This is a genomic window from Mesorhizobium sp. ISC15 (assembly GCF_037162615.1).
GTDB classification, from domain to species: Bacteria; Pseudomonadota; Alphaproteobacteria; order Rhizobiales; family Rhizobiaceae; genus Mesorhizobium; species Mesorhizobium mediterraneum.
Genome location: NZ_JAVSPX010000001.1, coordinates 1,430,177 through 1,542,457 on the forward strand (window position 1 = coordinate 1,430,177; position 112,281 = coordinate 1,542,457).

The window sequence follows — 112,281 nt, forward strand, 5'->3', positions numbered from 1 at the left end:
TTGCGCCTTCCGCTGGACGGCGCGGCTCAACATGCACGAGGCGGTGGCAAATCATTTCTCGCTGGCCGTCAACGATGGCGGCTCGCAATTCCTGATGAATCCCAACCAGGTGCATTTCTCGCGCATCAAGGCGAGCGACCTGCTGCTGATCGACGCCAACGACCCCGACACCCTCTCCGGCCCGAATGCGCCCGACCCGACGGCATGGGGCCTGCACGGCGCCATCCATCGCAATGTGCGTCATGCGCGTTGTGTCATGCATGTGCACTCGATCCACGCCACCGTGCTCGCCTCGCTCGCCGACTCGACGCTGCCGCCGATCGACCAGAACTCGGCGATCTTCTTCAACCGCCACGTCGTCGACGGCCACTATGGCGGGCTCGCCTTCGAGGAGGAGGGCGAACGCTGCTCGCAGCTGCTTACCGATCCGAAGGTCAAGGTGATGGTCATGGGCAACCATGGCGTGCTGGTCATCGGCGATACCGTTGCCGACACCTTCAACCGCATGTTCTATTTCGAGCGCGCCGCCGAGACCTATATCAAGGCGCTGTGGACCGGCCGTCCGCTGCGGGTCCTGCCGGATGAAATCGCGGAAAAAGCAGCGCTGGAGCAAGAGGACTATCCCGGCCAGGCCGAACGGCACCTGTCTGAATTGAAGGCGATCCTCGACGAGCAGGAGCCTGTTTACCGGAACTGATACTTAAAGCCCCAGCTCCGCCCGCAATTCGTCGGCGCTGTTGATGACGATCGCGCCGGGCGGCCCGTCCATAGGCGCCTCCGGCCAGAAGATCGTCCTCATCCCCGCCGCCAGCCCCGCCGTGGCGCCGGTCACGCTGTCGTCGACGGCCACGGCATCGGCCGGATCGACACCGGCCAGCCAAGCGGCGCGCAGGAAGGGTTCGGCGTGCGGCTTGCCCTCGTGCACGTCATTGCGGCTGATTGTCTTCATGCCGGGATAGAAGAGGCCAACCGCGCGCAGATTGGCATCGACGATCAGCCGGTCGGAATTGGACACCACCGCCTGCGCCACGCCAAGCGCGCGCAGCTCGTTAAAAATCTCGATCGCGCCGATGCGCGGCTTCAGCGTCTCGGCCATCGGCAGATAGTGATCGTATTTGCGCACGATCCAGTCGTCGAAGGGCAGGTCGAGGCCGAACTCGTCGCGCAGCATCTCGTAGACCGGCCATGCCGCAATGCCCAGCACCCGCTCATGCAGGTTGGCCGGCGCCGCGATGCCGACGCTGTGCAGCGCCGCCACCAGCGCCGCCTCGTGCAACGGCTCGCTATCGACCAGCGTGCCGTCCATGTCCCAGAAAACCGCTTTCGGCGTCATGCGAGGCTCCTTTGTCTGAATCCCTTAAAGGGTTTGCGTCGGGAGATAAACCGCCGCGCCTGACTGCACGGACATTGCGGGACTTCAAAAATTGCTTGGCTACGATCATCCACTCTAAGCACCACAGGCGCCTCGGGCAGTTCACCTAAGCAATTGCTCTGGTGATAGGCAATTGCGCACAAGCGCATTCCCCCTTAAAAGTAAAGCGCCCCCCGCCTTGATGCTCGGGGCAGGGAGGCAGCAAGTTGAATTCCCGGCAGGACAGCGGCAGCAACAGGCTGGACGACGCGGCACGCGCCGGCTGGCTCTATTATGTCGCCGGCAACACGCAGGACCAGATCGCCTCGACGCTCGGCATCTCACGGCAGACGGCGCAGCGGCTTGTGTCGCTGGCGGTGTCGGAAGGGCTGATCAAGGTGCGCGTCGACCACCCGATCGCCAATTGCCTCGATCTCGCGGCGCGACTGAAATCGCGCTTCGCGCTCGATCTGGTCGAGGTGGTGCCGAGCGATCCTGCTTCCTCCTCGACCATCATCGGCGTCGCCGAGGCGGCGGCGGCCGAGATTGAACGGCGGCTGCGGTCGCCGACGCCGATCGTCATGGCGATCGGCACCGGCCGGACGCTGAAGGCGGCAATCGAGCAGCTGCCGCCGATGGAATGCCCTCAGCACAAGGTCGTGTCGCTGACCGGCAACATCTCGCCCGACGGCTCGGCCGCCTTCTACAACGTCATCTTCACCATGGCCGACAGGGTCAAGGCGCGCTCCTTCCCGATGCCGTTGCCGGTCATCGCCTCCTCGCCGGAGGAGCGCGAGATGCTGCTCAGCCAACCGATGATTCAACCGACGCTGGCGCTTGCAGCGGAAGCCGACGTCACGTTCATCGGCATCGGCGATCTCGGCCCGAAGGCGCCGCTCTATGAAGACGGCTTCATTTCGGAAAGTGAATTGAAGGCGCTGCAGAAAGCCGGCGGCGTCGCCGAGATCGTCGGCTGGGTCTTCGATCGCGAAGGCCGGATGATCGAGGGCATCACCAATGACAGGGTGTCTTCGGCGTCGCTGCCGTCGCGCGAAAAGTCTCTGGTGATCGCGCTCGCCATGGGCGAGCGGAAGCTGCCCGGCATCCTTGCGGCTGTAAACCGGCGGCTGGTCAACGGCCTCATCACCGACGAACGGACTGCCGCCGCTTTGCTGGCGGCCAGTTGATTAGGGATAAGTCCAGCAAGGCTATTTGTGCCGACCGTAAGGATCGTTGCCATCGAGAAAACCCATGTCGCGCTGCAGATGCGACGGCAGTTCCCTGATGTCGAGATAGGCCCGTTTTCTCGCCGCGTGCCGTGCAAGCCCGCGCGCCAGCCGCGAAAACCAGCTTTGGCCTGGCGTTAGAAACAGCTTTTCCTGGATCGTGGTCATGATCGTCAGCCTTCGCTATGCTTGAACTGATTGATGCGTCGACCACAAATATTGGCTTGACGGCGCCTTGCTGCCAATCAAACGTCGATCACGGCCCATAAGGAGGGCTTATGCCTGAACTCAAGTCACGGCAGGTCTCCCAACTCCCTCCGCTTCAGGCGATCCGCGTGTTCGAGGCGGTGGCGCGGCATCTTTCCTTCACCAAGGCCGCCGGCGAGCTTGGCATGACGCAGGCGGCGGCGAGCTATCAGATCAAGCTTCTGGAGGAGCGCGTCGGCGCGCCTCTGTTCTTGCGCCGGCCAAGGCAGATCGTGCTGACCGAGGCGGGGCAACGCATGGCGCCTGCGGTCAGCGAGGCGTTCGCCCTGTTGGGCGGAGCCTATGCCGCCGCGCGCAGCGGCGCCGATGGGGTGCTCTGTGTCTCGACGCTGCTGACCTTTGCCTCGAATTGGCTGGCGCGGCATCTCGGCTCGTTTCAGGTCGCGCACCCGTCGCTGGCGGTTCGCCTCGACACATCGAACCGCGTGGTCGACTTCACCCGCGAGGATATCGACATCGCCATCCGTTCAGGCGGGGGAAACTGGCCGGGCGTGGAAGTGCACAAGCTTTTCAATGCGGATTTCACGCCGATGCTGAGCCCGAAACTCGCGGCGTCCATTGGCGGGGTGAAGGAGCCTGCCGATCTGTTGCGCCTGCCGATCCTCGACCCAGGCGACATCTGGTGGCGGGACTGGTTTATCGCCGCCGGCCTGCCGGTCGAGGAATTGGCCAAGCGCCCCGGCTCCAGCATGGGTGCGCAGGCCTACGAGGCCAACGCCGCGATCGCCGGGCAGGGCGTGGCGATCGTGACGGCCGCGCTTTTCAAGGCCGAGCTTGCCGATGGCCGCCTGATCCAGCCGTTCGATCTGGTCGGCGACGACGGCCATGCCTATTGGCTGGTCTATCCCCAGGCGCGGCGCAACGTGCCGAAGATCCGCGCTTTTCGCGAATGGATCCTGGCTGAGATCGCCGGCCAATAGGTCAACAATCCATCCGATCAAGAGGGCACCGAAATCCGACATTTCGGGCGTGCCGAGACAGATACCAACCGCCTTCAAATATTCCCGAAAGCGTCTGGAATCGGATGCCGCACGAGCCCGCGTGCTGCGCTGCAGCAACGAATCCGGCTTGACATAATTCACGGAGAGTGAGTAATTGCCCATAGCCAAGGCAAATGCTCAGCTTGGTTTATGGGAGGAATTTGATGAAACTTCGCACGCTCACCCTGGGTCTGTTGTCGGCCAGCGCCTTTGCGTTCGCCGCGCATGCCGAATCCATCACCATCGCCACTGTCAACAATGGCGATATGGTCCGCATGCAGAAGCTGACCGCCGACTTCACCGCCAAGAACCCCGACATCCAGCTCCAGTGGGTCACGCTCGAGGAGAACGTGCTGCGCGAGCGCGTCACCACCGACATCGCCACCAAGGGTGGCCAGTACGACGTGATGACCATCGGCACCTACGAGGTTCCGATCTGGGCCAAGCAGAGCTGGCTGCTGCCGCTCGACAAGCTCGGCGACGACTATGACGTCAAGGACATCATCCCGGCGATCGCCGGCGGCCTGTCGGTCGACGGCACCCTTTACGCAGCGCCGTTTTACGGCGAAAGCTCCTTCGTCATGTACCGCAAGGACCTGATGGAGAAGGCCGGGCTGACCATGCCCGACGCGCCGACCTGGGACTTCATCAAGCAAGCCGCCGACAAGATGACGGATCGCGCTAGCGGCGTGAACGGTGTCTGCCTGCGCGGCAAGGCCGGCTGGGGCGAGAACATGGCCTTCCTGACCGCCATGTCGAACTCCTTCGGCGCACGCTGGTTCGATGAGAACTGGAAGCCGCAGTTCGACCAGCCCGAGTGGAAGAACACGCTGCAGTTCTATGTCGACCTGATGAAGGCCAATGGCCCCGAGGGCGCGTCTTCGAACGGCTTCAACGAAAACCTGGCGCTGTTCCAGCAGGGCAAGTGCGGCATGTGGATCGACGCCACCGTCGCCGCGTCCTTCGTCTCCGACCCGAAGAACTCAACAGTCGCAGACAAGGTCGGTTACGCGCTTGCTCCCGACAACGGGCTTGGCAAGCGCGGCAACTGGCTGTGGGCCTGGTCGCTGGCCATTCCAGCCGGCACGCAGAAGGCTGACGCCGCTCAGAAATTCGTCTCCTGGGCAACCAGCAAAGCCTATGCCGAGCTCGTCGCATCGAAGGAAGGCTGGGCCAATGTTCCGCCCGGAACGCGCACTTCACTCTACAACAACCCCGAATACCAGAAGGCGGCGCCCTTCGCCAAGATGACGCTGGACTCGATCAACGCCGCCGATCCGACGCATCCGACCGTCAAGCCGGTGCCCTATGTCGGCGTCCAGTTCGTCGCCATCCCCGAGTTCCAGGGCCTTGGCACGACTGTCGGCCAGCTGTTCTCGGCGGCACTCGCCGGCCAGACGAGCGTCGACGACGCCTTGAAGCAGGCGCAGGACGCTGCCACCGCGACGATGACCGAGGGCGGTTATATCCAGTAAGGCTCCTCCCGGTGCCGAACGCCGGTTGCCTATCATGGCCGGCAAAGGGGCCGCCCGAATCCCAGTTCGGGCGGCCACCTTCACACTTTCGAAAATTTGGCTGACCTTTGAAGGGTGACCGTCATGGCTACTCAGCAGACCCGTTCGCTTGCCCGCTTCATGATGGCGCCATCCGTGGTGCTGCTGTTCGTCTGGATGATCGTGCCGCTGGCGTTCACCCTGTGGTTCTCCTTCCAGCAGTACAACCCGCTCAACCCGATCCGCGACGGGTTCGTCGGCTTCTCGAACTACGCGCTTTTCTATTCAAACCCGGCATTCCTGCAGTCGATCCTCAACACGCTTATCCTCGTGGTCAGCGTGCTTTTGATCACGGTGATCGGCGGCATCCTGCTGGCCCTCCTGCTCGATCAGCCGATATGGGGACAGGGCATCGTCCGCATCCTCGTCATCTCGCCGTTCTTCGTCATGCCGCCGGTGGCAGCGCTGGTCTGGAAGAACATGATCATGCATCCGCAATACGGCGTCTTTGCCGATATTGCGCGCTTCTTCGGCGGGCAGCCGATCGACTGGTTCGGGCAATATCCCATGCTGGCGATCATCATCATCGTCGCCTGGCAGTGGCTGCCATTTGCGACATTGATTCTTTTGACCTCGCTGCAGTCGTTAGACGGCGAGCAGAAAGAGGCCGCCGAGATGGACGGGGCCGGCTTCATCAGCCGCTTCATCTATCTGACGCTGCCGCACATGTCGCGCGCCATCACCGTCGTCATCCTGATCCAGACGATCTTCCTGCTGTCGGTCTATGCCGAGATCCTCGTCACCACCAATGGCGGCCCCGGTTACGCCTCCACCAACCTGCCCTTCCTCGTCTACCAGAAGGCGCTGCTGGAGTTCAAAATCGGCCAGGCATCCGCCGGCGGTATCCTCGCCGTCATTCTCGCCAACATCGTCGCCTTCTTCGCCATGCGCGCGGTCGGCAAGAACCTGGACAAATAAGGGAGGGAATCGATGCTACGTGCGCTGAACCACCCCCACTCCGTCCCGCTGCGCGGGACACCTCTCCCCCTGCCCGGGGGAGAGGAAACGCCTGCATCGAAGCCGCGCCCTTCCTCTACCCCGTCGATCGGGGGAGAGGTGGTTTGCGCAGCAAACCGGAGTGGGGGTCGACCCTGCCGCCAGCATCGCCGATACGTGAGGACCTGACCATGGCACGTGCAGTCAGCACCCAGCACAAGACGATTGCGACCGCGGCCGCCTGGATCGTCGCTCTGCTGATCTTCTTCCCGATCCTCTATACGATCATCACCTCGTTCAAGTCGGAGCAGGAGGCCATCCAGGGCTTCAACCTGTTTCCGTCGGGAACCACGGAGAGCTATACCGCGGTCGAGGCGCAGAGCGGCTACTTCAAGTTCTTCCTCAACTCGGTATTCCTGTCGGTCGGCTCGACCATTCTGGCCTTGCTTGTCGCCATACCGGCGGCATGGTCGATGGCGTTCTCGCCGGGCAAGTGGACCAAGGACATCCTGATGTGGATGCTTTCCACCAAGATGATGCCGGCGGTTGCCGTGCTGTTCCCGATCTACCTGATCTTCCGCGATACCGGATTGCTCGACAGCCGCATCGGCCTGATGATCATGCTGATGCTGATCAACCTGCCGATCGTGGTGTGGATGCTCTACACCTATTTCCGCGAAATCCCCGGCGAGATATTGGAAGCGGCGCGCATGGACGGCGCCTCGCTCTGGAACGAGATCGTCTATGTGCTGACGCCGATGGCGGTGCCGGGCATCGCCTCGACGATGCTGCTCAACATCATCCTGGCGTGGAACGAGGCGTTCTGGACGATCCGGCTGACCACCACCGAGGCAGCACCCCTCACCGCCTTCATCAGCTCCTTCTCAAGCCCTCAAGGGTTGTTCTGGGCCAAGCTCTCGGCGGCCTCGACGCTGGCGATCGCGCCGATCCTGATCATGGGCTGGTTCAGCCAGAAGCAGCTGGTGCGCGGCCTGACCTTTGGCGCCGTGAAGTGACGGACATTGCCTGAAGCATCAGACGAAAAATAACCCCTCGGGGAGGAAACCATGGGAAACATCACGCTCAAGAACGTCTCCAAGTCCTTCGGGTCGACGATCATCATTCCGGGCATCGATCTGGTCATCGAGAACGGCGAGTTCGTCGTCTTCGTCGGCCCGTCGGGCTGCGGCAAGTCCACGCTGCTGCGGCTGATCGCCGGGTTGGAGGACACCACCGCCGGCACCATCAACATCGACGGCCGCGACGTGACCGGCGAGGCACCGGCCAAGCGCAAGCTGGCCATGGTGTTCCAGTCCTATGCGCTCTACCCGCATATGACGGTGGCCAAGAACATCGCCTTTCCGCTGAAGATGGCAGGAGAGGACCAGGCGACCATCGACAGGAAGGTGAAGGACGCGGCGCGCATCTTGAATCTCACCAACTATCTCGAACGCCGCCCCGGGCAGCTCTCCGGCGGTCAGCGCCAGCGCGTCGCCATCGGCCGCGCCATCGTGCGCCAGCCTTCGGCCTTCCTGTTCGACGAACCTTTGTCCAACCTCGACGCGGCCCTGCGCGGCACCATGCGGCTGGAAATCAGTGAGCTGCATCATCAGCTCAAGACGACGATGGTCTACGTCACCCACGACCAGGTCGAGGCGATGACCATGGCCGACAAGATCGTCGTGCTCAATGCCGGCAATGTCGAGCAGGTCGGCTCGCCGATGGAGCTCTACAAGACGCCGAAGAACCTGTTCGTCGCCGGCTTCATCGGCTCGCCAAAGATGAACCTGATCGAAGGCGCGCCGGCGGCCAAGTACGGCGCCAGGACCGTCGGTATCCGTCCGGAGCATATGAACATTTCAACGACAACAGGCGACTGGAAGGCCACGGTCGGTGTCGCCGAGCACCTTGGCTCCGATACATTTTTGCACGTGCAAGCGGACGGCGTCGGTCCGCTGACTGTGCGCGCCGACGGCGAACTGTCCGTCGATCACGGCGACACGATCTATCTGACTCCGGACAAGGCCAAGCTGCACCGCTTCGGCGCCGACGGAAAGGCCATGATGCAATGAGGCTCGAGGGTAAATCGGCGCTGATCACCGGTTCGGCGCGCGGCATCGGCAGGGCGTTCGCCGAAGCCTATGCGCGCGAGGGCGCCACGGTTGCGATCGGCGACATCAATCTCGAAGCTGCGGAAAAGACGGCTTCCGAGATCGGTGCGAAAGCCTATGCGGTCAAGCTCGACGTCACCGACCTCGCTTCGATCGAGGCGGCGGTGAAAGCGGTCGAGACAAGGACCGGCGGGCTGGACATCCTGATCAACAACGCCGCTTTGTTCGACCTGGCGCCGATCGTCGAGATCACCAAAGCGAGTTACGATCGTCTGTTTTCCGTCAATGTCGCCGGCACGCTGTTCATGCTGCAGGCAGCCGCCCGCTCGATGATCGCCCGGGGCAAGGGCGGCAAGATCATCAACATGGCGAGCCAGGCCGGGCGCCGCGGCGAGGCGCTGGTTGGCGTCTATTGCGCCACCAAGGCCGCCGTCATCTCGCTCACCCAGTCGGCTGGGCTCGATCTGATCAAGCACCGCATCAACGTCAATGCCATCGCGCCGGGCGTCGTCGACGGCGAGCACTGGGATCATGTCGATTCCCTGTTCGCCAAGTACGAGAACCGGCCGAAAGGCGAGAAGAAGCGGCTGGTCGGCGAGGCGGTGCCTTATGGCCGTATGGGCACGGCGCAAGACCTCACCGGCATGGCGGTGTTCCTGGCCAGCGAGGACGCCGAGTACATCGTCGCCCAGACCTACAATGTCGACGGTGGCCAGTGGATGAGTTGAGGGGGGCGAAGGCGCTCTTCTCCCCGTTTCCTCCACGGGGAGAAGAGCCGTCCCGCCCAAGGATAAAAAGCAAATGGCCGTGAAACTCTCGTCTTCCATCCTCGCCAAGCTTCCGCCCAAGGTTGCCGGCCCGAAATATGATCGCGCTGCGCTCAAAGCCGGCATCGTGCATTTCGGCGTCGGCAATTTCCACCGCTCGCACCAGGCAGTCTATCTCGACGATCTGTTCAATTCGGGCGTTGGCCACGACTGGGCACTGGTCGGCGCCGGCGTCTTCGAGGGCGAGAAGGTCGGCCGCGGCAAGCTGCAGGAACAGGACTGGCTGACCACCGTGGTCGAGCAGGACAGTGGTCATATGAGCGCCCGCGTCACCGGCGTCATGGTCGATTTCCTGATGCCGGGCGATGCGGCCGCGATCATCGAACGGCTCGCCGATCCGGCGATAAGGATCGTTTCTCTGACCATCACCGAAGGCGGCTACTTCATCGATCCGGCGTCCGGCGTGTTCAATCCAACCCATCCCGACATTGTCGCCGATGCTGAGCCGGGCGCTACGCCGAAGACCGTCTTCGGCATCATCCTTGCCGGGCTGATCCGCCGCCGCGACAACGGCATCGTGCCCTTCACGGTCATGTCTTGCGACAACATCCCCCACAACGGCCATGTCACCTCTGACGGCGTCGTTGGTCTCGCGCGGCTGATCGACGAGGATCTGGCGAAGTGGGTGGGCGAGGAAGTCGCCTTTCCCAATGGCATGGTCGACCGCATCACGCCGGCCACCACCGACCGTGAGCGCGGCATTCTGTCGAGCGAGTTCGGCCTTGAAGACAACTGGCCGGTGTTCTGCGAGCCGTTCAAGCAATGGGTGCTGGAGGACCATTTCACCGACGGCCGCCCGCCGTTGGAGAAGGTCGGCGTGCAGTTCGTCAGCGATGTCGCGCCCTACGAGCTGATGAAGATCCGCATCCTCAATGGCGGCCATGCGACCATCGCCTATCCGGCCGGACTGATGGACATCCATTTCGTCCACGAGGCGATGCAGGAGCCGCTGGTGCGCGGCTTTCTCGACAGACTGGAGCACGACGAGATCATCCCGACCGTGCCACCGGTGCCGGACACCGTGCTGGAGGACTATTATCAACTCATCGAGCACCGCTTCTCCAATCCGAAGATCGGCGACACGATCCGCAGGCTTTGTCTCGATGGCTCCAACCGGCAGCCGAAATTTATCATCCCGACCATCGCCGACCGGCTGAAAGCCGGCAAGGGCGTCGCTGGCCTGGCGCTGGAATCGGCGCTCTGGTGCCGCTACTGCTTCGGCACGACGGATAGCGGAGCCGTCATCGAACCCAACGATCCGAGCTGGGACCGGCTGCAGACGACCGCCAGGGCGGCAAAGGATGCGCCTGCCGCCTGGCTTGCCATGGAGGACATCTATGGCGATGTCGGCCGCGCGGCGCCGTTTGTCGAAGCCTTTGCCAATGCGCTCAAGGCGCTCTGGGCCGACGGCGCGCGTGCGACACTGACGCGCTACCTCGCCGGCCAGCTCTAAAATCGGCTCAATATCCATGAAGTCTCGCCCATGAAGGCCCTGCAATGACGCCTGATCTGGTCATCTTCGACTGCGACGGCGTGCTGGTCGATAGCGAGACACTGTCCGTCGCGGCGCTGCTTGGCATGATCACGCTTGCCGGCGGCACGATCAGCGAGGAGATCGCCTATGAGCATTTTCTCGGCAAGAGCATGAAAAGCGTTCGCGAAATTCTTCTTAGCGACTTCGCGATTGTTATCACCGACCAGCATCTGACCGGGATGCGTGTCGAGCTGATGCGCAAGTTTCGCGAGGAGCTGAAGCCGATCCCCGGCATCGGGCAGGTTCTGCCGAGGCTCGGGCTGCCATGCTGCGTCGCTTCCTCCGGCACGCTGGACCGCATCCGTTATGCGCTCGACGTCACCGGGCTGCTCGAGCTCTTGGAGCCGCATCTGTTCAGCGCCGCCATGGTCGCGCGGGGCAAGCCGGCGCCGGACCTTTTTCTCCACGCAGCCGCCAAAATGGGAGCAATCCCGCAAAATTGTCTGGTCATCGAGGACAGCCCCGCCGGCATCGAAGCGGCGCGGGCTGCAGGCATGCGCGTCCTTGCCTTCACCGGCGGCTCACATACTGGCAACCCGGCACTGAAAGCGCGGCTTGCGTCGAGTGAGCCGGACTTTATATTCGCTGACATGCTGCAATTGCCTGATCTGATTGCAGGCCTGGGAGCGAGAGCAGGAACACCTTGACGAAAAGTTTCGTTTGCGCGGTCGATGTCGGCACCGGGAGCGCCCGCGCAGGCATTCTCGACACCGGAGGCACCTTGCTCGGTCGCGCCGAGCACCCGATCGTCATGAACCGGCCGAAGGCCGATCACGCCGAACACGATTCGCAAGATATCTGGTCGGCAGTCTGCATTGCGGTGCGCGCCGCCCGCGAAAAGGCCGGCGTGGCGCCGGAGAATATCGTCGGCGTCTCCTTCGATGCCACCTGCTCGCTCGTGGTGCGGGGCAGGGATGGTGGCCAGCTCAGCGTGTCGGTGTCAGGCGAAAGGCGCTGGGACACCGTCGTCTGGCTCGATCACCGCGCCATTGCCGAGGCGGATGAATGCACCGAAAGCGGCCATGCCGTGCTCGACTATATCGGCGGCGTCATGTCGCCGGAAATGGCAACGCCGAAGCTGATGTGGCTGAAGCGCAACCTGCCCGGAACATGGAATGAAGCCGGCTATTTATTCGACCTCACCGACTTTCTCACCTGGAAGGCGACCGGCTCGCTCGCCCGTTCGCAGTGCACGCTGACCGCCAAGTGGACCTATCTGGCGCATGAGGAAACCGGCTGGCGGCGCAGCTTCTTCGAAGCCGTCGGCCTTGGCGACCTTTTCGAGCATGGCAATCTGCCTGACAAGGCCAGCCCGGTCGGCACCGATATCGGCCGGCTGAGCGCGGAAGCTGCAGCTGAGCTTGGCCTGACCGAAAAATGCCGGGTCGGCGCCGGCGTCATTGATGCCTATGCCGGCGCTCTCGGGGTCCTCGGTGGCTTTGCCGGCGATGAAACCAACATCGGCCGCCATCTGGCGCTGATCGCCGGCACGTCGAGCTGCGTCATGGCGATGTCACCCGATCCGCAACCCTTTGCCGGAGTCTGGGGCCCTTACTATGGGGCGGGCCTTCCCAAGCTTTGGCTGTCGGAAGGCGGTCAATCGGCGACCGGCGCGCTGCTCGACCACATCATCCGCTGGCATGGCGCCGGCGGTGAGCCGGACGCCGCCATGCACGCCAGGATCGCCCGGCGTGTCGCCGAACTGCGTGCCATAGAGGGCGAGAATCTTGCCGGAAGGCTGCATGTGCTGCCGGATTTCCACGGCAACCGCTCGCCGCTCGCCGATCCGCATGCGGTCGGCGTCATCAGCGGACTGACGCTGGATTCCTCCTTCGACAGCCTGTGCAAGCTCTATTGGCGCACCGCCGTCGGCATCGCGCTGGGCGTGCGCCATGTGCTGGAGGCACTGAACGAGAACGGCTATCTGATCGACACGCTGCATGTCACCGGCGGGCACACCAAGAACCCGCTGCTGATGGAGCTTTACGCCGACGCCACCGGCTGCACGGTGGTCGAGCCGCTGGCCGACGAGGCGGTGCTGCTCGGCACCGGCATGGTTGCGGCCACCGCCGCCGGGCTTTTCCCTGATCTGAACGCCGCTTGCGTCGCCATGCAGCAGGGCGGCAGGAAGCGGGCGTCGAATCCGGCTGCCGCCGGCCGGTTCGATCGCGACTACCGCGTGTTTTTGGAGATGCATCGGCAGAGGCAGGCGCTGGACGCGATCAGATAGGCTCGAACAGCCTGCAATGCGTCTGCTATCTCTGGTTCCAGCGCCGGATAATTGGTTCGCCGAGGTCGTGCTCGTAGCCGAGCACGCTTATGCTGGCGGTATCCAGGACGAGGAGGGCGCCGTCTTGCGGCGGCAGGCCGAGCCAGCGCGCGGCCAGCACCCGCAGGAAATGAGCGCTTGAGAAAACCAGGACATTGCCGCCGACCTCGCGCAGTTGGTTGACGATCCGGTCCGCCCTCGCGCCGACATCCTGCGCCGCTTCGCCGCTTGGGCAGCCGTCGCGAAAGAGACGCCAGCCTGGACGCTCGATGAGGATCTGCTTGGTGGTCAGGCCCTCGTAAGCGCCGTAATCCCATTCCGCCAGATCGGCCAGCTTCACGCAGGCCGAGCCGAAGCCGGCCAGCGTGCAAGTCTTGAAGGCGCGCTGAGACGGGCTCGACCAGACAGCCTGGAACGAAAGGCCCTGCAACCGCTCAGCGATCCGCCCGGCCGCCTCCTCGCCGGCAGGCGTCAACGGTATGTCGGTCAGGCCGGTGTGCTTTCCGGAGGCGCTCCATTCCGTCTCGCCATGCCGAACCAGATAGATTTCGAGAAACGCGCTCATCCGCATGCCTTTCGATGAAATCTGTACGCCGCCTGCCGGTGTCGGATTGGCCACAACGCAAACTATAGTGGCTTCCATGCTTTCTCCAATAGGCGCGCCAATAGGCATGATTGAGACCTCTGCGACTTTGCTGGCTTAACCCTTCCCCGCGTCAGCCTCTTGCCATAGCTGCCCATTTCGTAGACAAGCCGTGCGGTTAATGCGGAATCCGGGCCGATCACGGCCATTTTCCGCGCTGAGACGTGGCTTCCGGCTTTAGCCGACGCGCCGCAATCGGATAGGCGAAAAAATGTCTGCGATCGAAGCCGGCGCTCGCGCGCCGGAAAACCTTTGGCGTCAGGAAATCAGGGCGACGCTGGCGCTCGCCTGGCCGATGGTGCTCACCAATCTCGGCCAGACCGCGATGACCGCCACCGACGTCATGATGATGGGACGGCTGGGTCCGGACACGCTGGCCAGCGGCGCCCTCGGCGCCAACCTCTATTTCATGCCGCTGATCTTCGGGCTCGGCCTGATGCTGGCGACCTCGCCAATGATCGCCACCGAGCTCGGCCGCCGTCGTCATTCGGTGCGCGACCTACGCCGCACCGTGCGCCAGGGCCTGTGGCTGGCGATCCTCATCTGCATTCCGATCTGGATCTTTCTCTGGCACGGCGAGGCCGTGTTGCTGGCCATGGGCCAGGAGCCGGCGCTCGCGCATCAGGCCGGCATCTACCTGCGCTGGCTCGAATGGGCGGTGCTGCCCTTCTACGGGTACATCGTCCTGCGCTCGTTCATCTCGGCGCTGGAGCGGCCGGGCTGGGCGCTGGTCATCGTCTTCGTTGCCGTCGCCTGCAACGCCCTCTTCAACTGGGTGTTCATGTTCGGCAATCTCGGCATTCCTTCGATGGGTATTGCCGGCTCCGGCCTCGCCACCACGCTGTCGAGCATGCTGATGTTCGTCGGCATGGCGGCGGTGGTGATGCTTGAGCCGAAGTTTCGCCGCTACCGTCTGTTCGGGCGCTTCTGGCGGGCCGACTGGCCGCGCTTCAAGGGCCTGCTGCGGCTCGGCCTGCCGATCGCCGGCCTCCTGGCGTTCGAGGTGACGATCTTCAATGCTGCGGCGCTTCTCATGGGCCTGATCGATGCGGACTCGCTCGCGGCGCATGCCATTGCCATCCAGATCGCATCGATCTCCTTCATGGTGCCGCTTGGCCTGAACCAGGCGGCGACGGTGCGCGTCGGGCTGGCCCATGGCGCCAGCGATGCGGAAGGTGTCTCCCGCGCCGGCTGGACCGCCTTTGTCATCGGCGTCTCCTTCATGGCGCTGATGGGATTGGCGATGATCCTGTGGCCGCAATTGCTGATCAGCGCTTTCATCGACCTCGGTAACCCGGCCAATGCCAGGGTGATCGGGCTTGCCGTGTCGTTCCTGGCCTTTGCCGCGCTGTTCCAGATTTTCGACGGAGCGCAGGCCGTGGCCGCCGGCATGCTGCGCGGCCTGCACGACACCACGGTGCCGATGATCTATGCCGCGATCGGCTATTGGGGCATCGGCCTGCCGCTCGGCGTGCTGCTGGCCTTCCATTCCGGGCTCAACGGCGTCGGCATCTGGATCGGCCTGTCGTTGGGATTGGCGGTGGTGGCGGCGCTGCTTTTGGCGCGCTGGCTGCGGCGGGACAGGATCGCGCCGCCGATCTCCTTTGGGCATTGATGAAAGCGGCACCGTCACGAAGGAGTGCGGGTCGTGACGTCTATGGGTATTTCGTCTGATTTGCACTCGCGGCCTGGGGGCTTAAATCGCGTTGCAACTCCGTTGGCAGTGGAAGACTTGAGCACCGCAGGTGCACCTCGCGGGCGAACAATTTTCGTTGCTTCTGCTGGTGCTCCTTGATGGCTGCTGCGAGCCCTAATCCGTACGGGCCAAGAAAGACGCCGGTCCCCCAACCCGGCTGCTTTTTTTCGCGAGCGTCGTAGTCCGAGGCCTCCATGCGGGCTTGCTGGCATCCCGGCGACGCCCATTTCTGGTCTTGCTTCGAAAGCGACGCTCCATAGTCGACCGGAGAGATCGCGCATCCGGCCACCGTCGCTGCCAACGCGACGAACATTGCAATTCTCATCCCCAAGCCCTTCCTAAAGTATGTGGAGAGTACACAGAACTCTTCTTCCAACAAGGAGATAGCTCCGAAGAGGTGACCGGAAACACGGTTAAGGAGGCATCCGAGCGCTAGTCGCAGAACCGGCGTCCTAGTTTTTAGTTGCCCGTCGTTCAAGCGAACGTGCGTATTGCGTCAGCGGGAAGCACATGATGAAGAAGATCAAAGCGACCAGCCCATACACGGTGAACGGCTCGAAGGTCGCATTGTTGATGGCGTTGGATGTCCTGACCAGTTCCTCGAAACCGATGATTGAGGTCAGCGCGGTCGACTTGATCAACTGCACCAGGAAACCGACGGTCGGCGCGCGGGTGATAGAAAACGCCTGCGGCAGGATGATCAGCCTGAGTTCCTGCAGATAATGAAGGCCGAGGCTGGCGCCCGCATCCCACTGGCCGCGCGGCAGCGCATCGACGCCGCCGCGCCAGATTTCGGCGAGATAGGCGCTGGCGAAGAAGGTGAGACCAAATGCGGCGGCGGTCCACGGTTCGATACGCAAGCCCAGCATCGGCAGGCCAAAGAACATCAGGAAGAGCTGCATGAGCAGCGGCGTTCCCTGGAAAAGCGCGATGTAGCCCGAAGCAATTCGCCGGCTCCACTTGTTCTTGGCGATGCGGAAGAACAGCACGACCATGCCGACCACGCCGCCGCCGACGAAGGCCGCCAATGACAGAAGCACCGTCCAGCGGGCGGCGAGCAGAAGGTTGCGGACGATATCCCAGAAGGTGAATTCGATCATGACACGCCGGCTCCCAGAGCGCGGCGGCCGCCGCTGACCAGCAGCCGGCGCAGCCCCATCGACAGGACGAGATAGACCATTGTCACCACGAAATAGGTCTCGAAAGCGCGGAAGGTGCGCGCCTGCAGCATGTCGGCCTCGTAGGTCAGCTCACGCACCGCGATCTGCGACACGACGGCGGACTCCAGCATCATGATGACGATCTGGCTGGTCAACGCCGGAAAGATCACCTTGAGCGCCTGCGGCAGCACGATCTTGACGAAGACCTGGCGCGGCCGGAGGCCAAGCGCCAGGGCCGCTTCCGTCTGCCCACGCGGCACGGCGTCGAGCCCGGCGCCGACGATCTCGATCGTGTAGGCCGCCATATTAAGCGTCATCGCCAGCATGGCGGCCAGCACCGGATCGAGCCTTATGCCGATGCTGGGCAGCCCAAAGAAGATGAAGAACAGCTGCACCAGGAACGGCGTGTTCCTGATAATTTCGACATAGACGCCGATCGCCCGCTTGAGCAGCAGGGGGCCGTTTCGCCGCCCCGCCGCGCCGAGGATGCTGAGGAACGTTCCCGCGAGCGTGGTCACGGCGATCAAGAGGATCGTCGTGGCCGCCCCTCGCGCGATCGCGCCTGTCGCATCGGCAAGCCAGCCGAAGTCGAGGCTATAGCCCACCCGATGTCAATCCTTGAGGTTGTCGGGATTGAGCGGCGTCTTGAGCCAGGCCTTCGAGCTTTCGTCCAGCTTGCCGTCGGCCAGCATCTTGGCGATCGCGTCGTTGACGGCCTGCTTCAGGCGGTCCTCGTTCTTGTTGAGGCCGATATGCGAGGGTGAGGTGAGGAGCTGGAACTTCTGCTCCGGCTTCAGCGCCTCTTGGCGGGCGAGCACCTGAGCGCCGACGTCGTTGCCGACGACCATCAGCTGGGTCTGGCCCGAGATGAAGGCCTGGATGACGGAATTATAGTTGTCGAAACGGCGGATATCGGCCGAGGCGGGTGCTGCCTCGGTAAGCGACGTATCTTCCAGCGTGCCGCGGTTGACGGCGATCGACTTGTCGGCGAGGTCGTCCTTGCCTTCGACCTTGAGCGCGGCCGGGCCAATCACGGCGATATAATAGGGTGCATAGGCGGCGGCGAAATCGATCACCTGCTCACGCTCCTTGGAGTAGCCGACGCTCATCAGGATATCGACGCGCTTGTCGGTAAGATACGGGATGCGGTTCTGGCCGGTCACGCTGACCAAATTGAGCTTGACCTTGAGCTGGTCGGCGATGAACTGCGCCACGTCGATGTCATAGCCCTTGATGCTCATATCGGCACTGGCCGAGGAGAAGGGCGGAAAGTCGGAGAAAATGCCGACATTGATGGCGCCGGCCTTGGTGATGTCGTCGACCGCGTCGGCATTGGCGGCCTGGGTGGCGAGACCAAAACCGGCGAGCAGCAGCGCGGCGGCGATGGATGATTTGAGCTTCATGTGAAATGTCATTGTCGTTCCCCTGCTGGAAGCTTGTTTGTTTGACTGCGGCCGCCGGCTCCAGCGCGGCGGTCGCCTTGGATTCGGTGTCGGGCTCCCTCAGGCTCCCTTGCCTGTTATCGCCGGGCTGAAGACCATCAGGCTGAGGATCTCGAACAGCACCTGCGCGCCGGCATGTGCGGTGTTGGTGGTTGCGTCATATTGCGGCGCCACCTCGACGACGTCGCCGCCGACGATGTTGAGGCCCTTCAGGCCGCGCAGCAGTTCAAGCACTTCCCGCGTCGTCAGCCCGCCGACTTCCGGCGTGCCGGTGCCCGGCGCGAAGGCCGGATCGACGCTGTCGATGTCGAAGGACACATAGGTCGGCCCGTCGCCGACGATCTTTCGCGCCTTCTCGATGATGGCGGGGACGCCGAGGCCGGTCACCTCTTCGGCATGCACGACGGTCATGCCGGATTCGTAGGTGAACTCCCACAGATATTCGGCCGAGCCGCGGATGCCGATCTGGATGGTGCGGGTCGGGTCGAGCACGCCGTCCAGCACCGCGTTGCGGAACGGCCCGCCATGATGGAACTTGGTCATGTCGAACAGGCCGCTGGTGTCGCAATGGGCGTCGATGTGGATCATGCCGACGGGCGCCTTTTTGCCGACGGCCTTCAGGATCGGATGGCTGATCGAATGATCGCCGCCGACCGAAAGCGGAATGACGCCGGCGTCGACGATCTGGTTGGTGCGGCGCTCGATGTCGTCATGGCTGGTTTCCAGCCGGTAGCGGCTCTGGAACGGCACGTCGCCGATGTCGGCCACCTTCAGCTCATGCGTCGGGGCGCATTCCAGCACATGATTGTAGGGCCCGATGCGCTCGATGGCGCGCAGCGCCCTTGGCCCGAAGCGGGCCCCGGGCCGGTTGGTGACGCCGAGATCCATCGGCACGCCGATCATCGCCACCTGCAGATCGCCGAAATCCGGATTGTCGGCGGCAATTTGCCGATAGGGCGCGGCGAGGAAGGTCGGGATGCCGGAATAGGGCGCCAGCCGCGTGCCGCTCTTGGAAAAGATCTTGTCGGCGACCTTCCGGAATTTCGGGTCGAACATCTCGCCGCCATGGCTTTCGCCATATTTGCGGCGCAACGCTTCGAGCTTGCCGCTGTTATAACCCATGTCGGTCCTCCATGGCTGGCGCAGTGCGGCCATCAATGACGGTCGCCATCCCGCCGGCTGCCTGCGCATTTCAGGTCTTGATACTGTTCCCGGGCAAAGTGTCTTGTAGCCGCATTGAAAAATCAATTGATATTGTTAGGGTCTTCGCTGTGAGGAAATCTCACATCAATGTTGAGCACGACCTGTCCGAAAACCGGGTCCCACTTCTCGGGATCGTGCTCCAGCGGGAATCTGATGGCCAAGCGTCTGCCACCTTTGAATCCATTGCGGGCCTTCGAGGCGACGGCGCGTCACGCCTCGCTGACCAAGGCGGCAGCTGAGTTGAACGTCACCCATGGCGCCATCAGCCATCAGATCAAGGCGCTCGAACAATCGCTTGGCGTCAAGCTGTTCGAGCGCGCCGGTCAGCGGGTGAAGCTGACGCCACACGGCGCCGAATTGCTGCCGGCAGTGTCGACCGCCTTCGACGGCATCGCTGCCGCCACGCAGCGCATGACCAGGCCGGCGAGCACCGGCGCCTTGTCGGTGTCTTGTGTGCCGGCGCTGCTCCTGCTGTGGATGATCCCGCGGCTCGGCAGCTTCACCTCGCAATACCCTGATATCAGGCTGACGCTGATCCCATCCAATGACGCCAAGGACATCCGCGCGCCGCATATCGACATCTGCGTGCACTATGGCGACGGCAGCTGGACCGATTGCTGGATGCGCAAATGGTCGGGCCTCGAGCTGTTCCCGGTGGTCAGTCCGACGCTGATCAACAACCGTCCGATCCGCACCGTGCGCGATCTCGCCGATCATGTCTTCCTGCATGGCGACGACGGCCGTGAATGGCACACCTGGCTGGCCGCCGCCGACGCGCTGGACCTGGAGCGCGGCCGCCGCCATCATCTCGGCGACGCGCGCATGGCGAGCGAGGCTGCGGTTCATGGTCATGGCGTGGCGCTTGGCGATACAGTGACGGCAAGCGGGCTGCTCGCCAGGGGGCTGCTTGTCGCGCCGTTCAGCCTGTCGGTGCCGGCGGTCGACGATTTCTACGTCGTCTGTCGCAACGAGATGAGGTCGGCGCCGATCGTGCAGCTGTTCATCGACTGGCTGTTTGCCGAAAAGGAGCAGGCTGACGGCCGCGCCGATGCGCCGGTGGCGGGCCGCATCGGCATCCGCAGGAAGCGCCCGGCGCTGCGAGTGGTCGGCGCCAAGACCGCGTCCTGAGGCTGCAATTGCCGAAGCCGCATACATGCCGCCGGCTCTCTTTTTGTCGGGCCAGCCCGCAAAGCGGGGAGCGCATTCAAAAATTCAATGCTAAGAGGCTTCCGCAGGAAGCGAGCAGTGAAGGCGGCATCGAGACATGACTAAGACCGATATAGCGCGGCGCGTCTACAACCACACCTGGAAGCTCGACCCGATCGTCCGCAGCCTGCTCGACACCGATTTCTACAAGCTGCTGATGCTGCAGATGATCTGGGGCATGTATCCCAAGGTCGATGCCACCTTCTCACTGATCAATCGCACCACCTCGGTCCGCCTTGCCGACGAGATCGACGAGGCGGAACTGCGTGATCAACTCGACCATGCCCGCACCTTGCGTTTCTCGAAGAAGGAGATGATCTGGCTTGGCGGCAACACCTTCTATGGCCGCAAGCAGATATTCGAGCCGGAGTTCCTCGCCTGGCTCGAAGATTTCCAGCTGCCGGAATACGAGCTTTCCAAGCGCGATGGCCAGTACGAATTGAGCTTCAGCGGCCCGTGGATGTACACGACGCTGTGGGAGATCCCGGCGCTCGCCATCATCAACGAACTTCGTTCACGCGCGGCCATGCGGGCGTTCGGGCCCTTCGTGCTCGACGTGCTCTATGCCCGCGCCAAGGCCAAGATGTGGGCCAAGACCGAGCGGCTGAAAGCGCTGCCCGATATCCGCATTTCGGATTTCGGCACACGCCGCCGCCATTCCTTCCTGTGGCAGCGCTGGTGCGTCGAAGCGCTCAAGGAAGGCATCGGCGAGGCTTTCACCGGCACCTCCAACGTGCTGCTCGCCATGGACAACGACCTCGAAGCGCTCGGCACCAACGCGCATGAGCTGCCGATGGTGTTCGCCGCGCTCGCCAATTCGGAAAAGGAATTGAAACAGTCGCCCTACAAGGTGCTGCAGGACTGGCAGCGCTATTATGGCGGCAATTTGCTGATCGTGCTGCCGGACACCTTCGGCACCGCGGCGTTCCTGCGTGATGCGCCGGAGTGGATCGCCGACTGGACCGGTTTTCGCCCCGACAGCGCGCCGCCGATCGAAGGCGGCGAAAAGATCCTTTCCTGGTGGCGCGAAAAGGGCAAGGACCCCAGGCAGAAGCTGCTGATCTTCTCCGACGGGCTCGAGGTCGAGACCATCGAGGAAACCTACCGCCATTTCCACGGCAAGGTGCGCATGTCGTTCGGCTGGGGCACCAACCTGACCAATGATTTCGAGGGTTGCGCGCCGACCGAGACCAACCGGCTCGACGCCATCTCGCTGGTCTGCAAGGTCACCGAGGCCAATGGCCGCCCGGCGGTCAAGCTCTCCGACAACCCGGCCAAGGCGACCGGCGACGAGAAGGAGATCGAGCGTTACATCAGGATCTTTGGCGAGAAAGACCGCGTGGAGCAGCTGGTCAAGGTGTGAGGGTGAGGGGGCTGACAAGACGGAATTCTCCGAAAGCATGAGTTCCTTCGCGCCCCCCTCTGTCCTGCCGGACATCTCCCCCACGAGGGGGGAGATTGGCTGTCATCTGCACCTTCGCCAATCTCCAACATCGCATGGAAGGCGCCGATCGAGCGAACTGCCGATCTCCCCCCAAGTGGGGGAGATGTCCGGCAGGACAGAGGGGGGCGCCGTAAAGCGCCGTCGTCTTTCGCTGGCGGTATTGCTTGCAACCCTGTGTTTACTCCTGCCCACCCCCGCCTTCGCTCATGCCTCCGACCGCGGCCACGTCCTGCTCCTCCCCACCGGCTACTACGTCGTCGGCGGGGCGCTCGCTGTCGCCGCCAGCTTCCTCGTTCTGGCGCTGCTGCCGCCGGACTCCATCAACCGCCTCTGGCGGCGGCGCCTGCCGCTTTTCGCATTCGGCGACGGCGCACGGACTATCGTCAGTCTGATATTCTTTGCCGGCTTTGCAATTCTTGTCGCGGCCGGCCTGTTCGGCAGCCGCGATCCGCTCTCCAACCCGTTGCCCCTCACCATCTGGACGCTGCTCTGGGTTGGGCTGGCCTCGCTGCAGGGCCTGTTCGGCAATCTCTGGTCCTGGCTGAACCCCTGGTACGGGCCTTGGCGCGTCATCTCGCGCCTGTTCGGCAAGCGGCGGACATGGCGCCCGCCCCCTTGGCTCGGCTGCTGGCCGGCCGTCGCGCTGTTCTTCGCCTTCGCCTGGTTCGAGCTGATCGACCCGGCGCCCGACGATCCGGCACGGTTGGCCTGGGCCGCCGGCTTCTATTGGCTGCTGAGCTTTGCCGCCATGCTGGTGTTCGGCTACCGCGACTGGAGCCGGCGAGGCGAGTTCCTGGCCGTCTTCTTCGCCATGATTGCGCGCTTCGCCGTCGTCGAGCGCAATGAAGTCGAGCGCAATGAAGACGGCCGGCTCAGTCTGTGCTGGCCGGGCGCCAAGCTCAGCAATGCCGCGCCGCTGTCGCCCAGTGGCCTCGCTTTCCTGTTGCTGGCGCTGTCGTCGGTCTCCTTCGACGGCCTGTCGAAAACCTTCTTCTGGCTCGGCCTGTTCGGCATCAATCCGCTGGAGTTTCCCGGCCGCACGGCGGTGATCGGCATCGGCACCTTCGGTCTCGTGCTGACGTTCGTCTTGCTTGCAGCCGCATTCATTCTTGCAATTGTCCTCGGCCAGCGCCTGGCCGGAAGCGAGCATTCCCTCAGTCAGGCCGCCGGGCTGCTGGTCTGGTCGATCGTGCCGATCGCGCTCGCCTATCATGTCGCGCATTATCTGACGGCGCTGCTGGTCGATGGCCAATACGCCATCGCCGCCCTTTCCGACCCCTTCGCGCTGGGCTGGAACCTGTTCGGCACCGCCGATATGCAGATCGAAGCCGGCGTGGTCGCCGGCGCCGGCTCGGCGTGGTGGCTGTGGAATCTCCAGGCCGGCGTCATCATCGCCGGTCACATGCTCGCCGTGCTCGTCGCGCATGGCCTCGCCTGGCGATTGCACCCGGTTCCCGCCCGCGCCACGCTCAGCCAGTTTCCGCTCACCGTGCTGATGATCGCCTATACTGTCTTCGGCCTGTGGTTGCTTGCCACGCCGGCGGCCGGATGAGACAAAAGCCCGGCTCGATGGCGTCGATTAATCCCCAGGGAAAGCCCGCTTGCCACATCAGGGCTTTGGTGATTTAGTTTGTACACATGCAATTTCGGCCCTCTTATTAAGAGTGGCCCACCTCGCTACAGCCATTGGTCAAAACTCAAAAAACAAGGGGAACTGCCGTGACTGACAAGAATGGGTTTTTCGATCTCTCCAAAACCGGCCTCACCCGCCGCACCGCGCTGAAGGGGTTGGCCGCGGGCGCCTGCCTTGCCGTCGCGCCTGGGTTCGTGCGGTACAGCCAGGCGCAGAGCTCGGCGCCGATAAAGATCGGCTTCCAGTCCCACCGCACCGGCATTGGCGCCGCCTATGGCCGCTGGTATGAAAAGACCACCGCCGCTGCGGTCAAGGCGATCAACGAAGCCGGCGGCATCAACGGCCGGCCGGTCGAGGTCATCATCGAGGATGACGGCACCGATCCCGGCCGAGGCGCCGAAGTGGTCGGCAAGTTCGCCACCCAGCACAAGACCGACATCGTCTACGGCACGCTGTTTTCGCATGTCGTCATCGGCTCGGCGCCCGCCGCCGGCGAAGCCAAGATGCCCTATTTTGTCGTCAGCGAAGGCCACCACGTCGCCTCGACCAAGCTCAACCGCTACGTCTTCCAGCCCGGCATCACCGACGTGAAGAGCCAGATCCAGTCGATGGCGCCATGGATTGCGGCGAACGCCGGCAAGAAGGTGACACAGATCTTCCCCGATTTCGCCTTCGGCTATGATCATCGCGACTACCTGCCGTCGGCGCTGAAGGCGCAAGGCGCCGAGGTCATCGCCCAGATCGCCATCCCGCCGACGGAATCGTCCTTCACCAAATATTTTCCGCAGATCCCGGCCGAGACCGAGGTGATCTACCACGTCATGGTCGGCCCGGCGGTGCTCACCTTCGTCAAGGAGCTCGGCGAATTCTACGGCTCCAACCGGCCGCAACTGTTCGGCTTCATCGATTCGCTCGAGGCCACCGACATCAACAGCCCCGGCCTCGAATTCCTCGACGGCAGCCATTTCTGGGAAGGCTCGCCGCGCTACGCGCAGCCTGACGACTCCGCCGCGCAGAAGGCCTATCGCGCCGCCGTCGGCATCGACGACAATGGTGCTGCCGTCGGCGATCCCAAGGACGTGTCTACCGCCGCGCACATGTTCGGCTGCTGGGAAACGCTCTATGTCGTCAAGAAGGCCATGGAGGATGCCGGCTACAAGGGTCCAGAAGACCGCGCCAAGCTGGTCGAGGCGACCGAAGCCTTGACCGAGTTCGCCGAAGGCCCCGAGCATCCGCAGGGGCCGAAGACCTTCAACGGCAAGATCCATCAGTGCTTTGGCATCCAGAACATTTCGAAGGTCGAAGGCGGCCGGCTGAATGTCGTCCACAAGACCAAGATCGAGGACGGCCTCTACGAGCCGGAAGGGGATTACACGACCCAGCCGCTCTAGACACGGCTTTGTCAGTGAGCGTGGGAGCCAAGTCACCCCCCTCTGTCCTGCCGGACATCTCCCCCTCAAGGGGGGAGATTGGCAGTTCGTACGAAGGCGGCTGCCTACCGACTTTGGCGATTGGCGAAACCGATGATGCCAGCCGATCTCCCCCCTTGAGGGGGAGATGGCCGGCAGGCCAGAGGGGGGTGCGCCTCGCACCGGCCATGGGCATATAACCGATGCACTTCGGACCCCACCTCCTCCTCGCCGCCCTTGAAGGCCTCGTCACCTCCGCCGTGCTGGCGCTGACGGCGCTTGGCCTGTCGCTGGTGTTCGGCGTCATGCGCGTCGTCAATGTCGCCCATGGCGAGTTCTTCATGCTGGGCGCGGTGCTTGCCTGGGCGATCTCCACGGCGATATCAGGTCATCCGGCGCTCGGCTTCGTGGCGGCCCTGGTGCTGGCGCCGCTGATCGTCGGCCTGATCGCGCTGGTCGCCGAACGGCTGGTGCTGCGCCGGCTGAATTACAATCCGGAAGCCACCATCGTCGCCACCATCGGCATGCTCTACATCATCCAGCAACTGGCGCTGACCTTCTATGGTCCGGAGGCACGGCCGGTGGAGCCGCCCTTCAGCTACCGCATCCTTCTGCCGTGGTTCGGCTATTCCGGCTACAAGCTGTCGATCATCGCCGCGTCCGCGCTTCTGCTTGTCGCGACATGGTTCGTGCTGACGCGTACGAAAATCGGTCTCGTCATGCGCGCCACGCAATATGACAGCGAGACGGCGCAGGCCTTCGGCATTCCGGTCGACCGCGTCTATGCCGGCGTCTTCGCGCTCGGCGCCATGCTGGCGGCGGTGGCCGCGGTGCTGATCGTGCCGATCAGCCAGGCGCATTATCTGATGGGGCAAGACCCGCTGCTGCTGTCCTTCATCGTCGTCATCATCGGCGGGCTGGGCTCGCTGCGCGGCACCGTCGTCGCCGCCGTGCTCATCGGCCTGTCGGACGGCGTTATCTCGGTGTTCTTCTCGCCGACGCTGGCCAAGATCATCGCCACGCTGCTGGTTGCCATGGTGCTGGTGTTCCGGCCGCAAGGGCTGTTCGGGACGGCATCGCGATGAAGGAGGCTTCACCGGCAAAAGTCTATGCGTTGCATCTGGGCGTCATCGCCCTGCTTTTTGCCCTAAGCTTCGTCCTGCCGGAATATCACCACGGGCTGCTCGCCCGCATCATGGTGCTGGCGGTCTTCGCCATGGGCTACAACATGCTGTTCGGCTATGTCGGGCTGCTCAGCCTCGGCCACGCCATGTTCTTTTCGGCCGGGCTTTATGGCGCAGGCCTTGCCGTCATCCATCTCGGCTGGAGCGTGCCGGCCGCCTTCGCCGCCGGCCTTGCCTGCGGCGCGCTTCTCGCGCTGGTGATCGGGGTGCTTGCACTGCGCACGTCTGGCGTCGCCTTCATGATCGTCACCATGATGTTCGCGCAGGTGTTCTACCTCATAATCCTCTATTTCGCCGCCTGGACCGGCGGCGACCAGGGCCTGGTGGTGCCGCAGTCGGCGCGTGTGCTTGTCTTGGGCAACACGTCGCTCGGCCTCACCAATCCGACCGTGCGCTACATGAGCGCGCTCGTCCTGTTCTCGATCGTGCTCCTGGTGACGCTCGCCGTCGTCCGCTCCAGGTATGGCCGTGTGCTGGTCGCTATCCGCGAGAACGAGGAGCGGACCAAAATGCTCGGCTACGACACGTTTTCCAACAAGCTCGCCGCGGTCGTCGTCTCCGGCACCATCTGTGCGGCCTCGGGCGCCGCCTACGCGCTGCTGTTCGGTTATGTCGGCTCGACTTTCGCCTCGGTGCAATATTCCATCCTGCCGCTGCTCTGGGTGCTGCTCGGCGGTGCTGCCACCACGCTCGGTCCGCTGATCGGCACGCTGTTCATGTACTATGTCGTCGACATCACCAGCGGCTACACCTCGGCCTACCTGCTGATCGTCGGCATCGCCCTCATCCTGCTGATGCTGTTCTTCCCCAAGGGCATCCTCGGCACCATCCGCCAACGTTGGCTAGGATGGCTGCCATGATGCCGCTGCTGACGACCAAAGGCCTGTCCCGCAATTTCGGCGGCCTGCGCGCCGTCGACGGTGTCGATTTCGCCCTCATGCCGGGCGAGATTCGCGCCGTCATTGGCCCCAACGGCGCCGGCAAGACCACCTTCGTCAGCCTGGTCAGCGGCCGCATCCAGCCGTCTTCGGGCATGATCGTCTTCGACGGCGCCGACATCACCAACCTGCCGGCCTACGCCAGGGTCCGCCTTGGCATCGCCTACACGTTTCAGATCACCAGCGTCTTTGCCAATCTCACCGCCTATGACAATGTCGCGCTGCCGGTGCAGCGCACGCTGACCGATGGCCGCTCGAAAGGCGCCGTGCATGCCGGCGTCATGGCGGCGCTGGAACGCACCGGCCTTGCCGACCGCGCCCACATGCCGGCCGGGCAATTGTCCTATGGCCATCAGCGCCTGCTCGAAGTGGCCATGGGGCTGGCGCTGAAGCCGCGTCTGCTGATCCTCGACGAGCCGACGCAGGGGCTGGCCGACAGCGAGATCGACAATTTCATCGGGCTGGTGCGCGAGATCGCCAAAAGCGCCACCGTGCTTCTGATCGAGCACAACATGCCGGTGGTCATGCAGCTTGCCGACCGTATCACCGTCTTCAACGCCGGCAAGATCCTGGCCGAAGGCACGCCCGAGCAGGTCCGTGCCAACGCCGAGGTGCAGGACGCCTATCTCGGGACGACCCCATGACTGAAACACGGTCTGAAGCACTGACCATCTCCGGGCTCGACTGCTTCTACGGCGAGGTCCAGGTGCTCTATGGCCTCGACCTCGTGCTCAACAAGGGCGAGGTGCTTTGCCTGTTCGGCCGCAACGGCGCCGGCAAGACGACGACGCTGAAGGCGATCATGGGCCTCGTTCCCTCACGTGCCGGCTCGATCAGGCTCGACGGCAAGGAATTGACCGGCCTGCCGGCGCACGACGTGCCGAAGGCCGGCGTCGCCTATGTGCCGCAGGGCCGGCGGCTGTTCGCCGAGATGACGGTGGCGGAAAACATCGAGATCGGCCTGAGGGCCCGCAGCAAGGGCAAGACGACGCGCGAAAACGTGCTCGACCTTTTTCCGCTGCTGCGCCAGCGGCTGAGACAACGCTCCGGCACACTGTCCGGCGGCGAGCAGCAGATGCTGGCCATGGCGCGGGCACTGTGCCTCGAACCGGAGGTGCTTCTGCTCGACGAGCCGACCGAAGGGCTGATGCCGTCGATGATCGCAAAAATCCGTGAGACGGTGTCGAAGCTGCGCGACCTTGGCGTCTCGACGATCCTGGTCGAGCAGCGGGTCGATGCAGTGCTGTCCGTCGCCGACCGGGTCTCGTTCATCGAGAACGGCCGCAACCGCGAGACCGTCGATGTCGAGGAGCTCCGCGCCGATCCGTCGGCGGTCCGTCGCTATGTCGGTGTCGGGTAGTCACCCGAAGAACAAAAAGCCTGCAAGCAAAAATATCGGGATCAGCACCGCGCCCGACCATGCCATGTAGCCGAAGAAGCCCGGCATCTTCACGCCGCGATGCCTGGCAATGGCATAGACCATGAAGTTCGGTGCATTGCCGATATAGGTGTTGGCGCCCATGAACACTGCGCCGGCCGAGATCGCCGCCAGCGTCGATGCGAAGGTGGTCATCAGATGCTGCGGGTCGCCGCCGGCGAGCTCGAAGAACACCAGATATGTCGGCGCATTGTCGAGGAAGGATGACAGCGCTCCGGTCATCCAGAAATAGGCAAGGTCGTTGGGCTCGCCCGTGGGCGAGCTGACAAGCGAGACCAGAGGCGCCAGCGCGCCGTCGGGGCCGGCCCTGAGAATGGCGATGACCGGCACGATGCAGATGAAGATGCCGGCGAACAGTTTCGCCACCTCGGCGATCGGCTCCCAGTGGAAGTTGTTCGCCTCCCTGTGGCTCTTGCGCGAGACCGCCAGCGAAAGGAAGGCAAGAGCCAGGATGATGGTGTCGCGCACGAGGTTCTGCAATTCGAGGCTCACGCCCTGGACGGCGAAAGCCACGCCTGGCTTCCAGGTCGCGGAAAGCAGGATCGCGCCGATCACCCCGGCCAGCAGCGGGACGTTGGCCAGGCCTCGGATGCGCACCTTCGTATCCGGTGTCGGATCCTTGATCTTTGGCGCGCCGTCCTCGCGGCGATGCAGGACCATGTCCATGGCCAGGAAGACGGCCAGCACCAGGCCGCCGACGAACAGTGTCTCCTGATAGAGATTGGTGGTGGTCCAGAAGAAATCGACGCCGCGCAGGAAGCCGACGAACAGCGGCGGGTCGCCGAGCGGCGTCAGCGAGCCGCCGATGTTGGACACCAGGAAAATGAAGAAGATGACGACATGGGCGTTGAACGGCCGATTGTCGTTGGCGCGCAGGATCGGCCGGATCAGGATCATCGAGGCGCCGGTCGTCCCGATGACCGAGGCGAGCATCGCCCCGATCAGCAGCAGTCCGGCATTCACCAGCGGCGTGCCATGGATGTTGCCGGCGACGAGGATGCCGCCCGAAATGGTGAACAGCGCAAACAGAAGAATGATGAACGACATATATTCGGTGAGCAGCGCATGCAGTACCGCTTCCGTGGCCGAAGGCATGCCGAACGCAACCGCCAGCGGCACGACCACAAGCGCCGCCCAGAAGAGGGTGATCTTGCCGTAGTGGTGCTCCCAGACATGGTGGAAGAGCAATGGCCCGGTGGCGATCGACAGAAGCAGGCCGGCAAAGGGAAGCGCCCACCACAGCGACATTGTTTCGCCTGGCAACTCGTGGGCCTCGGCTGCGAGCGCTATGTCCGGAAGCAGGGTTGCGACTGCCACCACAGCGCCCGCCGTCAAAGCCGCCGCAAACCGCATAAGGCCCCCTCTGGAATTGTGTCGGATGCGATTGGTGATGTTCAAGCCAGCGTCACGCCGGCATCACGCATCCGGTTCAGCATCGTCTCGACGGACCCGTTGAGATTGATGCCGCGGCAGGCGTCGAGCCGCACTGTTGTGTGGAAGCCCTGCTTGACCGCATCGAGCGCCGAAAAGGCGACGCAGAAATCGGTCGCAAGACCAACCAGGGTCAGCGTGTCGATGCCGCGCTCCCTGAGATGGCCGGCAAGGCCGGTCGGCGTCGTATGGTCGTTCTCGAAGAAAGCCGAATAGCTGTCGATCGCCGGCCGGAAGCCCTTGCGGATGACCAGTTCGGCCTTGGTCCAGGCGAGGCCGGAGTGAAAGTCCGAGCCTAGGCTGCCCTGGATGCAGTGGTCCGGCCACAGCGTCTGCTGGCCGTAAGGCATCTCGATGGTCTCGAACGGCTGCTTGCCGGGATGGCTGGAGGCAAAGCTCGAATGGCCGGCGGGATGCCAGTCCTGCGTCAGCACGACATGTTCGGTCCGCCGGATCAGGTCGTTGACCAGTGGCACGATCTCGTCGCCGCCGGCCACCGCCAGCGCGCCGCCCGGGCAGAAATCGTTCTGCAGGTCGATGATGACAAGCGCTTCGTCGGCCATGGGCCTCCCTCTTGTTTGTCCGGAGGCATGACCCGAACCGGAAGTCTGCCGAAACGTGGAATCCGGTGTTCGAAGCCAGGTTCCACCGAAAAATGCCGCTGGACGCGACCGGATGCAGAAACTCGACCAGATGGCCGGCTGCGTCAACCTCCAACGGTATAACAAATGCGTGCCGCCGCGCCGATGCGGAGAGCGGCCCGAAACTCTGGCTTTGACAATTCCTCCCGGCTTGATATCATTTGCATACGAATGAATTTGACCGGCCCGAATGCCGGAAGGATCCCTATTTCTGGGAAGGCAAAGCGTGATCCGTTACGCGAAACCCACCACCGTCGACGAGGCTCTCGCTTTGCTTGGCGAGGCTTCGTGGCGCATCCTTGCCGGCGGCACCGATTTCTACCCGGCACAAGGGGCCAAGCCTTTCCGCGAGAATGTCCTTGACATCAACGGTCTCGCAACGCTGCGCGATATCGCCGAAACCGAGGACCATTGGGTCATCGGCGCGCGCACGACCTGGACCGATCTTGTCCGTCATCCGCTGCCGGCGGCGTTCGATGCGCTGAAGCAGGCGGCGCGGGAAGTCGGCTCCGTGCAGATCCAGAACGTCGCCTCCATCGCCGGCAATCTCTGCAATGCCTCTCCGGCCGCCGACGGCGTGCCGGCGTTGCTCATTCTCGACGCCGAGGTCGAGCTGCGCTCGGCAGCGATGGCCCGCCATCTGCCGCTGAAAAAATTCATCCTGGGAAACCGCCGCACGGAACTGCAGCCGGGCGAAATGGTCACCGCCATCCGCGTGCCGAAAAACGCCTCCGCCGGCACGTCGGCTTTCGTGAAACTCGGCGCCCGTCGCTATCTCGTCATTTCCATAGCCATGGCGGCCGCCCGTCTGACCGTTGAGGACGGCATCGTCGGCAACGCTGCCGTCGCCGTCGGCTCCTGTTCAGCGGTCGCCAAACGTCTTGCAAGTGTCGAAGCAGCCTTGCGCGGCCTCCCGGTTGACCACGCCCTCGTCACTGCGATCCAGTCCGCGCCGATGGACGAGCTGTCGCCGATCGGCGACGTCCGCGGCAGCGCCGAATACCGGCTGGACGCCGTGCGCGAGATCGTCGCCCGCGCCGTGCTTGATGCCGCGGGTCACGCATCGAATGACAAGGCGGTGGCGGCATGAGCAAAGCTCAGCCTGGCATGAGCATGGAGCGGGCCGACATCGCCTTCGAGGTCAACGGCGCCGCCGTTTCTGTCTGCGTGCCGCCGGTTCGTCGTCTCTCTTCGGTGCTGCGCGACGAATTGCGCCTGACCGGCACCAAGATCGGCTGCGACGCCGGCGACTGCGGCGCCTGCACGGTGCTTGTCGACGGCGAACCCGTCTGCGCCTGCCTCATGTCAGTGGCTTCTGCCGCTGGCACCGTGGTGACCACGGTCGAAGGGCTCGCCAATGGCAGATTGTCGGCGCTGCAAGCTTCGTTCCTCGACCATGGCGCCGCGCAATGCGGCATCTGCACGCCCGGCCTGTTAATCGCGGCAACCGCGCTGCTGGACAGGGAGCCGAACCCGAGCGAAACCGAAGTCCAGGATGCGCTGGGCGGCGTCCTGTGCCGCTGCACCGGGTACCGGAAGATCGTTGCGGCGGTGATGGATGCTGGACGGTTCGCGAGCGAACTATCGACGGACGGCATTGCCCCTCATCCGCCTGCCGGCACCTTCTCCCCGTACAGTGACGGGGAGAAGGACGAAGCTCCAGCGCTGGCGTCCCCCTCTCCCCGTCTTTCACGGGGAGAGGGTAAGGGTGAGGGGCAGCACCAACTTCAGCGGCTCGATCTCGACCTTGACCGCAGAATGCCAATCTCAGGCCATGCTGTAGGCTCCTCTCCGATCAGGCTCGACGGCCTGCCGAAAGTCACCGGCGGCGAAAAATTCGGCGGGGATTCCTTCCCGGCCGATGCGCTGGCGGTGCTGGTGGTGCGCTCGCCGCATCATCACGCCCGCTTCGCCTTCGGCGATCTCGACGCCTGGGTGAAAACCCGTCCCGGCATCGTCGGCGTCTTCACCGCTGCCGACATTCCGGGAAAGAACAGCTTCGGCGTCATTGCGCCTTTTGCCGACCAGCCGGCGCTGGCCGAAGGCTTTTCGCGCTTTCGCGGCGAGGCAGTGGCGCTGGTTGCCGGCGAGCGCGAGGCCATCCTCGATCTCGATCTTTCGGATTTTCCTGTTCGTTGGACCGAGTTGCCATACCTTCTGCAGCCTTGCGAGGCGCAAGCCGGCGGCGCGCAACTGATCCACGAGAACCGGCCGGCAAACCTGCTCACCACTGGCTTCGTCGAGCGCGGTGACCCCGAAGCCGCGCTTTCCGGCGCGGCTTTCGTGGTTTCCGGCGCCATCGATACCTCCTATGTCGAGCACGCCTATATCGAGCCGGAAGCCGGCCATGCCTATATGGATGGCGGCACGCTCGTCGTCGTCGCCTGCACGCAGGCGCCCTACATGGATCGCGACGACGTGGCAAAAGTGCTTGGCCTTGCCGCTGACAAGGTGCGTATCGTGCCGACAGCCACCGGCGGCGGCTTCGGTTCCAAGCTCGACGTCTCGTTGCAGCCGCTGATCGGCTTGGTCGCGATGAAGACCGGGTGGCCGGCTGCACTCGCCTATACCCGCAACGAATCGATGATCTCGACCACCAAGCGTCATCCCGCCGAGATGAAGGCAACGATCGGCGCCGATGCCGATGGCCGCGTCACCGGCATGGTCTTCGCAGGCGATTTCAACACCGGCGCCTATGCGAGTTGGGGCCCGACCGTCGCCAACCGCGTGCCGGTGCACGCCTCCGGTCCCTATGCGACGCCGAATTACCGTGCCGAAGGCCGCGCCATCCACACAAATGGCCCGATCTCCGGCGCCTTCCGCGGTTTCGGCGTGCCGCAGGCGACGATCATGCAGGAAACACTCTATGACGAGCTGTCCGAAAAGCTTGGGCTGGACCGGCTCGATTTTCGCCTGAAAAACTGTCTTCGTAACGGCTCCGAAACGGTTACCGGACAGAGGCTGGAAGCAGGCGTTGGCATTGCCGAGTGCCTCGAAGCGTTGCGGCCGCATTGGACGCGCGCGCTTGCCGATGCCGAAAAATTCAACAGTGCCAATGACAGCAGGAAACGTGGCGTCGGCGTCGCCTCCTGCTGGTATGGCTGTGGCAACACCTCGCTGCCAAATCCATCGACCATCAGAGTCGGCATCTCCGCCACCGGCGACGTCGTCCTGCATCAGGGTGCCGTCGATATCGGGCAAGGCTCGAACACGGTCATTGCCCAGATCTGCGCCGACGCGCTTGGCTTGCCGCTCGAAAAATTCCGGCTGAAAAGCGCCGACACGGCGATCACGCCCGATGCCGGCAAGACGTCTGCTTCGCGCCAGACCTTCGTCACTGGCAAGGCCGCCGAAAAGGCCGGCGGCGCCTTGCGCGAGATCATGCTGCGCTTCGCCAATGTGTCGGAGAAGGCAGCGATCGCTCTGGATGGCACAAGCCTGGTCATCCGCGAGGGCGAAGCGACGCGGCATATCGATCTGTCCACGCTGAAGGCCGATGCTGACGGCTTCGTCTTCCGTGCCGAGGAAAGCTACGACCCGCCGACGCTGCCGCTCGACGCCAAGGGCCAGGGCAAGCCCTATGCCGTCTACGGCTATGGCGCACAGATCGCCGAACTCGAGGTCGACCTCAAGCTCGGCACGGTGAAGCTGATCAAGATCACCGCCGCGCATGATGTCGGCAAGGCGATCAATCCGCTGCTCGCCGAAGGCCAGATCGAGGGCGGCATCGCGCAAGGCATCGGCATGGCGCTGATGGAGGAGTACATTCCCGGTCGCACCGAGAATCTGCACGACTATCTCATCCCGACCATCGGCGACGTGCCGCCGATCGAGACCATCCTGATCGAAGTTCCGGATCCGGAAGGACCCTTTGGCGCCAAGGGCTTGGGCGAGCATGTGCTGATCCCGACGGCGCCCGCGATCCTCAATGCCATCCGCCATGCCACCGGCGTCCTGGTCACCAAAATTCCGGCGACGCCGAGTCGCATCCGCGCTGCGATCCGCGACAAGGAGGCGGGCCGATGAGCGAGCTAGCCGAACGCTTCGAAACCCACGATCCCGGCGAGAAGCAAGTGGCGGAAAAGATCCGCTGCGATGCCTGCCCGGTCATGTGCTATATATCAGACGGCCGCACCGGCGCTTGTGATCGCTACGGCAATGTCGGCGGCAGGATCGTGCGGATGGATCCGCTGACCATCCTCGACCATGCGGCCGAGACCGGCGCTGTGGTTGTGCCTTTTGTCGCCGAGGGCGAAGAATGGGACGGCGAACTGGTCAACACCGGCCGCCGTTTCGTCACCGCGATCGGCGCCGGCACCACCTATCCCGACTACAAGCCTGCGCCTTTCATCGTCAGCCAGGAGGTCGAAGGCGTCGATCTCGTCACCGTCGTCACCGAGGGCATCTTCTCCTACTGCGGCGTCAAGGTGAAGATCGACACCGACCGCCACCTTGGTCCCGAGACTGCCACGGTCCGCGCGGCGGGTGAGGCAATCGGCCATGTCACGACAGGCGAATATGGCTCGCAGATGCTGTCGCTGGGCGGCGTGCATCATCTGACCGGCGGCTCCAAGGCCGAGGGTCGCGCCACCTGCGATGCGCTGCTTAATCTATGCAACCGCAAGCCGGTCGAGCTCACCATCGACGGCGGTGCCACGGTCATCGTCGAAGCCGGCAAGCCCCCGGTCATCGACGGCCAGCTCGAACATCGCATGCGGGTCGGCTGCGGCTCGGCCACCATCGGCATGTTCGCCACCCAGTGGCGCGACCTGGTCGACGAGGTGGTGGTGGTCGACGACCACATCACCGGCGTCGTGTCCGAGCATCAGGCAGGCAAGGTGCTCGGCTGGCAGGACACCGGAATCAAGATCATCGGCCGCCGTTCGACGCCGGGCCGCTATTTCAAGGTGTCCGAGCCCGGCCTCGGCTGGGGCGGCACCAGCATTTCCGACCCGCTGTCGATCCTCGGCGAATGGAACGCTAAGAAGGGCGCCCGCCCCGGCCTGTCGCTGCTGATGGTCTCGACCACCGGCGAGCAGTTCGCCTATTACGAGCTCGATGATGAATTGAAGCCGGTGCAAAAGCCCTTCCCGGAGCGGCTGCAGAAATCCGTCGGCCTGATCGAGGACAATTGCGAGCCGGCGCTGTGCACCGTGCTGTTCGTCGGCGGTGCCGGCGGCTCGCTGCGCGCCGGTGTCACCGAGAACCCGGTCAATCTGACCCGCTCGGTGCAGGGCCTGACGACTTATGTCACCGTTGGCGGCGCGCCGGTCTATGTTTGGCCGGGCGGCGGCATCACGCTGATGGTCGATGTCACCCGGGTGCCGGAAGGTGCCTTCGGCTATGTGCCGACGCCGGCGCTGGTGGCGCCGATCGAGTTCACCCTGCGCCGCGACGACTATGTCAGGCTCGGTGGCTACGAAGCTGAGATCCGCAGCGTCGAGGATATTCTTGCCAAGGGCGGTGAGTACCTCAATCCGCGCCGCGGCACGGGCGCGCCGGCCAGCAATCCGTGGCCGCCGCTGGCGCAGTTGCGGCGTGCCGCGAGCAACGGGTCCGGGTGATGAACGGCCCGCAGGCACATTGGCTTGAGGACGGCAGGCGGCTGCATCTCAATCATGGCCCGATCGACCTGATCATCGAGGCTTTTGGCGATGCGGACGAATGCCGCGCCGCCTACAGCCAGGCGGTGGCGCGGTTCCAGACAATCCTGCAGGAGATCGTCGACGACCTCCCAGAACTGCGCCGTCCGGCTTCGTCGCGGCCACGTGCTTTCGCTGGGCCGACGGCGCGGCGCATGGAAGCGGCGGTTGTTCCGCTAGCGAAACAATTCATCACGCCGATGGCTGCCGTCGCCGGTTCGGTAGCCGACGAAATGCTTGGCGCGTTGCTGGCCGGGCGCCGGCTCGATCGCGCCTATGTCAACAATGGCGGTGACAGCGCGATCCATCTCGGCAACGGCCGGTCCATGACCCTCGCCATTGCCGGGACAGGTCATGGACTGGCGGACCGTATCACGATCCGCGCCGAAGACGGGATCCGCGGCGTCGCGACGAGCGGCTGGCGCGGCCGTTCCTTTTCGCTGGGCATCGCCAACGCAGTCACCGTGCTGGCGCGGACGGGTGCTGAAGCCGATGCCGCCGCGACCTTGATCGCCAATGCCGTCGATCTCCCCGGTCATCCCGCCATCGAGCGCGTGCCGGCGCGCGATCTGGCGCCCGACAGCGACCTTGGCGATCGTCTGGTCACCCAGGGCGTCGGCGTGCTTTCATCAGGCGAAATAGCCGCTGCGCTGGACAGCGGGCTTGCTGTCGCCGAAGATTTTCGGCGACATCGCCTGATTGCCGCCTCAGCGCTTTTCCTTGCCGGTCAGGCACGGATCGCCGGTCCCATGGCGCTCGCTGCGCCCAATGAGAAATCAAGGAAGGAAATTGCCCATGCCTGAGTTTGCGATCCGCAAGGTTGCGGTGCTGACCGAAGAAGTATTTCACGAGGGCGGACCGGTGGCGAAGGTGCCGCGCCGCCGCGCCGCGGCCATGGCGGTGGTGAAGAACCCGTTCGCCGGCCGTTACGTGGAAGAGCTGCAGGGTGCCATGGACGATCTGAAGCCGCTCGGCCTGCTGCTCTCCGACAAGCTCATCGCTGCATTGGGCGGCGACGTAAAGCAGATCGACGGCTACGGCAAGGGCGCCATCGTCGGTATCGCCGGCGAGCTGGAGCATGGCGCGCTATGGCATGTGCCGGGTGGCTACGCCATGCGCGAGCGGCTCGGCGACGCCAAGGCGATCGTGCCATCGGCAAAGAAGGTTGGCGCCTTCGGCGCGCGGCTCGACGTGCCGCTCGGCCATATCAACGCCGCCTATGTGCGCAGCCATTTCGATGCCATGGAGGTCGGCATCAGCGACGGGCCTCGTCCCGACGAGATCCTGTTCTGCCTCGCCATGACCTGCGGCCCGCGCGTGCATGATCGCATGGGCGGCCTCGCGGCCAAGGACATCAAGGCATGGGACGGACTGCGGTGAGCGCCGAAGACATCAAGCTCAAGCTGGTCGAGGCGGAGGAGCCTGACGAAAACGATTACCGCCTGCAGGAGCAGGTTGGCTTCATCCTGCGCAAGGCGCACCAGCGCCATGTCTCGATCTTCGCAGCACACATCGCCGACCTGACGCCGCCGCAATTCGCCGCCCTGGCCAAATTGCACGACGTCGGCGAGACCTCTCAGAACCAGCTTGGCAGCCTGATCGCCATGGACGCGGCGACGGTGAAAGGTGTCATCGACCGGCTCAAGGCGCGCGGCCTGGTCGAGCTTTCCAAGCATGAGGTCGACAAAAGGCGCCTGCTGGTCAATCTGACCGCTGAGGGCCGGGATGCCATCGAGCGGCTGATCCCGATCGCCCGCGATATCACGCAGGAAACGCTGGCGCCGCTTTCCGCCAAGGAGGCCGCCATTTTCATGAAGCTTTTGGCCAAGCTGGCCTGAGCGGTGCCCTCGCTGGCTCCCAGAGGCTGAGCGAACTTGGTCGGTCTACGCCGCCTCTCATTGTCCTGCCGGACATTTCTCCCCGTATAGTGACGGGGAGAAAGATGCCGTCATCGACGGTTTCGCCAATCAACAGCGTTGCAAAAAGGGTGCCGGGCGCCGCGGCCAGTTCCTTCTCCCCGTCGCTATACGGGGAGAAGGTGCCGGCAGGCGGTTGAGGGGCAGCGCTATGCTATGTCCCTCATGTCACTGTCTCCGGTGCCTCAGAGGCCGTTGTCCTTCAGGACCTGGGCGGCATTTTCCTTGGTGATCTTCTCCGTCGGCAAGGTGATGGTCTTTTCGACCTTTTCGCCGTTCAGGAACTTGATCGCCTGCCGCAGTCCCTCGGCGCCGGGCGTCACATAGGTGAAGGTCGCCGTCAGCTCGCCATTGTTGACCAGCGTCACGCCTTCATTGGGCAGGCCATCGATGCCGATGAACTTGATGTCCTTCTCGCGTCCGGCATCCTTGGCGGCAAGATAGGCGCCGTACGCCATCGGGTCGTTGTGACCATAGACGAGGTCGATCTTCTCGTTGTTGCGCAGTGCCGTGGCCATGATGTTGTAGGCCTGGTCCTGTTTCCAGTCGCCCGACTGCTGGTCGAGCAGGTATTTGATGCCCGGCTCCTTGTCGGTGAATTCATGGAAGCCGTCATGGCGGTCATGTGCTGGCTGGGTGCCCATGCCGCCCCAGATCTCGACGACATTGCCCGCGGCCTTGCCCTTGCCGCCGAGCAGCTCGACGGCGTATTCACCGGCAGCCCGGCCGATCAGCTTGTTGTCGCCGCCGACGAACTGCGTGTAGTCCTTGGTTTCGACATTGCGGTCGAGCACGAAGACCGGGATCTTGGCATCGATCGCCTGCTGCACGACGCCGGTCAAGCCGGCGGATTCCTTCGGTGACACCAGCAGCGCGTCGACCTCCTGACGGATCAGGTTCTCGACATCGGCGACCTGCTTTTCGGTCTTGTCCTCGCCGTCGGTGACGATCAGCTCGACTTCCGGATGCTTGGCAGCCTCAGCCAAAATGTCCTTGTTGAATTGGGCGCGCCACGGCTCGATGGTCGTCACCTGCGAGAAGCCGATCTTCCACTTCTTGTCCTGAGCGTATGCGTTGCCGCTGGTCAAAAGCGCGGTCGTGGTCAGCAGTGCCGCGGTGACGGCGGCAAGCTTCAACATGTCACGTCGTTTCATTTCTTGTTTCCTCCAAGATTTAGAGACGGGGTCTCTTTTGACGGCCGCTTTGCTGCGGTCGTTTCCTTGTGCGCCGCTTTTCCACCAGACAGGCGCAGATAGAAGAGAAGATCAAAGGCATTGCGCTCCTGCACGAGCACGGTGCCGATGATGATCATCCCCTTCAGCACGAGCTGAAGGTTCGAATTGATGTTGTGCAATTGCAGGATGTTCGAGAGCAGTCCGAAGATCAGCACGCCGCAAAATGTGCCGATGAGGCTGCCGCGTCCGCCCATCAGGCTGGTGCCGCCGATGACCACTGCGGCGATGGCATCGAGCTCAAGTCCGGCACCGGCATCCGGCTTGCCTTGCCTGTATTGCGCAACGTAAAGCACTGCCGCCACGCCGGCCAGCAGCCCTGATACCGCGTAGGTGGCGATCTTGACGCGGCCGGCGGCGATGCCGGACAGCCGCGCCGCCTCTTCATTGCCGCCGATGGCATAGACATAGCGGCCGAACGGCGTGAAGCGCAGCACGGCGCCGTAGATCAGGATCGCTCCGAGGAAGAACAGGCCCGGCATCGGGATCACGCCGAAGACCAACGAGCGCAGGATTTCGAAATCCGCGGTGGCGTTCGACCCGGTGTAGACCGGCAGCACCGCATTGTTCTGCCCGGCGGTCAGCCGGGCGATGCCGAGCGCCGTCACCATCATCGCCAGCGTGACGATGAAAGGCTGCAGCCGCCCGGCAACGATGATGAAGCCGTTGAGCGCGCCGAACAGCAAGCCGACGCAAGGCGCCACCAGCAACACGCCGAGCACGCCGAATTTTGAGCCTACCTGCGGCAGCAGGAACCACAGCACAAGACTGCAGAGGATCACCCCGACAATGCCGGGTGTGACCAACCCACGAACGCTATCCAGCCTGATGTCGTGCGTGGCTTGCGAGCCGACGCGGGATTTTTCGATGTTCAGGAAGATGAAGCGGGTAACCAGGATGCCGAGGCAAAGGGCGACCACGGCAACTGTCGGCACCCCCAGCACCACCGCCGGCGTAACACCCGGAACCGTCAGCAGCATGGCGCAGACCACCGTGCAGATCGCCATCAGCGAGCCGACGGAAAGATCGATGCCGCCGGTGATGATCACCGCCGTCATGCCGGTGGCGATCAGGCCGGTGGTCGACACCTGGCGCAGGACGTCGAGCAGATTGCCGTAGGACAGAAAAATGTTGTTGCCCTTGGAGCTGATCGGCGAGCCCAGAACGCCGATCAGGAAGATGGCGATCAGGCCCCAATAGAGCTTGGTTCGGGACAGGATGTTCAAGATGCTCATGCTGCGGGTCTCGTCATGGTCCGTCGCGGCGCCGCAAGCCGCATGATGGCCTCCTCGCTGGCTTGCGCGCGCGAGAGGATCCCCGTCTGGCGACCATCGGCCATGACCAGGATGCGGTCGGAAAGATGCAGCAGCTCCGGCAATTCCGAGCTGATGACGGCGATGGCGAGTCCGTCTCGCGCCAGCCTGAAGATGAGATCGTAGATCTCGCGCTTGGCGCCGACATCGATGCCGCGTGTCGGCTCGTCCAGCAACAGGACCCGCGGCCGCGTCGCCAGCCACTTGCCGATGACGACCTTCTGCTGGTTGCCGCCGGACAGCGTGCCGGCCGGCTGCTCGATGGTCCCGCAGCGAATGCCGAGCGTCTTGACGGCGTGCCGCGCCAGGTCTTGTTCGCCGGCCAGCGAGCGAAGGCCGAACCGCGCCAGTGCGCCGACCAGCGGCAGCGCGACATTGTCGGTGATCGAGGCCTGAAGATGCAGGCCTTGCGTCTTGCGGTCCTCTGTCACCAGGGCGATGCCGAGCCGGCGGGCGTCGCGCGGTGAACGGATTTCCACCGGCTCGCCGTCGAGCCGGATTTCGCCGCCGGCGCGTCCGCCGCTGGAGCCGAAGATGGTCTCCAGGATTTCGGTGCGTCCCGAGCCCAGCAGCCCGCCTATCCCCAGAATTTCGCCTTCGGCAAGATCGAAGCCGACGCCGTCGAGCGCTGTGCGCCAGCCGTGGCGGTCGGGTTTGGATAGCGACAAGCCGCTTACGGAGAGGACGACCTTGCCGCTGGGGCCGCGCTCCTCCTGGGAAGAGGCAAGCAGGCTTCGCCCGACCATCGCCGAAATGATGGTGTTTTCGTCGAGCTTTGCCATCGCCTCGGTCAGCACGTGGCGTCCATCGCGAAACACGGTGACCCGACTGGCCAGATGCATGACCTCGTCGATGCGGTGCGAGATGTAGACAATCGCCACGCCGCTGTCGGCGAGCTGGCGGATGATCCGGAACAGCCTTTGGCATTCGGCCGGCGAAAGCGCTGATGTCGGCTCGTCCATGATCAGGATGCGCGCCGACATCGACAGCGCCTTGGCGATTTCGACCAGCTGCTGCTCGCCGACGCGCAAGCTGCCGACCCGCGCCTCCGGGTTGAGCTCGATGCCGAGCCTCTGCAGCAGCGCACCGGCGGCATGGCTGCTTGCCTTGCGGTCGACGATAAGTCCGGCGATCAGCTTTTCGCGCCCCAGGAAGATGTTATCGGCAACGCTGAGCTCGGGGACGAGGTTGAGTTCCTGGTGGATGATGGCGATGCCGGCGTGCTCGGCATCGCGGACGCCGGCGAAACGGATCGGATGGGCATCGACGTTCACCGTTCCGTCGTAATCCGTGTAGACGCCGGAAAGTATTTTCATCAACGTCGACTTGCCGGCGCCATTTTCCCCCATCAGCGCATGGATCTCGCCGCGCCGCAGGTCGAAGCCAACATCGACAAGTGCGGCGATGCCACCGAACGTCTTGGAAATGTGCTCGGCGCTTAGCACCACAGCCGAGCGGCCGGCCGCAGCCGCATCATCTCCGGACGTGATGGAATTGCCATGCTCCATGACAGATCGGCCTCCCTTCCGCCGTCGTCGAACGTCTCAAACGCTAATCTAAACGTTTCGATCGTGTCAAGCTGATATCTGGTGAGGCCGGTGAACGAATTTCAATTCTTGCGCGGAACCGCAAGATTCCGTAGATATTGCAGCCAGAAGGCGGTGAAACGTTTCGAAAATGATGGCGTCAGGGCGAAAAAAGCAGCGGAAGTCCACGGCCCCGACCATGCTGCACGTGGCTCAAGTGGCGCGTGTTTCGGTCGCCACCGTCTCAGCGCTGATCAATGGCACCGCTACTGTCAGTCCCGAACTCAGCCAGCGCATCGAACAGGCGATCCGCGACATCGGCTATAAGCGCAACGCGATCGCCCGCAGCCTGAAAATGGGGACGACCCGCACCATCGGGCTTACCGTTCCCCATATTACCAATCCGTTCTTCACCGATGTCGTGTCGGTCATCCAGCAGGCATTCGATCGCGCCGGCTACGCGGTCATGCTGTGCTGCACGGACGAGGACCTGAACACGCAGGACGACCAGATCAGGCTGCTGCTCGACCGGATGGTCGACGGGCTGATCGTCGCGCGCGTCGGCGACGGCGCGATCCTCAAGGGAATTGTCGATGACGCGAACGTGCCAGTGGTGCTGCTCGACCGTGTCTGCGAAGGCGTCGACACCGATACTGTCGTCCTCGACAACCAGCGCGCGGTGTTCGACGCCATCACCTATCTGATCGATCTCGGCCACCGACGGATCGGCTACATCTCCGGATCGTTCGACATCTCGCCGATGCATGACCGCATGGAAGGGTATCGCGAGGCGCTCAAGGCCGCCGGCCTGCCGGTCGAGAACGAGCTCGTTCGCTACGGCAACTTCCACGAAGTCGACGGCTACAACGCGACGATGCAGCTGCTTTCGCTGCACGACCGCCCGAGCGCCATCTTCTCGGCCAACAACCCGATGGTGATCGGCACAATGAAGGCGATCCGCGACATCGGGCTGTCCTGCCCCGAGGATATTTCGATTGCCTGCTTCGATGATTTTCCGTGGTCGGACGTGTTCCAGCCGCAACTGACCACGGTCGCCCAGCCGGTGCAGGCGATCGGCGAGCAGGCCGCCAATCTCCTGCTCGACCGGCTCGCCGGAAACAGGGACGCGCCGCCACGCAAGCTGGCGCTCAAGGGACGCTTGATGATCCGCAATTCATGCCGGCCGCTGGGGGCGCCCTTGGGGGCGATCGCACAAAGCGTCAGTGCGTAACGCGCCTTAAGACCTCAGGCTGCTTCCGACAGGGATTTATGGACGTCGGCCAGGATCTCGAAGGATCGCACCCGCGCTGCGTGATCGAAAATCTGCGCCGTGACCATCAGCTCGTCGGCGCCGGTGCGGCGGACGAACGCTTCTATGCCTTGCCTGACCGTTTCCGGGGCGCCGACGACGGCGCAGGACAGCGCCTGGCCAAGCATTGTTTTGGCCATTGCGTCGAGGTCGCGCTCATATCCCTCGACCGGCGGCGGCAATCGGCCGGGCCGGCCGGTGCGCAGATTGACGAAGGCCTGCTGCAGCGAGGTGAACAACAGCCGCGCCTCGGTGTCGGAGGGTGCAGCGAACACATTGAGACCGAGCATGACATAGGGCTTGTCGAGCTGTTCCGACGGCTGGAAGCGCGAGCGGTAGACTTCCAGCGCGTGGTCGAGCTCGGCCGGCGCGAAATGCGACGCGAAGGCGTAGGGCAGGCCGAGCATGGCGGCGAGCTGCGCGCCATAGAGGCTTGAGCCCAGGATCCAGATCGGCACCTGCTCGCCCTCGCCGGGCACGGCGCGGATGCGCTGGCCGTCTTCGGCCGGCTGGAAATAGCCCATCAGCTCGACGACATCCTGCGGGAAACTGTCGGCGCCGGCCTCGAGGTTGCGGCGTAGCGCGCGCGCCGTGCCCATGTCGGTGCCCGGCGCCCGGCCGAGGCCGAGGTCGATGCGCCCTGGATGCAATGCGTTAAGCGTGCCGAACTGCTCGGCGATGACCAGCGGCGAATGGTTGGGCAGCATGATGCCGCCGGCGCCGACGCGTATCGTCCTGGTGCCGCCGGCGACATGGGCAATGACGACGGAGGTGGCGGCGCTGGCGATGCCCGGCATGTTGTGATGCTCGGCCAGCCAGTAGCGCTTGTATCCCAGCCGCTCGGCATGGCGGGCGAGATCGAGCGAATTGGCGAGCGATTGCGAAGCGTTGCTGCCTTCGACGATCGGCGACAGGTCGAGAACGGAAAGAGCGGTCATGGCGGGGATCCTGTGGACGGGAGGGATGTAGGAAGCGACCGCCACGGCCGCAAATTCAAAAAATTGAACAGACGCCGCGCGTCCAAGCAGCCGCAAAGGACGCTCTAGGCATTTTTAATTCGAGGTCCCTTCCGGAACTTATCCCGGTTCCCGGACATGCGCCCGCCGCCGACGCGTATCGTCCTGGTGCCGCCGGCGACATGGGCAATGACGATGGAGGTGGCGGCGCTGGCGATGCCCGGCATGTTGGCGGGCGAGATCGAGCGAATTGGCGAGCGATTGCGAAGCGTTGCTGCCTTCGACGATCGGCGACAGGTCGAGAGCGGAAAGAGGGGTCATGGCGTCTCAGGCCTCCAGGATTTTCTTCTGTCGCGCCATAGCTTCGAAGGCTGCACGGTCGGGAATGGCGATCTCGAGCGGGCCTTCCAGCACGTCGGCGAGTTCGGCGGCTGTCGCTATCTCCATCTGCTCGGTATGGCCGCCGAGATGATGCGTCGACAGCCGGTTGTTGCGGAGCGCATAACGGCGGCCCGGCAAGGCTCGTGCGGCGATTACGGAGGAAAGGAAGTGCGAGGTTGGGTGGGTCGACAGGAAATGGTTGCTGACCGAATAGTCGACCTCATAGTTCTGCTGCATGTCGAAGCGGTAAACTGTCCGCCAGTCGCCGCCGACATTGGCCTGCAGCCGAAAATGATCGCCTGTCTCAACCATGCGGAATGTCTCATGTGGGGTCTTTTGCTCGAGACCCGGTCGAAGCAGGAGCGGCGCTGTCAGTGTCAGTCCGCCGAAGCCGACATCGGCAATGTAGGTTCGGCCGTCGAGTTCGACGCGCAGCAACATATGGCTCCGGGCGGTTATGGCATCATCGGGCTGGCCCCAAAGAACGCGTGCGGCAAGGCCGCTGACGGCGAAGCCAAGCGCCTTCAGCACATGCATGAAAATGAGATTGTGTTCGAAGCAATAGCCGCCGCGACCCCGAGCGACGATCTTTTCCTGCAGCGAGGCGAGATCGAGACGAACCGGGTGGCCTAGAAACGGATCGAGATTTTCGAACGGGATTGCCTGCGGGTGTAAGAGATGGAGCGACTTCAGCGTTTCTAGCGAAGCGTCTCTCAAGCCGGTGTATCCGATGCGGGCGAAATAGGCGTCGATGTCGAAGGAGATATCGGTCATGGAAGGGAGCCAAGCTTTGACCAGCTCGATATAGGCATTCAATCCGGGCGCCGCAAACGCCGCGCGCCGGTTTGCGCTGCAGCGCTGTTCGTCTCCTCGATGAGTTCTTCCTCAACCACCGCAGTATGCTGCGCCGCCAGGAAATTGCCGACATGGCTGAGGCTGTCGAAATGATCGCAGAACACCTTGATGACGACCAGCAGCGGCACCGCCATCAGCGCGCCGACGAAACCCCACAGCCAGGACCAGAAGGCAATAGCGATGAGGATCGCCACCGCATTGATCTCGAGGCGGCGGCCAACCACCGTCGGCGTCACGAACTGGCCCTCGACGGTATCGCACAACAGCACGAAGGCCGGCGCCAGCAGTGCGTAGGAGATGCTGTCGAAGCTGATCAGCGAGATGATCGTGACAAGCGTGATTGTAATCAGCGCCCCGATATAGGGCAGGAAATTGAGCAGAGCCGCTGCCGCGCCCCAGACCTGCGGGTTGGGCACGCCGAGTGCCCAGAGGCCGAGTCCGATGAACAACCCCAGGCATGTATTGATGACGGCGACGGTGAGCAGGTAGTGCGAGATTTCACGTTCGACGTCATAGACGACGCGCAGTGCCCGCTTCTTTTCGCTGAGACTAGGGAAGGATTCGACGATCTTCTCATAGAACATCGTGCCGGAGGCGAGCAGGAACAGCGACAGGACGAAGACGATGATGAGGCTGGTGCCTGCCGACAGCAAATTGCTGGCGGCTTGCGGGAGAAGGCCGGATTGCGCCATGGCTACCCTCTGAACGCCCGGCTCCTGGGATGTCTGCGTCAGCCCCTCTATCTGCCGCGAAATCTCCATGATCCTTTCGAAAGGGCGCCGCAGTTGCGCGAGCCGTTCGGTCAGCTGCTGGCCAATCACCGAGGTGTTGTTGATGAGATCAATGACTGGCCCGCTGAGTAGATATCCTGCGACGGCGACGACGCAGAACGACAGCAGCACCAGCAATGTCGCCGACATCACGTCGGGCAAGCCGTGTTTGCGCAGGAAGCGGACGATCGGCGTCAGCGTCAGCGCCAGCAGGAAAGCCAGAATGACCGGCATGAAGAAGGCACGAGCGAAGTAGAGCGCATAGATCGCCATAAAGATGAAGATGCCGACGAGCAGCGAACGCATCAGATGCATATCCGCACGCGCCTCGACGCGCGGATCCGGGCCTTCGGCAGCGCCTGTGCCCAAAGCGGCGGGTTCGGCTTTCATTCTGGCCCTCGGCGGCACGCCACGATTGGTGTACGCTGTTGGCGGAAACGCCTTTGCGGCTTCAAAGTTCCGTTAGAGCGACGTGCGTCCACTTGGACGCACAAAGCACGCTCTAACACTTTGAATCTACGCATCGTGCTTTCCGAAAATCGATTCCGATTTTCGGGCCGATGCGTTAGCCGGCGTTGATGGCAAGGCCGTACTGCGCCCTTGCCAGTGAATCAGGGCCGATGAATCAGGCGGCCGGCGCGGCCACGGCAGGGATGGTCTTCGCCGTTTCCTTGCGCACGATCGGCGCGACCTTGGTGCCGTAGAGCTCGATCGCCTTCATGATCTTGGCGTGCGGCATGGTGCCGATCGCCATTTGCAGCAGGAAGCGGTCGTTGCCGAAGATCCTGTGCTGGGCAACGATCTTTTCGGCCACCTGTTCGGGATTGCCGACGAACAGTGCGCCGTTCGGGCCACGCGACTGGTCGAAATGCGCCCTTGACGTTGGACCCCAGCCACGCTCGCGGCCGATGCGGTTCATCACCTCGGCCTGTGGCCCATAAAAATCGTCGGCCGCTTGATCGGTGGTCTCAGCGATGAAGCCGTGGACGTTGAGGCTGGTGGCGAGATCAGCCGGATCGTTGCCGGCCCGTTTGGCCGCCTCCCTGTAAATGTCGAACAACGGCGCGAACCGTGCCGGCTCACCGCCGATGATGGCCAGCGCCAGCGGCAGGCCGAGCGCACCGGCCCGCGCGGCCGATTGCGGCGTGCCGCCAATCGCGATCCAGATCGGCAATCTGTCCTGGAAGGGGCGGGGATAGACGCCACGATCGTTGATCGGAGCGCGCAGCCTGCCCGACCAGGTCACCTTGACATGATCGCGGATGGCAAGCAGCAGGTCGAGCTTTTCGGCAAAGAGCTCGTCATAGTCTTCGAGATTGTAGCCGAACAGCGGGAAGGATTCGATGAACGAGCCGCGCCCGGCCATGATCTCAGCCCGGCCGCTGGAGAGAAGGTCGAGCGTCGCAAACTGCTGGAAGACGCGGACAGGATCATCGGAGGAAAGCACGGTGACCGCGCTGGTCAGCTTTATGCGCCTGGTGCGTTCGGCGGCCGCGGCCAGGGCCACGACTGGCGCTGAAGCCGCATAGTCGGGACGGTGATGCTCGCCCAGCCCAAACACGTCGAGGCCGACCTGGTCGGCCAGCTCGATCTCCTCGACTAGGTTGCGCAGCCGCTCATGCGCGCCGATGGCGCCGGGGCCCGGTTCCGGGCTGACGTCGGCGAAGGTATAGAGACCGAGTTCCATCATGTGTCATCCTGGCGTTTATTTTTCGCGCTACAGGTAGCGACCAGTCCGCCGCGCCGCCAGAGGGGCGGATGGTGAACAGTGCATGTCCGTTTCAGCCGAATTCAGCCGAAAAGGCGTCTCCCGACTGCAACAGCTCAGAATTTCATGGCTGGCATACCGTTTTGGCGCTTGAACTCTGGGTTTTCACGCGTATGTAAGCCTCGCAAATTGACTCCAGGGAAGTGGACTTGGCTATCTATAGGGAAAAAGACGTTTTCGAGCGGCGCAATGCCGCAAACGAGGCAAAGAAGGCGCTTCTCGAGCGCTTCAAGGCAAAGCCGGCAGCAGACGATCCAGCAGTGCTGGCACGACAGGCCGAACGCAAGGCAATCCTCGAAGCTCGTGCGATACGCGAGGCCGAAAAGGCCAGGCTGAAGCAGGAAAAGCTGGCGCGCGAAGCGGCCGAGAAGGCCGAGCGCGAAGCGGCTGCCGAAGCAGCGCGTATCGCTGCCGAAGAAGCGGCGCAGGCGGAAGCGAAGATCCGGGAAGCCGAAGAGAACGAGCGCATCGCTCGTTTGCTCGCCGACGAGGCCGAGCGCAAGGCTAAGCGCGACGCGCGCTATGCGGCGCGCAAGCAGCGCACCGGCAGGACGCCCCCGGGCTTTTCGGCTCGCTAGCGCTCCTACAGCGCGATTTCACCAAGCAAATTCAGGGCCGCCTTGCAGCGGCCCTGAAGGCGTTTGTGTTGCAATCTTGCAGCCAAACTAGGCCGCGAGCTTCAGCCCCATGATGCCGCAGACGATGAGCGCGATGCAGGCCAGCCTGATCGCCGTCGCAGGCTCGCCGAGCAGCCAGATGCCAAGCAGCGCCGTGCCGACTGTGCCGATGCCGGTCCACACCGCATAGGCCGTGCCGACCGGCAGCGTCTTCAGCGCCAGTCCGAGCAAGGCGAGACTGACGACCATCGAGACAACCGTCAGGACCGTCGGCAGCGGTTTCGAAAACCCATCGGTGTATTTGAGGCCGATCGCCCAGCCGATCTCGAACAGGCCAGCGAAGAAGAGAAGAATCCACGACATCGGAACGCTCCATTGAATTGCGGGTCGTCCCGGTCTTTTCGGAAAGCGCGAAGTCGTCTTCGCTGCATTGATATAGAAATTTCGGGTGCCCAATCAACAGCAGCGCCGGCGGCATTTCAGGACCAATCGCTGACTGTCGATTGGTCCTGAAATGCCGCCGGTCATGGCCTTGCGCCGAAACGCCGAGACTTACCTGTCCTTGAGTTTGGTCGCCTTGACGGGCGGCGCCTTCAGGGTCGGGGCAGCGGCGGGTTTCTTCGCGTCCTTCTTCGGCTTGCGGGCTTCTTTGCCCGCCTTCATCGCACCTTTAGCCATGATTCGTCCTCCGATTGTGGCAAGCGAAATGAACCAAGAGAAACGCCCGACCGCAAGAGGCATAATCTGGCGCCTGTGCCGGCCGGCGGCCGTCAAGCGGTTTCTAATTCGCTCGTAAACCGCGTTGGTCCGTGCGATGATCTTTTTGCACTGCAGCAACAGCCCGTGCCTTCGCCGGGTGTTGATCCGGCAGGCCGGTCAGGACGACAATGCGAATCCACATCGGCTGCGAGATGAGCTTCGACTTTCCGCAGGAAGCGCCGCTGATCGCGATGCTCAACGTCCACTATTCCCGGGCGTCCGATCTCGAGCGACCGGATTTCCTGACCTCGAACCCACCGGTGCCGATCGAGAGCTACCGCGACAGTTTCGGCAATTGGTGCAACCGTCTTGTCGCCCCGCCCGGTCGCTTCACCTTCGGCACGGACGCCGTGATCCGCGACCCGGGAACCTTCGAGTTGGGCGAGCTGGTGGCGTGGCAGCACGAGGTGCGCGACCTGCCGTCGGAAACATTGCTGTTCCTGCTGCCCAGCCGCTATTGCGAGAGCGACGTGCTGGCGAGCGAGGCATGGCGGCTGTTCGGCCACACACCGCTTGGCATTCCACGGGTTCAGGCGGTCTGCGACTTCGTCCACAACCACATCATCTTCAATTACGGCAATGCGCGGCCGACGCGCACGGCAGCCGAGGCCTATCGTGAGCAAAGCGGCGTCTGCCGCGATTTTGCCCATCTCGCCGTCGCCTTCTGCCGCGCCCTGAACATCCCGACGCGCTACTGCACCGGCTACATCAGCGACATCGGCCTGCCGAAACCGTGGTCGGATATGGATTTCGCTGCCTGGATGGAGGTCTATCTCGGCGGTCGCTGGCATGCCTTCGATCCGCGCAACAATGCGCCGCGCATAGGTCGCATCCTGATCGCCTCCGGCCGCGACGCAGCCGATGTGCCGCTGACCCATATTTTCGGGCCGGGCACGCTGGCCGGTTTCAAGGTCTGGACGGAAGAGATCGTCGACTAGGCCGTGTGGACAGTTACCGCAACCACAAGACAATAGCCGCGAGAGTGACAACGGCGGTAATTGCGGGCGGTTTTCTCGAGCGGGTTGCGACCCAGCGGAACAGCTTGAGTTTGGAGGAGCAGCACTCGGCGAGATGATGCTGGGCATAGAGGTGCCCTGACAGTGGGACAGCTTCTAGAGAACCTAAAAAGCGGCGGGCTTGCTTCGGATGGTTAAGGCCAGGAGCGCCTCCGAAAGTCGTTTCTTCGCCCGCTCGACCCCGTTCTCGTCGATTGCCTCAACATCGAGGAACAAGTCGAGGCCAGTCGCGTGCTCGCTGATGACCTGAGGGCGCTGGGCCAGTTCACCCAGGAGGCCCTCGACTTCATAGGGGACAACCTCCCGGCTGATCCCCTTCATGGCAATCGGTGCTAACGGACGCGCCCGGACAAGGTCGCGGACGAGCGCGTAAGTTTCATAGCTGAGGCAGATGCCGCCGGGCTCGGCAATCGACTGCAGACGGGCCGCCAAGTTCGCTTCGGCTCCGATGATCGTGTAGTCCATCCGATCATCGGAACCGAAGTTCCCAACATTGCAATAGCCCGTGTTGATGCCCATGCGAGCTCGGAAGGGCCGTTCAACTCCGCGGTCACGCCACACCCTGTTCAACTGCTCCAGCCGACGCTGCATGTCGACAGCCATGCGCAAGCAGGCTCTCGCGTCTTCCTCGATGCCTTGCGTCTCGGGGTCTCCGAAGAACACAAGAAGCGCGTCGCCGATGAACTTGTCGACGGTGGCGCCGTGTTTGAGCGCGATCGTCGACATCTCGGTGAAGTACTCGTTGAGGAGAACCGTCAGGTCCTCGGGCTGGAGCCGTTCCACGATCGCGGTGAAATCCTTGACGTCGGAGAAAAAGATCGTGAGCTTCTTGCGCTCGGTCGCGATGGTGACGTCCTTCTGGCCGCTGAAGATGCTTTTGTAAATTTGAGGCGAGAGGTATTTGGCGATCTTCAATGAGATCGCGGCCAGGAAGTCGTTTGCCTCGGAAAGCTCTTTATTGATGCCCTGAACCAAGGCGGACTGCCGACGCTGCAGGAGAATGAACGCCAGGCCCGCCGCCGCCGCGAAGCCGAAATATAGGAGCAGATACTTGAAAGCGAGGACGTTCGCAGCGATGGGCTGATTGACTGATATCTCCTGGATCCCTCGGACATCCCCTACTTTCCAGTCCGTCTTGGGGCTGTCCGGGTGGGAGTTATGGCAGGTCACGCAGACTTGTCCCATTACAACCGGGGCCGCGGCGCGGACGTGTCGGTCAAACAGCGAACCCGAGACTTCGATGATCGGCTCCCTCGGGTTGGCGCGCAAAGCAAAGATTGCATTCCGCTCGAATACATCGAGCTGGTGGGGGTCGCGACCTTTGAAAGGTAGATCCGAGACGAACCGATATTTCACGGAACCGTCGTGAGCGCTGATGCGCTTGCCGAGTTCGATCGAGAGGGTTGCTGGAATAGGGATCGCGCCTGGCACATCCCGGTAGTTGTGCGTCGCGGTCACGGCGTCGTCTGCTTGCAGCACGCGTCCCACGACTTCGCTGCCGTAGAATCCGCGCATTTCGTCGATGATCCGGCTGATTTCGCTGGCTTGCGTGCGCAGCATCCGTTCCGATAGGTCTCGGAGATCGAGCCAGGCGGCGACGGGCAGACCGATAAGGCCGATGACCACTGCCGCCACCAGGAGCGGTCCCATGGTGCGCTGCTGACGCGCAATCTGTTCACCCAGTCCAGCCATTGTGCCAGCGCCCGGCAGTCACTAGTATCTGAACTATATCTCATTCCCGGCACGGTACCTAGCGTCAGTCTTGGCTCGATGAAAACACGCCAGCCCTGCAACGACGGACCGACCTTGAGCGGTTGTGGCTAAGCCCCCACCTTCACAGCGGATTTCGCATACTGGCGCGCCCGGCCAACTGCGGACTGTTCTCACGCTTGGAGAAGGAATGCTCAAAGTCCGACCGATGGCGCCCGAGCCGGTTGCCAACGAGGACCATTTGTCGGCGCCCGAGATCGAGACCTGCGTCGAACGCATCGAGGCAGGCTGAAGACCGAGATGCCCGAGGTCACGCGACTGTTCGTCCGCGGAACCTGAGCCCGCCGGCTCAAGGCCATAGAGGCCGCGTCGGGACAAGCGCCGGACTAGAGGCCTGCCGTTGCAAGGTTCGCCTGCCGCGCTGCCGCATCAACTCGAATGTCGGAGTCGATTTCGGAAAGCATGATGTGTAGGTTCAAAGCATTACACCATACTATGTGTCCAAACGGGCGCACGTCGCTCAAGCATTGCCGAACGGATTTTGGGAGGAATGAAGATGAAAATCGACGGCGGGTGCCATTGCGGGGCCATCACCTACGAGGCCGAAGTCGATCCGGAAAAGACCAATATCTGCCACTGCATCGATTGCCAGCAACTGACTGGAACGGCGTTTCGGGTGACCGTGCCGGCGTCGGAGGATCATTACCGGATCACCAGGGGCACGCCGAAGATCTACATCAAGACCGGGTCGAGCGGCGCCAGGCGCGCCCAGGCTTTTTGCGGCGAGTGCGGTTCGCATCTCTATGCCACGTCGGTCGGTGACGGACCGAAAGTCTACGGCATCAGGGTAGGCACGGCGCGTCAGCGCGATGAACTGGTGCCGAGACGGCAGTTGTGGCATCGCTCGGCGCTACACTGGCTGCCGGACTTCGAAGGCACGACGATCGTCGAGGAGCAGTAGCCTCTCAGTCGTCGCCTTCGACGACCCTAAGTCTCAGCTGACCGGTCTTGGAGTCGGCGACGCGCGCACCCGCTTCGACCTTCGCGCCGTGTGTGGTCTCGGCCGATCCGGCGTCGCCCTCCGTCGGCTGCGCGCCGAACTCCAGCGCCTCGATCTTCTGGCCGCGCTTGGTCACCTTCGACGTCGAGACGAGGATATCGTCGATATCCTTGGCCGACTGGCCGAAATGGCTCTGCAATTTGCGCACCCGCTCGTCGAGGCGCGAGACATCCTCCATCAGCCGGATCACCTCGCCCTGAATCAGATGCGCCTGCTCGCGCATGCGGGCGTCCTTGAGGATCGCCTGGATGACCTGGATCGACAACATCAGCAGCGACGGCGAGACGATGACGATGCGGGCGCGGTGCGCCTTGTGGACAATCCCCTCGAAATTCTCGTGGATCTCGGCAAACACCGATTCCGACGGCACGAACATGAAAGCGGTGTCCTGCGTCTCGCCCTGGATCAGGTATTTTTCTGATATATCGCGGACATGCACCTCGATGTCGCGTCGAAACGCTTGTGCGGCGACCTTCTGCAAATCGACGCCTTCGGCGGCACGGATGGCGTTCCAGGCTTCCAGCGGAAACTTGGCGTCTATGGCAAGCGCCGGCGCGCCGTTCGGCATCTTCACCAGGCAGTCGGGCCGGCTGCCGTTCGACAAGGTCGCCTGGAATTCGTAGGCCCCGTGCGGCAGGCCGTCGGCGACGATCGCCTCCATGCGCGACTGGCCGAAGGCGCCGCGCGTCTGCTTGTTGGAGAGGATCGCCTGGAGCTGAACGACCTGGCCGGCGAGCGACTGGATGTTGCCCTGCGCGATATCGATGACCGCCAGCCGTTCCTGCAGCTTGGCAAGGCTCTCATGCGTCGATTTCGTCTGCTCGGTCATGGTCTGGCCGAGGCGGCCGGTCATCGCGTCGAGGCGTTGGCCGATCGACTGTGTGAGTTCGGCCTGCCGCGCCCCGAACACTTCGGCGATGGCGCCCATGCGGCCCTGCATCTCGGCCTGGCTTTGCAGGATGCCGGCCATCCGCGCCTCGGCGTCGCGGGCGTGGTCGGCGGCTTCCGCAGCCGCCACTGCACGCGCCTTGGCCGACCGCCACAGCGCGACGACCAGCGCCACGAACAGGCCCAGAAACAGGATCGCGCCGAATGCCAATGCGTGGCCGAGCGTGATCGTGGTGGCGCCGAGCCGGGCGATTGGTTCGGACAGGATTGATGTCAGGTCGTTCATATGGACAGCATAGATGATTCTCCCTGACGGCACAGATCAAAACGTGAACGGCGCTTCAATTGCCCCGGTTGACGCTTTCCGTGCGACGTCTTAGGTGAGACGCCATGTCGATCAAGCCTCTCATCATTCTTCCCGATCCCGTCCTGCGCCAGGTTTCGAAACCGATCGAGCGCGTCGACGGCGCCTTGCGCAAGCTCGCCGACGACATGCTGGAGACCATGTACGATGCGCCGGGCATCGGCCTGGCGGCGATCCAGGTCGGCGAACCGTTGCGCATGCTGGTGATCGACCTCGCCAAGGAAGACGAGACGCCGGCGCCGCATGTCTTCATCAACCCCGAGGTTCTCGACAGCGCCGATCAGCGCTCGGTCTACGAGGAGGGTTGCCTGTCGATCCCGGATTACTATGCCGAGGTCGAGCGCCCCGCCGCCGTGCGTGTGAAATATCTCGATCGCGACGGCAAGCTGCAGGAGATCGAGGCCGAAGGGCTGATGGCGACCTGCCTGCAGCATGAGATAGATCATCTCAACGGCGTTCTGTTCATCGACCACATCTCGAAGCTGAAGCGCGACATGGTGGTCAAGAAGTTCAAGAAGCTCGCCAGGGACAAACCATCAGGCAGCAAGGCGCCGGGCAAGTTGGTGGGATAGGGCTCAAAAATGCCCCTGCGCGTCGTTTTCATGGGTACGCCCGAATTCTCGGTGCCGACGCTGCGGGCGATCGCGGAGGCCGGGCATGAGATAGAAGCCGTCTACACCCAGCCGCCGCGCGCCGCAGGTCGCCGCGGGCTGGAACTGACGCCATCGCCGGTGCAGCGCGAGGCGGAGCGGCTGGGCGTCGAGGTGCGGACGCCGGTGTCGCTGAAGAGCGAGGCCGAGCAGCAGGCGTTCCGCGCCTTGCGGGCCGACGTCGCCGTGGTCGTCGCCTATGGATTGCTGTTGCCCAAACCCATCCTCGAGGCGCCGCGGCTCGGTTGCCTCAATGGCCACGCGTCGCTGTTGCCGCGCTGGCGCGGCGCCGCACCCATCCAGCGCGCCGTCATGGCCGGCGATGCCGAGACAGGCATGATGGTGATGCGGATGGAGGAAGGTCTGGACACCGGTCCGGTGGCGATGATTGAAAAATGCACCATCGGCCCCGATATGACGGCCGGCGACCTGCACGATCGGTTGATGCTCATTGGTGCCGCGCTGATGGCGGAAGCGCTGGCACGGCTGGAACGGGATGCCCTGACATTTACCACGCAGGCGACGGTGGGGGTGACCTACGCCAAAAAGATCGATAAAGCGGAGACGCGCGTGGACTGGACGCGGCCTGCTGGCGAAGTCCACGATCATATTCGCGGCCTGTCGCCCTTTCCCGGCGCATGGTGCGAGACCGAAATCGGCGGCCGCCTGGAACGGCTGAAACTGCTTCGCTCGACGCTTTCGCAAGGCGCCGGCGAGTCGGGAGGAATTCTCGATGACCGCCTGACGGTCGCCTGCGGGTCAGGCGCCATCAGGCTGGTCGAAGTTCAACGTGCGGGCGGAAGGCCCATTGCCGCGCAAGAGTTTCTGCGCGGGGCCAAGCTCGAAAAAGGAACGAAATTCTCATGAGCATGATGTCGATACGCGCGGCGACGCCGCGGGACCGCGAGGCGATCCGCCTCGTCGAGGAACACGCATTCGGCCAGCAGGCGGAGGCCGGACTGGTCGACGCGCTGGTCACCGGCGGCGATGCCGTCGTCGAGCTGGTGGCGGACGAAGATGGGCAGGTGGTCGGCCACATCCTGTTTTCCAGGCTTTTCGTGCAGAATGGTGGCAAGAGCTTTCCAGCGGTGGCGCTGGCGCCTTTGGCCGTCGAGCCGTCATTCCATGGCACCGGCATCGGCGGCGCGCTGGTCCGCGAGGCGCATATCCGTCTCAAGGACGCCGGCGAGGTGCTGGCGGTGGTGCTTGGCGATCCCGCCTATTATGGCCGCTTCGGCTACAGCCACGCACGCGCCGAAAAATTCGAGAGCGAATATCAGGGCGACGCGCTGCAGGCGCTGGCCTGGGGCGAGGCGCCTGAGACCGGCAAGCTGGTCTACGCTTCGGCCTTCGGCTCCGCGCTCGCCGCCTAACCTCATCCTGCTTTAGGAATGCCGCGTTTTCGCCTCGACATCGAATATGACGGCAGCCTCTATGCCGGCTGGCAGCGCCAGGCAGACCAGCCTTCGGTGCAGCAGGCGATCGAGCAGGCGATCGAGAAATTCTGCGGTGAGCAGGTCTCGCTGCGCGGCGCCGGCCGCACCGATGCCGGCGTCCATGCGACCGGCCAGGTAGCGCATGTCGATCTCGTCAAGGCGTGGCCCGATGACAAGGTGCGCGATGCGGTCAACGCCCATCTGCAAGCGGCCAAGACGCGCATCGCCGTCCTCAAGGCGGCTGTCGTGCCTGATAGCTTCGATGCGCGTTTCTCGGCGACCGGCCGCCACTATCTCTATCGCATCGTCAACCGGCGCGCGCCGGCAGCGCTCGACAAGGGCAAGATCTGGTGGGTGCCGAAGCGGCTCGACGCCGAGGCCATGCACGAGGCGGCAAAAGTGCTGCTGGGGCGGCATGATTTCACTACGTTCCGCTCGACCCAATGCCAGGCCGACAGCCCGATCCGGACGCTTGATCGGCTGGATGTCAGTCGGCTGGGTGACGTGATCGAAGTGCGAGCCTCGGCGCGCTCGTTCCTGCACAATCAGGTGCGCTCGATGGTCGGCTCGCTGAAGCGCGTCGGCGAAGGCGGCTGGACAATTGCCGACCTGAAGGCGGCGCTCGATGCGCGCGACCGTGCAGCCTGCGGCCAGGTTGCGCCGCCCGACGGACTTTTTCTCGTCGGTGTGGATTATCCGAAAGTCGATTAAGCGGGCGCACCGATGCCGAGCAGCGCCTGCAGGCCGAACAGAACGACCAGCGACGCCACGAACATGCCGGCGAAGACGGCGGTGCCGACAGCTGCGCCCCTGCCGATGGCGATGTTTGTCATCCGCCAGGTCAGGACCATCGACAGCGCAAACAAAAGCAGCGACGCCAGTACGGCGAACTCGTTGGTGGAAGGCAGGAAAAGCCTGATCAACGCCGACGGCAGCATCATCCAGGCGATGATCGCCGACGCCCAGTTGCTGGCGACGACATAGTGGACGAAGCGCCCGCCAATGCCGGCACGCGGCGCGATAAAGGCAAGGCCGACAAGCGGCAGTACCCAGGCGCCAATGTCGACCGTCGCCAGACGGATCAGCATGCTGAAGCGCCCCGCGAATGCATCCGGATCGCCGATCTCGTTGGCAAGGCCGACCCAACCGACGATCAGCGCCGGTGCCGCGACGATGATGGCGAAGAAGGAATTCCAGAAACCGTCGGCCGAAAGGTCGAGCAGGCGCAGCCCGTCGGCCTTGCCGAGCATCAGTCGCCAGGCGCCTGTCAGGGAAGCATAGGTTTCGTCCGACGAAAGCATGGTTACGATATGCCTCGCTCGAACCAGTCTTCGATGAAGCGCTGATAAATTTGCGTCAGCGTCTCGAGGTCGGCAAGCGCGACGCGTTCATCGACCATGTGCATGGTCTTGCCGACCAGCCCGAACTCGACCACCGGACAATAGTCCTTGATGAAGCGGGCGTCTGAGGTGCCGCCGGAGGTGGAAAGCGCCGGCTTCCTGCCGATCACTGCCTTGACCGAGCCGCTGAGCGTCTCGATCAGCCGGTCGTCGCGAGTGAGGAAGACGTGGCTCGGCCGATCGCGCCAGAGGAGCTCGTAATCGACCGGCGTCGTCTTGCCGGTCCGGTATTTCTTGCGCTTCGCCGCCTTGTCGAGACGGTTGTGGATTTCCGCCTGGATGGTCTCGGCGGTCCATGTGTCGTTGAAGCGGATGTTGAAGGTGGCGGTCGCCTTCGCCGGAATGACATTGGTGACCGGATTGCCGACGTCGATCGAGGTCACCTCCAGATTGGTCGGCTGGAAATCCTTTGTGCCCTCGTCGAAGACGGGGTGCAGCAAGGCGTCGACCAGCGTCATCAGGCCGCGCACCGGGTTGTCGGCAAGCTGCGGATAAGCGGCGTGGCCCTGCCGGCCGTTGACGATGATGCTGCCGGACAGCGAACCGCGCCGGCCGATCTTGATCATATCGCCCAGCGCGTCTGGATTGGTCGGTTCGCCGACGATAGACGCATCCCACTTCTCGCCCTTGGCGGCTGCCCATTCGAGCAGCTTTGTCGTGCCGTTGATGGCCGGCCCTTCTTCATCGCCGGTGATCAGCAGCGAGACCGAGCCTTTCAAGCCGCCCTTCGACTCGATATGGCGCGCCACCGCGGCGATGAAACAGGCGATGCCGCCCTTCATGTCGACGGCGCCGCGGCCGAACATCTCGCCCTTGGCAATCTCGGCGGCGAAAGGCGGATGAGTCCATGAAGCTTCGTCGCCGACCGGCACCACGTCGGTATGCCCAGCGAACATCAGATGCCGACCGTTGCCGGAGCGCCGCGCATAGAGATTTTCGATATCGGGCGTGCCGCCTTCCGAAAACACCGGGCGCTCGACGGAAAAGCCGAGCGGCTTCAGCATTGTTTCGAGCGTGCTCAGTGCTCCGCCTTCAGCGGGCGTCACCGAGGCACAACGGATAAGGGCGGCTAGATTTCTGGCGGGATCGGAAGGCAACGTCATGGGCAAAAGCGATAGTCGAAAGCGCAAGGCCTGTCACGGCCAGACATAAGGGCCAGCCATCCCGCCGACATTATGGTTTTCATGTCGTATAGTCGCAGGCCAAGGCAGCATCATCGGATGGCCAACGAGGACAAAAGGATCGTCATCGCCGGCGCCGGCAGCATCGGCTGCTATGCCGGCGGCTGCCTGGCGCTCGCCGGGCTACGGGTGATTCTGCTGGCGCGGCCGCGCATCGAAGAGGCCTTGCGGAAGGACGGGTTGCGGGCCACCGAGCTTGACGGCCGCGATCGCTCCATCAAGCCGGATGGGCTGTCGGCCACCGCCGATCCGGCGGCCGCCTTGCGCGGTGCTGAAATTATTCTTGTGACGGTCAAGAGCGGCGCTACTGAATACATGGCGGCGCTCATTGCCGGCCACGCCCGCCCGGACGCGGTGGTGGTCAGCCTGCAGAACGGCGTCGACAATGCCGACAGGCTGCGGGCAAGGCTTACTGGGCGACCTGTGCTCGCAGGCATGGTGCCGTTCAACGTGGTCCAGTCACCGGATGGCGAATTGCCGCTTCGCGTGCATCGCGCCAGCGAGGGCAAGGTGATGATCGAAGAAGGGATCGCCGGCCTCGATGAACTGCTCGACGTCGATGGGTTCGCAGTCGCCGCGCATGGCGACATGACCGCGGTGCTGTGGGGCAAGCTGCTGCTCAACTTGAACAACGCGCTGGTGGCGCTTTGCGGCCTGCCGCTGGCAACGCAATTGGCCGACCGCCGCTGGCGGCTGATCCTGGCCGGCCAGATCGACGAGGCGTTGGCGGCAATGCGGGCGTCGAGCATCGAGCCGGCGCGGATCGCCGGCCTGCGCCCGGCGCTGCTGCCAAAACTGCTCCGTCTGCCCGACGGGCTGTTCAAGGTCCTGGCGCGGCGCATGCTTGCGATCGATCCCGAGGCACGCTCGTCGATGTGGGACGATCTGCAGCGCGGCCGGCCGACCGAGATCGACGAGCTGCAAGGTGCGATCCTGCGCCTGGCTGACAGAGAGGGCACGCCGGCGCCGCTGATAAAGCGTGTCACGGCACTGGTTCGCAAGGCAGAGCAGGAAAATCATGGATCGCCCGGCCTGACACCGGAAGCGATCAGTGCCGGCCTTCGATCAGCGTGATCTTTTGCCAGATCTTCCGCGACAGGTTGGAGGCGAGAGTCTCGATGTCGTTGACGCCATCGACGACGACATTGTCGTTGACCGACTGGGCGAACAGCGCGGCGATTTTGCCGGTGATCGACAGCATTTCGGAGCAATAGTCGAGATAGCGGGCGAGATCGGCACGGTCGGTTATGCGTGCCGGTGAATGCGATGCCGGCTTGAAATCGGCTGAAAGCACTGCCGGATCCTTGGTCAGCTGATGCATGTCGATGACGTGGATCAGCGATCGCAAGCCGTGAAGCTTGCGAAACACCTGCTTGCGCTTGATACGCTCCTCGGTTCGGATCAAGGCCAGGAAGCCCAGCGCCGTCAGGATGATCACGTTGATCGAGGATTCTATGCCCTGCACCGACTGGATGGCATCGTGGTTTGCCGAGACACGGCCGAGCGGCAGGATGGTGCCGACGAACAGGAACATCAGCGCGCCAGCGGCAATGGCGGCGATGATGACGCCGCGCAGCCACCAGATCGGCGCTTCCAGCGCCTTCGCCGCCTTGGCCAGATCACGCGACAGCGACACAAGTTCAATGGCGACGCCACGCAAGCCTGCATCGGGAAAACGGTCGGCGACGCGTTTTTCCAGTTGCTCGGCGGTTTCGATGATCAGTTTCGAATCAAGCGTGCGGTAGCGCATGGCGAGAGACCCGATCGACGTTCAGGATTCGGCCGGTGCATTGGTATGTTTGCCGTAGCGGTTGGGTCCGGGATCACTTTTGAAAAAGGCCAGAATGATAAGGAGAATGGCGCCGATGACGAGAGAGATCAATGCGTAGTAGGTAGGCTTGCCGAAATCATGGAACCGCTTCGCCGTTAGCGCAAAGGTCGACCATGTCGAGACGACCACAGCGATCCACCAGGCGAGCGCCCAGTACTGGCTTGCGGCAGTGCCGAGCGGCGTTCGCGAGAACTGGTAGAGCAGAAAAAGCTGAACGAGGAGCGGCAAAAGACCGGCCAGAACGTAGGCGCTGGGGTTCACTCGCCCGGAAAGGCTGAAGAAAAGCCAGAAAAATCGAGGTCTGTCGAGCAATCGGGTGCGTCCGTTTTTTTGCGAAGGATCAATCGCGAAGCAGTTCATTGATCGAGGTTTTGGACCGGGTCCTGGCATCGACCCGCTTGACGATGACGGCGCAGTAGAGGCTCGGACCGGGCTCACCGCTGGGCAACGGCTTGCCGGGCAGCGAGCCGGCGACGACGACGGAATTGGCCGGCACTTCGCCGTAGAAGACCTCACCGGTGGCGCGGTCGACGATCTTGGTCGACTGGCCGATGAAGACGCCCATGCCGAGCACCGAGCCCTCGCGCACGATGCAGCCTTCGACCACTTCGGAGCGTGCGCCGATAAAGCAATTGTCCTCGATGATGGTGGGACCGGCCTGCATCGGCTCCAGCACGCCGCCGATGCCGACGCCGCCCGACAGATGCACGTTCTTGCCGATCTGGGCGCAGGAGCCGACCGAGGCCCAGGTGTCGACCATGGTGCCGCTGTCGACATAGGCGCCGACATTGACGAAGGACGGCATCAGCACGGCACCTGGCGCGACATAGGCGGAGCGCCGCACGATCGATGACGGCACGGCGCGAAAACCTGCCTTCTCGAAATCGATGGCGCTCCAGCCGTCGAATTTCGACGGCACCTTGTCCCACCACACGGCCTGGCCGGGGCCGCCCTTGATGATCTCCATCGGGTTGAGCCGGAAGGACAGCAGCACCGCTTTCTTCAGCCACTGGTTGACATGCCATTTGCCGTCGGCCTGGCGCTCGGCAACGCGGGCGACACCCCGGTCGAGCAGGTCGAGCGCCGACTGGATGGCGTCGCGCGTCGCGCCACGGGTTGCCGTCGAAATCGTGTCGCGTTCCTCGAAGGCTTCTTCGATGATCTTTTCGAGACTCGCCAGATCGGGCTTCGACATGAATTCGCTCCATTACCAAGCTGTTAAGGGGCCGCGCCTTAACCTGTTTTGAAAGTCGCCGGACCCTATGTGAAGGCTTGGTGAGGGTCAATCGCGGCTGCGCCACGGGACGGCGCAAGTGAATAATTGGACGGTAGGTAACATGACTCCTATGGAAAAGGCGGGGTGGACGCCGCTGCCGCATTCGGACGAGGATCTGGAGCGTTCGAAAAGCGTGCCGGATACGCCGCAGACGCGCGCCGAAACCTACCGGTTGGCCTGGAACGATCCCGACTTCATGACACGGCGCGAACTGCGCGCGGTCAGGCTACAGCTCGAACTGTTGAAGCCGGAGATGATCCTGGCCGAGCGCGGCATCCGCTCGACCGTCATCCTATTCGGTGGCGCGCGCATCCCCGAGCCGGGCGGAGAAGCCTGGGCGGCCAAGAACGAGACGCAGAAGAAGAACCTTGAGAAAAACAGCAAATATTATGAGGAAGCGCGAAAATTCGCCCGCCTCTGCTCGCAGCAGTCGGCCACCTCGTATTATCGCGAATTCGTCGTGGTGACCGGCGGCGGACCCGGCGTCATGGAAGCCGGCAACCGCGGCGCCGACGATGTCGGCGCACCGTCGATCGGCCTCAACATCGTGTTGCCGCACGAGCAGGCGCCGAATGCCTATGTGACGCCGGAGCTCTGTTTCAACTTCCACTATTTCGCGGTCCGCAAGATGCATTTCGTCATGCGCGCCAAGGCTGTCGCGGTGTTTCCGGGCGGCTTCGGCACGATGGACGAATTCTTCGAGACGCTGACCCTGATCCAGACCGGCCGCATGGAGCGCGTGCCGGTGATCCTGTTCGGCAAGGCTTTCTGGAAAAGGGCGATCGACCTCGATTTCCTCGCCGAGCAAGGCACGATCACCCCCGGCGACCAGGACATCATCGATTTCGTCGACACCGCCGACGAGGCCTGGGGGATTATCAGCCGTTTCTACAAGCTCTGAGACCTCGCTGCGGACCCACGGGTCAAGCCCGAGGGCATGCTTTTGGCGACATGCACTAGAGCAATTCTAGGAAAAGTGCGGAGCGGTTTTCCGTCCGGAATTGCGTAAAAACAAATACTTAGAGCGGTTCGGCGTTTCCGTGAAACGATGAAGTGCTCTAGGCTGCGACTTCGACGATCGCAGTAAGGAATTCGGCAAGATCGTCGGTGACGAAATCCACATCGTCCTCGTTGGCCGGGTCACGTTCCCAGATTTCCGAGAAGGTCGGCTCGAAGTTGCGCGGCACGACCAGCACCGTGGTCATGCCCAGCGATTTCGGCACGGACAGGTTGCGGGCCAGGTCCTCGAACATCACCGCATTGTGGCCGGTGACGGCGTGGAGTTCCGCAAACTTCTCGTAGGTCCGGCGCGCCGGCTTGGGGTTCAGCCCGGCGGCGACGATATCGAAGATGTCGTCGAAATGGTCGAGGATGCCGAGTTGGCGCGCGGTGCGTTCGGCATGCCTGCGGTCGCCATTGGTGAAGATGAACTTGCGGCCGGGAAGTTGGCGGATGGCGGTGCCGAGAACGGGATCGGGAACCAGCCAGGAATAGTCGATGTCGTGGACCTTCTCGAGAAAGTCGTCGGGATCGATGCCGTGGCGCGCCATCAGGCCATTCAGCGTCGTGCCGTATTCCCTATAGAGTTCCTTCTGCAGCTTGCGGGCATCGTCGCGCGGCAGCGTCAGCAGCTCTCCGACATAGGCGGTCATCTTCACGTCGATCTGCGAGAACAGGTTCGAATGGTGCGGATAGAGCGTGTTGTCGAGGTCGAACACCCAGTCGGTGACATGGGCAAAGCGGGCGGGATCCGGGAGTGTGGTCATGCAATCCTTATGGCACGAAACATTGCTTTTGGCAGAGGCTTTATCCACAACTTATGCGGGTTTCGGGTGGCGAAAATGACGCCATGATTCAAATTTTAGGCATCGCAGAAAGGTGGCATTCAGGGCTTGCTGGCACACAGACGGTCGAGGGGGAGCCAGCGATGAGCCGCATATTTCTGAAGTCTGCCGCCGTCGCTTTCGCCTCCCTCGCGGTCTCGCTTTTGCTGACGCTGATCGTCGTCCCGGCAATGGGCTTTCCGTTCAACCGCACGATGTGGCTGACGTGCACGGTCTGCCCGCTCGCGCTTGCCTGGATTGCTAGCGCTTATACATTCTGGCAGGGCGAGAGGCTGAAAGGCGCCCATCGCGATCTCGCCCGCGCTCATGCCCAACTCGCCGCCGCGCATCGGCGCCTGTCGGAAAAGGCGAGCCGCGACGACATGACCGGCATGCTCAACCGCGAGAGCTTCTTTGCGGCGCTCGACGCCTCCCGGCGGAAATCCGATCGCGGTGCGTTGCTGATCATCGATGCCGACCACTTCAAGATCATCAACGACAGCTACGGCCATCTGACCGGCGACGACGCGCTGCTCCTCATTGCAAGCGCGATCGAGCGCGGCGTGCGCAGCGGAGACGTGATCGGCCGCATCGGCGGCGAGGAATTCGGCGCGTTCCTGATCGGCGCCACCGAGCAGGAAGCCAAACGCGTCGCCGAGCGCATTCGCCGTGAAGTCGAGCTGATCCGCTTCCGTCCCGTTGATGAGCGGATCATACCCCTCACCGTCAGCATCGGTGGCGTCACCTGCGGCGAGGGCGCCGCCGTATCGGATCTGATGCGTGCCGCCGACCGGCGCCTTTACCAGGCCAAGCACCGCGGCCGCAATCTGACCATCCTGGACACGGACATTTCCGAGGCGGCTTGAGCGGTTTTCAATCAGCCTGGCCGTTTACACGGCTTAAGCAAGTGTGCGGCTAGGTTTGGCACGGAATTGGCTTCTCTTGGCGAGCATGTGCCGTTCTGGGAACGCCATGCGTGGATAAAGGCCCCATCGAGACGTGTCATGAGTTTCTTCACAAAGAAAATGTCGCGCCGCACGATCATGCAGGCGCTGATCGCATTGCCGGCCCTGTCGCTGTTCCGCAAGCTGCCCGATGCCGATCCGGACGCAATCGTCGAGGTCAATGGTTGGATCCTAAAAAGGAGCGACCTGGCGTGATCTTCGACAGCTACGAGGCATTTCGCGCGGTGAATTTCACCGCCAAGGTCTGCATTCTCGGCTCGGGGCCAGCCGGCACCACGATCGCCAGGAAGCTTGGCGTGGCCGGCATTCCGGTTGTGGTGCTGGAGGCCGGCTCCCGTGAGTTCAGCGATGATTCGCAGGATTTCTACCGCGGCGCCACGGTCGGCGATCCCTATTTCGATCTCGACATCACCCGGCTGCGCTTCGTGGGCGGCAGCTCCAATCACTGGGCCGGCTGGTGCCGCGTGCTCGACAGCCAAGATTTCGAGCCCAAGGCCTGGGCGCCGGATACCGGCTGGCCTATCAGCCGTGCCGACATCGAGCCCTACCTGCCTGAAGTCCACGATATCCTCGAACTTCCCGATTTCCGGCCGGATGTGCCGATCTCGGACGACATTCGCTGGGTGCAACTGATCAAAAGCCCGGCCGTGCGCTTCGGCGAGAAATTCGCCGACGAGCTCGACAAGAGCAGGAACGTCGCCGTGGTGCTCAACACCTATGCCACCGAGCTTGCCGGCGATGGCAAACGAGTGACCGGCGCCAAATTGTGGTCGAACGGCCAGGACGCCGGTTCCTTCACCGCCGACTATTTCATCGTTTGTACCGGCGGCTTGGAAAACTCGCGGCTGCTTCTGTGGTCGAACCAGCGCTCGAATGGCGGCGTGGTGCCGAAGGCGACGGCACTCGGCAGCTACTGGATGGAGCATCCGACCTTCGAGGGCGGCAATGCCATCCTCGCCGACTATAGCGCGTTCGAGGTCGACGCCACCAACGAGGCCTTCTTCTCGCCGACGCTTGCCGCCATGGAGCGCCTTGAGATCATGAATTTCGGGATCAGGCTGATCGCGACGCCGTACCCCGGGGTCAAACGCGTCATCGCCGACCTCGCCTGCACGGCGCCCGAGATGGCCGAATGGGTGTCCTATCAGCTCAGCCAGGACCTGCGCTGCGCCGCCCAGCTCTATGTCACCTGGGAACAGGCGCCGCTGGCCTCGAACCGGATTCAGTTGTCGAAAGCCGATGTCGACCATGCTGGCGTGCCGCGCATCGAGCTGCACTGGAAAAAGTCGGAGCTGGAGCGCCGCACGCTTCTCGAGGGCTTGAGGCTGTTCGGGACGACGCTCGTCCAGAAGGATCTCGGCCGGGTGCGCATCGCCGACTGGCTCACCAATGGCGGGGACTATCCGACGAATGAGGAGCTGGCCGGCCACCACCATATGGGCGGCACCCGTATGGGCACGGATGTGATCAAGAGCGTGGTCGACGCCAACTCAAAGGTGCATGGCATGGACAATCTCTATGTCGGCGGCTCTTCGGTGTTCTGCACGTCCGGCGAATGCAACCCGACGACGACGATCGTCGCATTGGCCTGCCGGCTGGGCGATCACCTCAGCAAGGTTATCGGCGTATAGAAGGCCGGCTCAGCCGGCCGGCCGAGGGATCGCCATCGCAGTCCACCGCCAACAACGCCCGCGCCGGTCGGCTGCGAGCGTCCGAGCCTGCCCAGCGTTTAAAGTTTCGCCGGGTCGAGCGCCGGTTTGCCCTTGTGGCGTCCGACAATCGCTGCCATCTCGGCGACATTCTGGAATCCATCGCGCAAAACGTCGAAGGATGGCAGCACGAAATAGGCGCGTTGGAACTTGTCGATCTCGTAGCTGGTGCGCATCACCGTTTCCAGATCGAAGGGGACATGGTGCGCGTCCTTGCTTTCAATCGCGAATTGAAGTTCCGCAAAGGACGACATCAGCCCGGCGCCGAAAGCCTTCAGCGGTTGGCCGGCTTCCTGTATCAGCCCGTATTCGACGGTGTACCAGTAAAGGCGGCTGATCATCTCGTCGCCGCCAAGCGCGATCAGGTCCTCCGCCTTCTCCCCATACATCTGCATGAAATCGGCAAAGACCGGCTGCGTCAGTGCCGGCACGTGGCCGAAGAAGTCGTGGAACATGTCCGGCTCGACGATGTAGTCGAGCTCTTGTTTCGTCCGCAGCCAGTTGGTCACCGGGAAGCGCCGGTGGGCGAGGTGGACGAAGAAGGCGGGGGCGGGAATGAGGCCCGGCACGGCGACGATTTCCCAACCGGTAAGCTTGCGCAGTTTTTCGCTGACCACACCGAAATCCGGAATCTTGTCTAGCAGGCCCAGCGTGGCGACGCCGTCGAGATAAGACCGGTGTGCCAGCTTTTTGGTCAACTTCGTCTGGCGGTCGCACAGTGTGCGCCACACCGCCTGCTCGTCGGCGGTGTAGTTGTAGCTCTGCTCGACGGTGAAATCGGAACGGCAGACCGAATAGTCGCCGCGAAGGCCTTGCGCCGCGCATTCGCGGGCGTAGTCGGCAACGTTGATCGTCATGGCTGTTCTCCCTGGAAATCACGACTAACATCATGAAAATCTAGCCGGATCCGGTGAGGCAAATCCGCTTTGATGATGGCTCGAATACGCGATTTGAGGTAAAAGCCACCACAGCAACGCTGTAGGAGAGTGAAAGTGCCTCAGTTTGACGATTTTGAGATCAAGATGCTCGATATCTTGCAACGTGACGGACGCAAGCCTGTGTCCGAACTGGCCCAGGAGATCGGCCTGTCGACGACGCCATGCGCGCGCCGATTCGAGGCTCTTCAGAGCGCCGGTATCATCAAGGGTTTTGCTGCTGTGCTCAGCCGCCGCGCCGTCGGCCTGCTGGTCGAGGTGTTCATTCAGGTACGCCTCGTAACCCACAGCGACGGTTCGCCCGAAACCTTTATCGCTGCCGTGCAGCGCATGGACGAGGTGTCGTCGTGCTGGACGATGACCGGCGACTACGATTTCCTGCTGCATGTGATGGTGCCGTCGGTCGACGAGCTCAATGCCTTCGTCATGCATCGGCTGATGCGGCTCGACGGCGTGCGCGACGTCCACACGCAGCTTGTGCTGCAGAACATCAAGGGGCCGGGCCACGTGCCGCTCGGGCACCTCAGGCGATGAAATTGTATCTCGGCATTTGCATTTCTGCGGAAAAGCTGCACGGAAACTGCTGAACCGGGCCAGCTGCAGGCCCAGATCGACGACCAGGATGACCGGACCGCCATTGCAAAAGGTCCTTCATGAAAATCGTCCTGATCAATCCGCCGCATACCGCCATCGGCAGCCGCGTGCCCGACGACCATTTGCCGCCGCTCGGCCTGCTCGCATTGGGCGGCCCGCTGATCGACGCTGGCCATGAGGTGCGGCTCGTCGATGCCGAGTTCGGGCCGATGCCGCTTGCCGCAGCCGTGCAAGACGCCTTGAGCGATCATCCCGATTGCATTCTGATCGGCCATTCCGGTTCGACATCGGCGCATCCGACAGCACTGGAGATCGCACGAATGGTCAAGCACATCGACCCAGCAACGATGGTGATCTATGGCGGCGTGTTCCCCACCTATCACTGGCGCGACATACTTGCCGAAACGGACGTCTTCGACTTGATCGTGCGCGGCGAAGGCGAGGCGACCATCGTCGCGTTGGTTGAGGCGCTGGAAAAGCGCCGGCCGCTGTCTGACGTGGCGGGCATCGCCTTTCGCGACGATTTGCGCCGTCCCTTTGCCACCAAGCCGGCAAGCACGATCGCCGACCTCGATGAATACCGCATCGGCTGGGACCTGATCGATATCAGTCGTTACAGTTATTGGGGCGGCAAGCGCGCGGTGGTCATGCAGTTTTCCCGAGGCTGCCCGCATCTGTGCAATTATTGCGGCCAGCGCGGTTTCTGGACGCGATGGCGGCATCGCGACCCGGTGAAGTTCGCGCAAGAGATCGCCTGGCTGCACCGCGAGCATGGCGTCGAGCTGATCAACCTTGCCGACGAGAATCCGACCTCGTCCAAAAAAGCCTGGCGCGCCTTTCTCGATGCGATGATCGCCGAGGACGTGCCGGTGCTGATCGTCGGCTCAACCCGCGCAGATGACATTGTTCGTGATGCCGACAGCCTGCATCTCTACCGCAAGGCAGGCGTCATCCGTTGGCTGCTGGGCATGGAAAACACCGATGAGAAGACGCTTGCGTTGATCCGCAAGGGAGGCAGCACCTCGTCCGACCGCGAGGCGATCCGGCTGCTGCGCCTCAATGGCATACTGTCGATGGCGACCTGGGTCGCCGGTTTCGAGGATGAGCGCTTTCGCGATCTCTGGCGCGGCTTCCGCCAGCTCATCGCCTATGATCCGGACCAGATCCAGGCGCTCTATGTCACCCCGCACCGCTGGACGCCGTTCTTCAGGATGGCCAGGGACCGCAAGGTGATCCAGCTGGACGCCCGCCTGTGGGACTACAAGCATCAAGTGCTGCAGATGACCCGACTGAAGCCTTGGATGCTGTTCTTCAGCGTCAAGCTGATCGAACTGGCGGTGCAGTCGCGGCCGAAGGCACTGGCGCGCATCCTGTTCCACAAGGACCCGGAACAGCGCCATTCGATGCGCTGGTACACGCAGATGGGCCGCCGCGTCTGGTTCCGCGAGGTCTGGGGCTTTCTCGCCCGCGACCGCCGCCTGAAGGACGGTCCGACACTGGCCGAATTCTGGGGCGCGCCGCAGGACGAGGAAGAGGAATCGATGGTGTTCGGGCACCCGGCGCGCAAGCTGACACCGCCCGGGATCGCGATGTCGCCGAGCGCCTGATCAGCTCTGGGCAATCTCCTAAAAACATACGCAACGTATGCGTATTGACATACGGAGCGTATGTGCCCACTTCGGGGAGACGGGGGTATGTCACAACCGCCCGGAAACCGGAGCGCAGCGATCCAAAACCCTGAAGCCTTGCGAGCGGCTCTCGCCCTTCTCGGCGAAGCCACATCGCGATCGTCGGGAGGTCTGGCCTGCCTTGTCTAGATGGAGTGAAACAATGACCAAACGCGATGCGATCTTCCCTGCCGATCGGCAGGCCCTCTACGAGATCAACCGCTATTCGGCGGCGATCCGCTCGGGCGACTTTCTGTTCGTCTCAGGCCAAGTCGGCAGCCGCGAGGACGGGTCGCCCGAGCCGGTCTTTGCAAAGCAGGTCCAGCTTGCCTTCGACAATCTCGCGGCGGTGCTGAAGGCTGCCGGCTGCACCTTCGACGATATCGTTGACGTCACCACATTCCACACCGATCCGGCCACACAGTGGGAGGCGATCAACGCCGTCCGGCTGAAGGCGATCGGTGAACCGCCCTACCCGAACTGGACCGCGGTGGGCGTGAACTGGCTGGCTGGCTTCGATTTTGAAATAAAAGTCATCGCGCGCCTTCCTCAGCCCAGCTAATCGACTGGCGGCGCGACCAAAGGCCGCCGCTTATGGCACGATCAGCGTGCCGGCGCCGTGCTCGGTGAACAGCTCGAGCAGCACCGAATGCGGGGTCTTGCCGTTGAGGATGACGACGCCTTCGACGCCGCGCTCGATCGCCTCGATGCAGGTCTCGACCTTGGGGATCATGCCGCCCGACACCGTGCCGTCCTTGATCAAGGCCTTTGCCTCGGTCACGGTCAGCTCGTCGATCAGCTTCTTGTTCTTGTCGAGCACGCCGGGCACGTCGGTGAGGAACAACAGGCGTGTCGCCTGGCAGGCGCCGGCAATCGCGCCGGCAAAGGTGTCGGCATTGATGTTGTAGGTGTGGCCGTCGCGGCCCGGTGCCACCGGCGCCAGCACCGGGATCATTTCGGACCGCGCCAGAAGGTCGAGCAGCGTGCGGTCGACCTCGACCGGCTCGCCGACGAAGCCGAGATCGAGCACGCGCTCGATGTTGGAGTCCGGGTCGATCATGGTCTTGCGCGCCTTTTCGGCGAAAACCATGTTGCCGTCCTTGCCGCATAGGCCGATCGCCCATTCGCCCTCGGCATTGATCAGCGCGACGATCTCCTTGTTGATCGAGCCGGCCAGCACCATCTCGACGATCTCGACCGTCTTCTGGTCGGTGACGCGCAATCCGCCCTCGAATTTCGATTCGATGCCCATCTTGCTCAGCATGGCGCCGATCTGCGGCCCGCCGCCATGGACGACGATCGGATTGACTCCGGATTGCTTGAGCAGCGCGATGTCGCGGGCGAAGGCCTTGCCGAGCGCAATATCGCCCATGGCATGGCCGCCATATTTCACCACAACCGTCTTGTTCTCGTATCGCTGCATGTAAGGCAGCGCCCTCGAAAGCAGCGCGGCCTGCATTTCGGCGGTGGCGGCGACGTCCGTCATCGGCATTGTTCCCAGCTTGAAATGATCGGCGGCGTCTTAGCGGGAATTGCGGCGGGCCGCAAACGGCTTTGCTGTCACATCAGGTGAAATCGGCCCGCTTCTATGCTGGCATTCGCAGCGGCGCCCGCCGCGCCTGCCATCCCGAAATCTTTTCCATTTGCGCGGCGAGGGACAGAAGCGTCTCTTCGTCGCCGGGCCGGCCGGCGGCCTGGATGCCGAGCGGCAGGCCGGCATCGGTGACATGGACAGGCAGCGCGATCGACGGCTGGCCGCTGACGTTCTGGATCGCCGGCCAGTGGGTGAACCACAGGCTCTTGTCCATCAACTGCCCAAACAGCGGCTTGAATATCAGCAGCCGGGCGAGGCGCAGCCTGTCGAGCACGTCCTCTATGAACGCATCTGCGCCTTTCGGGTCCATGGCGCCGCAGGCGAGTGGCGGATGGGCAATAACAGGCATCAGCACGGCATCGTATTGCGCGGTCTCGGTGATCAGGCGGCGCGATACGGCATGCAGCCGCTGCAGGCCGGCATAGATCTCGCCGGCCGAGACGATCTCGCCGAAGCGGCTCATCAGACGCGTGGCGCGCTCGACGTCGCCCGAGACGGAGCGTCCGACACGCAACGCTTCAGCGCGCATCGTACCGGCCACCGCCGCGGCGACAATCTTGCAGAAATCGGCCATGAAATCACGATCGATATAGGGCAGGTCGATCTCCTCGATCGTATGGCCGCCTTCGCGCGCCAACGCCACGGCCGTGTCCAGCGCGGTCAGCGTCTCGGCCGATATCGGCAGGCCGAGCGGCGATTTCCGATAGACGGCCAGCTTGAGCTTGCCGGGATCGCGCGCCACCGCGGCGGCGAAAGCGCCTTTCGGCGGCGGCGCCGCATAGGGCGACAGCGGATCAGGGCCATGGGTCAGGTCGAGCAGCAAGGCCGAATCCCGGACCGAGCGGGCAAGCGCGTGATCGACGACCAGGCCGTACCAGCTTTCGGTGACGAGCGGCGACAGCGGCACCCGCCCGCGCGAGGTTTTCAGCCCAACCAGCCCGGTGCAGGCGGCGGGAACGCGGATCGAGCCGCCGCCATCCGAAGCATGCGCCACCGGCACGACGCCGGCCGCGACCAGCGCCGCCGCACCTCCAGACGAGCCGCCGCTGGTATGCGCGGTGTTCCACGGATTGCGGGTGATGCCGAAAGCGGTGGATTCGGTCATCAGCCTCAGCCCATGTTCGGGCGAGGTGCTGGTGGCGATCGGGACAAGGCCAGCGGCCAGATGGCGTTCGGTCATCACCGAGTCGAAATCGGCAACGAAAGCCGGAATGCGGCTGCCGCCATGCGTCGGCACGCCTTTCATGGCGATGCCGAGATCCTTCAGCGCAAAAGGCACGCCGGCCAGCGGCAGCTTGCGGTCGATGGTTTTCGCCCGCGTCCGCGCCGCCTCGTAAAGCGGCTCGGCGATGGCGTTGATGTCCGGGCGGGTGGCCTCGGCCCGCGCAATCGCCGCATCGACGAGCTCCTGCGGTGCGATCTCGCCCTTGCGCACCAGGCTGGCAAGCCCGGTTGCGTCGTGCTCCCACAAGACCCGTTCAACCGACATTGCCGCTCCCCCCGCTATGAGAAGGCTAGCGGTTGCGGATTTTCTTGGCAATCGAAGTCCACGACGCTCCCGGTGCACAAGAACGCTTCCGCCGTTGCAAATACATTGCAATTGCCTAATTTGGCAGCCGATGACGCCGCAGGACATCAGCAACCTGATCGTTCGGACTTCGATGAAGGACCGGGCTGCGTTCGATCTGCTCTACCGGCAGACCAGCGCGAAACTTTTCGGCGTCTGCCTTCGTGTATTGAAGGACCGGGGAGAGGCAGAAGAGGCGCTGCAGGAGGTCTTCGTCAAGATATGGACGAAGGCGGATCGTTTCGCCGTCTCGGATCTAAGCCCGATTTCCTGGCTGGTGGCCATTGCGCGCAATCATGCGATCGATCGCATCAGGGCGCGGCGAGAGCCTGCCGCCTATATCGATGCTGCGCTCGAGGTGGCCGATCCGGCGCCGGGACCAGAGGCTGCGGCTGTTGCGGGCGGTGAATCCGAGCGCATCTATCGTTGTCTCGACGAATTGGAAAAGGACCGGGCGGCGGCCGTCCGGGGCGCCTATCTGGACGGCGAAAGCTATGCCGAACTGGCGGCACGCCATGACGTGCCGCTGAACACGATGCGGACCTGGCTGCGGCGCAGCCTGTTGAAGCTCAGAGAGTGTCTGGAAAGATGACGCTGGAAGAGGATAACGGACCGGAACCTGAGGGCGACGACCTGTTCGCCGCCGAATATGTTCTTGGCGTGCTGGCCGCGGACGAGCGCGAGATTGCATCACGCCGCATCGACGCGGACGCCGCTTTCGCGCGCCTCGTCGATGCCTGGGAGGCGCATCTTTCGCCGATGGCAGGCGCCTATCCGGAGACAGAGCCTCCGATCAGGGTCAAGGAGGCGATAGATCGCCAGCTGTTCGTAGCAGAGCCTCGCGCCGGTCTCTGGTCGAGCCTTGCCTTCTGGCGCGGTCTTGCCGCAGCTTCCGTCGCGGCGCTGGCGATCACCATCGCCGTGCCTTACCTCAACCCGCCGGTCGAACAGCCGCGGCTTGTCGCCTCGCTGGCCGCTGACGGCAGCGACGTCAGATATCTTGCCGTCTATGACGCCGCCCATCGCGAGGTCGGCCTGTCGCATGTCTCGGGCGAGCGTGCCGCCGGCAAGGATTTCGAGCTGTGGATGATCGAGGGCAAGAATGCGCCGGTCTCGATGGGCGTCATCCCGGCCGGTCAGACCGCGCATATGACCATCTCGCCGGCCGTTCAGGAAAAGCTTGCGCAGGGCGCCGTGCTTGCGGTCAGCCTCGAGCCGGCCGGCGGTTCGCCGACCGGTCAGCCGACCGGCCCCGTGGTCGCCGCGGGCGATTTGAAGAGCATCTGATCGCACCTGTCTTCTCGCTCATACGAGAAGATTTTAATCTATCTCCTATGGTTGAATGAGCTTATGAACATACAACCGAGCATGGCCCTGCTCTGAATCGCCGTTGTGAAAGATAAGATTTTCTCCTGAGCGACGAAACTCACACACTTATCTCCCGTATCTCCTTGCGCCCCCAAAGAGGGGAAAGATAAACTGAGGAGATTGACATAATGCGTAAATTCGCCACCCTTTTGCTTGCCGGAACGGTCATCGCCTCCGCGCTCGCCACCGCCGCCTATGCCCAGAATCCGATGGTCGGCGGCGCCGCCATGTATGCAACCAAGAACATCGTCGAGAACGCCGTCAATTCGAAAGATCACACGACACTGGTCGCGGCCGTCAAGGCCGGTGGTCTCGTCGAGACGCTGCAGAGTGCCGGTCCCTTCACCGTGTTCGCGCCAACCAACGAGGCCTTTGCAGCACTTCCGGCCGGCACGGTGGACACACTGCTCAAGCCCGAAAACAAGGACAAGCTGGTCAAGATCCTGACCTGCCACGTCATCGCTGCCAAGGCGCTGGCCGCCGACGTCACCAAGATGGTCATGGACGATGGCGGTGCGCACAAGGCCAAGACGGCCGGTGGCTGCGAGCTGACGCTCAAGGCCGATGGCGGCAAGGTCACGGTGACCGACGAGAACGGCAATGTCGCCAATGTGACGATCGCCGATGTCGAGCAGTCGAACGGCGTCATCCACGTCATCGACAAGGTTCTTCTGCCGAAGATGTAACGAAGGGCCTGCTGCCAGCGAAGATATGGGCGAGGCTCCATGCCGATAGCGCGGGTTCCGCTTGCGTGACCCGCGCGATCGACAAGCGTACACTCCGCACCGTCCGCTGCAAGCGGGGGCCCGGTGCGGAGTATCCGTTTTCAGGAGCTAGCCGTCACCGGCTTTTGATTTCCGTATGACGGTCGAATTTGGCAGACGGATAACAGGAGAAATGATCATGAACCGTCGCGATCTTCTTTTGAGCGGTGCGGCTGCAATTGGGGTGGCTGCAGGTGCCGCGGCGCTGTTGCGCATGGGCGGACCGCAGGATGCGGGGGCGGCCGAAACCTTCGAGGTCACCAAGACCGAGGCCGAGTGGCGCGCCGTGCTGTCTGACGCGGCTTTCAATGTGCTGCGCAAGGAAGGTACCGAATATCCGGGCACCAGCCCGCTGCTCAACGAGCACCGCAAGGGCATCTTCGCCTGTGCCGGCTGCGACCTGCCGCTCTATTCCTCCGAGACGAAGTTCGATTCCGGCACCGGCTGGCCGAGCTTCTGGCAGGAGATTCCCAATGCCGTCGGCAAGACCGTGGACAGGTCTCTCGGCATGACCCGCACCGAGGTCCATTGCCGCCGCTGCGGCGGCCATCTTGGCCATGTCTTCGACGACGGGCCGCCGCCGACCGGCTTGCGTCATTGCATCAACGGCGTCGCCCTGACTTTCAAGCCGGCCACGGCCTGACGGCTTGAATTCGAGCGCGACCGCCATCAGCGTTCATCCAGCCATCAGCGTTCATCCAGAATGGCGAGGGCCGCGAGCGTCAGCAGAATCGACGGCACCACCTTGACGAGGGGACCGAGCGGATCGAGCCAAAGCACAGGTTCGGTGAACGTTGCGGCAACCAGATAGACAAGCGTCAGGAAAAGCATGCCGATCAGCGCGCGTCTTGCCCAGGGTCGGAAAAGAACCGCAAGCCCCAGCATGATGTCGGCGAGACATGTCGCGACCACCATGATGCCTGCGAGACGATCGGGTAGAAAGGCGAGATGGCTTTGCGCCGCCTCGAATGTGAGGAACGGCGCGAGGCCGGAAATCAGCCAGAAAAGCGCCAGGATGATAATGATTGGCGACTTCAGCAGATAGAGGCGGGCGAACCAGAGATCCTGGACCCCCGAAGGGACCGCGGCGAGCGTCTCGGCCGTCGACGACAGACGCGGGCAGTGGTCCCTTGGCCGCCGGTTTCCAACGCCACCTGACATGACTGCCATGGCGGTAGAGCGGAGCGGCGAACGCCAACCAAGCCTGCCGGCCATGTCGGCGAACCATGTCACCGGCCGAGCGACCGCGGCGGCATGGAAATCACCGGCACGGCAGGAAGGCCGAGCCAGCTGCGATGCAATAGGACGAGTTCTCTAAGCGTGAGCCTTTCATCGCTGCCGAGAGCGACATCGGATCCGGCTGGCAGCGTTCCCTGGATGGCCGCGCTGACGGCGCTGGCGACATCGTCGAGTGCGACCGTCGTAACGAAGCTTTCAGCGTAAACCAGCGGAATGACCATGGGAAAGGCTGCGAGAGCCCTTAGCAATGCGGATCCGCCATGCGCGTTGCGGCCGAGCACAAGCGCCGGACGCAGGATGACATGGCGCACGCCACTTGCCACGAGAGCCGTGTCCGCTCGCCTTTTGGTGCTGAGAAAAGGAATGTCGCGGTCAGCGGTTTCCGTTTCCGCCGATATCTGAATGATCAGCAGCCTTTCGTCGCGCGCCGCCTCATAGAGGGCGAGCATCGCCCTGTCCTGCGTGGCACTCAGATCGTCCGAAAGCCCGTCCTGCAGCGCGCCGGCGCAATTGACGACAACCTGCTGCTCATCCAGCACGTGCTGCCAGCTGACGCTCTGCGTCAGGCCGGCGAGATCGGCCTTCAGCCAGCGAACACACGGCATCTTCAACGAGGCACGCGCGATATCACGCCCAAGCCCCGTGACCTGATGGCCTTCGTCCGCGAGTTTCCTTGCAACGGCGGAACCGATGAAACCGGTCGCGCCGAGAATCAGGATGTTCATCCCGGAACTTTAGCCGAAACCAGCTAATGCATGTCGCCCAAAAAAGTGTGCAGCGGTTTTGGGGGAACGACATCCATAGATCAAAGACCTAAAGCCCGGCGCGTGGTTCCCATCACACGCGACGCGCCTACTGCCTTTGAAGATTTTGCGCATGACCCCGAAAATTGCTTTTCGGGGTCATGCGCGAGGATACCGGGGGGGGTCCCGGCGCTCCTCAGTGTCCGCCACCACCGCCACCGGCCGCGGCAGGTTTGCGGATGAACAGGGTGAAGAGCCCCAGCGTGGCGAACAACACGGTCAGCATGAAGAACACGTCCATGAAAGACAGCAGCGACGCCTGCTGCTGGACCATGCCTGATAGTTTGGAGATCGCCGCCTTGGAGGCGTCGAGCCCGGCAGTCTGCTCGAAGTTGAGCGTCATGTTCTGCAGCTTTTCCTGTGCTGCGGCACTTCCCCACTGCACGTGCTCGGAGAGCCTGGCGTAGTGGAAGGCATTGCGGTCGATCAGCACCGTGTTGATGACGGCAAGGCCAACCGCGCCGCCGAGATTGCGGGTCAGGTTGAACAGGCCGGACGCGTTCTTCAACCGCTCGGGCGGCAAGGTTCCGAGCGCGATGTTGTTGATCGGCACCATGCACAGCATCATCGAGCAGCCGCGCAGGATCTGCGGGATCAGCAGCTCATAAAAATCCCAGTCGGCGGTGAGATGCGTCATCCACCAGGTCCCCGTGGCGAAACCGAAGAAGCCGACCATCATCATCAGACGCGGGTCCATCTTGTTCGACAGGATGCCGGAAATCGGGGCGGTGAAGAACATGGCCAGGCCGCTGACGAACAGCGCCTCGCCGATCATCAGGGAATCGTAGCCGCGGATGCGCCCGAGGAACACGGGATAAAGATAGGTCAGGCCGTAGAGGCCGATGCCGACGACGAAGGAGAACAACGAGCCGAAAGCGAAGTTGACGTTGGTGAAGGCCTTCAGGTCGACAATCGGCTCCTCGGCTGTGAAAGCGCGCCAGAAGAACAGCACCGCGCCGACGGTCATGATGGTGGCGCAGATGAACACCGCCTGATCCTGCAGCCAGTCGTTGTTAGGACCTTCTTCCAGCACATATTCCATGCAGCCCAGGAAGGCCGCCATGCCGGCAAGACCCCACCAGTCGAACTTGCTGAACAGCTTGAGATTGGGCTTGTCGAAGTCGATCAGCGACCAGGCGGCTGTCGTCACCAGAATGCCGGGCACGACGTTGACGAGGAACAGCCAGTGCCAGGACATGGCGTGACTGATATAGCCGCCGACAGTCGGGCCGATGGTCGGCGCCAGCGTCGCCACCAGGCCGATCATCGGCGAAACGATGGCGCGGCGCGACGGCGGAAAGATGGTGAAGGCGGCTGCGAAGACGCTCGGGATCATGCCGCCGCCGATGAAGCCCTGCACGGCGCGGTAGACGATCATCTGGTCGATATTGGTTGCGGTCGCGGCAAGAGCGCTTGCCGCAGTGAAGCCTGCCGCCGAGATCGTGAACAGCACCCGCGTCGACAGCATCCGGCTGAGGAAGCCGGACAGCGGGATCATGACCACCTCGGCGATCAGATAGGCGGTCTGCACCCACGGGATCTCGTCGGAACTGGCGCTCAAGCCCGCCTGGATTTCGGCCAGCGAGGCCGAGACGATCTGGATGTCGAGGATCGCCATGAACATCCCGAACACCATGGCCAGGAAAGCGATGACGCGCCGTGTGGAAATGGTGTCAGGCGTAGCCGGCCTCGCCGGCGGCGATCCTGCCGTCACGGTTGCGGTTGCCATGGCATTGCTCCCAAGCGGCCGCTCAGTTCGACGCGGCCGGCGCTGTGCGGCTGTCGACGGCGACGACGACACTGAGGCCGGCGCGCAGCTTGCCTGTCTTCAGCACAGCCGCCGGCACGTCGATGCGAACCGGGACACGCTGCACGACCTTGGTGAAATTGCCGGTGGCGTTTTCCGGCGGCAGCAGCGAGAACACCGCACCGGAGGCCGGTGCCAGCGACGAGACCGTGCCTTCAAAGTCATGACCGTCGATAGCGTCGACCGAAATCCTGACCTTTTCGCCAGGCACCAGCCGGGCAAGCTGCGTCTCCTTGAAGTTGGCGACGATATAGAGCTTGTCCATCGGCACGATGACGGCGAGCTTCTGTCCGGGGCTGATCAGGTCGCCTTGCTCGACCGAGCGGTTGCCGACCACACCGTCATAGGGCGCGCGCAGCACGGTGAAGGACAGGTCCCGCGCGGCCTTGTCCCGGGCAAGCTGCAGCGACGCCAGTGTGCTTGCCGTCTCCGCGCGCTGCGCCTGAAGCACACCGATATTGGCCTCAGCCGCCGCGATCTGGGCGTCGGCGCCGACAAGGGCGGCGTTGGCCTGCTCGACCGCGGTCTGGGCATCGTCGAGTTGAGCTTGGGTGCCGACACGTGTCTTGAGCAATTGGGCGGCGCGCACTTGAGCTCGCGCCGCATTGTCGGCGGCGGCCTGGTCGGCGGTCTTCTGCGCCCGCGCCTGCTCGAGCGATGCGCGCGCCGCCTCGGTCTGGGCGTCGATGCGGTCGAGCGTCTTGCTCAGGGTGGCGATCTGCGCCTCGGCTTGGGCGACCGCTATTTTGTAGTCACCATTGTCGACGACCAGCAGCGGGTCGCCGGCCTTGACCTGCTGGTTCTCGGTCACCTTGACCTGATCGACATAGCCGGAAATTTTCGGCGAGATGAATGCCATGTCGGCCTGGACATAGGCATCGTCGGTTGAGATCATGAAACGCCCGTCGGTCCAGTAGTCGTAGCCATACCAGGCGCCTGCGCCCAGCAATCCAAGCGCGATGATGGGCAACAGAAAGGAGCGTGCCGAACGTTTCTTTTTGGCCGGCGTCTCGGCCGGAGGACTTATTGCGGGCTCGGTCGGTGCGGTCGGCGCTTCGGTCGCTGGCGCAATCTTGGCGTTGGGGAAGGGACGGACTTCGGCGGTGGGGGTCGCGTTCGAGGACATGGAATCTCTCTGGGTCTCTGGAGACTGGCAATCTCTCTGGAAAATCAGTCAGACTGAACCGTTCGGTTCGATGTGGACATTGACTTAGCGCGGAGAGGGGCCCATATCAAGGGTGATCGAACCGATCGGTTCGAATATTTTTCGAGGTGTGACGTTATGACCGAAGCCGACAAGGACCAGTGCGATCTGCTGGATGGCCTGCGTCGCGGCCGCCCGGCGGCGGGACAGGATCCGGTCAAGCGCAGCCAGATCATCGAAGGCGCGCGCCGTGTCTTCATCGACAAGGGTTTTGAGGCGGCGTCGATGAACGACATCACCCGCGAGGCCGGCGTTTCCAAGGGCACGATCTATGTCTATTTCGCCAACAAGGAAGAGCTGTTCGAGGCGCTGATCGAGGAAGAGCGCGGCACGATCTTCAAGAACATGTATGATATGCTCGACCGCGCCGACGACCTTCGCGAGACGCTGGTGAAGTTTGGCAAGGTGCTGTCCCTCAAGATCACGTCGGCCAAGGTCATCCAGGCGCAGCGCACGGTAATCGGCGCGTCCGACAGGATTCCCGAACTTGGCGCGCGTTTTTACGAACGCGGCCCGAAGCGCGGCCATGACAAGGTTGTCGATTTCCTCAACGCGGCCATCGAACGTGGCCTGCTGAAGATCGATGATGTCGACCTTGCCGCCTATCAGTTCACCGAACTGTGCCTGGCTGGTCTCTTTCGCCAGTGCATATTCGCCTACCGCACCAAGGCGCCGAGCCAGGATGAAATCGACCACATCGTCAGGTCGGGCGTCGGCATGTTCCTGAAAGCTTACGGCACCGAAACGCTTGCCACGGAAGAAAGCACCCAGACGATTGCACTAGAGGCAAAGTCCTAGCCGCCATTGGCTGCCAGCACGATCGCTGCGCGCAATTCCTCGAGGCCCTCGCTCTTTTCCGACGACGTGGCGAGAACGAACGGAAAGGCGGCCGGCCGCTTCTTGATCTTCGCAAGCGTCTCTTCGATCAATCGCGGCACGCCGGCCGCCTTGATCTTGTCGGTCTTGGTCAGCACGACCTGGTAGGACACCGCCGCCTTGTCGAGCAGCGACAGCACTTCATCGTCCTTGGCCTTGATGCCGTGGCGGGCGTCGATCAGCACGTAGACGCGCTTCAGCGTGACGCGGCCCTTGAGATAGTCGAAGACGAGTTTTGTCCAGTCGTCGACCTTTTCCTTGGGCGCGGTGGCGTAGCCGTAGCCCGGCATGTCGACCAGCGCCATCGGCGGCAGGTCGGCGCCTTCGCCGGAAAATCCACCCGGAACGAAATAGTTGAGTTCCTGCGTCCGCCCCGGCGTGTTGGATGTGCGCGCCAGCCCCTTCTGGTTGACCAGCGCGTTGATCAACGACGATTTGCCGACATTCGAGCGGCCGGCAAAGGCGATCTCCGGCGGTCCTTCCGGCGGCAGGAATTTCATCGCCGGCACGCCGCGGATGAAGATCCACGGCCGCGTGAACAGCTCGATGCCGATCACGGTCTTGTTCAACGCGTTCAAACCGCTGCCTCCAGAAGAGAAATATCGGCGCCACGAATGGCATTGAGGTTGCGGCTGATCTTTTCCACCGGCCAATCCCACCAAGCCGCCGCCAAAAGCCGCCAGATGGTCCTGTCGTCGAAGCGCATCTTCACCACCTTGGCCGCATTGCCGGCGACGATCGCATAGGGTGGCACGTCATGCGTCACCACCGATTTTGCCGCGACGATGGCGCCATGGCCGATCGTCACGCCGGGCAGGATCACCGCTTCCATGCCGATCCATACATCATTGCCGAGCACTGTGTCGCCGCGCAATTCCTTCGACCAGGTCGCCGGGTCGAAACCCTCTTCCCAGCCATGACCGAAGATGTTGAACGGATAGGTCGAAAAGCCGGACATGGCATGGTTGGCGCCGTTCATGATGAAGCGGGCGCCCTCGGCGATGGCGCAGAACTTGCCGATGATCAGCCGGTCGCCGATGAACGGATAATGATGCAGCACGCATCGCTCGGCGAATTTGTCGGGCCCGTCCGGATCGTCATAATAGGTGAAGTCGCCGATCTCGATGTTCGGCGCCGTGACCAGTCCCTTCAGGAATCCGACGCGGGTATGCATCGGGATCGGGTGCTTGATGTTGGGGTTGGGTCCGATCATGGTCTGGCTCCATCGGCGAAACAAACGGGCAAGGTCAAAATAGCGCGATCCGCCCGGCAGCACCAACCGCGTGCGCAGCGGATCATCCTTACCTGTTCATCGAGGGAGCGCTCCTGAAACGATCGCGACTTATAGGGATGTGTCGCGGCGGCGTCTACCGCCGGGCCGACTGGTTTCGCGTTCGGCGGCGGCTCGGCTTGTGCGAAAAAGCCCCGGCACCGGGGCTTTCCTTGATTCGCAAAAAAAGGGGGCGCCGGCTACTCCGCCGGCGACGGTTTCTTCCGGAAAAGCGCGACCAGATTGTCCCACAATTCGATCTTGGCGCCCTGCCGCTTCATGATAACGCCTTGCTGGATGATCGAAAGCAAATTGTTCCAGGCCCAGTAGATGACCAGGCCGGCCGGGAAGCCCGCCATCATGAAGGTGAAGATGACAGGCATCCAGGTGAAGATCATGGCCTGCGTCGGGTCCGGCGGCGTCGGGTTCATGCGCATCTGCAGGAACATGGTCACGCCCATGATCAGCGGCCAAACGCCGACCATCAACATATGCGGCAAGGTGATCGGGATGAGGCCGAACAGGTTGAAGATCGAGGTCGGGTCGGGCGCCGCCAGATCCTGGATCCAGCCGAAGAACGGTGCGTGCCGCATCTCGATGGTGATATAGAGCACCTTGTAGAGCGCGAAGAAGACCGGGATCTGCAGCGCCACGGGCCAGCAGCCGGCGAGCGGATTGATCTTCTCGGTCTTGTAGAGCTCCATCATCGCCTGTTGCTGCTTCATCTTGTCGTCCGCGTATTTCTCGCGGATCTCAAGCATCTTTGGCTGCACCTTCTTCATGTTCGCCATCGACGCGTAGGATTTGTTGGCAAGCGGGTAGAAGACGGCCTTGACGACGACGGTGGTGGCGAGGATGGCCAGACCGAAATTACCGAAGAATTTGTACATCGTGTCGATCAGGTAGAACATCGGCTTGGTGATCCAGATGAACCATCCCCAGTCGATCAAACGGTCGAACAGCCTGATATGGCGATCTTGCGCATAGGCGTTGACCTTGGCGACTTCCTTGGCGCCGGCGAAGATCTCGGTCTCTACCGTCGCCGATTGGCCGGCATCAACATTGATCGGGTCGGTGAGGAAGTCGGCCTGGTAGCGGGGGCGGCCGTCCTCGAAATAGGCGTAGCGCGGCTGGAACGGCTGCTTCTCGGTCGGCACCAGCGTCACCGCCCAGTATTTGTCGGTGATGCCCAGCCAGCCATCGGTCGACTTGCCGGGCGTGAACTGCTTGTCCTCCTCGACGGCCGCGTATTTGTGTTCCTGCAGGCCTTCCGTGCCGGTGACGCCGATCAACCCCTCATGCAGCACATAGATGCTGGCAACGGCAGGCTTGTCGAAGCGGGTGACACGGCCGTAATTCGACAGGGTAACGGCGGTCGAACTCGAATTCTGCACCGTGTCCGAAACGGTGAACATATAGTCGCTGTCGACGGAGAAGGTGCGCTTGAAGGTCAGGCCCTTGTCGTTGGTGAAGGTCAGCGCGACCGGCGTCGCCGGCGTCAGCGTCGCATTGCCCTCGACGGTCCACGCCGTTTCCGGCCCCGGCACCGCGCCGGTCTTGTCGCTGCCGACGAAGCCGATCTCGGCATAGTAGCCGGTAGGCAGCGCCGCCGGGTTGAGCAGCTCGATCTCGGGCGAGTTCTTGTCGACCGTCGTCGTGTAGTGCTTGAGCCTGAGGTCGTCGAGACGGGCGCCGGTGAGATTGATCGAGCCCTCCAGGCTCGGCGTGTCTATCTTGACGCGCTGGGTCAACGCCAGCGCCTGCTCGCGGCCGGCCGGCGTCGTGCCGTCGGTTCCCGGTGCGTTGGGGCCCGCTGCATTGGGAATGGCGCCTTGCGGCGGCACCGGCGTTTCGCTACCGCCCGGACTGGTGGCTTGGGCCGCCTTCTTCTGCTCCGCTACCCGCTGTTCTTCGATGCGGGCCTTCTCGCGCTGTGCCTCGCTCTGCGGCAGCACGTAAAAATACTGCCAAAGCGACAGGATCAGCACCGACAGCGCGATGGTGATGAAGAAGTTCCGGTTGTTTTCCATCGAAAGCCTTGGCCTATCGTGTTCCGCGCAATCGGCGGGAGAGTTCGGCCTTCAATTGGCCGAACGGAGTGGTAAGCACGTCTTCGCGCCCGACGATGACATAGTCATTGCCAGGCGCCATGTCACCCGCGGCATGCGTGCGCACGGCTTCCCTCAGCCGCCGCCGGATGCGGTTGCGCACGACTGCGTTGCCGACCTTCTTGGTGACCGTGTAGCCGACGCGAGGTGCCTCGCTGTCGCTGCGGTCCAGAACCTCGACGAGAAAAAGCCGCCCGCGGCGCTTCTCGCCACGCCGGACAGCCAGGAATTCCGCGCGTTTCAGAAGCCGCTTGGGATGTGCTCCCACTGGCTTGCCGGTTGCGGGCAACGATCTCGTCTTCCGTTCAGGCGCTGAGCCGCTTGCGACCGCGGTTGCGGCGGGCTGCGACGACGCCACGACCACCCTTGGTGGCCATGCGGGCACGAAAACCGTGCCGACGTTTGCGGACGAGTTTGGACGGTTGGTAGGTACGCTTCATTTGTTTTAATACCGCGGGGTGCGGCCCTTCTTGATTCTGTCACTCTGTAACAGGAGCTTTGCCGGGTCGGTTTTGGCGCGATCGAAACCGCGCCGGGACGAATGGCCCGAGCGTGAGCGGGCTTATAGAAAGAAGGGTTTTGGAAGTCAATCCGGCGCCGTCATGGCCGATGGCTGAAGTGATGGCCGAACTCTGGGCGGTCTTATCCCGTATTGGGACGAAGGATGAAATTGGCAAAAAAGCCGCAATGGCCTAATCTTGGCTGATCAAGTGATCGTGAAGAAAAAGCAGCATGAGTGAAATCCCATCCGCGGGCGAAGGGACCGACCGGGCGACGGCCGCCGCCCGGACCGTGCCTTTGTCGCGTGGATTGTCGACAAAGCTCCTGCTGCTCACGATCGTCTTCGTGCTTCTGGCCGAGGTCCTTATCTTTCTGCCCTGGATCGCCAGCTACCGAATGAGTTGGCTGAAGGAAAGGCTGAGCACCGCCGCGGCGGTCTCGATCGTGCTGGTGCAGGGAGAGCCAGCCTCGCTGTCGCGCGCAGCGCAGAACGACGTGCTGACGGCGATCGGCGCCAAGGCCATCGCCGTGCGCGACGGCGGCGTCTCGCGCCTTCTGGTCGTGGCTGAAATGCCGCCGCACGTCGACGAGCATATCGACATCGCCAGTATCGGCCTGGTCCAGGGCATGACCAGTGCTTTGGACACGCTGTTTTTCGGTGGCGAGCGGATGCTGCGCGTTTTCGGGCCGGTCGGCGACAGCGACAAGGAATTCGAGCTGATCATGCCCGACTACAGCCTGCGCAATGCCATGCTCATCTATTCGCGCAACGTCGCCTTCGTCTCGCTACTGATCTCGCTGTTCACCGCCATGCTGGTCTATGCCGCCATCGACCTGATCATGATCGGCCCGATCCGGACGATGACGCGTTCGATGCTGGCCTTCTCCGAGGCGCCCGACGATCCCGGGCGGATCATCCACCCTGCCGCCCGCGCCGACGAGATCGGCGTTGCAGAGCGAGAGCTCTCGCAGATGCAGGAGCGGCTCCAGAAGATGCTCTCCGAGCAGAAGCATCTCGCCGATCTCGGCCTCGCCGTGTCGAAGATCAATCACGACATGCGCAACATCCTGGCGTCGGCGCAGCTGATGTCGGACCGCTTGCGTCAGGTCAAGGACCCGACCGTGCAGGCCTTCGCGCCGAAACTGCTGCGCGCGCTCGATCGTGCCGTATCCTATTCGGAAGGTGTGCTTTCTTATGGCCGCACCCAGGAGCCGCCGCCTTCGCGCCGCAGGCTCAGGCTGCGCCAGCTGGTCGACGACGTCCACGGCCTGCTCGACACCGAAGGCGGCATCGAATTCGTCAACGCCGTCGATCTGGCTTTCGAGGTGGATGCCGATTCCGATCAGCTCTTTCGCGTGCTCACCAATCTTTGCCGCAACGCCGTGCAGGCGATGGCGGCGGACGCGGAAAGCGCGGTGGTGCGCCGGTTGGCGGTGTCGGCCGAGCGCGTCGGCAGCGTCAGCCGGATCACCGTCACCGACACCGGCCCCGGCCTGCCGCCGAAGGCGCGCGAGAACCTGTTCGCGGCGTTCCGCGGCTCGGCCCGCAGCGGCGGCACCGGCCTTGGCCTGGCGATCGCCTATGAATTGATCCGCGCTCACGGCGGCACGGTGGAGCTTGTCGAAAGCAGAGGCGGCCGCACCACATTCGCGGTCACCATCCCGGACGAGCCGGTCCGGCTCGACCAGGCCCGCAACGGCCTGCGCCGCCCGGCCTGATCCAGAGCAATTCCAGGAAAAGTGTGTGACGGTTTTCCGTCCGGAATTGCGCAGAACAAAGAGCAATTCCAGGAAAAGTGTGTGACGGTTTTCCGTCCGGAATTGCGCAGAACAAAGAGCAATTCCAGGAAAAGTGTGTGACGGTTTTCCGTCCGGAATTGCGCAGAACAAAGAGCCGGCCAGCACGAACAGCAAAACTTTTGCCGGATCGGCTTGCTTTTCGGAAATTCAGTCGCTAGGGAACACGTCACATCGCGGCCGGTCGTTAAGGATCGGATCGCGGGCTATGCAAAGCATGGCCTGTTGCGCGCCCGTAGCTCAGCTGGATAGAGCACCAGACTACGAATCTGGGGGTCAGGAGTTCGAATCTCTTCGGGCGCGCCAAATCTACGCTGCAGCACGCCGGACGCGCTTGTAGCCAGCGAAAGCCCTCCAACCTATGAGAGACGTTTTCGTGCGGGCGAGCCCCTGTGGCGCTTCGGCGCGGCCTGCACCGCTATTCCCGGCATGTCGAAGAGCACGCCAGACCCATGTCATTGAGCCGAAAGCTGCCCAGCGGCAGGCGATGCTAAGGCAACCCTATCCGACGCCATCAATCAACGCGTGCGCTGCTAACTCCTCAGCAGTAGTTCGGCGTTAGGAACTTAGGGCATGCACGACGCTGGCGCTCAATCTCCCTTAACTTTTCGTAAGACAGATCATGGGTGCTAACGCCCATTTCAACCAAAACAGATATCCTGATGTTGTGCCATTGAACTCTTCTTGTCCCCGTAGACTCTGATCGAATGTGCCTTAGATAGTCGCGGTCGCTGAGCCGCATGGTCTCCGCCCAACGAGCCCCGCTCTCATTTTCCACGGTGGTTACGATCTTTCGAGCCTTTTGGATGTACGGTCCCGTAAATGTGTCCATGGCTTCAGTAGGCTCAAAATCGCACCCGACGAACTCCACAGTCAGCTCATTTCTCCCATTCCAATTCTCTCTTTTTTGCTCCCGGCATCTGCTGGAGGAGCTGTCCGGCGGGTTTTCAGAAATTAAATCTGCGAATCGCGCGCCTAGTTCGCCACCTTCTTCGACAGTATAGACATAACGAACATTGACATCCTTAACGGATCCACGGCCATAATTCTTTGTGTAGGTAACTACTTGGAATATTTTCTGACCCTGGTCCGTGTGGATTACTTGTGCTTGACTGAGGAAGCAGGCCTTGCCGGAGGCGACTTCGGTAACAACAGAAGTAACACCCATTCCAATCAGGACACTACCTATGACGCCAATCGTCCACTTAGCCAAGGCCGGCAGTGAAGAAAACCATTGGTTCATTTTGCCACCCTCCAGCAGCGACATAGCGAGCAGGCACGCCCCCAGTGGACAGATCGGATTGTGAACATCTGCATGCTGGTGCGCCGCGAGCATAACAGCTGCGTAAAACTGGAGCTATCGCCGGGAACGCCGCCCATCGTAGCGGCTTTGGCGGGCTTCGGATTTTCCCGGCCGCGCCCGCTGACTGAAGCCGTCTAGGCCGGCTTCGCGTGGGCGCCAAGCCAAAGTGGACTTGCGCCGGCGGGAGCCACGCTGCCCGTTTCGTGGGCGGCCTCAGCCCGAATAGCGGAGCACATTGACAAGCAGAGCGAAAGCGGGGGACGTTTGGCGGCGGCTGGGATAGTAGAGGTGATATCCCGGCCAAGGCGGGGACCACTCGTCGAGCACCCGCACAAGGCGACCGCTGTCAAGGTGGGCCTGCGCCACGTCCTCCGGCATATAGGCGAGGCCGAAACCCTCCAACGCGGCTTCGAGAATCTCGACGGTGCCATTCAGGATGATCTGGCCGTCCACCCGCACCTTCAGCTCGCGACCGTCTCGCTCGAAATCCCAGGCCCACAGCCCGCCGTTGGAGGAAAAGCGCTGGTTGATGCAAATGTGACCAGTTAGCTCCTGCGGTGTCATTGGCGGCGGCCGCTTGGCGAAATATGATTTCGCCCCAACGACGGCGAAGCGGATGTCCGGCCCGACGCGCACAGCGATCATGTCTTTTGCGACGCTCTCTCCCATTCGCACGCCTGCGTCGAACCGTTCAGCTGCAATGTCTGTCAGTGCGTTGTCGAGGAACACCTCAACTGTGACGTCGGGATAGTCGGGAAGGAGCTTCGCCAACCTCGGCCAGATAACAGAATTAAATGCGTGATCGCTGGCGGTGAGGCGAATGGTGCCGGCAGGCTTTTCCCTCAATTCGCTCAACGCCTCGACCTCGACGTCGATCTCCTCGAAGCGCGGGCCGATGTTGCGCAGCAGCCGCGCGCCGGCCTCTGTAGGTGAAACGCTGCGGGTCGTGCGGGTCAGCAGCCGAATACCCAGTTGCTCTTCGAGTGCACGGACCGTGTGGCTCAGCGTGGACTGCGAAATTCCGAGCTGCGCCGCAGCCCGCGTGAAGCTGCCCTCCCGTGCGACGGCCAGAAAGGCCAGAAGCATATCAAGTCTTCCACGCCGCATTTATGGCTCAAACCGATAAGTCGATACTCATTATACAATCTAGTGGGACGAGTTGCACCCGGGCCCGATCGAAATCGCCGAGAGCGTGGAATATTCTAGGTGGGTCACACCTCGGTGAATCGGACGAGCAACGACGATGAAAGTAAGAGCAGCCAGCCGAAAGTGATCGACAACCTTCCAACGTTCTTTCTGCGTGATTGATCCGTCGTGGTAAAACGCGCCGAAGCGACAAGGCCGCATCACCGTTCCTCCGGGGGCTTGAGATGCCGGAACTGCATCAGCAGCAACAGATCGTAGGTGATCTTCAGGGCACCGCAAATGAGGAGGGGCCAAGCCCGGAACGAGGCCGCGAACAGCGCGCCAGCCAGCGCGGGGCTGACTGCGGCGGCCAGACTCCGCGGCACTGATGTGAAGCTCGCGGCCGCCGCCCGTTCCGCCTCCGTGACGACGGCCATCACGTAAGATGATCGCGTCGGCACGTCCATCTGCGAAAGTGCTGCGCGGATCAGCAGCAGGACGAGTGCCAGAGGCAGCGTGGGCGCCAACGCCGCCAGCATCAGGGCGATGCTCGACGGAATGTGGGTGAACACCATCGTGTTGATCAGTCCGATGCGCCGGGACAGCCAAGCTGAAACGGGGAAAGAGAACGCCGAAAGCACGCCGGACCAGAAGAAGAAAAATCCCGCTTCCGAAAGCGACAGATCGAACTTTTCGAAAAGCCAGAGGGCAAGCAGCGACTGGACTACAAAGCCTCCGGCAAAAGCATCGAGGCTGAAAAGCGCCGCGAGCTTGAACACAATCTTGCGCGAGGGGCCGAGCGCGGACCCGCTGCTGGAGTCCGTCGCTGGACGGCGCTGCGGAATCTGCGCGTAAAGGAGGCCGCCGAGAAGACCCAGAAACGCATAGAGCACGAACATCGCCTTGATGCCGGCGAGTTGGTCGAGGCCGGCCGGAGCCAGAAGATCAGGTGTCGCCGAAACGAGCGCGCCAACCGCGCCTGCCAGCGCACCCACAAGGCTGTAACGCGCGAACATCCTGGTCCGCGCGGCATCGGTGACTCCGCGTGTCAGCACCGCATGCTCCAATGGCACGAATACGCTGACGCTGCCGGCCGAGGGGTTGATGGTGCCTGCGAACGCGACCACCAACAGCAGCGCGTAGTCATGGACCAAAGCAAAGGCCACGCCCGTGGCGACCATCAGGCTGGCGGCGGCAAACAGGAGTTGGCGGTGATCGTAACGGACGCCGAGGAACCCGACAACGATGGTTAAGAGCGCGGAACCAAGCAGTGACGCCGTTGCGATCACGCCTACCTGAAGGGGAGTGAAGCCTAACGCGAGGAGATAGACCGGCAACAGAACGGCCACGAAGCCATCGCCCATGTCGCGCAAGGCACGGGCCATGAAAAGAAAGGTCGTCGAATGGATCCGCAGCACTGATCTGCCTGCCCTCATCACCTGCGTGAGCGCCCGCGTGTTCTGTTTCAGGCGGCCGTTTCGACCGGCAGGCCGGCGGTCTTCCATTCGGGATAGCCGTCTTCGAGCCGACGCGCGAGATAGCCCTGCTCTCGCAAGGCGGCGACCGCTTCGAACGAGAGAACGCAATAGGGACCGCGGCAATAGGCGATCACTTCCCGATCTGCCTCTAGCTCGCCTAAGCGACGCTCCAACTCGGCCAGCGGGATGTTGAGGGCGCCTGGAAGATGTCCGGCCGCGAACTCATCCTCTGGCCGCACGTCGAGAACCGTGACCATGCCGTCATGCAGCCTTGAGACGAGCTCGTCTCGCGACACCGGCTCCATCGCATCGCGAGCCCGGAAGTAGTCGGCCATGACGCGGCCGATTTCGGCAACATTTCGCTCGCCGACGCGGCCGAGCGCCTTGATCAGCGCCACCACCTCGGTGTCGCCGGCGAGGCTATAGAGCATGTGCTTGCCGCGGCGCTCCGTCTCGACGAGGCGAGCCCGCCGCAGGATCTGCAGGTGGCGCGACGTGTTGGCGAAGCTCAGATGGGCTCGCGCGGAGAGGTCCTCGACGCTGCGCACCCCTTGCGCGAGGTGCTCCAGAAGCTCGAGCCGATGCGGATGGCCGAGCGCCTGAGCCACTTCGGCAAGGCTCGCGTAGATCGCCTGTTTCGGTCCGGTGCTTGACACGGCTTCTCCTCAGTGGAACATTCAGCGGAATGATTGAATGTCTCTAGCCCGTCGTCGCGAGGCGCGCAAGACCATGATCCTTCGCCAATTCCTTCATACCGATCCAGTCGGCGTCTCATACCTGTTCGGCTGCGGCGGCAAGGCAGCCGCGGCCGTCGTCGATCCGGCCGGCGACATCGAGTTTTACCTGCGCGCCGCCGAAGACGCCGGCATGCGCATCCACTTCGTCGTCGACACGCATGTTCATGCCGACCATCTCTCTGTCGGCCGCGCGCTCGCCGAAGCGGCGGGCGCCGCATACGTGCTCGGGGCGGAGGCGTATGTCGCGTTCCCGTTCAAAGGAATGCGCGACGGAGAGGCCCTCTCGCTCGGCAACGTCGCCGCAACCGTCCTGCACACGCCCGGTCACACCCCGGAGCATATCTGCATTCTCGTCAGCGACCGCACGCGTGCCGACGAGCCATGGTTCGTGCTGACCGGCCACACGCTGATGGTCGGCGATCTCGGTCGCACCGAACTCGCCGTCAGCGCCGAGCAAGGCGCAAAGGATATGTTTCACAGCGCCGGTCGGCTCAAGGCTCTCCCAGATCATGTCGAGGTGCTCCCCGGCGCCTATGCTGGCTCGGTCTGCGGCCGGCGCCTGAGCGGCAAGCCCTGGTCGACCATCGGTTTCGAGAAACGCCACAACGAGGCCTTGCGGATCGAGGACGAAGCCGCGTTCATCCGCTTCATGCTCGCCGAGATTCCCCCGGCTCCGCCCGAGGCCGCGGCGCTCCGGGCCGCCAATTCCGCCTTGGCTGCGGCGGCGGCCTGACCCATGGACGAAGCGGCATCGGTGCCAGGCAAGGCGGGTTCACCCGTCAGGCTAGGCCTCAGAGAGAACTGGCCGCAATTCGCGTTGCTCGTCGTGATCAACGCCTTTGTCGGCGGCATGGTCGGGATAGAACGAACGGTGGTGCCGCTGATCGGATCGGAAGAGTTCCACGTCACGTCGACAACGCTCATCGTCTCCTTCATCGTCAGCTTCGGCGTCGTCAAGGCGCTCGCCAATCTGGTCTCGGGGCAGCTTGCCGACGCGTGGGGCCGCAAGCGCGTGCTCGTCTTGGGATGGCTGGTCGGCCTGCCGGTGCCGTTCATGATCATCTGGGCGCCGACCTGGGAATGGGTGATTGCGGCCAACGCATTGCTCGGCATCAACCAGGGGCTCGCCTGGTCGATGACCGTGATCATGAAAGTCGATCTCGTCGGGCCGAAGTCGCGCGGCCTTGCCGTTGGTCTTAACGAGTTCGCCGGCTATCTCGCCGTCGGGGTGACGGCGTTCCTGACCGGCTATCTCGCCTCACAATACGGACTTCGGCCAGTGCCGATCTATCTCGGCATCGGTTATGCGGTCGTCGGTGCCGCACTGTCGATCCTGCTCGTGCGCGACACGCGGGACCACGTTCGGCTGGAAGCTTCGTCCCACGCGCAGCAGTCCGCGCCGATCAGCTTTCGGGAAGTCTTCGCGCTCACCTCGTTCGGGGATCGCAACCTGTTCGCCGCTTCGCAGGCCGGCCTCGTCAACAATCTCAACGACGGCATGAGCTGGGGCATTTTCCCATTATTCTTCGCTTCCTTCGGTCTCGGCGTCGAGCGCATCGGCATCCTCAAGGCGGTCTATCCCGCGACATGGGGTGTCCTGCAGATCGCCACAGGCCCCTTGAGCGATCGCTGGGGGCGCAAGGGCCTGATCGTCGCCGGCATGTGGGTACAGGCCGCGGGTCTGTTTCTCACCGCGGCGACGCGCCAGTTCGAGTGGTGGATCGTCGGCAGCCTTCTGCTCGGCCTCGGCACGGCGATGGTCTACCCAAGCCTGATCGCAGCCGTCTCCGACGCCTCGCATCCGACCTGGCGCGCCCGCTCACTCAGCGTCTACCGCTTCTGGCGGGATCTCGGCTACGCGATCGGCGCGCTCTCCGCCGGCCTCATCGCCGACAGCTTCGGGCTGTCATGGGCGATCACATCGATCGCCGCGCTGACGTTTCTCTCAGGGGTAGTCGTGGCTGTTGTGATGAGCGAAACCGAGGCTCATCCGTCCGCGAGGAGGGCAACATGACAGCGGCGGCAGATCGCTGCCCAAGCAATTGATCCGGCGCAAGCTCGCCGCGCTGCCCGTTGGGCCTATATTGGAATTTGACCGCGACCGGCAGTTTGCCGGCAGTACGGAAAGAGCCCAAAGCATTTCCGGCCGCAGAGCCGCCAGTGGGTCAAAACTGCCGAGCCCATGAGAGGAAGGAGGATGCTATGACGTTGATTTCATTGACACGCGTGGCCGCGCTCGCCGCAATTGTCGCCGCCGGCATGACGGCTATAGCCGCCGCGCAAACGACCGCAGCCGATCCGCACCATCCCGATACGACGGTCGCACAGGCGGCGCCGTCCACCGAGCCTGGAGATATGGCGGGACAAGACCAAGGGGCACAGCCCGCTCAACCCGGCATGATGCCTCCCGGAATGATGGGTCAAGGCATGATGGGCCAAGGCATGGGTCAGGGCATGATGTGCGAGATGAAACAGCCCGGCATGATGGGCGCAATGCCGATGATGCGCATGCGTGGGCACATGATGAAGATCATGTTCGCCATTGCCGACACGGATGGCGACAGCGCGCTTTCCTTCGAAGAGATCACCGCTATCCATAAGCGAATCTTCGACAAGGTCGATGCAAACAAAGACGGCAAAGTGACACCCGAAGAGGTGCAGGCATTCATGCGGCAGTAGCCGCGCGCAGCTGATCGCCGGGCGACAAGCCGCGAAGGAGGGCTCCCGAACATGACGTCGATCTACCTCGACTACAACGCGAGCACGCCGATCGATCCGGCCGTCACGGCTGCCATGCGGCCATATTTGGATGAGGCTTTCGGCAATCCGTCGAGCGGCCATTGGGCGAGCATGCCGGCGAAGGCTGCGCTGGAGAAGGCCCGCGGCCAGGTTGCGGCACTACTCGATTGCGCACCCGACGAGATCGTGTTCACAAGCGGCGGCAGTGAGGCCAACAACCTGGCGATCAAGGGCACGTTCTTCGCCCTCCGCCACAAGGGCGAGCACATCGTCACCACCACGGTCGAGCACCCGGCCATTCTCGCGCCTTGCCGGTTTCTCGAGGAGCTCGGCGCGGCAGTGACCTATTTGCCGGTCGACAGCACGGGCCGGGTCAATCCCGAGGACGTGCGTCGTGCCATCACGCCGCGCACCATCCTGATCAGCGTCATGCACGCCAACAATGAAGTTGGCACGATCCAGCCGATCGAGGAGATCGGTGCTGTTGCGCGGGAACGTGGGGTCCGGTTTCACACCGACGCAGCGCAGTCGGTCGGCAAGATTGCAACCAAGGTCGACGCGCTTGGCGTCGATTTGCTGACCATCGCCGGCCACAAACTCTATGCACCAAAGGGTGTCGGGGCGCTCTATGTCCGCGATGGTGTCACGCTCGAGCCGCTGATCCATGGCGCGGGGCACGAACATGGCCGGCGCGCTGGCACTGAGAGCGCCTTGCTCGCGGTTGGCCTCGGTACGGCCTGTGCGCTCGCCAGCGACCTGGAGCCGATGGCACGCGTCCGCGTGCTGCGGGATCGTTTTTGGGACGCGCTGCAGGAGGGTTTCGGCGACCGTGTCGCGCTCAACGGGCACCCTCAGCATCGCCTTCCCAACACGCTCAGCGTTTCATTCGTCGGCATGATCGGCGCCGAGGTGCTTTCGCATCTCGACGGCGTCGCGGCGTCGACCGGTTCGGCCTGTCACGCCGGCCGGGTCGAGCTCTCCCCAGTGCTCACGGCCATGGGCGTGCCCGAGAAGATCGGCATGGGCGCCGTTCGCTTCAGTCTTGGTCGAGCCACGACCAGCGCCGAAATCGACGCCGTCGTGGATCAGCTTCGAGCCGTCACGGTCCGATCCGCCATCCGCTAGACGATAGGACCCGAAGAGACGGCACCACCCATCGTTGCGTCATAAAGCCGGTCGCGCCGGCGGCTCTTTCGCCGCTGTGGGTTCCTCTGGACTGAGGGCGCCCGGCCGGAGCCTGAACAGGATCAGCAGCGGCCCGGCGACGAAGATGGAGGAATAGGTCCCGGCGAGGATGCCGAAGATCATCGCGACCGTGAAGGACTGGATGACCTCGCCGCCCCAGATCGAAAGCGCCGCCAGCGCGAACAGCGTCGTCACGCCGGTAAGGACCGTTCGCGCCAGAGTCTGGTTCATTGACAGGTCGAGCAGCTCGGCGATCGGCATCTTTTTATAGCGGCGCAGGTTCTCGCGGACCCGGTCATAGACAACAACCGTATCGTTGATCGAATAGCCGACGATAGTCAGGATCGCGGCTATCGAGGTCAAATTGAACTCTATGCCCGCGACGACGTAGAAGCCGATCATCAGGATCACGTCGTGGAAGGTCGAAATGATGGCGCCGAGCCCGAACTGCCACTCGAACCTGACCCAGATGTAGACGAGCATCGCCAGCAGCGAGGCGAGCACGCCCATCGTGCCGTTGAAGGCTAGTTCCGAGGACACAGTCGGGCCGACGACCTCGATGCGGCGGAACTCGTAGTCAGATTCGAGCGCGCTTCTCACTTTCTGGACGGCGGACTGTTCGGCAACGTCGCCGCCCCCCTGGGTGCCGATGCGTATCAGCACATCCCGGGTCGACCCGAACTCCTGCACCTGCACCTCGCCCAGTTCGAGACCTGTCAGGCGCTCGCGGATGTTGCCGATGTCGGCCTGCTGACCCTTCGCCTGCACCTCGATGCTCGAACCGCCGCGGAAGTCGATGCCGTAGTTCATGCCGACAGTGAAGAACGCCGCGGCCGAAGCGATCGACAATAGCAGGGACAGCGTGAAGGCGTACTTTCGGAACGCCATGAATGGCACGCGCGTGTCGTCGGGCACCAGTCGCATGACACCGCTGGGCATGGTTTTCGGGCGTTGCCGGCGAAGCCAGAATGCGACCAGCCAGCGCGTCAGCGTGAACGCCGTGAACACGGTGGTGACGATGCCGATGGCGAGGGTGACGGCAAATCCCTTGATCGGCCCTGAGCCGAGAAAGAACAGGATGACGGCGGCAATCAGCGTCGTCACATTGGCGTCGACGACTGTCGCCAGCGCCTGTTTGAACCCGGAATCCATCGACTGCACGATCGAGCGCCCTTGGCGGCTCTCTTCGCGGACGCGCTCGAAGATGATGACGTTGGAATCGACCGCCATCCCCATCGTCAGCACGATGCCGGCGATGCCGGGCAGCGTCAGCGTCGCGCCGAGAACCGACAGGACGGCGATGATCAATGCGACGTTGGCCAGGAGCGCGATATTCGCGATCAGCCCCAGTCGCCCATAGGCGAACAGCATGAAGCCGACGACGAGGAACCCGGCGACGATTGACGCGAACTGGCCGGCGTCGATCGAATCGCTGCCGAGGCTCGGGCCGACGGTGCGTTCCTCGACGATGGTGAGGTCGGCAGGCAGTGCGCCGGCGCGCAGCAGGACCGCAAGGTCGTTCGCGCTCTCCACCGTGAAACTGCCGGATATCTGCCCGGTGCCGCCCAGGATTGGTTCGCGGATCTGCGGCGCGGAGATCACCTCGTTGTCGAGGATGATCGCGAACAGGCGCCCGACATTGGTCTGAGTAGCCTGACCGAAGCGGCCGGCGCCGCGGCTGTCGAAACGAAACGAGACCACCGGCTCGTTGGTGCGCTGGTCGAAGGTTGCCTGCGCATCGACGAGGTTTTCGCCGGAGACGATGATCCGATTCTCGATCAGATGCGGAACCCGCGGTTCGTCCGTCGAATACAACACTGTCGAGCCCGCCGGCGGGCGGCCGGAGATAGCCTCCTCGACCGGAATCGACTGGTCGACCATCTGAAAGGTCAGCTTCGCGGTCTGTCCGAGAATATCCTTCAGCCGCTGCGGATCCTGCAGGCCCGGCACCTGGACCATGATACGGTCCGAACCCTGGCGCTGGATGATCGGCTCGGTCGTGCCGAGCTCGTTCACGCGCCGGCCCACCACCTCGATCGATTGGGTCAGCGCCGCGGCGATCCGGTAGTCGATCCCGGCTTCGGTCAGCGTAAAACGCAGCAGCCCCGGTTCCGGCTCGGCCATCTCCATCTCGGTCACGGAGCCGCTCATGAAAAGTCCGGTCGAGATCGGCTGCGTCAATCTTTCGAGCGCGCTCTTCGCAGCTTCGACCTGACCTTGGTCGCGAATGCGGACCTGGATCGAATTGGCGGTGCCGGCAAGTCCGGTATAACCGATCTGGGCATCGCGCAGCGATGTGCGAACCTCGTCGCGGGCCGCTTCGAGGCGTTCGTTGGCGAGGTCCTGCCGATCGATCTGGAGCAGGATGTGCGAGCCGCCCTGCAGGTCGAGCCCCAGCGTCAGCTGCTGCTTTGGCAGCCAATTGGGCAGCGATGCCAGAGTGGAGGCGGGAACCAAATTGGGCGCTGCGTACAGGACACCGGCCAGGACCGTCAGCCAGATGAGAATGGTCTTCCAGCGCGAAAAATGCAGCATATTCTTATCCGTTCAGCCCATATCGGGCGGAAACCGCCTCCGACAAGTGCTTTGGCGTTCCGATCGGCGAGCAACTCGACGAGAGCCCGGGAACGCGATGTGAAAGTTTTGGGAGCCGAGGGCCGCGGTCGCGCGGCCAAGATCATGCCGTGAGAAGCGGAGGCGCGCGCGCATCGAAGGCGCGGTTCGGCGACAGTTTCGGCCGCTCTTCGGACCCTATACCAAACGGTGCGGCTGACGCTGTTTCGAGCGGCAGGCGCAAATCCGGGATGATGCAAAAGGGCTTGCCGTTTCCCGCAGTGACAGGCGTTCCCGTCTTGAAACGGGAAGTCTCAGCAGCAACACGGCGTGCAATGTCGCGGACAAGGAAAGTCGGGTGAGTGACGGGCCCGGTCGCGCCGAGCCTCATTTGCCCCTTGGCAAGGTCCTGTCCGACGTGCGCGGCTGTTGCCGCGGGAATGGTCCAGATCAAGAAGAGCAATGAAGCGAGCAGCCGCAGACCAGCACCCATGCTGAGCAGAGTGCCGGGCCTTATGCTAGCCTGTCTTCGACCGTTTCGTCTCATCTCACCGGCACGGCTCGTCATACACTGCGGCAAAATATGCTTTCGCCGTCGTTGTCTCAGCAAGCGGCAAGCCGCCCTCCTGGTCCTTAACTATAGTACTTGGATTGCGAATTGAAGCGCACCTTTCACGCACTCAAGGGTAAGTGTGTTGGCCGATCGGTTGGCGGCCTACCGCTTCTCTATCAACTGGACATAGTTTTTCAGGATACCGCTCCAGCCGCGATCGGATTCGAAGATCTCACGCACCGCTTCGCCGGCCGCGCCCATGTTCTCAAGCCGACGATGCTCGAGCTCGACGCGAGTCGCGTTCTCGCCGGCCTCGGAGAAGTTGATCTCGACTTCGGTCAGCAGCGACGGATCATATTGCCAGTCGGCGCGAATCCGCCATGCCAGGACGATGCGGTTTGGCGGTTCCCACGCCAGCACTTCGCCCCAGTCGCATTCCGTCCCATCCTCGCCGGTCTCAAACCAGCGGCCTCCTGCCTTTGGCTCGATAGTCGCGCTCCTGAGCGCGGACTTGCCTATCGAGTGGGACGCCGGCCACCAACGTCCGAACCCGCTCGTGAACACTTCAAACGCCGTGGCAACCGGCACGTCCACGGTGACCGACTTGCGCACAGGCGCTGGTTTAATGATCGCCGTCATTATTTCGCTCCTTGGCTTTGTTGATCTCGTTTCGGAAGGCGTCGAGCGCGTTCCCCCACATCTGGTCGAGCCAGGCTCGCATCTCGCCAAGACCATGAGGGTCGACATGGTAGATGTTGCTGGCGCCGCGAGGCTCGGCGCGGACCAGCCGCGCCTCCCTCAGCACCTTCAGATGATGAGAGATCGCGGGCTGAGACACCGGCACGGTTCGAGCGAGGTTCGCTACCGAACGCGGCTCTTCGGCCACAAGCTCGAATACCTTTCTGCGCGTGGGGTCGGCCAGCGCGACCATACCTGCATAATCATAAATCATGGTTTATGATAAGCACAGGTTTATGATCAAGGCAACCCCAGTTGCTTGCGAAGCAGGGCAGAGGGCAGCGTATTCTCTCCTCATTCAGGTCTCATGCTGCGCTTCCTTCAATGAGAGGAGCACTGGGGAGGAGACCGAACCCAAGCACCTCAGACACGGACTTGAATGGCCACCTCTCGACTCGTATACGAGTATACGAGCCGATCATCTACATAACTTCATGACCCTCGTCGGGAACCGTTCGGGCTGCGCGCCGAGACCCAACGTGCCCACTGCCGGCATCCCTAGACCATTTTGGAGACGCTCATGGCCGACACCTCGAAAAGACTGCGCATTGCCGTGCTCTTTGGCGGACGCTCCGCCGAGCATGACGTTTCGGTGCTGTCGGCAACCAATATCATGCGTGCGCTGGAACCCGCGAAGTACGATGCCGTTCCCGTCTTCGTCACCCGCGAAGGACAATGGCTGCTGAGCAGCTTCGAGGATGGCACGCTGGCGAAACCTTCGACCGGTACAGAAGTCTGTCTGGTGCCGGGCGGACAAGGACGGGTGTTGGCGATCCCGACGAATGGCACGCCTCACGAACTGCCTGCCATCGACATCCTGTTTCCCGCCCTGCACGGCCTCCATGGCGAGGACGGCTCGGTGCAGGGGCTCGCGGAGGTGGCGCGTGTGCCGCTCGCCGGCTGCGGCATACTCGGTTCGGCCGCCGCCCTCGACAAGGACATTGCCAAGCGGCTGCTGAACGAGGCGGGCTTGCCCACCGCGCGTTCCGTCACAATCCACCACGGCGCCGCACCGGCCTTTGCGGAACTGGAGAGCGTGCTTGGTCTTCCGCTTTTCATCAAACCGGCCCGGCAGGGCTCCTCTGTCGGCGTCAGTAAGGTTTCGGCTGAAAAAGACTATGAGGCAGCGCTGACAGAAGGTTTTGGTCACGACCGCAAGCTGCTGGCCGAAGAATTTATTCGAGGCCGCGAGATCGAGTGCAGCGTGCTGGAGGATACGCAAGGCGGCCTCTTCGTTTCCCGTCCTGGCGAAATCATGCCAGCACAGAGCCACGGTTTCTACAGCTACGACGCCAAATATATCGACGAGCACGGCGCCGCGCTGAAAGTCCCGGCTGAACTGCCGCAGGAGATTGAGGGCAAGATCCGCGCGATGGCAGCAAAGGCCTTCCGTGCGGTCGGCTGCGACGGCATGGCCCGCGTTGATTTCTTCGTGACGCCTGACATGCGCGTCCTCATCAACGAGCTCAACACCATTCCCGGTTTCACCGATATCAGCATGTATTCCAAGGCGATGGCGGCAAGCGGCGTCAGCTATTCCGAAATCATCGATCGGCTGGTGGCGCACGGGCTGGCACGCGCTGGTCGATCTGCTTGATGGCGAGAGCTTGTCGGAATATCCCCAACTGAAGCGACGATCTTGCGACCGGATCTGGCTGAATAATTTGGTGCGTGGCCTATGACACTGAAGACCTTATCAACGGCCCGAAAAAGCCGACGATACGCGTTATTCGCTTCTGGCTGGAGTCGAGGAAGGCTATGTCCAAACCCTCGGGGAAGGACGATCCATCAGGCATCACAAACTTCCACGCGAAGCGTGCGATCCCATGATGAACATCCACGTCACTTGTCCGTAAGATGCGGGCACCGGGATGCTTGGCCAGAACTCCTGCTATGTGCGCGAGCAGTTCTTCCGCGCCAGTCGCATGGACTGTAGGGTCGGTGTATGTTGCGCCATCGCTCCAGACCGATGACAGCAACGCCCGCCGCTGCTGGGCGTTCTCATCAGACCAGGCAGCACAATACGAATCGATGAGAAGCGTCAAAGGCATCCTATTCCCCTAATGCGGATCACTGGCCTGACTCGGCCCATGCTTGGACAACAAAGCCCGAACGCAGCCCACCGTTAAACGGCCCGCTGGCTGACGGTAAAGCATGATCCGCCTCAGTAAGGCCGAAAGCTGCATGATGAAAATCTGCTCAGCCAGTCAGAAAGGGCCTTCTCGCAATCCAGGTCGGAGAGGTCACCTATCCGGACTTTCCCAGAAACTGCGATAACGCGGCAAAATCGTCACGTAAGTGGCCAGCTGCAATCGCCCGTTGGAAGATCGCGTCGTAAGCGTTGACGACCGAGCGGTCGATCTTGCGCGCCTCCATCAGCTCCAAGAGATGCTGGAATGCGCCGTAGTGCGGGGAGATCGACGAGAGCGTCTCGTCGTCGCTGGCAAAACGGCCAGCATTCGTCCGCTTGATGAGGTCGACGACAAGCCCGTCAACAACAGGCGCTGTTGCGGTCCACTGCCGTGCCAACTCGCCGAGGTCGATCTCTTCGGCCTGAGACACGGCGATCGCATGGAGCGCTCCGAACAGCGCGCCCCACATGAGAGCAAGCAGCGCGCTATCAAGTGCGTTTGCCCGTCCCGGTTCTTCCCCGACATGCTGGACATTGCCGCCCAACGCACGAAACATCTCCTCGTTCGCGTCGAAAGCCTGCCTTGGCCCCGAGATCAGTATCGTCCCGGCATTTGTGCCGATGAAATCCGGCGTGGCCATGATCGCGCCATCGAGATAGTTGGCTCCGTGCTCGGCAAACCATTCAGCGGCTTCGCGTGCGCCATGCGGCGTTCCCGAAGTGAGTTCCACGATCAGCTTGCCGCGAATAGCTGAAGCAACAGCATCGTCGCGCAGAACTGCGCTTGCCTGGTAGTCGCTTACGTTCACGATGATAATCTCAGCCGCATTGACAGCTTCGAGGACGGACCCCGCGACAGTGGCGCCGAGCGCGGCCAGCGGTTCGGCCTTTTGTTTTGTCCTGTTCCAGACCGTCGTCCGATAACCCGACTGAAGCAGGGAGCGGGCGAGCGCCGATCCCATACGACCCGTCCCCACAACGCTGATTGAAAGCTTCATTGCAACTCTCCATACCAATAGATGCCAATAGGCGCGCGTGGCGTCATGGTTTTGCCGTCACGGGCAGAGGTATGCTGGAGTGAATGGCGCGCACAATACGCACCTGGAGGTAAGTGGTTACCCAACGGTAAGGAGAACATCATGAATAAGCCGACGGCCAATTGCGGCTTCGCAACCGCGATCAAGGCGATCGAAGGGAAGTGGAAAGTGGATATTCTTTGTGAGCTTGGAACGGCGTCTCGCAGGTTCGGCCGGTTGAGGCAGTCGATTCCGGCGATCAGTGAAAAGATGCTGACGCAGCAATTGCGTGAACTGGAGGCCGACGGGCTTGTGAACCGAGAAGTCTATCCGGGATCGCCGACCAAGGTCGTCTATTCGTTGACAGAAAGCGGAGCGGCGCTCAATGCTGGAGCTGAGGCATTATGCCGTTGGGGTGAGCAATTCCCTTCCGGTATCGATGCTTAACGGAACTCCACAATTTTCAGAAGTGGTTTGGTCCATGCTCAGCTGGTTGTCGGACCGTTTGAGCGCGCGGGCGCCACAGCACCGACCGATTCCCGTTCGACCAGCGGGCATTCAAGCTTGGTGATGGGATAGCGGCCCCGGCCGGGCGGTGCGGGAACTTCCAATTGCTCGATCGCCCATTGCCCCATCGCCATATGCGGCAGGATCGACGTCGTCAAAGGCGGGAACAGATGGCGGGCGATTTCCTCGTCGTCATAACCGATAACCGAAATGTCCCCGGGAATGTGCAAGCCGGTTTCCTTGAGCGCTTCGTAGCAGCCGATCGCGGTGCGGTCGTTCTGGCAGAAGATGGCGGTCGGGCGGTCCTTGAGCGCCAGCAGCTTGACGGTCGCCGCGTAACCGGCGCTCGCCGACCAGTCACCCTCGACCACCAGCTCCGCATCGAACGGGATGTCGGCCGTCGCCAGCGCCCGGCGGTAGCCCTTCAGCCGATCCTGCGCTGCCTGCATCCAGGGCTCGCCGGTGATGGTGGCGATGCGGCGGTGGCCATGGCTGATCAAGTGGCGGGTGGAACTCTGGCCGCCGGCGATCTCGCTCGGCACCACGGCGGGGAAGGCGTAGTCGGCGGTGTAGCAATTGAGCAGGATGACCGGGATGTCGAGGCCATAGAGATAATCGGGCGCGACGATCTCGCGCGTGAAGATGGTCATATAGATCAGCGCCGAAATGCCCCGCTTGGTCAGTGCCGCAATGGCGCGCGGCTCCATGACGGAATCACCCAAAGTCTGCGCGACCAGCACGACATTGCCGGCATTCCACGAGGCCTGGCGCGCACCTTCGATGGCGACGACCGCTTCGGGGCTGGTCGCCAGTTGATCGACCGCGAAGCCGATCACCCCGTCCAGCCCCTCGAACGAGGCGACAGGGCCGCGAAGAGCAGAGAAGGCTGGTGGCGCATAGCCGAGACCCCGCGCGGCCTCGATCACCCGTTCGCGGGTCTGCTGCGACAGCCTTATGCCCGGCGTGTTGTTGAGCACGAACGAAACCGTCGCCTGCGAGCAGCCGGCGGCCCTGGCGATGTCCGTCATGGTGACGCGACCCTTGGGGTTTTTCGCAGGGGCCTTTCGGGGCTTGGAGACCTCAGGCGCAGGATCACGCAGATCCGTCGGTTCGTTCATGGCATTGTGTTCCAAATTCCCGGCCTGGCTGATCAGAGGTCGCCTTGGACGTCGTTAAATACGGCAGCACGGCCCGGTGCTTCGCGTTTATAAAACAAGCACTCGATTAATCATTATTACCATTCCTGGCAACCGAATGGCTATCAGCGCGAAGAGAGCAATGTGAGATAGACGCGGTCTTGAAGGGCGAATTCCTCACTTTCTCGCACCATGCGGCAGGCAGCCATTTCGTCAGCGACACCAGGTTCCAAGCAGAAGACTAATACTATTTACTAATAGTCGTAAGCGTTTTAAAGTCAATTTGTCATGCCGGCCCGGGGTCGAACGGGCATGACGGGAAGCAGGCGTGTGGCGCGGCATCCGCGGCTCTTGGACCGGCAAAGCAACGCCACGCAATTACAGAAATGTCAGACAAATCCGACTATACGAACAGCCAATGAGTCTCTAAAGTCCAAAATCGCGGCTGGAATGGCGCCGTTCTTTCGCTGCCAGCACCCCTTGAGGAGGAGGGCGTCCAAGCCGCATTCGACAAAGTTCAGATCAGCGAAAATGACTGAATCAAACGGGAGGTTGAACATGAAATCTGTAATACGAAATGCGTCCGTCGCCGCCGCGGCTTTGGCTCTCGGCCTGTCCATCACGGCAATTGCACGCGCCCAGGACAAACCGACGCTGGCCTTCGTCGTCAACGGCGCTTCCGATTTCTGGAAGGCGGCCGAAGCCGGCGTCAAGAAGGCGCAGGGCGAATTGCCCGACTACGATCTGCAGCTCAAATATCCGGAGCAGTCGTCGGTCGCCATCCAGCAACGGCTGATGGACGATCTGGTGACGGCCGGCGTCAAGGCCATCATGGTTTCGGCAGTCGACCCCAAGACCTCGACCGACGGGCTGAACAAGATCGCCTCGGAGACGGCGCTGTTCACCACCGACAGCGATGCGCCGCAGACCAAGCGGGTCGCCTATATCGGCTCGTCCAATATCGACGCCGGCAAGCAGGCGGCAGAGATCGCCAAGAAGGCGATGCCTGACGGCGGCAAATGCCTCGGTTTCGTCGGCCTGCTCGGCGCCGACAATGCCAAGGAGCGCATCGAAGGCATGAAGGAAGGGCTCGCCGGCAGCAAGATCGAGCTGATCGACGTTCGTGGCGACGACATCGACCAGGCCCGCGCCAAGAAGAACGTCGAGGACGCGCTGGTCGCCAGCCCCGACGTCACCTGCATGGTCGGCTTCTACTCCTACAACACGCCGCGCATCTATGAAGCGCTGCGCGACGCCGGCAAGCTCGGCCAGATCACGGTCGTCGGCTTCGACGACGATCCGATCACGCTGGGCGGCGTCAAGGAAGGCACCGTTGCCGCCACCGTCGTGCAGCAGCCCTTCGAATGGGCCTACCAGGGCATGAAGCTGATGGCCGCCTATCTCAAGGGCGACAAATCGGGCGTTCCCGCCGACGGGCTGATCATCGTGCCGACCAAGATCATCGGCAAGGACGACGTCGACGCCTATGCCGCCAATCTGAAGACAATGGCGGGTAAATAATCGGCGTTGGCGCTGCCCCTCATCCGCCTGCCGGCACCTTCTCCGGTGAACAACGGGGAGAAGCGACAAGCTCCAGCGCTGGCGATCCCCCTCTCCCCGTTCCTCACGGGGAGAGGGTAAGGGTGAGGGGCAGCGCCACGCTGTTGTTGACGGGCCTCGCCAGGCCCGTCAGTCTGTGGCCCACCGGCTGCTGTCAGGCATGATGAATTATTCCGACGCATCCATCAGCGCATCCACGACTGCCCCGTTCCTCAGTCTCGAGGGCGTGCGCAAGACCTACCCCGGCGTGGTTGCGCTGGACGGGTTTTCGATGGAAGTCAGGCCCGGCGAGGTCATCGGCCTCGTCGGCGAAAACGGCGCCGGCAAGTCGACGCTGATGAAGATACTCGGCGGCGTGACCACCCCCGACACCGGCACGATCATCGTCGACGGCGTCGCTCATGACGGGCTGACGGTCGAAGCCAGCATCGGTTCCGGCATCGCCTTCGTCCACCAGGAACTCAACCTGTTCGAAAACCTCGACGTTGCCGCCAACATCTTTTTCGGCCGTGAGCCGTTGCGCGCCGGGCCGCTCAAGCTGGTCGACCGCGCCAGGCTGCGCGCGCTGTCGGCGCCGCTGCTCAAACGCGTGGGCGCCAATTTTTCCGCCGACACGCCGGTATCGGCCCTGTCGCTTGCCCAGCAGCAGATGGTCGAAATCGCCAAGGCGCTGTCGATCGAGGCGCGGCTGGTCATCCTCGACGAGCCGACATCGAGCCTGCCCCTTGCCGAAACCGACAAGCTGCTCGATGTCATCAGGGCGCTGAAGGCGGAGGGCATCAGCGTCATCTTCATCTCGCACCGCCTTCACGAGGTCGAGCGGGTCGCCGATCGCGTTGTGGTGCTGAGGGACGGCATGCTTGCCGGCACGCTGCCGAAGAACGCCATCAATCACGACCAGATGGTCAAGCTGATGATCGGACGCATGCTGAAGGAGAGGGAGAAGGCCGCAGAATCGGCGCGCCCGCCCGGCACCGTCGCCCTGTCGGCCAAGGCCGTTCGCACCAGCGCCTATCCCGATCGGCCGGTCGATCTCGGCGTCAGGCATGGCGAAATCCTCGGGCTGGCGGGTCTTGTCGGCTCCGGCCGCACCGAGCTGGCGCGCGTGCTTTTCGGTATCGAGAAGAGCCTAGGCGGTGCGCTCCAGCTTGATGGAACAGATCTGGTCCTTGGTTCGGCTGCGGACGCGGTCGCCAGCGGTATCTTCCTCGTCCCGGAAGACCGCAAGCTGACCGGCATCCTGCTCGACCTGTCGATTGCCCAGAATATTTCGCTCCCCAATCTGCCGGCGCATGCCCGGCGGTTCCTGGTTTCTGCCGGCGCCGAAGCCGTCACCGCCGAGAAGCAGAAACGCAATCTCGGCATCAAGGCGCCCTCGGTGGCGACGCGCACCGGCACGCTGTCCGGCGGCAACCAGCAAAAGGTGGTGCTTGCCAAATGGCTGGCCATGCACCCCAAGGTGATGATCCTCGATGAGCCGACACGCGGCATCGATATCGGCGCCAAGGCCGAAATCTACGGGCTGATGCGGGCGCTGGCCGATGCCGGCGTCGCCGTGCTGATGATCTCGAGCGACATGGAGGAGGTGATCGGCGTCTCCGACCGCATCGCCGTCATGCATGAGGGCCAGATCTCAGGCATTCTCGACAAGGAGCAATTCAGCCAGGAAAACGTGCTGCTGCTGGCGGTTGGCAAACAGCCGAAATAGCTTTTTGTTTTGGCGCGGGTTCTAGGCAGGCATTGGGAGAAGACGATGAGCAAGAAAGATCTCGGCCTGCTGATCCTGATCCTTGTGGTGGGAGCGGTGGTGGCGATCATCAATCCGCGTTTCCTGCTGCCGATCAACCTCGCCAACACGTCGAACCTGATCGGGCTGTTCGGCATCCTGGCGATCGGCCAGGCCTTCGTCATCATCACCGGCGGCATCGAATTGTCGGTCGGCTCGGTGGTCGCGCTGCTCGGCGTCCTGTTCGTCGATTTCATCGCGACGCGCGGCATGGCATGGCCGGTGGCGCTGCCGCTGATCCTCGTGCTCGGCGGCCTCATCGGGCTGGCACATGGCTGGCTGATCACGCGGCTCAAATTGCAGCCTTTCGTGGTGACGCTCTGCGGCCTGCTGATCTACCGCGGCGTGGCGCGGTTCTACACAGCCGACGGCACCGCCGGCTTCGCCTTCGGACAGAACTTTCCGGAGCTCGAGTTCCTGACCGCCGGGCGATCCTATGGCGTGCCAAACAGCTTCATTGCGCTGATCGTCATCGCAATCGTGACGTGGGTGGTGCTGCACCGCTCGGTGTTCGGGCGCTACCTCTATGCCATCGGCAAAAACGAGGAGGCGGCGAAATATTCGGGCATCCGCACCGGTCGCGTCGTTATCGCCGCCTATGTCATCTGCGGTGTGCTGACGGCGCTGTCGGCGATCTACTTCGCCATGTACACGCGCTCGATCTCGCCGGCGAGCCACGGTCAGTTCTACGAACTCTACGCCATTGCCGCAGCCGTGCTCGGCGGCTTCTCGCTGCGCGGCGGCGAGGGCTCGCTGATCGGCGTCATCCTCGGCACGGTCTTGCTGCAGGAGCTGCAAAACCTCGTCAACCTGCTCGGCATCCCCTCCTCGCTCAACTTCGCGGTGATGGGCGGGGTGATCCTCATCGGCGTGCTGGTCGACCAGCAATGGGGTGTGTTCCGGGAGCGGCGGCTGATGCTGGGGGCAGCCCGCAAGGGCGCGGCTGGTGCTGCCGCCGAATAGTTGCACCGCCTCGTCCTTCTCCCCTTGTAGGAGAAGGTGGCCGAGCTCCGCTCGGCCGGATGAGGGGTGTTCCAGCTTGGCAGGACCGCACTCCGTCCAGCACCCCTCAACCGTCTCGGCGCTGCGCGCCGATCCACCTTCTCCCACAAGGGGAGAAGGTAAGGGGCTGCCTAGATCAAGCCCGACATATCCGAAAAAGCCATGGCCTTGCGCAGCACATCGGCGAAGCGCTCGCCGGCTGCCTCGCGTGGGCCGCTATTGTCGATCGAGGTGACGCCTGGCCCGGACAGCGCCACATTGGCGCTGCGCGCCAGGCGCGCCAGCACCTCGCCGCGCGACTCGCGGCCGCGCATGGCCAATCGCTCGGCCAGGATTTCCGGTGAAGCGGTGATCTCGACGATGGCGAGATTTGCGTAACGCTCGCGTAGAACCGGGATAATGGCGCGGGAGACATTGGCAATGGCGACGCGTCCATTGGCGACCGACCAGTCGACTTCAGCCGGAATGCCGTAGCGCAAACCATGCGCCTCCCAGGAGATGGCGAAGGCGCCATCCGCCTCGGCCTCGACAAAGGCCGCATCGGCCAGCGTGTCGTGATCCTCGCTTGTCGTGTCGCTCGGCCGGGTGATGACCCGGCGCACGAACTCCAGCCTTGTCTCGTCAGCGAAGCGGGTGCGGGCATAGCCGATCACCGTGTCCTTGCCGGCGCCGCTCGGCCCGACAACGGCGACAAAGACACCGTCGCGGATCGGAAACGCCGCGGCCGACAACTCACGCTCGATCAACGCCGACGCCATCATGCGACCCGGCGTCCTTGCCGCCAGACCGTGCGGACGACCGGGACATGGTCGTCGAGACGTACACGCACCAGATCGGCGCGCCGGCCCTGCTCGATGACGCCACGGTCGGTGAGGCCGACTGCTTCGGCCGGGTTCTTCGAGACCATCGCCACCGCCTGAGGCAGGGAAATGCCGTCGACCACGTCGCCGAGAAAAAAGGCCGACTGGATCAGGCTGAAGGGAATGTAGTCGGACGACAGTATGTCGAGCAGCCCGTCGCCGGCGAGTGTGCGGGCTGAAACGTTTCCAGAATGCGAGGCGCCGCGCATGACGTTCGGCGCGCCCATCAGCACGCCAAGCCCTGCTTCTTTCGAGGCCCTGGCGGCTTCTTCTGTAGTTGGGAACTCGGCGACGCGGACACCCTGCTCGATCGCTTCATCGACATGGCCTGTCGTGGCGTCGTCATGGCTGGCGAGCACGATGCCGCGCTGATGGCAGGCGGCGGCGATGAAGGCGCGGTTCGGGCCGGAATTCGTCGCCGATTCCGCCATCCGCTTCTCGCAAAATTGCTGGAATTCGCGATCCGTCAGCTTCAGCTTGCGCTGGTAGTAATAGGCATAGGTTTCCAAGTCGACGAACTGGCGCTGTCCCGGCGCATGGTCCATCAGCGACGCCAGCTTGATCCTGTCATCGCCGTCGAAATGGGCGAAGGCTGCGAGGCAATCCGGCGCCGAAACCTCGCAGCGCAGATGGATGAAATGATCGGCCCGCAGCCGGTCCTGCTGGACGCTGTCCTCGATCGCATCGGCCAGCTTGCGCATGTCGGCCGAATTCATGTCGGCATCGTCGTCCATGCCGACGCGCAAGGCGTCGAGCACGGTGGTGATGCCGGCGGTCGCCACTTGCGCGTCGTGAGCGAGCACCGCGGCGATCGGGTTCCAGCGCACTTTCGGCCGCGGCGCGTAATGGCCTTCGAGGTGGTCGGTGTGAAGCTCGACCAGTCCGGGGATGATGAAATCGCCGCCCATGTCCTCGCCGGTCCGGCCGGCACCGGCATCGATCCCGGTGATCAAGCCGTCGCGCAGCACGATCGATCCTTCGACGATCTCGTCGGCAAGCACGATGCGGGCATTGTTGAGAACGGTCTCGGCGGTCATTTCAGGCAGTCCTTGGAGCATTTTGCAGCCAATTGGAATCGATTGGCGTCGCACAAACGCGGTTAAAAGAGATAGTCATCTCAGGCAGTTTTTCTAGCCGGGCGGCGCCCGAGCGCGTGATGGGAAAGCACCATGAACGGGGCGCCAGGTTCGGTTTCGACAAATAGGGTCAGCGCGTCCACCGGCACCGGCTTTTGCAGGACCTGCGCAAACAGGCTGTCGATTGCTAAGCGAAGACGAGGGCTTTCCTGTGGCGAGGCTCGGCCGGACAGCGTCATATGGAAACGAAAGGTCTCGAAGACATAGGGGTAGCCCCACTGGCAGAGATTGCGGAATTCAGCCGGCTTCAGCGAATCCGGGCTGCGCCGCTCGATTTCCGCCTCGCTCAGCGGCGCGCGAAAACGGTCGAAGTCGCGCACGACGTCGTCGGCGAAGCGGTTGAGCGCCGGCAGTGGTCCTTCCGGCACGAGCGCGAAGAAGCCATCGATCTGGCTGACGACCAGACGCGGGATCATCACCACCGGCGTCGTCTCGGCAAAATCGTCGAGCGCCGCGCGAAGCGAGGCTTCCGTCTCGTTCGAGGCCAGCCGGAAGGGCGCCTTCAGCGTCGCGTGGAAGCCGTAGCGGCGCGCCGAAGCGGTGTGGAAGGCGACTTCCGCCGCCGACAGATCGCCCACGGCCTCGACAGGCCTTGTGGCGGCGCCGAATGGGTCGCGGCCGAGCCAATTGGCGGCGATCCGCGCCAGCGGTTCGTCCTGCCGGGGGGTGAAATAGATAGCGTAGCGCATCGAAAGTCCTCGTCAACTCCCGCTGCCATAGGCGATTTGCATGACGAAATGACGAAGCTGATGATCGCTCCTGATAACAAAGTTGTTCAGGCGGGTCATTAGCCGACGATTTTTTCGCTTTGGGCCAGTTTGCCAACCCGGAAGAGCCGCGCGATCAGCTCTTCATCAGCCATTCGTGCTCAGGCGCGTTGTGGAACTTCCACGTCCGCTTCGGCCCGGCCATGACGTTGAGGTAATAGAGGTCGTAGCCATGGCAGGCGGCACAAGGATGATAGCCCTTTGGCACCAGCACGACGTCGCCGTCCTCGATCGCCATCGCCTCATCGAGCGAACGAGCGCCATTCCTGTCGGCATCCGTGTAGACGCGCTGGAAGGCGAAGCCCTGTGGCGGGTTGAGCCGGTGATAGTAGGTCTCCTCGAGATAGGATTCGGCCGGCAGATTGTCCTGGTCATGCTTGTGCGGCGGGTAGCTCGAGGTGTGGCCGCCGGGCGTGATGACCTCGACCACCAGCAAGGAATCGGCCGGCTTGCCTTCCGGCAGGATGTTGGTGACATAGCGCGTGTTGGTGCCCTTGCCGCGAACCTCCTGGCCGAGTTCCTTCGGCGCAATGACGCGGACCGGCAGGCCGCCGCCAAGCCCAGGCGCCGAGCAGACCGCGAGTTCGACATCGGTGTCGGCGGTCACCGACCAGTCAGAGCCCTGCGGCACATAGACCGACCACGGCTTGCCTTCGAAGGGCGACATGCGTTCGCCGAGCAGGCCGAGATCATTGTCGCCCGCCCTAGCCTTGCCCTTGCCGGTGACGAACACCAGGCAGACTTCGCAGTTCGCGGTCTGCCCGGAGGCTGCCTCACCGGGCCGCAGCCGATGCAGATCGAAACCGACATAGGTCCAGCCGGCGCTTTGCGGCGTCACATGGGCGACGCGGCCATGGCCCTTATCGGCTTTGATGAGCAGTTTCGACATCTAGGGTCATTCCTTCGGTTCGGTGTCGGCCGAAGCCTTGTCCTCGTCGGCCGGCTTGTAGAGATAGAAGAACTGCCACACGGCATAGCCGGTGAAGCCGAGCGCGATCGT

At 63.0% G+C, this 112,281-nt stretch carries 110 protein-coding genes, 1 tRNA gene and 2 pseudogenes (2 of these 113 only partly in view); 58 read left to right on the plus strand and 55 right to left on the minus strand.

Annotated features, from left to right (window positions below; translation table 11 throughout):
* Positions 1–697 carry the 3' portion of a class II aldolase and adducin N-terminal domain-containing protein gene (locus tag RPG13_RS07130; protein WP_127291303.1) on the plus strand. It extends 71 nt beyond the left edge of the window, so the window shows 697 of its 768 coding nt (coding positions 72–768); the start codon falls outside the window, past its left edge; it ends in the stop codon at positions 695–697.
* 3 nt (positions 698–700) lie between these two features.
* On the opposite strand, the gene RPG13_RS07135 is transcribed toward RPG13_RS07130, so the two are convergent.
* Positions 701–1,333: an HAD family hydrolase gene (locus RPG13_RS07135; protein WP_095484596.1), complete on the minus strand. Its 633-nt coding sequence runs from the start codon at positions 1,331–1,333 to the stop codon at positions 701–703.
* 245 nt (positions 1,334–1,578) lie between these two features.
* On the opposite strand from RPG13_RS07135, the gene RPG13_RS07140 reads away from it, so the two are divergent.
* Positions 1,579–2,538 (plus strand): sugar-binding transcriptional regulator, encoded by a 960-nt coding sequence (locus tag RPG13_RS07140; RefSeq protein WP_095484595.1) that lies wholly within the window; start codon positions 1,579–1,581, stop codon positions 2,536–2,538.
* Between the two features lie 21 nt (positions 2,539–2,559).
* Here RPG13_RS07140 and RPG13_RS07145 read toward each other — a convergent pair whose 3' ends face one another.
* Positions 2,560–2,745 (minus strand): hypothetical protein, encoded by a 186-nt coding sequence (locus RPG13_RS07145; RefSeq protein ID WP_095484594.1) that lies wholly within the window; start codon positions 2,743–2,745, stop codon positions 2,560–2,562.
* Between the two features lie 110 nt (positions 2,746–2,855).
* On the opposite strand from RPG13_RS07145, the gene gcvA (RPG13_RS07150) reads away from it, so the two are divergent.
* The 9 genes from gcvA (RPG13_RS07150) (at position 2,856) to RPG13_RS07190 (ending at position 13,015) form a co-directional block, all read left to right on the plus strand.
* Positions 2,856–3,764, plus strand: coding sequence for a transcriptional regulator GcvA (gcvA, locus tag RPG13_RS07150; RefSeq protein ID WP_292646369.1), 909 nt, complete (start codon positions 2,856–2,858; stop codon positions 3,762–3,764).
* 224 nt (positions 3,765–3,988) lie between these two features.
* Positions 3,989–5,299, plus strand: a complete 1,311-nt coding sequence (locus RPG13_RS07155) for an ABC transporter substrate-binding protein (RefSeq protein WP_337124752.1) — start codon at positions 3,989–3,991, stop codon at positions 5,297–5,299.
* A 123-nt stretch (positions 5,300–5,422) separates the two neighbouring features.
* Positions 5,423–6,295, plus strand: coding sequence for a carbohydrate ABC transporter permease (locus tag RPG13_RS07160; RefSeq protein WP_095484591.1), 873 nt, complete (start codon positions 5,423–5,425; stop codon positions 6,293–6,295).
* 209 nt (positions 6,296–6,504) lie between these two features.
* The gene (locus RPG13_RS07165; RefSeq protein WP_023801521.1) at positions 6,505–7,329 is read left to right on the plus strand and encodes a carbohydrate ABC transporter permease; all 825 of its coding nucleotides are present in this window, start codon (positions 6,505–6,507) and stop codon (positions 7,327–7,329) included.
* Positions 7,330–7,380: 51 nt separating this feature from the next.
* The gene (locus tag RPG13_RS07170; RefSeq protein WP_095484589.1) at positions 7,381–8,385 is read left to right on the plus strand and encodes an ABC transporter ATP-binding protein; all 1,005 of its coding nucleotides are present in this window, start codon (positions 7,381–7,383) and stop codon (positions 8,383–8,385) included.
* On the plus strand, positions 8,382–9,152 hold the full coding sequence (locus RPG13_RS07175) for an L-iditol 2-dehydrogenase (RefSeq protein WP_337124753.1): 771 nt from the start codon (positions 8,382–8,384) through the stop codon (positions 9,150–9,152). The genes RPG13_RS07170 and RPG13_RS07175 overlap by 4 nt, the downstream gene beginning before the upstream one ends.
* A 73-nt stretch (positions 9,153–9,225) precedes the next feature.
* Positions 9,226–10,704 carry a mannitol dehydrogenase family protein gene (locus RPG13_RS07180; RefSeq protein ID WP_127205550.1) on the plus strand — a complete coding sequence of 493 codons (1,479 nt, stop codon included), beginning with the start codon at positions 9,226–9,228 and terminating at the stop codon, positions 10,702–10,704.
* Positions 10,705–10,748: 44 nt separating this feature from the next.
* Positions 10,749–11,432 (plus strand): HAD family hydrolase, encoded by a 684-nt coding sequence (locus RPG13_RS07185; RefSeq protein ID WP_337124754.1) that lies wholly within the window; start codon positions 10,749–10,751, stop codon positions 11,430–11,432.
* Entirely contained in the window at positions 11,429–13,015 is a 1,587-nt protein-coding gene (locus RPG13_RS07190) for an FGGY-family carbohydrate kinase (protein WP_337124755.1), read from the plus strand. The genes RPG13_RS07185 and RPG13_RS07190 overlap by 4 nt, the downstream gene beginning before the upstream one ends.
* Before the next feature lie 25 nt (positions 13,016–13,040).
* On the opposite strand, the gene RPG13_RS07195 is transcribed toward RPG13_RS07190, so the two are convergent.
* A complete protein-coding gene (locus tag RPG13_RS07195) occupies positions 13,041–13,619 on the minus strand; it encodes a histidine phosphatase family protein (RefSeq protein WP_127205565.1) in 579 nt (192 codons plus the stop codon).
* A 289-nt stretch (positions 13,620–13,908) separates the two neighbouring features.
* On the opposite strand from RPG13_RS07195, the gene RPG13_RS07200 reads away from it, so the two are divergent.
* Positions 13,909–15,312: an MATE family efflux transporter gene (locus RPG13_RS07200; protein ID WP_095484583.1), complete on the plus strand. Its 1,404-nt coding sequence runs from the start codon at positions 13,909–13,911 to the stop codon at positions 15,310–15,312.
* Positions 15,313–15,352: 40 nt separating this feature from the next.
* Here RPG13_RS07200 and RPG13_RS07205 read toward each other — a convergent pair whose 3' ends face one another.
* The 5 genes from RPG13_RS07205 to speB form a co-directional block, all read right to left on the minus strand.
* The gene (locus RPG13_RS07205; protein WP_095485083.1) at positions 15,353–15,718 is read right to left on the minus strand and encodes a hypothetical protein; all 366 of its coding nucleotides are present in this window, start codon (positions 15,716–15,718) and stop codon (positions 15,353–15,355) included.
* A 127-nt stretch (positions 15,719–15,845) separates the two neighbouring features.
* Entirely contained in the window at positions 15,846–16,493 is a 648-nt protein-coding gene (locus RPG13_RS07210; RefSeq protein ID WP_126104091.1) for an amino acid ABC transporter permease, read from the minus strand.
* The gene (locus tag RPG13_RS07215; RefSeq protein WP_127206635.1) at positions 16,490–17,158 is read right to left on the minus strand and encodes an amino acid ABC transporter permease; all 669 of its coding nucleotides are present in this window, start codon (positions 17,156–17,158) and stop codon (positions 16,490–16,492) included. Before RPG13_RS07215 ends, RPG13_RS07210 begins: the two co-directional genes overlap by 4 nt.
* Positions 17,159–17,164: 6 nt before the next feature.
* On the minus strand, positions 17,165–17,968 hold the full coding sequence (locus RPG13_RS07220; RefSeq protein WP_337124756.1) for a transporter substrate-binding domain-containing protein: 804 nt from the start codon (positions 17,966–17,968) through the stop codon (positions 17,165–17,167).
* An 87-nt stretch (positions 17,969–18,055) separates the two neighbouring features.
* Positions 18,056–19,117 (minus strand): agmatinase, encoded by a 1,062-nt coding sequence (speB, locus tag RPG13_RS07225; RefSeq protein ID WP_127206636.1) that lies wholly within the window; start codon positions 19,115–19,117, stop codon positions 18,056–18,058.
* Positions 19,118–19,351: 234 nt separating this feature from the next.
* On the opposite strand from speB, the gene gcvA (RPG13_RS07230) reads away from it, so the two are divergent.
* From gcvA (RPG13_RS07230) to RPG13_RS07265, 8 genes are all read left to right on the plus strand, one after another.
* Positions 19,352–20,326, plus strand: a complete 975-nt coding sequence (gcvA, locus tag RPG13_RS07230; RefSeq protein ID WP_126104087.1) for a transcriptional regulator GcvA — start codon at positions 19,352–19,354, stop codon at positions 20,324–20,326.
* Positions 20,327–20,462: 136 nt separating this feature from the next.
* On the plus strand, positions 20,463–21,767 hold the full coding sequence (gene pncB, locus RPG13_RS07235) for a nicotinate phosphoribosyltransferase (protein WP_337124757.1): 1,305 nt from the start codon (positions 20,463–20,465) through the stop codon (positions 21,765–21,767).
* Positions 21,768–21,951: 184 nt separating this feature from the next.
* Complete coding sequence (locus RPG13_RS07240) at positions 21,952–23,400, plus strand: hypothetical protein (RefSeq protein WP_292626914.1); 1,449 nt, start codon at positions 21,952–21,954, stop codon at positions 23,398–23,400.
* Positions 23,401–23,567: 167 nt separating this feature from the next.
* Positions 23,568–24,872: an ABC transporter substrate-binding protein gene (locus tag RPG13_RS07245; RefSeq protein WP_128241615.1), complete on the plus strand. Its 1,305-nt coding sequence runs from the start codon at positions 23,568–23,570 to the stop codon at positions 24,870–24,872.
* Positions 24,873–25,093: 221 nt separating this feature from the next.
* Positions 25,094–25,975 (plus strand): branched-chain amino acid ABC transporter permease, encoded by an 882-nt coding sequence (locus tag RPG13_RS07250; protein ID WP_127291275.1) that lies wholly within the window; start codon positions 25,094–25,096, stop codon positions 25,973–25,975.
* Positions 25,972–26,934 carry a branched-chain amino acid ABC transporter permease gene (locus RPG13_RS07255; RefSeq protein WP_337124758.1) on the plus strand — a complete coding sequence of 321 codons (963 nt, stop codon included), beginning with the start codon at positions 25,972–25,974 and terminating at the stop codon, positions 26,932–26,934. Before RPG13_RS07250 ends, RPG13_RS07255 begins: the two co-directional genes overlap by 4 nt.
* Complete coding sequence (locus RPG13_RS07260) at positions 26,931–27,656, plus strand: ABC transporter ATP-binding protein (RefSeq protein ID WP_128241613.1); 726 nt, start codon at positions 26,931–26,933, stop codon at positions 27,654–27,656. Before RPG13_RS07255 ends, RPG13_RS07260 begins: the two co-directional genes overlap by 4 nt.
* On the plus strand, positions 27,653–28,372 hold the full coding sequence (locus RPG13_RS07265; RefSeq protein ID WP_337124759.1) for an ABC transporter ATP-binding protein: 720 nt from the start codon (positions 27,653–27,655) through the stop codon (positions 28,370–28,372). The genes RPG13_RS07260 and RPG13_RS07265 overlap by 4 nt, the downstream gene beginning before the upstream one ends.
* Here the strand turns inward: RPG13_RS07265 and RPG13_RS07270 are convergent, their stop codons facing one another.
* Entirely contained in the window at positions 28,373–29,803 is a 1,431-nt protein-coding gene (locus RPG13_RS07270; protein ID WP_337124760.1) for a sodium:proton antiporter, read from the minus strand.
* 41 nt (positions 29,804–29,844) lie between these two features.
* Complete coding sequence (gene pncA, locus RPG13_RS07275; RefSeq protein ID WP_126104078.1) at positions 29,845–30,444, minus strand: bifunctional nicotinamidase/pyrazinamidase; 600 nt, start codon at positions 30,442–30,444, stop codon at positions 29,845–29,847.
* A 304-nt stretch (positions 30,445–30,748) separates the two neighbouring features.
* Between pncA and RPG13_RS07280 the strand changes: the two genes are divergently transcribed.
* From RPG13_RS07280 to RPG13_RS07305, 6 genes are read left to right on the plus strand one after another with little or no spacing between them, the layout of a single operon-like run.
* Positions 30,749–31,612, plus strand: coding sequence for an FAD binding domain-containing protein (locus tag RPG13_RS07280; protein ID WP_128241610.1), 864 nt, complete (start codon positions 30,749–30,751; stop codon positions 31,610–31,612).
* Complete coding sequence (locus RPG13_RS07285) at positions 31,609–34,548, plus strand: molybdopterin-dependent oxidoreductase (protein ID WP_337124761.1); 2,940 nt, start codon at positions 31,609–31,611, stop codon at positions 34,546–34,548. The genes RPG13_RS07280 and RPG13_RS07285 overlap by 4 nt, the downstream gene beginning before the upstream one ends.
* Positions 34,545–36,086 (plus strand): 6-hydroxynicotinate reductase, encoded by a 1,542-nt coding sequence (locus RPG13_RS07290; protein ID WP_292646335.1) that lies wholly within the window; start codon positions 34,545–34,547, stop codon positions 36,084–36,086. Before RPG13_RS07285 ends, RPG13_RS07290 begins: the two co-directional genes overlap by 4 nt.
* Positions 36,086–36,967, plus strand: a complete 882-nt coding sequence (locus RPG13_RS07295) for a UPF0280 family protein (protein ID WP_292646332.1) — start codon at positions 36,086–36,088, stop codon at positions 36,965–36,967. Before RPG13_RS07290 ends, RPG13_RS07295 begins: the two co-directional genes overlap by 1 nt.
* Positions 36,960–37,544: an amino acid synthesis family protein gene (locus tag RPG13_RS07300; protein ID WP_292646329.1), complete on the plus strand. Its 585-nt coding sequence runs from the start codon at positions 36,960–36,962 to the stop codon at positions 37,542–37,544. The genes RPG13_RS07295 and RPG13_RS07300 overlap by 8 nt, the downstream gene beginning before the upstream one ends.
* Complete coding sequence (locus RPG13_RS07305; RefSeq protein ID WP_127291489.1) at positions 37,541–38,002, plus strand: MarR family winged helix-turn-helix transcriptional regulator; 462 nt, start codon at positions 37,541–37,543, stop codon at positions 38,000–38,002. Before RPG13_RS07300 ends, RPG13_RS07305 begins: the two co-directional genes overlap by 4 nt.
* 263 nt (positions 38,003–38,265) lie before the next feature.
* On the opposite strand, the gene RPG13_RS07310 is transcribed toward RPG13_RS07305, so the two are convergent.
* Genes RPG13_RS07310 through RPG13_RS07320 form a run of 3 tightly spaced genes read right to left on the minus strand, consistent with a single transcriptional unit; the run spans position 38,266 to position 42,133 of the window.
* Positions 38,266–39,234 (minus strand): substrate-binding domain-containing protein, encoded by a 969-nt coding sequence (locus RPG13_RS07310; protein ID WP_128286067.1) that lies wholly within the window; start codon positions 39,232–39,234, stop codon positions 38,266–38,268.
* Positions 39,231–40,547, minus strand: a complete 1,317-nt coding sequence (locus RPG13_RS07315; RefSeq protein WP_337124762.1) for an ABC transporter permease — start codon at positions 40,545–40,547, stop codon at positions 39,231–39,233. Before RPG13_RS07315 ends, RPG13_RS07310 begins: the two co-directional genes overlap by 4 nt.
* Complete coding sequence (locus RPG13_RS07320) at positions 40,544–42,133, minus strand: sugar ABC transporter ATP-binding protein (protein ID WP_337124763.1); 1,590 nt, start codon at positions 42,131–42,133, stop codon at positions 40,544–40,546. Before RPG13_RS07320 ends, RPG13_RS07315 begins: the two co-directional genes overlap by 4 nt.
* 217 nt (positions 42,134–42,350) lie before the next feature.
* Between RPG13_RS07320 and RPG13_RS07325 the strand changes: the two genes are divergently transcribed.
* The gene (locus RPG13_RS07325) at positions 42,351–43,382 is read left to right on the plus strand and encodes a LacI family DNA-binding transcriptional regulator (RefSeq protein ID WP_292222259.1); all 1,032 of its coding nucleotides are present in this window, start codon (positions 42,351–42,353) and stop codon (positions 43,380–43,382) included.
* Between the two features lie 14 nt (positions 43,383–43,396).
* Here the strand turns inward: RPG13_RS07325 and RPG13_RS07330 are convergent, their stop codons facing one another.
* The 5 genes from RPG13_RS07330 to RPG13_RS07350 all read right to left on the minus strand — a co-directional run bounded on the left by RPG13_RS07330 (position 43,397) and on the right by RPG13_RS07350 (position 48,109).
* Entirely contained in the window at positions 43,397–44,398 is a 1,002-nt protein-coding gene (locus RPG13_RS07330) for an LLM class flavin-dependent oxidoreductase (RefSeq protein WP_292222257.1), read from the minus strand.
* A 138-nt stretch (positions 44,399–44,536) separates the two neighbouring features.
* On the minus strand, positions 44,537–44,737 hold the full coding sequence (locus RPG13_RS07335) for a hypothetical protein (protein WP_442921332.1): 201 nt from the start codon (positions 44,735–44,737) through the stop codon (positions 44,537–44,539).
* A 6-nt stretch (positions 44,738–44,743) separates the two neighbouring features.
* Entirely contained in the window at positions 44,744–45,571 is an 828-nt protein-coding gene (locus tag RPG13_RS07340) for an arylamine N-acetyltransferase family protein (RefSeq protein WP_292504640.1), read from the minus strand.
* 38 nt (positions 45,572–45,609) lie between these two features.
* Positions 45,610–46,812 carry an AI-2E family transporter gene (locus tag RPG13_RS07345; protein ID WP_292504637.1) on the minus strand — a complete coding sequence of 401 codons (1,203 nt, stop codon included), beginning with the start codon at positions 46,810–46,812 and terminating at the stop codon, positions 45,610–45,612.
* Between the two features lie 235 nt (positions 46,813–47,047).
* Complete coding sequence (locus RPG13_RS07350) at positions 47,048–48,109, minus strand: LLM class flavin-dependent oxidoreductase (RefSeq protein WP_128286539.1); 1,062 nt, start codon at positions 48,107–48,109, stop codon at positions 47,048–47,050.
* 230 nt (positions 48,110–48,339) lie between these two features.
* On the opposite strand from RPG13_RS07350, the gene RPG13_RS07355 reads away from it, so the two are divergent.
* The gene (locus tag RPG13_RS07355; RefSeq protein ID WP_023801556.1) at positions 48,340–48,768 is read left to right on the plus strand and encodes a DUF6481 family protein; all 429 of its coding nucleotides are present in this window, start codon (positions 48,340–48,342) and stop codon (positions 48,766–48,768) included.
* Between the two features lie 87 nt (positions 48,769–48,855).
* Here the strand turns inward: RPG13_RS07355 and sugE are convergent, their stop codons facing one another.
* Positions 48,856–49,170 (minus strand): quaternary ammonium compound efflux SMR transporter SugE, encoded by a 315-nt coding sequence (sugE, locus tag RPG13_RS07360; RefSeq protein ID WP_095484562.1) that lies wholly within the window; start codon positions 49,168–49,170, stop codon positions 48,856–48,858.
* A gap of 189 nt (positions 49,171–49,359) precedes the next feature.
* Complete coding sequence (locus tag RPG13_RS07365) at positions 49,360–49,485, minus strand: hypothetical protein (RefSeq protein ID WP_082982715.1); 126 nt, start codon at positions 49,483–49,485, stop codon at positions 49,360–49,362.
* A gap of 209 nt (positions 49,486–49,694) precedes the next feature.
* On the opposite strand from RPG13_RS07365, the gene RPG13_RS07370 reads away from it, so the two are divergent.
* Complete coding sequence (locus RPG13_RS07370) at positions 49,695–50,504, plus strand: transglutaminase-like domain-containing protein (protein WP_292504633.1); 810 nt, start codon at positions 49,695–49,697, stop codon at positions 50,502–50,504.
* Positions 50,505–50,517: 13 nt separating this feature from the next.
* Here the strand turns inward: RPG13_RS07370 and RPG13_RS07375 are convergent.
* Together RPG13_RS07375 and RPG13_RS07380 are read right to left on the minus strand one after the other, a co-directional pair.
* Positions 50,518–50,670: pseudogene (locus RPG13_RS07375) on the minus strand (IS5/IS1182 family transposase); the annotation flags it as partial.
* Positions 50,671–50,687: 17 nt separating this feature from the next.
* Entirely contained in the window at positions 50,688–52,274 is a 1,587-nt protein-coding gene (locus RPG13_RS07380) for an adenylate/guanylate cyclase domain-containing protein (RefSeq protein WP_292504630.1), read from the minus strand.
* A 574-nt stretch (positions 52,275–52,848) separates the two neighbouring features.
* Between RPG13_RS07380 and RPG13_RS07385 the strand changes: the two genes are divergently transcribed.
* A complete protein-coding gene (locus RPG13_RS07385) occupies positions 52,849–53,253 on the plus strand; it encodes a GFA family protein (protein WP_095485074.1) in 405 nt (134 codons plus the stop codon).
* 4 nt (positions 53,254–53,257) lie between these two features.
* Here the strand turns inward: RPG13_RS07385 and RPG13_RS07390 are convergent, their stop codons facing one another.
* Positions 53,258–54,526: a DNA recombination protein RmuC gene (locus RPG13_RS07390; protein ID WP_128286507.1), complete on the minus strand. Its 1,269-nt coding sequence runs from the start codon at positions 54,524–54,526 to the stop codon at positions 53,258–53,260.
* A gap of 104 nt (positions 54,527–54,630) precedes the next feature.
* Between RPG13_RS07390 and def the strand changes: the two genes are divergently transcribed.
* Genes def through truA form a run of 4 tightly spaced genes read left to right on the plus strand, consistent with a single transcriptional unit; the run spans position 54,631 to position 57,401 of the window.
* Positions 54,631–55,176, plus strand: a complete 546-nt coding sequence (gene def / locus RPG13_RS07395; protein ID WP_077374507.1) for a peptide deformylase — start codon at positions 54,631–54,633, stop codon at positions 55,174–55,176.
* A gap of 9 nt (positions 55,177–55,185) precedes the next feature.
* On the plus strand, positions 55,186–56,121 hold the full coding sequence (fmt, locus tag RPG13_RS07400) for a methionyl-tRNA formyltransferase (protein ID WP_337124764.1): 936 nt from the start codon (positions 55,186–55,188) through the stop codon (positions 56,119–56,121).
* Positions 56,118–56,627 (plus strand): GNAT family N-acetyltransferase, encoded by a 510-nt coding sequence (locus RPG13_RS07405; protein WP_095484556.1) that lies wholly within the window; start codon positions 56,118–56,120, stop codon positions 56,625–56,627. The genes fmt and RPG13_RS07405 overlap by 4 nt, the downstream gene beginning before the upstream one ends.
* Before the next feature lie 18 nt (positions 56,628–56,645).
* On the plus strand, positions 56,646–57,401 hold the full coding sequence (gene truA / locus RPG13_RS07410; RefSeq protein ID WP_292504622.1) for a tRNA pseudouridine(38-40) synthase TruA: 756 nt from the start codon (positions 56,646–56,648) through the stop codon (positions 57,399–57,401).
* Here the strand turns inward: truA and RPG13_RS07415 are convergent.
* The gene (locus RPG13_RS07415) at positions 57,398–57,991 is read right to left on the minus strand and encodes a transporter (RefSeq protein ID WP_126104061.1); all 594 of its coding nucleotides are present in this window, start codon (positions 57,989–57,991) and stop codon (positions 57,398–57,400) included. The two genes, truA and RPG13_RS07415, sit on opposite strands and share 4 nt — an antisense overlap.
* A 2-nt stretch (positions 57,992–57,993) precedes the next feature.
* Positions 57,994–59,193, minus strand: coding sequence for a succinyl-diaminopimelate desuccinylase (dapE, locus tag RPG13_RS07420; protein WP_337124765.1), 1,200 nt, complete (start codon positions 59,191–59,193; stop codon positions 57,994–57,996).
* Positions 59,194–59,310: 117 nt separating this feature from the next.
* Between dapE and RPG13_RS07425 the strand changes: the two genes are divergently transcribed.
* The gene (locus RPG13_RS07425; protein ID WP_337124766.1) at positions 59,311–60,345 is read left to right on the plus strand and encodes a 2-dehydropantoate 2-reductase; all 1,035 of its coding nucleotides are present in this window, start codon (positions 59,311–59,313) and stop codon (positions 60,343–60,345) included.
* Here the strand turns inward: RPG13_RS07425 and RPG13_RS07430 are convergent.
* Genes RPG13_RS07430 through dapD form a run of 3 tightly spaced genes read right to left on the minus strand, consistent with a single transcriptional unit; the run spans position 60,320 to position 62,297 of the window.
* Entirely contained in the window at positions 60,320–61,021 is a 702-nt protein-coding gene (locus RPG13_RS07430) for a hypothetical protein (RefSeq protein ID WP_095484552.1), read from the minus strand. The genes RPG13_RS07425 and RPG13_RS07430 overlap by 26 nt on opposite strands.
* Before the next feature lie 21 nt (positions 61,022–61,042).
* Entirely contained in the window at positions 61,043–61,414 is a 372-nt protein-coding gene (locus RPG13_RS07435; protein WP_158302538.1) for a DUF805 domain-containing protein, read from the minus strand.
* A gap of 28 nt (positions 61,415–61,442) precedes the next feature.
* Positions 61,443–62,297: a 2,3,4,5-tetrahydropyridine-2,6-dicarboxylate N-succinyltransferase gene (gene dapD / locus RPG13_RS07440; protein ID WP_126104057.1), complete on the minus strand. Its 855-nt coding sequence runs from the start codon at positions 62,295–62,297 to the stop codon at positions 61,443–61,445.
* A gap of 142 nt (positions 62,298–62,439) precedes the next feature.
* On the opposite strand from dapD, the gene RPG13_RS07445 reads away from it, so the two are divergent.
* Positions 62,440–63,279 carry an LOG family protein gene (locus RPG13_RS07445; RefSeq protein WP_095484549.1) on the plus strand — a complete coding sequence of 280 codons (840 nt, stop codon included), beginning with the start codon at positions 62,440–62,442 and terminating at the stop codon, positions 63,277–63,279.
* Between the two features lie 157 nt (positions 63,280–63,436).
* Here RPG13_RS07445 and RPG13_RS07450 read toward each other — a convergent pair whose 3' ends face one another.
* Positions 63,437–64,144, minus strand: a complete 708-nt coding sequence (locus RPG13_RS07450; protein ID WP_126104056.1) for a pyrimidine 5'-nucleotidase — start codon at positions 64,142–64,144, stop codon at positions 63,437–63,439.
* A 161-nt stretch (positions 64,145–64,305) separates the two neighbouring features.
* Between RPG13_RS07450 and RPG13_RS07455 the strand changes: the two genes are divergently transcribed.
* The 3 genes from RPG13_RS07455 to RPG13_RS07465 all read left to right on the plus strand — a co-directional run bounded on the left by RPG13_RS07455 (position 64,306) and on the right by RPG13_RS07465 (position 66,797).
* On the plus strand, positions 64,306–65,067 hold the full coding sequence (locus tag RPG13_RS07455) for a GGDEF domain-containing protein (protein WP_095485073.1): 762 nt from the start codon (positions 64,306–64,308) through the stop codon (positions 65,065–65,067).
* Positions 65,068–65,205: 138 nt separating this feature from the next.
* Positions 65,206–65,361, plus strand: coding sequence for a hypothetical protein (locus RPG13_RS07460; RefSeq protein ID WP_126104055.1), 156 nt, complete (start codon positions 65,206–65,208; stop codon positions 65,359–65,361).
* The gene (locus RPG13_RS07465; RefSeq protein ID WP_337124767.1) at positions 65,358–66,797 is read left to right on the plus strand and encodes a GMC family oxidoreductase; all 1,440 of its coding nucleotides are present in this window, start codon (positions 65,358–65,360) and stop codon (positions 66,795–66,797) included. The genes RPG13_RS07460 and RPG13_RS07465 overlap by 4 nt, the downstream gene beginning before the upstream one ends.
* Positions 66,798–66,895: 98 nt before the next feature.
* Here the strand turns inward: RPG13_RS07465 and phhA are convergent, their stop codons facing one another.
* Entirely contained in the window at positions 66,896–67,732 is an 837-nt protein-coding gene (phhA, locus tag RPG13_RS07470; protein ID WP_337124768.1) for a phenylalanine 4-monooxygenase, read from the minus strand.
* Between the two features lie 135 nt (positions 67,733–67,867).
* On the opposite strand from phhA, the gene RPG13_RS07475 reads away from it, so the two are divergent.
* From RPG13_RS07475 to RPG13_RS07485, 3 genes are all read left to right on the plus strand, one after another.
* Positions 67,868–68,344, plus strand: coding sequence for an Lrp/AsnC family transcriptional regulator (locus RPG13_RS07475; protein WP_095485072.1), 477 nt, complete (start codon positions 67,868–67,870; stop codon positions 68,342–68,344).
* 119 nt (positions 68,345–68,463) lie between these two features.
* On the plus strand, positions 68,464–70,011 hold the full coding sequence (gene bchE / locus RPG13_RS07480; RefSeq protein WP_337124769.1) for a magnesium-protoporphyrin IX monomethyl ester anaerobic oxidative cyclase: 1,548 nt from the start codon (positions 68,464–68,466) through the stop codon (positions 70,009–70,011).
* A 223-nt stretch (positions 70,012–70,234) separates the two neighbouring features.
* The gene (locus RPG13_RS07485; protein WP_337124770.1) at positions 70,235–70,633 is read left to right on the plus strand and encodes a RidA family protein; all 399 of its coding nucleotides are present in this window, start codon (positions 70,235–70,237) and stop codon (positions 70,631–70,633) included.
* 30 nt (positions 70,634–70,663) lie between these two features.
* On the opposite strand, the gene argB is transcribed toward RPG13_RS07485, so the two are convergent.
* Both argB and RPG13_RS07495 read right to left on the minus strand, forming a co-directional pair.
* Positions 70,664–71,557, minus strand: coding sequence for an acetylglutamate kinase (argB, locus tag RPG13_RS07490; RefSeq protein ID WP_095485071.1), 894 nt, complete (start codon positions 71,555–71,557; stop codon positions 70,664–70,666).
* Between the two features lie 100 nt (positions 71,558–71,657).
* The gene (locus RPG13_RS07495) at positions 71,658–73,154 is read right to left on the minus strand and encodes an amidase (protein ID WP_337124771.1); all 1,497 of its coding nucleotides are present in this window, start codon (positions 73,152–73,154) and stop codon (positions 71,658–71,660) included.
* Positions 73,155–73,284: 130 nt separating this feature from the next.
* Between RPG13_RS07495 and RPG13_RS07500 the strand changes: the two genes are divergently transcribed.
* The 4 genes from RPG13_RS07500 to msrB all read left to right on the plus strand — a co-directional run bounded on the left by RPG13_RS07500 (position 73,285) and on the right by msrB (position 76,007).
* Positions 73,285–73,824: a sigma-70 family RNA polymerase sigma factor gene (locus tag RPG13_RS07500; RefSeq protein ID WP_127291227.1), complete on the plus strand. Its 540-nt coding sequence runs from the start codon at positions 73,285–73,287 to the stop codon at positions 73,822–73,824.
* Positions 73,821–74,519: an anti-sigma factor gene (locus tag RPG13_RS07505; RefSeq protein ID WP_337126992.1), complete on the plus strand. Its 699-nt coding sequence runs from the start codon at positions 73,821–73,823 to the stop codon at positions 74,517–74,519. The genes RPG13_RS07500 and RPG13_RS07505 overlap by 4 nt, the downstream gene beginning before the upstream one ends.
* A gap of 209 nt (positions 74,520–74,728) precedes the next feature.
* Positions 74,729–75,286: a fasciclin domain-containing protein gene (locus RPG13_RS07510; protein WP_337124772.1), complete on the plus strand. Its 558-nt coding sequence runs from the start codon at positions 74,729–74,731 to the stop codon at positions 75,284–75,286.
* Positions 75,287–75,503: 217 nt separating this feature from the next.
* Positions 75,504–76,007, plus strand: coding sequence for a peptide-methionine (R)-S-oxide reductase MsrB (msrB, locus tag RPG13_RS07515; RefSeq protein WP_337124773.1), 504 nt, complete (start codon positions 75,504–75,506; stop codon positions 76,005–76,007).
* 44 nt (positions 76,008–76,051) lie between these two features.
* Here msrB and RPG13_RS07520 read toward each other — a convergent pair.
* The 3 genes and pseudogenes from RPG13_RS07520 to RPG13_RS07530 form a co-directional block, all read right to left on the minus strand.
* Positions 76,052–77,328 (minus strand): annotated as a pseudogene (locus tag RPG13_RS07520) (SDR family oxidoreductase).
* A gap of 214 nt (positions 77,329–77,542) precedes the next feature.
* On the minus strand, positions 77,543–79,135 hold the full coding sequence (locus RPG13_RS07525) for a DHA2 family efflux MFS transporter permease subunit (protein WP_337124774.1): 1,593 nt from the start codon (positions 79,133–79,135) through the stop codon (positions 77,543–77,545).
* A gap of 22 nt (positions 79,136–79,157) precedes the next feature.
* The gene (locus RPG13_RS07530; protein WP_292670531.1) at positions 79,158–80,339 is read right to left on the minus strand and encodes an HlyD family secretion protein; all 1,182 of its coding nucleotides are present in this window, start codon (positions 80,337–80,339) and stop codon (positions 79,158–79,160) included.
* 156 nt (positions 80,340–80,495) lie between these two features.
* On the opposite strand from RPG13_RS07530, the gene RPG13_RS07535 reads away from it, so the two are divergent.
* Complete coding sequence (locus RPG13_RS07535; RefSeq protein WP_337124775.1) at positions 80,496–81,215, plus strand: TetR/AcrR family transcriptional regulator; 720 nt, start codon at positions 80,496–80,498, stop codon at positions 81,213–81,215.
* Here the strand turns inward: RPG13_RS07535 and yihA are convergent.
* The 5 genes from yihA to rpmH form a co-directional block, all read right to left on the minus strand.
* On the minus strand, positions 81,212–81,871 hold the full coding sequence (yihA, locus tag RPG13_RS07540; protein WP_128285725.1) for a ribosome biogenesis GTP-binding protein YihA/YsxC: 660 nt from the start codon (positions 81,869–81,871) through the stop codon (positions 81,212–81,214). The two genes, RPG13_RS07535 and yihA, sit on opposite strands and share 4 nt — an antisense overlap.
* Entirely contained in the window at positions 81,868–82,506 is a 639-nt protein-coding gene (locus tag RPG13_RS07545; RefSeq protein ID WP_095484532.1) for a CatB-related O-acetyltransferase, read from the minus strand. Before RPG13_RS07545 ends, yihA begins: the two co-directional genes overlap by 4 nt.
* A 257-nt stretch (positions 82,507–82,763) precedes the next feature.
* Positions 82,764–84,593 (minus strand): membrane protein insertase YidC, encoded by a 1,830-nt coding sequence (yidC, locus tag RPG13_RS07550; protein ID WP_337124776.1) that lies wholly within the window; start codon positions 84,591–84,593, stop codon positions 82,764–82,766.
* 13 nt (positions 84,594–84,606) lie between these two features.
* The gene (gene rnpA / locus RPG13_RS07555; RefSeq protein WP_337124777.1) at positions 84,607–84,960 is read right to left on the minus strand and encodes a ribonuclease P protein component; all 354 of its coding nucleotides are present in this window, start codon (positions 84,958–84,960) and stop codon (positions 84,607–84,609) included.
* 16 nt (positions 84,961–84,976) lie between these two features.
* Positions 84,977–85,111, minus strand: a complete 135-nt coding sequence (gene rpmH, locus RPG13_RS07560; RefSeq protein ID WP_008833937.1) for a 50S ribosomal protein L34 — start codon at positions 85,109–85,111, stop codon at positions 84,977–84,979.
* A 292-nt stretch (positions 85,112–85,403) separates the two neighbouring features.
* Between rpmH and RPG13_RS07565 the strand changes: the two genes are divergently transcribed.
* Together RPG13_RS07565 and RPG13_RS07570 are read left to right on the plus strand one after the other, a co-directional pair.
* Positions 85,404–86,891: a HAMP domain-containing sensor histidine kinase gene (locus tag RPG13_RS07565; protein WP_337124778.1), complete on the plus strand. Its 1,488-nt coding sequence runs from the start codon at positions 85,404–85,406 to the stop codon at positions 86,889–86,891.
* 307 nt (positions 86,892–87,198) lie between these two features.
* Positions 87,199–87,275 (plus strand) — tRNA-Arg (locus RPG13_RS07570).
* Positions 87,276–87,510: 235 nt separating this feature from the next.
* Here RPG13_RS07570 and RPG13_RS07575 read toward each other — a convergent pair.
* From RPG13_RS07575 to RPG13_RS07590, 4 genes are all read right to left on the minus strand, one after another.
* Positions 87,511–88,212, minus strand: a complete 702-nt coding sequence (locus RPG13_RS07575; protein ID WP_337124779.1) for a hypothetical protein — start codon at positions 88,210–88,212, stop codon at positions 87,511–87,513.
* Positions 88,213–88,485: 273 nt separating this feature from the next.
* Complete coding sequence (locus RPG13_RS07580; protein ID WP_127204487.1) at positions 88,486–89,379, minus strand: LysR family transcriptional regulator; 894 nt, start codon at positions 89,377–89,379, stop codon at positions 88,486–88,488.
* Positions 89,380–89,618: 239 nt separating this feature from the next.
* Positions 89,619–90,833 (minus strand): MFS transporter, encoded by a 1,215-nt coding sequence (locus RPG13_RS07585; protein ID WP_337126993.1) that lies wholly within the window; start codon positions 90,831–90,833, stop codon positions 89,619–89,621.
* 29 nt (positions 90,834–90,862) lie between these two features.
* On the minus strand, positions 90,863–91,531 hold the full coding sequence (locus RPG13_RS07590; protein WP_127291209.1) for an ArsR/SmtB family transcription factor: 669 nt from the start codon (positions 91,529–91,531) through the stop codon (positions 90,863–90,865).
* 37 nt (positions 91,532–91,568) lie between these two features.
* On the opposite strand from RPG13_RS07590, the gene RPG13_RS07595 reads away from it, so the two are divergent.
* From RPG13_RS07595 to RPG13_RS07610, 4 genes are all read left to right on the plus strand, one after another.
* Positions 91,569–92,345, plus strand: a complete 777-nt coding sequence (locus RPG13_RS07595; RefSeq protein ID WP_245461486.1) for an MBL fold metallo-hydrolase — start codon at positions 91,569–91,571, stop codon at positions 92,343–92,345.
* 3 nt (positions 92,346–92,348) lie between these two features.
* Positions 92,349–93,626 (plus strand): MFS transporter, encoded by a 1,278-nt coding sequence (locus tag RPG13_RS07600; protein WP_127205277.1) that lies wholly within the window; start codon positions 92,349–92,351, stop codon positions 93,624–93,626.
* 188 nt (positions 93,627–93,814) lie between these two features.
* Positions 93,815–94,291, plus strand: coding sequence for an EF-hand domain-containing protein (locus RPG13_RS07605; RefSeq protein WP_185928238.1), 477 nt, complete (start codon positions 93,815–93,817; stop codon positions 94,289–94,291).
* Between the two features lie 51 nt (positions 94,292–94,342).
* The gene (locus tag RPG13_RS07610; RefSeq protein ID WP_128241592.1) at positions 94,343–95,476 is read left to right on the plus strand and encodes a cysteine desulfurase family protein; all 1,134 of its coding nucleotides are present in this window, start codon (positions 94,343–94,345) and stop codon (positions 95,474–95,476) included.
* 39 nt (positions 95,477–95,515) lie between these two features.
* On the opposite strand, the gene secDF is transcribed toward RPG13_RS07610, so the two are convergent.
* The 3 genes from secDF to RPG13_RS07625 form a co-directional block, all read right to left on the minus strand.
* Positions 95,516–98,071, minus strand: a complete 2,556-nt coding sequence (secDF, locus tag RPG13_RS07615; RefSeq protein ID WP_126104035.1) for a protein translocase subunit SecDF — start codon at positions 98,069–98,071, stop codon at positions 95,516–95,518.
* 733 nt (positions 98,072–98,804) lie between these two features.
* Positions 98,805–99,281 (minus strand): SRPBCC family protein, encoded by a 477-nt coding sequence (locus RPG13_RS07620; RefSeq protein ID WP_095484520.1) that lies wholly within the window; start codon positions 99,279–99,281, stop codon positions 98,805–98,807.
* Entirely contained in the window at positions 99,265–99,594 is a 330-nt protein-coding gene (locus RPG13_RS07625) for an ArsR/SmtB family transcription factor (protein WP_095484519.1), read from the minus strand. The genes RPG13_RS07620 and RPG13_RS07625 overlap by 17 nt, the downstream gene beginning before the upstream one ends.
* A gap of 306 nt (positions 99,595–99,900) precedes the next feature.
* On the opposite strand from RPG13_RS07625, the gene RPG13_RS07630 reads away from it, so the two are divergent.
* Positions 99,901–100,977 carry a D-alanine--D-alanine ligase family protein gene (locus RPG13_RS07630; protein ID WP_095484518.1) on the plus strand — a complete coding sequence of 359 codons (1,077 nt, stop codon included), beginning with the start codon at positions 99,901–99,903 and terminating at the stop codon, positions 100,975–100,977.
* A 79-nt stretch (positions 100,978–101,056) separates the two neighbouring features.
* On the opposite strand, the gene RPG13_RS07635 is transcribed toward RPG13_RS07630, so the two are convergent.
* Together RPG13_RS07635 and RPG13_RS07640 are read right to left on the minus strand one after the other, a co-directional pair.
* Positions 101,057–101,431, minus strand: a complete 375-nt coding sequence (locus tag RPG13_RS07635) for a hypothetical protein (protein ID WP_095484517.1) — start codon at positions 101,429–101,431, stop codon at positions 101,057–101,059.
* 196 nt (positions 101,432–101,627) lie between these two features.
* Positions 101,628–102,509, minus strand: coding sequence for an NAD(P)-dependent oxidoreductase (locus tag RPG13_RS07640; protein ID WP_337124780.1), 882 nt, complete (start codon positions 102,507–102,509; stop codon positions 101,628–101,630).
* A gap of 141 nt (positions 102,510–102,650) precedes the next feature.
* Here RPG13_RS07640 and RPG13_RS07645 point away from each other — a divergent pair, with 141 nt between their 5' ends.
* Positions 102,651–102,974 (plus strand): winged helix-turn-helix transcriptional regulator, encoded by a 324-nt coding sequence (locus tag RPG13_RS07645; protein WP_095484515.1) that lies wholly within the window; start codon positions 102,651–102,653, stop codon positions 102,972–102,974.
* Positions 102,975–103,012: 38 nt separating this feature from the next.
* Here RPG13_RS07645 and RPG13_RS07650 read toward each other — a convergent pair whose 3' ends face one another.
* Entirely contained in the window at positions 103,013–104,152 is a 1,140-nt protein-coding gene (locus RPG13_RS07650) for a LacI family DNA-binding transcriptional regulator (RefSeq protein WP_337124781.1), read from the minus strand.
* A 576-nt stretch (positions 104,153–104,728) separates the two neighbouring features.
* Between RPG13_RS07650 and RPG13_RS07655 the strand changes: the two genes are divergently transcribed.
* From RPG13_RS07655 to RPG13_RS07665, 3 genes are all read left to right on the plus strand, one after another.
* A complete protein-coding gene (locus RPG13_RS07655) occupies positions 104,729–105,691 on the plus strand; it encodes a sugar-binding protein (protein ID WP_126104029.1) in 963 nt (320 codons plus the stop codon).
* A gap of 202 nt (positions 105,692–105,893) precedes the next feature.
* Entirely contained in the window at positions 105,894–107,438 is a 1,545-nt protein-coding gene (locus RPG13_RS07660; protein ID WP_337126994.1) for a sugar ABC transporter ATP-binding protein, read from the plus strand.
* Positions 107,439–107,483: 45 nt separating this feature from the next.
* On the plus strand, positions 107,484–108,479 hold the full coding sequence (locus RPG13_RS07665; protein ID WP_095484512.1) for an ABC transporter permease: 996 nt from the start codon (positions 107,484–107,486) through the stop codon (positions 108,477–108,479).
* Positions 108,480–108,649: 170 nt separating this feature from the next.
* Here RPG13_RS07665 and phnN read toward each other — a convergent pair whose 3' ends face one another.
* The 5 genes from phnN to RPG13_RS07690 all read right to left on the minus strand — a co-directional run.
* Complete coding sequence (gene phnN / locus RPG13_RS07670) at positions 108,650–109,279, minus strand: phosphonate metabolism protein/1,5-bisphosphokinase (PRPP-forming) PhnN (RefSeq protein WP_164547060.1); 630 nt, start codon at positions 109,277–109,279, stop codon at positions 108,650–108,652.
* Complete coding sequence (locus RPG13_RS07675) at positions 109,276–110,415, minus strand: alpha-D-ribose 1-methylphosphonate 5-triphosphate diphosphatase (RefSeq protein ID WP_126104027.1); 1,140 nt, start codon at positions 110,413–110,415, stop codon at positions 109,276–109,278. The genes phnN and RPG13_RS07675 overlap by 4 nt, the downstream gene beginning before the upstream one ends.
* A gap of 80 nt (positions 110,416–110,495) precedes the next feature.
* Positions 110,496–111,203, minus strand: a complete 708-nt coding sequence (locus RPG13_RS07680; RefSeq protein ID WP_128243734.1) for a DUF1045 domain-containing protein — start codon at positions 111,201–111,203, stop codon at positions 110,496–110,498.
* Positions 111,204–111,357: 154 nt separating this feature from the next.
* A complete protein-coding gene (gene iolB / locus RPG13_RS07685; RefSeq protein ID WP_292648344.1) occupies positions 111,358–112,170 on the minus strand; it encodes a 5-deoxy-glucuronate isomerase in 813 nt (270 codons plus the stop codon).
* Between the two features lie 6 nt (positions 112,171–112,176).
* A protein-coding gene (locus RPG13_RS07690; RefSeq protein WP_095484506.1) for a DUF3329 domain-containing protein crosses the window boundary here: on the minus strand, positions 112,177–112,281 show its 3' end. It continues 114 nt past the right edge of the window; the window shows 105 of its 219 coding nt (coding positions 115–219); the start codon falls outside the window, past its right edge; the stop codon is at positions 112,177–112,179.

Coding starts and splice junctions, on each gene's coding strand:
- RPG13_RS07390 (WP_128286507.1), bottom strand. CDS start 54,526: ATGAACGACCTGACATCAATCCTGTCCGAACCAATCGCCCGGCTCGGC.
- bchE (WP_337124769.1), top strand. CDS start 68,464: ATGAAAATCGTCCTGATCAATCCGCCGCATACCGCCATCGGCAGCCGC.
- RPG13_RS07510 (WP_337124772.1), top strand. CDS start 74,729: ATGCGTAAATTCGCCACCCTTTTGCTTGCCGGAACGGTCATCGCCTCC.
- gcvA (WP_126104087.1), top strand. CDS start 19,352: ATGGCCAAGCGTCTGCCACCTTTGAATCCATTGCGGGCCTTCGAGGCG.
- RPG13_RS07600 (WP_127205277.1), top strand. CDS start 92,349: ATGGACGAAGCGGCATCGGTGCCAGGCAAGGCGGGTTCACCCGTCAGG.
- gcvA (WP_292646369.1), top strand. CDS start 2,856: ATGCCTGAACTCAAGTCACGGCAGGTCTCCCAACTCCCTCCGCTTCAG.
- RPG13_RS07295 (WP_292646332.1), top strand. CDS start 36,086: ATGAACGGCCCGCAGGCACATTGGCTTGAGGACGGCAGGCGGCTGCAT.
- RPG13_RS07300 (WP_292646329.1), top strand. CDS start 36,960: ATGCCTGAGTTTGCGATCCGCAAGGTTGCGGTGCTGACCGAAGAAGTA.
- RPG13_RS07665 (WP_095484512.1), top strand. CDS start 107,484: ATGAGCAAGAAAGATCTCGGCCTGCTGATCCTGATCCTTGTGGTGGGA.
- msrB (WP_337124773.1), top strand. CDS start 75,504: ATGAACCGTCGCGATCTTCTTTTGAGCGGTGCGGCTGCAATTGGGGTG.
- RPG13_RS07345 (WP_292504637.1), bottom strand. CDS start 46,812: ATGAAAGCCGAACCCGCCGCTTTGGGCACAGGCGCTGCCGAAGGCCCG.
- RPG13_RS07195 (WP_127205565.1), bottom strand. CDS start 13,619: ATGAGCGCGTTTCTCGAAATCTATCTGGTTCGGCATGGCGAGACGGAA.
- RPG13_RS07620 (WP_095484520.1), bottom strand. CDS start 99,281: ATGACGGCGATCATTAAACCAGCGCCTGTGCGCAAGTCGGTCACCGTG.
- fmt (WP_337124764.1), top strand. CDS start 55,186: ATGCCCCTGCGCGTCGTTTTCATGGGTACGCCCGAATTCTCGGTGCCG.
- RPG13_RS07655 (WP_126104029.1), top strand. CDS start 104,729: ATGAAATCTGTAATACGAAATGCGTCCGTCGCCGCCGCGGCTTTGGCT.
- RPG13_RS07315 (WP_337124762.1), bottom strand. CDS start 40,547: ATGAGCATCTTGAACATCCTGTCCCGAACCAAGCTCTATTGGGGCCTG.
- RPG13_RS07330 (WP_292222257.1), bottom strand. CDS start 44,398: ATGACCGCTCTTTCCGTTCTCGACCTGTCGCCGATCGTCGAAGGCAGC.
- dapE (WP_337124765.1), bottom strand. CDS start 59,193: ATGACGTTGCCTTCCGATCCCGCCAGAAATCTAGCCGCCCTTATCCGT.
- RPG13_RS07460 (WP_126104055.1), top strand. CDS start 65,206: ATGAGTTTCTTCACAAAGAAAATGTCGCGCCGCACGATCATGCAGGCG.
- RPG13_RS07170 (WP_095484589.1), top strand. CDS start 7,381: ATGGGAAACATCACGCTCAAGAACGTCTCCAAGTCCTTCGGGTCGACG.
- rpmH (WP_008833937.1), bottom strand. CDS start 85,111: ATGAAGCGTACCTACCAACCGTCCAAACTCGTCCGCAAACGTCGGCAC.
- RPG13_RS07630 (WP_095484518.1), top strand. CDS start 99,901: ATGGCCGACACCTCGAAAAGACTGCGCATTGCCGTGCTCTTTGGCGGA.
- RPG13_RS07640 (WP_337124780.1), bottom strand. CDS start 102,509: ATGAAGCTTTCAATCAGCGTTGTGGGGACGGGTCGTATGGGATCGGCG.
- phhA (WP_337124768.1), bottom strand. CDS start 67,732: ATGACGATCAACGTTGCCGACTACGCCCGCGAATGCGCGGCGCAAGGC.
- RPG13_RS07260 (WP_128241613.1), top strand. CDS start 26,931: ATGATGCCGCTGCTGACGACCAAAGGCCTGTCCCGCAATTTCGGCGGC.
- RPG13_RS07155 (WP_337124752.1), top strand. CDS start 3,989: ATGAAACTTCGCACGCTCACCCTGGGTCTGTTGTCGGCCAGCGCCTTT.
- RPG13_RS07270 (WP_337124760.1), bottom strand. CDS start 29,803: ATGCGGTTTGCGGCGGCTTTGACGGCGGGCGCTGTGGTGGCAGTCGCA.
- RPG13_RS07340 (WP_292504640.1), bottom strand. CDS start 45,571: ATGACCGATATCTCCTTCGACATCGACGCCTATTTCGCCCGCATCGGA.
- def (WP_077374507.1), top strand. CDS start 54,631: ATGTCGATCAAGCCTCTCATCATTCTTCCCGATCCCGTCCTGCGCCAG.
- RPG13_RS07625 (WP_095484519.1), bottom strand. CDS start 99,594: ATGATTTATGATTATGCAGGTATGGTCGCGCTGGCCGACCCCACGCGC.
- RPG13_RS07500 (WP_127291227.1), top strand. CDS start 73,285: ATGACGCCGCAGGACATCAGCAACCTGATCGTTCGGACTTCGATGAAG.
- RPG13_RS07545 (WP_095484532.1), bottom strand. CDS start 82,506: ATGATCGGACCCAACCCCAACATCAAGCACCCGATCCCGATGCATACC.
- RPG13_RS07285 (WP_337124761.1), top strand. CDS start 31,609: ATGAGCAAAGCTCAGCCTGGCATGAGCATGGAGCGGGCCGACATCGCC.
- RPG13_RS07350 (WP_128286539.1), bottom strand. CDS start 48,109: ATGGAACTCGGTCTCTATACCTTCGCCGACGTCAGCCCGGAACCGGGC.
- RPG13_RS07455 (WP_095485073.1), top strand. CDS start 64,306: ATGAGCCGCATATTTCTGAAGTCTGCCGCCGTCGCTTTCGCCTCCCTC.
- RPG13_RS07135 (WP_095484596.1), bottom strand. CDS start 1,333: ATGACGCCGAAAGCGGTTTTCTGGGACATGGACGGCACGCTGGTCGAT.
- RPG13_RS07405 (WP_095484556.1), top strand. CDS start 56,118: ATGAGCATGATGTCGATACGCGCGGCGACGCCGCGGGACCGCGAGGCG.
- RPG13_RS07635 (WP_095484517.1), bottom strand. CDS start 101,431: ATGCCTTTGACGCTTCTCATCGATTCGTATTGTGCTGCCTGGTCTGAT.
- RPG13_RS07290 (WP_292646335.1), top strand. CDS start 34,545: ATGAGCGAGCTAGCCGAACGCTTCGAAACCCACGATCCCGGCGAGAAG.
- RPG13_RS07485 (WP_337124770.1), top strand. CDS start 70,235: ATGACCAAACGCGATGCGATCTTCCCTGCCGATCGGCAGGCCCTCTAC.
- RPG13_RS07185 (WP_337124754.1), top strand. CDS start 10,749: ATGACGCCTGATCTGGTCATCTTCGACTGCGACGGCGTGCTGGTCGAT.
- RPG13_RS07575 (WP_337124779.1), bottom strand. CDS start 88,212: ATGAACCAATGGTTTTCTTCACTGCCGGCCTTGGCTAAGTGGACGATT.
- secDF (WP_126104035.1), bottom strand. CDS start 98,071: ATGCTGCATTTTTCGCGCTGGAAGACCATTCTCATCTGGCTGACGGTC.
- RPG13_RS07450 (WP_126104056.1), bottom strand. CDS start 64,144: ATGACCACACTCCCGGATCCCGCCCGCTTTGCCCATGTCACCGACTGG.
- RPG13_RS07240 (WP_292626914.1), top strand. CDS start 21,952: ATGTCCGGCAGGACAGAGGGGGGCGCCGTAAAGCGCCGTCGTCTTTCG.
- RPG13_RS07610 (WP_128241592.1), top strand. CDS start 94,343: ATGACGTCGATCTACCTCGACTACAACGCGAGCACGCCGATCGATCCG.
- RPG13_RS07370 (WP_292504633.1), top strand. CDS start 49,695: ATGCGAATCCACATCGGCTGCGAGATGAGCTTCGACTTTCCGCAGGAA.
- RPG13_RS07160 (WP_095484591.1), top strand. CDS start 5,423: ATGGCTACTCAGCAGACCCGTTCGCTTGCCCGCTTCATGATGGCGCCA.
- RPG13_RS07445 (WP_095484549.1), top strand. CDS start 62,440: ATGACTCCTATGGAAAAGGCGGGGTGGACGCCGCTGCCGCATTCGGAC.
- RPG13_RS07385 (WP_095485074.1), top strand. CDS start 52,849: ATGAAAATCGACGGCGGGTGCCATTGCGGGGCCATCACCTACGAGGCC.
- RPG13_RS07585 (WP_337126993.1), bottom strand. CDS start 90,833: ATGAGGGCAGGCAGATCAGTGCTGCGGATCCATTCGACGACCTTTCTT.
- RPG13_RS07220 (WP_337124756.1), bottom strand. CDS start 17,968: ATGACATTTCACATGAAGCTCAAATCATCCATCGCCGCCGCGCTGCTG.
- RPG13_RS07415 (WP_126104061.1), bottom strand. CDS start 57,991: ATGCTTTCGTCGGACGAAACCTATGCTTCCCTGACAGGCGCCTGGCGA.
- iolB (WP_292648344.1), bottom strand. CDS start 112,170: ATGTCGAAACTGCTCATCAAAGCCGATAAGGGCCATGGCCGCGTCGCC.
- RPG13_RS07525 (WP_337124774.1), bottom strand. CDS start 79,135: ATGGCAACCGCAACCGTGACGGCAGGATCGCCGCCGGCGAGGCCGGCT.
- phnN (WP_164547060.1), bottom strand. CDS start 109,279: ATGATGGCGTCGGCGTTGATCGAGCGTGAGTTGTCGGCCGCGGCGTTT.
- RPG13_RS07675 (WP_126104027.1), bottom strand. CDS start 110,415: ATGACCGCCGAGACCGTTCTCAACAATGCCCGCATCGTGCTTGCCGAC.
- RPG13_RS07595 (WP_245461486.1), top strand. CDS start 91,569: ATGTCTCTAGCCCGTCGTCGCGAGGCGCGCAAGACCATGATCCTTCGC.
- RPG13_RS07645 (WP_095484515.1), top strand. CDS start 102,651: ATGAATAAGCCGACGGCCAATTGCGGCTTCGCAACCGCGATCAAGGCG.
- RPG13_RS07425 (WP_337124766.1), top strand. CDS start 59,311: ATGGCCAACGAGGACAAAAGGATCGTCATCGCCGGCGCCGGCAGCATC.
- RPG13_RS07165 (WP_023801521.1), top strand. CDS start 6,505: ATGGCACGTGCAGTCAGCACCCAGCACAAGACGATTGCGACCGCGGCC.
- RPG13_RS07250 (WP_127291275.1), top strand. CDS start 25,094: ATGCACTTCGGACCCCACCTCCTCCTCGCCGCCCTTGAAGGCCTCGTC.
- dapD (WP_126104057.1), bottom strand. CDS start 62,297: ATGTCGAAGCCCGATCTGGCGAGTCTCGAAAAGATCATCGAAGAAGCC.
- pncB (WP_337124757.1), top strand. CDS start 20,463: ATGACTAAGACCGATATAGCGCGGCGCGTCTACAACCACACCTGGAAG.
- RPG13_RS07200 (WP_095484583.1), top strand. CDS start 13,909: ATGTCTGCGATCGAAGCCGGCGCTCGCGCGCCGGAAAACCTTTGGCGT.
- argB (WP_095485071.1), bottom strand. CDS start 71,557: ATGACGGACGTCGCCGCCACCGCCGAAATGCAGGCCGCGCTGCTTTCG.
- RPG13_RS07320 (WP_337124763.1), bottom strand. CDS start 42,133: ATGGAGCATGGCAATTCCATCACGTCCGGAGATGATGCGGCTGCGGCC.
- RPG13_RS07565 (WP_337124778.1), top strand. CDS start 85,404: ATGAGTGAAATCCCATCCGCGGGCGAAGGGACCGACCGGGCGACGGCC.
- RPG13_RS07325 (WP_292222259.1), top strand. CDS start 42,351: ATGCTGCACGTGGCTCAAGTGGCGCGTGTTTCGGTCGCCACCGTCTCA.
- RPG13_RS07205 (WP_095485083.1), bottom strand. CDS start 15,718: ATGAGAATTGCAATGTTCGTCGCGTTGGCAGCGACGGTGGCCGGATGC.
- pncA (WP_126104078.1), bottom strand. CDS start 30,444: ATGGCCGACGAAGCGCTTGTCATCATCGACCTGCAGAACGATTTCTGC.
- RPG13_RS07495 (WP_337124771.1), bottom strand. CDS start 73,154: ATGTCGGTTGAACGGGTCTTGTGGGAGCACGACGCAACCGGGCTTGCC.
- truA (WP_292504622.1), top strand. CDS start 56,646: ATGCCGCGTTTTCGCCTCGACATCGAATATGACGGCAGCCTCTATGCC.
- RPG13_RS07365 (WP_082982715.1), bottom strand. CDS start 49,485: ATGGCTAAAGGTGCGATGAAGGCGGGCAAAGAAGCCCGCAAGCCGAAG.
- RPG13_RS07605 (WP_185928238.1), top strand. CDS start 93,815: ATGACGTTGATTTCATTGACACGCGTGGCCGCGCTCGCCGCAATTGTC.
- RPG13_RS07265 (WP_337124759.1), top strand. CDS start 27,653: ATGACTGAAACACGGTCTGAAGCACTGACCATCTCCGGGCTCGACTGC.
- RPG13_RS07650 (WP_337124781.1), bottom strand. CDS start 104,152: ATGAACGAACCGACGGATCTGCGTGATCCTGCGCCTGAGGTCTCCAAG.
- RPG13_RS07380 (WP_292504630.1), bottom strand. CDS start 52,274: ATGGCTGGACTGGGTGAACAGATTGCGCGTCAGCAGCGCACCATGGGA.
- RPG13_RS07180 (WP_127205550.1), top strand. CDS start 9,226: ATGGCCGTGAAACTCTCGTCTTCCATCCTCGCCAAGCTTCCGCCCAAG.
- sugE (WP_095484562.1), bottom strand. CDS start 49,170: ATGTCGTGGATTCTTCTCTTCTTCGCTGGCCTGTTCGAGATCGGCTGG.
- RPG13_RS07175 (WP_337124753.1), top strand. CDS start 8,382: ATGAGGCTCGAGGGTAAATCGGCGCTGATCACCGGTTCGGCGCGCGGC.
- RPG13_RS07210 (WP_126104091.1), bottom strand. CDS start 16,493: ATGATCGAATTCACCTTCTGGGATATCGTCCGCAACCTTCTGCTCGCC.
- yidC (WP_337124776.1), bottom strand. CDS start 84,593: ATGGAAAACAACCGGAACTTCTTCATCACCATCGCGCTGTCGGTGCTG.
- RPG13_RS07660 (WP_337126994.1), top strand. CDS start 105,894: ATGAATTATTCCGACGCATCCATCAGCGCATCCACGACTGCCCCGTTC.
- RPG13_RS07310 (WP_128286067.1), bottom strand. CDS start 39,234: ATGAAACGACGTGACATGTTGAAGCTTGCCGCCGTCACCGCGGCACTG.
- RPG13_RS07255 (WP_337124758.1), top strand. CDS start 25,972: ATGAAGGAGGCTTCACCGGCAAAAGTCTATGCGTTGCATCTGGGCGTC.
- RPG13_RS07535 (WP_337124775.1), top strand. CDS start 80,496: ATGACCGAAGCCGACAAGGACCAGTGCGATCTGCTGGATGGCCTGCGT.
- RPG13_RS07430 (WP_095484552.1), bottom strand. CDS start 61,021: ATGCGCTACCGCACGCTTGATTCGAAACTGATCATCGAAACCGCCGAG.
- speB (WP_127206636.1), bottom strand. CDS start 19,117: ATGGGTTATAACAGCGGCAAGCTCGAAGCGTTGCGCCGCAAATATGGC.
- RPG13_RS07530 (WP_292670531.1), bottom strand. CDS start 80,339: ATGTCCTCGAACGCGACCCCCACCGCCGAAGTCCGTCCCTTCCCCAAC.
- RPG13_RS07505 (WP_337126992.1), top strand. CDS start 73,821: ATGACGCTGGAAGAGGATAACGGACCGGAACCTGAGGGCGACGACCTG.
- RPG13_RS07335 (WP_442921332.1), bottom strand. CDS start 44,737: ATGACCCCTCTTTCCGCTCTCGACCTGTCGCCGATCGTCGAAGGCAGC.
- RPG13_RS07580 (WP_127204487.1), bottom strand. CDS start 89,379: ATGCGGCGTGGAAGACTTGATATGCTTCTGGCCTTTCTGGCCGTCGCA.
- RPG13_RS07145 (WP_095484594.1), bottom strand. CDS start 2,745: ATGACCACGATCCAGGAAAAGCTGTTTCTAACGCCAGGCCAAAGCTGG.
- RPG13_RS07680 (WP_128243734.1), bottom strand. CDS start 111,203: ATGCGCTACGCTATCTATTTCACCCCCCGGCAGGACGAACCGCTGGCG.